The 113,305-nt window shown below is 61.0% G+C and carries 113 protein-coding genes and 1 tRNA gene (2 of these 114 only partly in view); 45 read left to right on the top strand and 69 right to left on the bottom strand.

The window, feature by feature from the left end; genetic code table 11:
• The 5 genes from MWU54_RS12765 to MWU54_RS12785 all read right to left on the bottom strand — a co-directional run.
• Positions 1-738 carry the 5' portion of a hypothetical protein gene (locus tag MWU54_RS12765; protein WP_247084378.1) on the bottom strand. It extends 387 nt beyond the left edge of the window, so 738 of the gene's 1,125 nt are visible here — the first part of the coding sequence; its start codon is at positions 736-738; its stop codon lies beyond the left edge, outside the window.
• A 19-nt stretch (positions 739-757) separates the two neighbouring features.
• Complete coding sequence (locus MWU54_RS12770; protein WP_247084380.1) at positions 758-1,810, bottom strand: ABC transporter ATP-binding protein; 1,053 nt, start codon at positions 1,808-1,810, stop codon at positions 758-760.
• Between the two features lie 13 nt (positions 1,811-1,823).
• Positions 1,824-2,639, bottom strand: a complete 816-nt coding sequence (locus tag MWU54_RS12775) for a carbohydrate ABC transporter permease (RefSeq protein WP_247084382.1) — start codon at positions 2,637-2,639, stop codon at positions 1,824-1,826.
• Entirely contained in the window at positions 2,636-3,520 is an 885-nt protein-coding gene (locus tag MWU54_RS12780) for a sugar ABC transporter permease (protein ID WP_247084384.1), read from the bottom strand. The genes MWU54_RS12775 and MWU54_RS12780 overlap by 4 nt, the downstream gene beginning before the upstream one ends.
• A gap of 71 nt (positions 3,521-3,591) precedes the next feature.
• Positions 3,592-4,863 carry a sugar ABC transporter substrate-binding protein gene (locus MWU54_RS12785; protein ID WP_247084386.1) on the bottom strand — a complete coding sequence of 424 codons (1,272 nt, stop codon included), beginning with the start codon at positions 4,861-4,863 and terminating at the stop codon, positions 3,592-3,594.
• Between the two features lie 132 nt (positions 4,864-4,995).
• Here MWU54_RS12785 and MWU54_RS12790 point away from each other — a divergent pair, with 132 nt between their 5' ends.
• On the top strand, positions 4,996-5,649 hold the full coding sequence (locus tag MWU54_RS12790; protein ID WP_247084395.1) for a GntR family transcriptional regulator: 654 nt from the start codon (positions 4,996-4,998) through the stop codon (positions 5,647-5,649).
• A gap of 483 nt (positions 5,650-6,132) precedes the next feature.
• Here MWU54_RS12790 and eda read toward each other — a convergent pair whose 3' ends face one another.
• Both eda and edd read right to left on the bottom strand, forming a co-directional pair.
• The gene (gene eda, locus MWU54_RS12795) at positions 6,133-6,777 is read right to left on the bottom strand and encodes a bifunctional 4-hydroxy-2-oxoglutarate aldolase/2-dehydro-3-deoxy-phosphogluconate aldolase (protein ID WP_247084397.1); all 645 of its coding nucleotides are present in this window, start codon (positions 6,775-6,777) and stop codon (positions 6,133-6,135) included.
• 41 nt (positions 6,778-6,818) lie between these two features.
• Positions 6,819-8,630: a phosphogluconate dehydratase gene (edd, locus tag MWU54_RS12800; RefSeq protein WP_247084399.1), complete on the bottom strand. Its 1,812-nt coding sequence runs from the start codon at positions 8,628-8,630 to the stop codon at positions 6,819-6,821.
• Between the two features lie 194 nt (positions 8,631-8,824).
• Between edd and MWU54_RS12805 the strand changes: the two genes are divergently transcribed.
• Genes MWU54_RS12805 through MWU54_RS12815 form a run of 3 tightly spaced genes read left to right on the top strand, consistent with a single transcriptional unit; the run spans position 8,825 to position 11,248 of the window.
• Complete coding sequence (locus MWU54_RS12805; RefSeq protein WP_247084401.1) at positions 8,825-9,460, top strand: DUF6778 family protein; 636 nt, start codon at positions 8,825-8,827, stop codon at positions 9,458-9,460.
• Positions 9,461-9,509: 49 nt separating this feature from the next.
• Positions 9,510-10,706 (top strand): class I SAM-dependent rRNA methyltransferase, encoded by a 1,197-nt coding sequence (locus MWU54_RS12810; RefSeq protein WP_247084403.1) that lies wholly within the window; start codon positions 9,510-9,512, stop codon positions 10,704-10,706.
• Positions 10,703-11,248, top strand: a complete 546-nt coding sequence (locus tag MWU54_RS12815; protein WP_247084412.1) for a PIN domain-containing protein — start codon at positions 10,703-10,705, stop codon at positions 11,246-11,248. The genes MWU54_RS12810 and MWU54_RS12815 overlap by 4 nt, the downstream gene beginning before the upstream one ends.
• Before the next feature lie 49 nt (positions 11,249-11,297).
• On the opposite strand, the gene MWU54_RS12820 is transcribed toward MWU54_RS12815, so the two are convergent.
• The 4 genes from MWU54_RS12820 to MWU54_RS12835 form a co-directional block, all read right to left on the bottom strand.
• Positions 11,298-12,470 carry a LysM peptidoglycan-binding domain-containing protein gene (locus MWU54_RS12820; RefSeq protein ID WP_247084970.1) on the bottom strand — a complete coding sequence of 391 codons (1,173 nt, stop codon included), beginning with the start codon at positions 12,468-12,470 and terminating at the stop codon, positions 11,298-11,300.
• Positions 12,471-12,531: 61 nt separating this feature from the next.
• Positions 12,532-13,173, bottom strand: coding sequence for a protein-L-isoaspartate(D-aspartate) O-methyltransferase (locus MWU54_RS12825; protein ID WP_247084972.1), 642 nt, complete (start codon positions 13,171-13,173; stop codon positions 12,532-12,534).
• Complete coding sequence (gene surE / locus MWU54_RS12830; protein ID WP_247084414.1) at positions 13,173-13,961, bottom strand: 5'/3'-nucleotidase SurE; 789 nt, start codon at positions 13,959-13,961, stop codon at positions 13,173-13,175. The genes MWU54_RS12825 and surE overlap by 1 nt, the downstream gene beginning before the upstream one ends.
• Before the next feature lie 125 nt (positions 13,962-14,086).
• On the bottom strand, positions 14,087-14,743 hold the full coding sequence (locus MWU54_RS12835; RefSeq protein ID WP_247084416.1) for an SDR family oxidoreductase: 657 nt from the start codon (positions 14,741-14,743) through the stop codon (positions 14,087-14,089).
• Positions 14,744-14,855: 112 nt separating this feature from the next.
• Here MWU54_RS12835 and MWU54_RS12840 point away from each other — a divergent pair, with 112 nt between their 5' ends.
• Positions 14,856-15,446: a biotin transporter BioY gene (locus MWU54_RS12840; protein ID WP_247084418.1), complete on the top strand. Its 591-nt coding sequence runs from the start codon at positions 14,856-14,858 to the stop codon at positions 15,444-15,446.
• Positions 15,447-15,588: 142 nt separating this feature from the next.
• Here the strand turns inward: MWU54_RS12840 and purF are convergent, their stop codons facing one another.
• Complete coding sequence (gene purF / locus MWU54_RS12845; RefSeq protein ID WP_247084974.1) at positions 15,589-17,046, bottom strand: amidophosphoribosyltransferase; 1,458 nt, start codon at positions 17,044-17,046, stop codon at positions 15,589-15,591.
• A 214-nt stretch (positions 17,047-17,260) separates the two neighbouring features.
• The gene (locus MWU54_RS12850; protein WP_247084426.1) at positions 17,261-17,422 is read right to left on the bottom strand and encodes a hypothetical protein; all 162 of its coding nucleotides are present in this window, start codon (positions 17,420-17,422) and stop codon (positions 17,261-17,263) included.
• 101 nt (positions 17,423-17,523) lie between these two features.
• Between MWU54_RS12850 and MWU54_RS12855 the strand changes: the two genes are divergently transcribed.
• The gene (locus MWU54_RS12855; protein WP_247084429.1) at positions 17,524-18,756 is read left to right on the top strand and encodes an alpha/beta fold hydrolase; all 1,233 of its coding nucleotides are present in this window, start codon (positions 17,524-17,526) and stop codon (positions 18,754-18,756) included.
• On the opposite strand, the gene MWU54_RS12860 is transcribed toward MWU54_RS12855, so the two are convergent.
• From MWU54_RS12860 to alr, 6 genes are all read right to left on the bottom strand, one after another.
• Positions 18,757-19,329, bottom strand: coding sequence for a CvpA family protein (locus MWU54_RS12860; protein WP_247084431.1), 573 nt, complete (start codon positions 19,327-19,329; stop codon positions 18,757-18,759).
• 31 nt (positions 19,330-19,360) lie between these two features.
• Complete coding sequence (gene radA, locus MWU54_RS12865) at positions 19,361-20,728, bottom strand: DNA repair protein RadA (RefSeq protein WP_247084440.1); 1,368 nt, start codon at positions 20,726-20,728, stop codon at positions 19,361-19,363.
• Positions 20,729-20,784: 56 nt separating this feature from the next.
• Positions 20,785-21,642, bottom strand: a complete 858-nt coding sequence (locus MWU54_RS12870; protein ID WP_247084442.1) for a DNA repair protein — start codon at positions 21,640-21,642, stop codon at positions 20,785-20,787.
• 153 nt (positions 21,643-21,795) lie between these two features.
• Complete coding sequence (locus MWU54_RS12875) at positions 21,796-22,248, bottom strand: paraquat-inducible protein A (protein WP_247084444.1); 453 nt, start codon at positions 22,246-22,248, stop codon at positions 21,796-21,798.
• Positions 22,241-22,627: a hypothetical protein gene (locus tag MWU54_RS12880; protein WP_247084446.1), complete on the bottom strand. Its 387-nt coding sequence runs from the start codon at positions 22,625-22,627 to the stop codon at positions 22,241-22,243. The genes MWU54_RS12875 and MWU54_RS12880 overlap by 8 nt, the downstream gene beginning before the upstream one ends.
• A 23-nt stretch (positions 22,628-22,650) precedes the next feature.
• Positions 22,651-23,688 carry an alanine racemase gene (gene alr, locus MWU54_RS12885; RefSeq protein WP_247084448.1) on the bottom strand — a complete coding sequence of 346 codons (1,038 nt, stop codon included), beginning with the start codon at positions 23,686-23,688 and terminating at the stop codon, positions 22,651-22,653.
• Positions 23,689-23,810: 122 nt separating this feature from the next.
• Between alr and cobT the strand changes: the two genes are divergently transcribed.
• From cobT to cobC, 3 genes are read left to right on the top strand one after another with little or no spacing between them, the layout of a single operon-like run.
• Entirely contained in the window at positions 23,811-24,818 is a 1,008-nt protein-coding gene (gene cobT, locus MWU54_RS12890) for a nicotinate-nucleotide--dimethylbenzimidazole phosphoribosyltransferase (RefSeq protein ID WP_247084450.1), read from the top strand.
• Positions 24,815-25,582, top strand: coding sequence for an adenosylcobinamide-GDP ribazoletransferase (locus tag MWU54_RS12895; RefSeq protein ID WP_247084452.1), 768 nt, complete (start codon positions 24,815-24,817; stop codon positions 25,580-25,582). Before cobT ends, MWU54_RS12895 begins: the two co-directional genes overlap by 4 nt.
• The gene (cobC, locus tag MWU54_RS12900) at positions 25,573-26,079 is read left to right on the top strand and encodes an alpha-ribazole phosphatase family protein (protein WP_247084454.1); all 507 of its coding nucleotides are present in this window, start codon (positions 25,573-25,575) and stop codon (positions 26,077-26,079) included. Before MWU54_RS12895 ends, cobC begins: the two co-directional genes overlap by 10 nt.
• A gap of 6 nt (positions 26,080-26,085) precedes the next feature.
• Here cobC and MWU54_RS12905 read toward each other — a convergent pair whose 3' ends face one another.
• From MWU54_RS12905 to MWU54_RS12945, 9 genes are all read right to left on the bottom strand, one after another.
• The gene (locus MWU54_RS12905; protein WP_247084456.1) at positions 26,086-27,576 is read right to left on the bottom strand and encodes a replicative DNA helicase; all 1,491 of its coding nucleotides are present in this window, start codon (positions 27,574-27,576) and stop codon (positions 26,086-26,088) included.
• Between the two features lie 313 nt (positions 27,577-27,889).
• Positions 27,890-28,564 (bottom strand): orotate phosphoribosyltransferase, encoded by a 675-nt coding sequence (locus MWU54_RS12910; RefSeq protein ID WP_247084458.1) that lies wholly within the window; start codon positions 28,562-28,564, stop codon positions 27,890-27,892.
• 147 nt (positions 28,565-28,711) lie between these two features.
• The gene (locus MWU54_RS12915; RefSeq protein ID WP_247084460.1) at positions 28,712-29,761 is read right to left on the bottom strand and encodes a PucR family transcriptional regulator; all 1,050 of its coding nucleotides are present in this window, start codon (positions 29,759-29,761) and stop codon (positions 28,712-28,714) included.
• On the bottom strand, positions 29,758-31,197 hold the full coding sequence (locus MWU54_RS12920; protein WP_247084462.1) for a PucC family protein: 1,440 nt from the start codon (positions 31,195-31,197) through the stop codon (positions 29,758-29,760). The genes MWU54_RS12915 and MWU54_RS12920 overlap by 4 nt, the downstream gene beginning before the upstream one ends.
• A 111-nt stretch (positions 31,198-31,308) precedes the next feature.
• Positions 31,309-31,629: a light-harvesting protein gene (locus tag MWU54_RS12925; RefSeq protein ID WP_247084464.1), complete on the bottom strand. Its 321-nt coding sequence runs from the start codon at positions 31,627-31,629 to the stop codon at positions 31,309-31,311.
• Between the two features lie 12 nt (positions 31,630-31,641).
• Entirely contained in the window at positions 31,642-31,800 is a 159-nt protein-coding gene (gene pufB / locus MWU54_RS12930) for a light-harvesting antenna LH1, beta subunit (RefSeq protein ID WP_247084466.1), read from the bottom strand.
• A 457-nt stretch (positions 31,801-32,257) separates the two neighbouring features.
• Positions 32,258-33,298: a dihydroorotase gene (gene pyrC, locus MWU54_RS12935; protein ID WP_247084468.1), complete on the bottom strand. Its 1,041-nt coding sequence runs from the start codon at positions 33,296-33,298 to the stop codon at positions 32,258-32,260.
• A 33-nt stretch (positions 33,299-33,331) separates the two neighbouring features.
• Positions 33,332-34,288 carry a phosphoadenosine phosphosulfate reductase gene (locus tag MWU54_RS12940; RefSeq protein WP_247084470.1) on the bottom strand — a complete coding sequence of 319 codons (957 nt, stop codon included), beginning with the start codon at positions 34,286-34,288 and terminating at the stop codon, positions 33,332-33,334.
• A 115-nt stretch (positions 34,289-34,403) separates the two neighbouring features.
• Complete coding sequence (locus MWU54_RS12945; RefSeq protein WP_247084472.1) at positions 34,404-35,456, bottom strand: glycosyltransferase family 2 protein; 1,053 nt, start codon at positions 35,454-35,456, stop codon at positions 34,404-34,406.
• A gap of 147 nt (positions 35,457-35,603) precedes the next feature.
• Here MWU54_RS12945 and MWU54_RS12950 point away from each other — a divergent pair, with 147 nt between their 5' ends.
• Both MWU54_RS12950 and MWU54_RS12955 read left to right on the top strand, forming a co-directional pair.
• Positions 35,604-36,512, top strand: a complete 909-nt coding sequence (locus tag MWU54_RS12950) for a MoxR family ATPase (RefSeq protein ID WP_247084474.1) — start codon at positions 35,604-35,606, stop codon at positions 36,510-36,512.
• A gap of 62 nt (positions 36,513-36,574) precedes the next feature.
• Positions 36,575-37,825 carry a VWA domain-containing protein gene (locus MWU54_RS12955; protein WP_247084476.1) on the top strand — a complete coding sequence of 417 codons (1,251 nt, stop codon included), beginning with the start codon at positions 36,575-36,577 and terminating at the stop codon, positions 37,823-37,825.
• 52 nt (positions 37,826-37,877) lie between these two features.
• On the opposite strand, the gene MWU54_RS12960 is transcribed toward MWU54_RS12955, so the two are convergent.
• The 4 genes from MWU54_RS12960 to MWU54_RS12975 form a co-directional block, all read right to left on the bottom strand.
• Positions 37,878-38,294, bottom strand: coding sequence for a VOC family protein (locus MWU54_RS12960; protein WP_247084478.1), 417 nt, complete (start codon positions 38,292-38,294; stop codon positions 37,878-37,880).
• A gap of 49 nt (positions 38,295-38,343) precedes the next feature.
• Positions 38,344-40,503 (bottom strand): phosphoribosylformylglycinamidine synthase subunit PurL, encoded by a 2,160-nt coding sequence (gene purL, locus MWU54_RS12965; protein ID WP_247084480.1) that lies wholly within the window; start codon positions 40,501-40,503, stop codon positions 38,344-38,346.
• A gap of 105 nt (positions 40,504-40,608) precedes the next feature.
• The gene (locus MWU54_RS12970; RefSeq protein WP_247084482.1) at positions 40,609-41,178 is read right to left on the bottom strand and encodes a DUF6151 family protein; all 570 of its coding nucleotides are present in this window, start codon (positions 41,176-41,178) and stop codon (positions 40,609-40,611) included.
• A gap of 213 nt (positions 41,179-41,391) precedes the next feature.
• A complete protein-coding gene (locus MWU54_RS12975) occupies positions 41,392-42,297 on the bottom strand; it encodes a LysR family transcriptional regulator (RefSeq protein WP_247084507.1) in 906 nt (301 codons plus the stop codon).
• Between the two features lie 166 nt (positions 42,298-42,463).
• Between MWU54_RS12975 and MWU54_RS12980 the strand changes: the two genes are divergently transcribed.
• The 5 genes from MWU54_RS12980 (at position 42,464) to ccmE (ending at position 49,377) form a co-directional block, all read left to right on the top strand.
• The gene (locus tag MWU54_RS12980; protein ID WP_247084509.1) at positions 42,464-45,883 is read left to right on the top strand and encodes an indolepyruvate ferredoxin oxidoreductase family protein; all 3,420 of its coding nucleotides are present in this window, start codon (positions 42,464-42,466) and stop codon (positions 45,881-45,883) included.
• A 94-nt stretch (positions 45,884-45,977) separates the two neighbouring features.
• Positions 45,978-46,856: a lysophospholipid acyltransferase family protein gene (locus tag MWU54_RS12985; RefSeq protein WP_247084510.1), complete on the top strand. Its 879-nt coding sequence runs from the start codon at positions 45,978-45,980 to the stop codon at positions 46,854-46,856.
• A 27-nt stretch (positions 46,857-46,883) separates the two neighbouring features.
• Positions 46,884-47,696 carry a glutamate racemase gene (murI, locus tag MWU54_RS12990; RefSeq protein WP_247084512.1) on the top strand — a complete coding sequence of 271 codons (813 nt, stop codon included), beginning with the start codon at positions 46,884-46,886 and terminating at the stop codon, positions 47,694-47,696.
• 50 nt (positions 47,697-47,746) lie between these two features.
• Entirely contained in the window at positions 47,747-48,775 is a 1,029-nt protein-coding gene (argC, locus tag MWU54_RS12995) for an N-acetyl-gamma-glutamyl-phosphate reductase (protein ID WP_247084514.1), read from the top strand.
• Positions 48,776-48,921: 146 nt separating this feature from the next.
• Positions 48,922-49,377: a cytochrome c maturation protein CcmE gene (gene ccmE / locus MWU54_RS13000; RefSeq protein ID WP_247084516.1), complete on the top strand. Its 456-nt coding sequence runs from the start codon at positions 48,922-48,924 to the stop codon at positions 49,375-49,377.
• A gap of 73 nt (positions 49,378-49,450) precedes the next feature.
• Here the strand turns inward: ccmE and eno are convergent, their stop codons facing one another.
• The 8 genes from eno to MWU54_RS13040 all read right to left on the bottom strand — a co-directional run bounded on the left by eno (position 49,451) and on the right by MWU54_RS13040 (position 56,894).
• A complete protein-coding gene (eno, locus tag MWU54_RS13005; protein ID WP_247084518.1) occupies positions 49,451-50,728 on the bottom strand; it encodes a phosphopyruvate hydratase in 1,278 nt (425 codons plus the stop codon).
• A 77-nt stretch (positions 50,729-50,805) separates the two neighbouring features.
• Positions 50,806-51,708: a DMT family transporter gene (locus MWU54_RS13010; RefSeq protein ID WP_247084520.1), complete on the bottom strand. Its 903-nt coding sequence runs from the start codon at positions 51,706-51,708 to the stop codon at positions 50,806-50,808.
• A 108-nt stretch (positions 51,709-51,816) separates the two neighbouring features.
• A complete protein-coding gene (locus MWU54_RS13015) occupies positions 51,817-52,227 on the bottom strand; it encodes a Fur family transcriptional regulator (RefSeq protein ID WP_247084522.1) in 411 nt (136 codons plus the stop codon).
• Positions 52,228-52,301: 74 nt separating this feature from the next.
• The gene (locus MWU54_RS13020) at positions 52,302-53,147 is read right to left on the bottom strand and encodes a DMT family transporter (RefSeq protein ID WP_247084524.1); all 846 of its coding nucleotides are present in this window, start codon (positions 53,145-53,147) and stop codon (positions 52,302-52,304) included.
• Between the two features lie 7 nt (positions 53,148-53,154).
• Entirely contained in the window at positions 53,155-53,940 is a 786-nt protein-coding gene (locus tag MWU54_RS13025; RefSeq protein ID WP_247084526.1) for a DUF533 domain-containing protein, read from the bottom strand.
• Between the two features lie 102 nt (positions 53,941-54,042).
• Positions 54,043-55,461, bottom strand: a complete 1,419-nt coding sequence (locus MWU54_RS13030; RefSeq protein ID WP_247084528.1) for a protein adenylyltransferase SelO — start codon at positions 55,459-55,461, stop codon at positions 54,043-54,045.
• Between the two features lie 48 nt (positions 55,462-55,509).
• Positions 55,510-55,956 (bottom strand): GNAT family N-acetyltransferase, encoded by a 447-nt coding sequence (locus MWU54_RS13035; protein ID WP_247084530.1) that lies wholly within the window; start codon positions 55,954-55,956, stop codon positions 55,510-55,512.
• Complete coding sequence (locus MWU54_RS13040) at positions 55,953-56,894, bottom strand: nucleoside hydrolase (RefSeq protein WP_247084532.1); 942 nt, start codon at positions 56,892-56,894, stop codon at positions 55,953-55,955. Before MWU54_RS13040 ends, MWU54_RS13035 begins: the two co-directional genes overlap by 4 nt.
• A 216-nt stretch (positions 56,895-57,110) precedes the next feature.
• Between MWU54_RS13040 and zwf the strand changes: the two genes are divergently transcribed.
• The 3 genes from zwf to pgi are packed head-to-tail and all read left to right on the top strand — an operon-like array spanning position 57,111 to position 60,827.
• Positions 57,111-58,565, top strand: coding sequence for a glucose-6-phosphate dehydrogenase (gene zwf / locus MWU54_RS13045; protein ID WP_247084534.1), 1,455 nt, complete (start codon positions 57,111-57,113; stop codon positions 58,563-58,565).
• Complete coding sequence (gene pgl, locus MWU54_RS13050; RefSeq protein ID WP_247084536.1) at positions 58,562-59,239, top strand: 6-phosphogluconolactonase; 678 nt, start codon at positions 58,562-58,564, stop codon at positions 59,237-59,239. The genes zwf and pgl overlap by 4 nt, the downstream gene beginning before the upstream one ends.
• A 4-nt stretch (positions 59,240-59,243) precedes the next feature.
• Complete coding sequence (pgi, locus tag MWU54_RS13055; protein WP_247084538.1) at positions 59,244-60,827, top strand: glucose-6-phosphate isomerase; 1,584 nt, start codon at positions 59,244-59,246, stop codon at positions 60,825-60,827.
• Here the strand turns inward: pgi and MWU54_RS13060 are convergent.
• Together MWU54_RS13060 and MWU54_RS13065 are read right to left on the bottom strand one after the other, a co-directional pair.
• Complete coding sequence (locus tag MWU54_RS13060) at positions 60,818-61,306, bottom strand: thioesterase family protein (RefSeq protein ID WP_247084540.1); 489 nt, start codon at positions 61,304-61,306, stop codon at positions 60,818-60,820. The genes pgi and MWU54_RS13060 overlap by 10 nt on opposite strands.
• A 12-nt stretch (positions 61,307-61,318) precedes the next feature.
• Entirely contained in the window at positions 61,319-61,753 is a 435-nt protein-coding gene (locus tag MWU54_RS13065; protein ID WP_247084542.1) for a cupin domain-containing protein, read from the bottom strand.
• A gap of 103 nt (positions 61,754-61,856) precedes the next feature.
• Between MWU54_RS13065 and MWU54_RS13070 the strand changes: the two genes are divergently transcribed.
• From MWU54_RS13070 to MWU54_RS13090, 5 genes are all read left to right on the top strand, one after another.
• The gene (locus MWU54_RS13070) at positions 61,857-62,480 is read left to right on the top strand and encodes a holin-associated N-acetylmuramidase (RefSeq protein WP_247084544.1); all 624 of its coding nucleotides are present in this window, start codon (positions 61,857-61,859) and stop codon (positions 62,478-62,480) included.
• Entirely contained in the window at positions 62,471-63,013 is a 543-nt protein-coding gene (locus MWU54_RS13075; protein WP_247084546.1) for a holin family protein, read from the top strand. The genes MWU54_RS13070 and MWU54_RS13075 overlap by 10 nt, the downstream gene beginning before the upstream one ends.
• Before the next feature lie 84 nt (positions 63,014-63,097).
• Positions 63,098-65,065: a heme lyase CcmF/NrfE family subunit gene (locus tag MWU54_RS13080; RefSeq protein ID WP_247084548.1), complete on the top strand. Its 1,968-nt coding sequence runs from the start codon at positions 63,098-63,100 to the stop codon at positions 65,063-65,065.
• On the top strand, positions 65,062-65,541 hold the full coding sequence (locus tag MWU54_RS13085; protein WP_247084550.1) for a cytochrome c-type biogenesis protein: 480 nt from the start codon (positions 65,062-65,064) through the stop codon (positions 65,539-65,541). Before MWU54_RS13080 ends, MWU54_RS13085 begins: the two co-directional genes overlap by 4 nt.
• A gap of 89 nt (positions 65,542-65,630) precedes the next feature.
• Positions 65,631-66,407, top strand: coding sequence for an enoyl-CoA hydratase-related protein (locus MWU54_RS13090; RefSeq protein ID WP_247084552.1), 777 nt, complete (start codon positions 65,631-65,633; stop codon positions 66,405-66,407).
• A gap of 5 nt (positions 66,408-66,412) precedes the next feature.
• On the opposite strand, the gene MWU54_RS13095 is transcribed toward MWU54_RS13090, so the two are convergent.
• From MWU54_RS13095 to gltX, 3 genes are all read right to left on the bottom strand, one after another.
• Positions 66,413-66,919 (bottom strand): GNAT family N-acetyltransferase, encoded by a 507-nt coding sequence (locus MWU54_RS13095; protein WP_281496107.1) that lies wholly within the window; start codon positions 66,917-66,919, stop codon positions 66,413-66,415.
• A 57-nt stretch (positions 66,920-66,976) separates the two neighbouring features.
• Entirely contained in the window at positions 66,977-68,272 is a 1,296-nt protein-coding gene (locus MWU54_RS13100; RefSeq protein ID WP_247084556.1) for a citrate synthase, read from the bottom strand.
• 81 nt (positions 68,273-68,353) lie between these two features.
• On the bottom strand, positions 68,354-69,766 hold the full coding sequence (gene gltX / locus MWU54_RS13105) for a glutamate--tRNA ligase (RefSeq protein WP_247084558.1): 1,413 nt from the start codon (positions 69,764-69,766) through the stop codon (positions 68,354-68,356).
• A 77-nt stretch (positions 69,767-69,843) separates the two neighbouring features.
• Here gltX and MWU54_RS13110 point away from each other — a divergent pair, with 77 nt between their 5' ends.
• On the top strand, positions 69,844-71,874 hold the full coding sequence (locus MWU54_RS13110) for a ComEC/Rec2 family competence protein (protein ID WP_247084560.1): 2,031 nt from the start codon (positions 69,844-69,846) through the stop codon (positions 71,872-71,874).
• Here the strand turns inward: MWU54_RS13110 and lexA are convergent.
• The 7 genes from lexA to MWU54_RS13145 form a co-directional block, all read right to left on the bottom strand.
• Complete coding sequence (gene lexA, locus MWU54_RS13115) at positions 71,868-72,566, bottom strand: transcriptional repressor LexA (RefSeq protein WP_247084561.1); 699 nt, start codon at positions 72,564-72,566, stop codon at positions 71,868-71,870. The genes MWU54_RS13110 and lexA overlap by 7 nt on opposite strands.
• Positions 72,567-72,650: 84 nt before the next feature.
• Positions 72,651-73,820: a gephyrin-like molybdotransferase Glp gene (gene glp / locus MWU54_RS13120; RefSeq protein ID WP_247084564.1), complete on the bottom strand. Its 1,170-nt coding sequence runs from the start codon at positions 73,818-73,820 to the stop codon at positions 72,651-72,653.
• Positions 73,817-74,293, bottom strand: coding sequence for a cyclic pyranopterin monophosphate synthase MoaC (gene moaC / locus MWU54_RS13125; protein WP_247084566.1), 477 nt, complete (start codon positions 74,291-74,293; stop codon positions 73,817-73,819). The genes glp and moaC overlap by 4 nt, the downstream gene beginning before the upstream one ends.
• Positions 74,290-75,093, bottom strand: coding sequence for an indole-3-glycerol phosphate synthase TrpC (gene trpC / locus MWU54_RS13130; RefSeq protein WP_247084568.1), 804 nt, complete (start codon positions 75,091-75,093; stop codon positions 74,290-74,292). Before trpC ends, moaC begins: the two co-directional genes overlap by 4 nt.
• Positions 75,090-75,737, bottom strand: coding sequence for a uracil-DNA glycosylase (locus MWU54_RS13135; protein WP_247084570.1), 648 nt, complete (start codon positions 75,735-75,737; stop codon positions 75,090-75,092). Before MWU54_RS13135 ends, trpC begins: the two co-directional genes overlap by 4 nt.
• Before the next feature lie 142 nt (positions 75,738-75,879).
• Entirely contained in the window at positions 75,880-76,896 is a 1,017-nt protein-coding gene (trpD, locus tag MWU54_RS13140) for an anthranilate phosphoribosyltransferase (protein ID WP_247084572.1), read from the bottom strand.
• Positions 76,893-77,474, bottom strand: a complete 582-nt coding sequence (locus MWU54_RS13145; RefSeq protein WP_247084574.1) for an aminodeoxychorismate/anthranilate synthase component II — start codon at positions 77,472-77,474, stop codon at positions 76,893-76,895. The genes trpD and MWU54_RS13145 overlap by 4 nt, the downstream gene beginning before the upstream one ends.
• Positions 77,475-77,624: 150 nt before the next feature.
• Between MWU54_RS13145 and MWU54_RS13150 the strand changes: the two genes are divergently transcribed.
• Entirely contained in the window at positions 77,625-79,373 is a 1,749-nt protein-coding gene (locus MWU54_RS13150) for a divergent polysaccharide deacetylase family protein (RefSeq protein ID WP_247084576.1), read from the top strand.
• A gap of 64 nt (positions 79,374-79,437) precedes the next feature.
• Here MWU54_RS13150 and MWU54_RS13155 read toward each other — a convergent pair whose 3' ends face one another.
• From MWU54_RS13155 to MWU54_RS13165, 3 genes are all read right to left on the bottom strand, one after another.
• Positions 79,438-80,079, bottom strand: coding sequence for a DUF1638 domain-containing protein (locus MWU54_RS13155; protein ID WP_247084578.1), 642 nt, complete (start codon positions 80,077-80,079; stop codon positions 79,438-79,440).
• Positions 80,063-80,236 (bottom strand): hypothetical protein, encoded by a 174-nt coding sequence (locus tag MWU54_RS13160; protein ID WP_247084580.1) that lies wholly within the window; start codon positions 80,234-80,236, stop codon positions 80,063-80,065. The genes MWU54_RS13155 and MWU54_RS13160 overlap by 17 nt, the downstream gene beginning before the upstream one ends.
• Before the next feature lie 105 nt (positions 80,237-80,341).
• Positions 80,342-81,046 (bottom strand): B12-binding domain-containing protein, encoded by a 705-nt coding sequence (locus tag MWU54_RS13165; RefSeq protein WP_247084582.1) that lies wholly within the window; start codon positions 81,044-81,046, stop codon positions 80,342-80,344.
• A 182-nt stretch (positions 81,047-81,228) separates the two neighbouring features.
• Here MWU54_RS13165 and MWU54_RS13170 point away from each other — a divergent pair, with 182 nt between their 5' ends.
• Positions 81,229-82,314, top strand: coding sequence for a PA0069 family radical SAM protein (locus MWU54_RS13170; RefSeq protein WP_247084584.1), 1,086 nt, complete (start codon positions 81,229-81,231; stop codon positions 82,312-82,314).
• 3 nt (positions 82,315-82,317) lie between these two features.
• On the opposite strand, the gene bmt is transcribed toward MWU54_RS13170, so the two are convergent.
• Together bmt and MWU54_RS13180 are read right to left on the bottom strand one after the other, a co-directional pair.
• Positions 82,318-83,334, bottom strand: coding sequence for a betaine--homocysteine S-methyltransferase (gene bmt, locus MWU54_RS13175; protein ID WP_247084585.1), 1,017 nt, complete (start codon positions 83,332-83,334; stop codon positions 82,318-82,320).
• 134 nt (positions 83,335-83,468) lie between these two features.
• Entirely contained in the window at positions 83,469-84,677 is a 1,209-nt protein-coding gene (locus MWU54_RS13180) for a bifunctional alpha/beta hydrolase/OsmC family protein (protein ID WP_247084587.1), read from the bottom strand.
• Positions 84,678-84,796: 119 nt separating this feature from the next.
• On the opposite strand from MWU54_RS13180, the gene MWU54_RS13185 reads away from it, so the two are divergent.
• Entirely contained in the window at positions 84,797-85,654 is an 858-nt protein-coding gene (locus tag MWU54_RS13185; protein WP_247084589.1) for an endonuclease/exonuclease/phosphatase family protein, read from the top strand.
• Positions 85,655-85,656: 2 nt separating this feature from the next.
• On the opposite strand, the gene dddP is transcribed toward MWU54_RS13185, so the two are convergent.
• The gene (gene dddP / locus MWU54_RS13190; RefSeq protein WP_247084591.1) at positions 85,657-86,997 is read right to left on the bottom strand and encodes a dimethylsulfonioproprionate lyase DddP; all 1,341 of its coding nucleotides are present in this window, start codon (positions 86,995-86,997) and stop codon (positions 85,657-85,659) included.
• Positions 86,998-87,120: 123 nt separating this feature from the next.
• Between dddP and MWU54_RS13195 the strand changes: the two genes are divergently transcribed.
• Positions 87,121-87,876, top strand: a complete 756-nt coding sequence (locus tag MWU54_RS13195; RefSeq protein WP_247084593.1) for a DUF3445 domain-containing protein — start codon at positions 87,121-87,123, stop codon at positions 87,874-87,876.
• Between the two features lie 23 nt (positions 87,877-87,899).
• On the opposite strand, the gene MWU54_RS13200 is transcribed toward MWU54_RS13195, so the two are convergent.
• The 4 genes from MWU54_RS13200 to MWU54_RS13215 form a co-directional block, all read right to left on the bottom strand.
• Positions 87,900-88,715 carry a lytic murein transglycosylase gene (locus MWU54_RS13200; protein WP_247084595.1) on the bottom strand — a complete coding sequence of 272 codons (816 nt, stop codon included), beginning with the start codon at positions 88,713-88,715 and terminating at the stop codon, positions 87,900-87,902.
• Positions 88,716-88,816: 101 nt separating this feature from the next.
• Positions 88,817-89,554 carry a hypothetical protein gene (locus MWU54_RS13205; protein WP_247084597.1) on the bottom strand — a complete coding sequence of 246 codons (738 nt, stop codon included), beginning with the start codon at positions 89,552-89,554 and terminating at the stop codon, positions 88,817-88,819.
• Positions 89,555-89,875: 321 nt separating this feature from the next.
• Entirely contained in the window at positions 89,876-91,282 is a 1,407-nt protein-coding gene (glnA, locus tag MWU54_RS13210; RefSeq protein ID WP_247084599.1) for a type I glutamate--ammonia ligase, read from the bottom strand.
• A 62-nt stretch (positions 91,283-91,344) separates the two neighbouring features.
• On the bottom strand, positions 91,345-91,683 hold the full coding sequence (locus MWU54_RS13215) for a P-II family nitrogen regulator (protein WP_247084601.1): 339 nt from the start codon (positions 91,681-91,683) through the stop codon (positions 91,345-91,347).
• A gap of 170 nt (positions 91,684-91,853) precedes the next feature.
• On the opposite strand from MWU54_RS13215, the gene MWU54_RS13220 reads away from it, so the two are divergent.
• From MWU54_RS13220 to tig, 6 genes are all read left to right on the top strand, one after another.
• The gene (locus tag MWU54_RS13220; protein WP_247084603.1) at positions 91,854-93,512 is read left to right on the top strand and encodes an NAD(P)H-hydrate dehydratase; all 1,659 of its coding nucleotides are present in this window, start codon (positions 91,854-91,856) and stop codon (positions 93,510-93,512) included.
• Between the two features lie 95 nt (positions 93,513-93,607).
• Positions 93,608-93,691: transfer RNA gene (locus MWU54_RS13225), tRNA-Leu, on the top strand.
• A 390-nt stretch (positions 93,692-94,081) separates the two neighbouring features.
• Positions 94,082-95,131 carry a TRAP transporter substrate-binding protein gene (locus MWU54_RS13230; RefSeq protein ID WP_247084605.1) on the top strand — a complete coding sequence of 350 codons (1,050 nt, stop codon included), beginning with the start codon at positions 94,082-94,084 and terminating at the stop codon, positions 95,129-95,131.
• A gap of 123 nt (positions 95,132-95,254) precedes the next feature.
• A complete protein-coding gene (locus MWU54_RS13235; protein WP_247084607.1) occupies positions 95,255-96,082 on the top strand; it encodes a TRAP transporter small permease subunit in 828 nt (275 codons plus the stop codon).
• Positions 96,083-96,094: 12 nt separating this feature from the next.
• A complete protein-coding gene (locus tag MWU54_RS13240; protein WP_247084610.1) occupies positions 96,095-97,540 on the top strand; it encodes a TRAP transporter large permease subunit in 1,446 nt (481 codons plus the stop codon).
• A 171-nt stretch (positions 97,541-97,711) separates the two neighbouring features.
• Positions 97,712-99,043, top strand: coding sequence for a trigger factor (gene tig, locus MWU54_RS13245; protein WP_247084976.1), 1,332 nt, complete (start codon positions 97,712-97,714; stop codon positions 99,041-99,043).
• A 103-nt stretch (positions 99,044-99,146) separates the two neighbouring features.
• On the opposite strand, the gene MWU54_RS13250 is transcribed toward tig, so the two are convergent.
• The 5 genes from MWU54_RS13250 to rpsF form a co-directional block, all read right to left on the bottom strand.
• Positions 99,147-99,833, bottom strand: coding sequence for a Crp/Fnr family transcriptional regulator (locus MWU54_RS13250; protein ID WP_247084612.1), 687 nt, complete (start codon positions 99,831-99,833; stop codon positions 99,147-99,149).
• A gap of 221 nt (positions 99,834-100,054) precedes the next feature.
• Complete coding sequence (locus tag MWU54_RS13255; protein ID WP_247084614.1) at positions 100,055-102,010, bottom strand: bifunctional 2',3'-cyclic-nucleotide 2'-phosphodiesterase/3'-nucleotidase; 1,956 nt, start codon at positions 102,008-102,010, stop codon at positions 100,055-100,057.
• A gap of 1,010 nt (positions 102,011-103,020) precedes the next feature.
• Positions 103,021-103,647 (bottom strand): 50S ribosomal protein L9, encoded by a 627-nt coding sequence (gene rplI, locus MWU54_RS13260; RefSeq protein ID WP_247084616.1) that lies wholly within the window; start codon positions 103,645-103,647, stop codon positions 103,021-103,023.
• Positions 103,648-103,659: 12 nt separating this feature from the next.
• Positions 103,660-103,887 (bottom strand): 30S ribosomal protein S18, encoded by a 228-nt coding sequence (gene rpsR, locus MWU54_RS13265; protein WP_008328567.1) that lies wholly within the window; start codon positions 103,885-103,887, stop codon positions 103,660-103,662.
• Positions 103,888-103,911: 24 nt separating this feature from the next.
• Positions 103,912-104,268 carry a 30S ribosomal protein S6 gene (gene rpsF / locus MWU54_RS13270; RefSeq protein ID WP_247084618.1) on the bottom strand — a complete coding sequence of 119 codons (357 nt, stop codon included), beginning with the start codon at positions 104,266-104,268 and terminating at the stop codon, positions 103,912-103,914.
• A 296-nt stretch (positions 104,269-104,564) separates the two neighbouring features.
• Here rpsF and MWU54_RS13275 point away from each other — a divergent pair, with 296 nt between their 5' ends.
• The 6 genes from MWU54_RS13275 (at position 104,565) to MWU54_RS13300 (ending at position 108,826) form a co-directional block, all read left to right on the top strand.
• A complete protein-coding gene (locus MWU54_RS13275) occupies positions 104,565-104,771 on the top strand; it encodes a hypothetical protein (RefSeq protein ID WP_247084620.1) in 207 nt (68 codons plus the stop codon).
• Positions 104,772-105,710 carry a hypothetical protein gene (locus MWU54_RS13280; protein WP_247084622.1) on the top strand — a complete coding sequence of 313 codons (939 nt, stop codon included), beginning with the start codon at positions 104,772-104,774 and terminating at the stop codon, positions 105,708-105,710.
• Between the two features lie 109 nt (positions 105,711-105,819).
• A complete protein-coding gene (gene fabD, locus MWU54_RS13285) occupies positions 105,820-106,752 on the top strand; it encodes an ACP S-malonyltransferase (protein ID WP_247084624.1) in 933 nt (310 codons plus the stop codon).
• 58 nt (positions 106,753-106,810) lie between these two features.
• Positions 106,811-107,548: a 3-oxoacyl-ACP reductase FabG gene (fabG, locus tag MWU54_RS13290; RefSeq protein WP_247084626.1), complete on the top strand. Its 738-nt coding sequence runs from the start codon at positions 106,811-106,813 to the stop codon at positions 107,546-107,548.
• 266 nt (positions 107,549-107,814) lie between these two features.
• Positions 107,815-108,048 carry an acyl carrier protein gene (locus MWU54_RS13295; RefSeq protein WP_085631956.1) on the top strand — a complete coding sequence of 78 codons (234 nt, stop codon included), beginning with the start codon at positions 107,815-107,817 and terminating at the stop codon, positions 108,046-108,048.
• Between the two features lie 259 nt (positions 108,049-108,307).
• The gene (locus MWU54_RS13300) at positions 108,308-108,826 is read left to right on the top strand and encodes a DUF4214 domain-containing protein (protein WP_247084628.1); all 519 of its coding nucleotides are present in this window, start codon (positions 108,308-108,310) and stop codon (positions 108,824-108,826) included.
• A 10-nt stretch (positions 108,827-108,836) separates the two neighbouring features.
• Here the strand turns inward: MWU54_RS13300 and mazG are convergent, their stop codons facing one another.
• The gene (gene mazG, locus MWU54_RS13305) at positions 108,837-109,640 is read right to left on the bottom strand and encodes a nucleoside triphosphate pyrophosphohydrolase (protein WP_247084630.1); all 804 of its coding nucleotides are present in this window, start codon (positions 109,638-109,640) and stop codon (positions 108,837-108,839) included.
• Between the two features lie 64 nt (positions 109,641-109,704).
• Between mazG and MWU54_RS13310 the strand changes: the two genes are divergently transcribed.
• Genes MWU54_RS13310 through MWU54_RS13320 form a run of 3 tightly spaced genes read left to right on the top strand, consistent with a single transcriptional unit; the run spans position 109,705 to position 112,293 of the window.
• Complete coding sequence (locus tag MWU54_RS13310) at positions 109,705-110,868, top strand: M20 aminoacylase family protein (RefSeq protein ID WP_247084632.1); 1,164 nt, start codon at positions 109,705-109,707, stop codon at positions 110,866-110,868.
• Positions 110,869-111,831: an agmatinase gene (gene speB, locus MWU54_RS13315; protein ID WP_247084634.1), complete on the top strand. Its 963-nt coding sequence runs from the start codon at positions 110,869-110,871 to the stop codon at positions 111,829-111,831. It begins immediately after the preceding gene.
• Between the two features lie 57 nt (positions 111,832-111,888).
• Positions 111,889-112,293 carry a DUF1499 domain-containing protein gene (locus MWU54_RS13320; RefSeq protein ID WP_247084636.1) on the top strand — a complete coding sequence of 135 codons (405 nt, stop codon included), beginning with the start codon at positions 111,889-111,891 and terminating at the stop codon, positions 112,291-112,293.
• A gap of 82 nt (positions 112,294-112,375) precedes the next feature.
• On the opposite strand, the gene MWU54_RS13325 is transcribed toward MWU54_RS13320, so the two are convergent.
• Complete coding sequence (locus MWU54_RS13325) at positions 112,376-112,792, bottom strand: helix-turn-helix domain-containing protein (protein ID WP_247084638.1); 417 nt, start codon at positions 112,790-112,792, stop codon at positions 112,376-112,378.
• A 72-nt stretch (positions 112,793-112,864) separates the two neighbouring features.
• On the opposite strand from MWU54_RS13325, the gene MWU54_RS13330 reads away from it, so the two are divergent.
• Positions 112,865-113,305: the 5' portion of a cation diffusion facilitator family transporter gene (locus MWU54_RS13330; protein ID WP_247084640.1), read on the top strand. It continues 195 nt past the right edge of the window; 441 of the gene's 636 nt are visible here — the first part of the coding sequence; its start codon is at positions 112,865-112,867; the stop codon falls past the right edge of the window.

Here is a 113,305-nt window from a genome sequence, read left to right on the forward strand (position 1 = left end):
ATGTGTGCGGTTCTGGGTCATGCCAAAGCCAATGACCGGCGCAATCTGTGCGCCGCCACCGGGCAGGGCCTGATCGATAAAGGCTGGTTTGAAGTCGCGATCTTCGGCCTTCACCAGCCGCGACATCATTTCCCCGCGCGACACCTCGCGCAGCTCGGCCACATCCGCATCCGGCATGGGTGGAATGCGACCCTCTTCGGGGGGCACCTCGTCACCACGCGACACGTCAATCAGACGGTTGTCTGATGAAATATAAAGCCCATAATCCGCCGCTTCCCGGATAATATCGGGGTGGAAGATCACGCCGCCGGTGTTGTCGCCCCCAAGGATGGTGAAAAGCCAGCCGTCATCAGGCCCCGCGTTGGTGAAACCCCGGAAGATCCATGTCGGCACCGAAATGATGTCGCCTTCCTTGCCTGTCGCTTCGTTCTCGCCGTTGGACCCCCAGCGAAAAGTCCATTCCCCCTTCTGGACGATGAACACCTCGGCAGTGAAGTGGATATGCAGGTTGTTGGTGATGCCGTTTGGCATAGCAGCCGCGCCGATATTGAACCCATGCGGCTCGGGCAGGTTGATCACCTGATCATCCGATGACGTCACGCCGGGGCCGATGATGGAGTAGTTTTCCTTTTGGTCGGAACCGGGCTTTTTGCAGTCGATGAACGCCACCGTGCAGGAGACATAGTCTTCGCGTTTGATGTGGCGTGCCTCTGCGATCTCTTGAGTGATCTTGGTCATGTCTTGGTCCTTCACTGGTTTACCCGAGCCTTTCGCCGGACGCGCGGTCGAAAAGGTGGATCCTTGCACCGTCTTTCGGCGAAAGGTGGCAGGGAGAGTCGATATCGGCCTCGAAATCCGCGTGTCCCCGGGCACAGGCGGACGTTGTCCCGTTGCGCAGCGTGACCAGCGTGCTTTCCCCGGTCAGTTCCAGCGCATAGAGCTTGCCGGAAATTGCCGCGCTGGCGTCCTGCGTGATCGCTAGCTCTTCGGGCCGGATACCAAGCACAACGCCTTTGCGGTCTTCCAGCGTCACCGGGATTTCAACACCATCGGCGCGGAACACGCCGCCCGACACTTCCCCGTCAATCAGGTTCATGGACGGCGAGCCGATAAAGCCCGCAACGAACAGGTCTGCCGGTTCGGCGTAGATTTTCTTGGGTGTGTCAAGCTGTACGATTTTGCCTTCACGCATCACCGCAACGCGGTTGGCAAGGGTCATCGCCTCCATCTGGTCGTGGGTGACGTAAACCGTGGTCACGCCCAGTTCGTGATGCAGGTGTTTGAGTTCCGCGCGCATGGTCACACGCAGTTTGGCGTCGAGGTTTGACAGCGGTTCGTCCATCAGAAAGATCGACGGGGTGCGCACAATGGCACGGGCCAGCGCGACGCGTTGCCGTTGTCCGCCGGACAGTTCGGACGGGCGGCGTTCAAGCAGTGCGCCCAGCTCGACCTTGTCGGCCGTTTCCTGCACCCGGGTCTTACGGTCTGCGCGACTGACCCCCCGCAGTTTCAGCGGATATTCGATGTTCTGCCGCACCGTCATGTGGGGATAAAGCCCGTAGTTCTGGAACACCATCGCGATGTCGCGGTCCTTGGGCGGCTTGTCGTTGATCCGCTCTCCCTTGATCAGAATGTCCCCCGAGGTGATGTCCTCAAGCCCGGCGATCATGCGCATGGTTGTGGTCTTGCCACAGCCGGACGGGCCAAGCAGCACCAGAAACTCGCCATCATGGATGGTCAGGCTTTGTTTCGGGACGGCAAGAAAATTGCCGTATTTCTTTTCGATATCGACAAGACGGACTTCGGCCATTTTGATATTCCTCTTATTTGACCGCGCCGGCCGTCATGCCGCGCGTAAAGTGTTTCTGGATGAACAGGGCCATGATGAAGATCGGAACCGTAATCATCACGCCCGCCGCGCTCATCAATTCCCAAAGATCGCCACGCTCGGTGCGGAAACTGACTAGGCCCACGGGCAAGGTGACCGCGTCGCGGCGCGACAGGATCAGGGCGAATAGAAACTCGTTCCACGTTAGGATGAAGCAAAAGATCGACGAGGTCAGGATCCCCGGTGCCGCCATCGGCAGGACAATGTCCTTGATCACCCGCAAGCGCGAGGCCCCGTCGATCATCGCCGCTTCCTCGCTGTCGGTGGGGATCGCGTCGATGAAGCCTTTGATCATCCAGATCACGAAAGGCGTGACGATGGCCAGATTGACGATGATCAGCGCGATGCGCGTATCAAGCAGGTCAAGCTGGCGGAACATCAGGAAGAACGGCAACACGATCACCACGGCGGGGATGAACTGCGTAGACAGGATGAGGAAGAACAAGAACTTGCGCCCCTTCACCCGGAACCGGGAAAACGAATAGGCGGCAAGCGCGGCACAGGGCACGGCGATGGCCACGGTGACGGTCGCCACAATCACCGAATTCATCACCATGCTGCCAAGGTTCCACGGCTCCGAGAAGACGGTGACAAAGTTCTGCAGGGTCGGTTCGAAGTTCAGCGACAGCGAATAGGCATCGCGCGGCTGTTTGAACGCGGTAAGAAACATCCAGGCGATCGGAAACAGCACGATCACCGAGATCAGAACCAGAAGGGCGCGTTCGCCGAAATATGCGAGAGAGCGTTTCATGCGGTTGCCATCTTTCTTTCGCTGAGCAGCATGCGGACATACCAGATTGAGATGAACATCATGATTGCCGTCAGGATCCACGCCAGTGCCGACGCATAGCCCATGTCAAACCAGCGGAAGCCGACGTTGAAGATGAAATACGCCAGCGTTTCGGTGGATGTGCCCGGTCCGCCGCCCGTCAGGGTGACCACCTGGTCAAACATCTTGAGTGCGAAGATCGTCTTGAGCACGGCCATCACAAGGATCACGCCGCGCATCTGGGGCAGGATAATGCCAAAAACGATGCGCAGGTTGGACGCCCCGTCAATACGCGCGGCCTCTTCGGTTTCACGCGGGATCGAGGCAAGACCACCGAGGCACATGAAGGTCATGTAGGGGGTCCAGTGCCAGACATCTGTCAGCACAAGAATACCCATCGCAAGCTGTGGATCGGCCAGCCATGGCACGCCTTGCAACGCCGGGAACACCGCGCCGATGCCCTTGGCCAGCACCCCGAATTCCGGGTTGAACATGAACCGGTAGCTGACGCCGATCAGGGCCGGGCTCATTGCGAAGGGCAGGATCAGGATGATGCGGGTGAAGGTGTGCATCGGGCCCTTGCGGCGCAGCAGCAAGGCCAGCGCCATAGCAAGGATCACGGTCAGCACGACGCTGGTGATCACGAAGACAAACGTCACCCACAGGGAATTCAGGAACGCGCTTTCGGACGCGGCGTAGACGTAGTTGTCGATCCCGACAAAATCGCCGGGCCTGCGGCTTTTGGTAAGATCCCACGCGCGAAACGAGGTGATGAACGAATAGGCGAGCGGGTAGATGGTTGTCGCCAGCACGATAACGAACGCGGGGATCAGCAACCAGTACGGAAGCAGCCGGTCTTGCACGGGGACACCTCGGATGTTTGGAAAAACAGAGACGGTGGGTCGGACGGCAAAACCGTCCGACCCGAGAGTGATTAGCGGATGGCGGCGATGTCTTCGGCGGCCTTGTCCAAGGCGGCCTGCACATCGGTTCCTTCGCCGGACGCAAGGCTGGAAATCGCTGTTTCAAGGATCAGCGCGATGCGGGGCCAGTTGTCCCCGAATTCCATACCTTCCGCCGTGGCCAGCGCGTCGGCTGCAGCCTGGTGCATCCCGCCCCAGCGTGCATTGACTTCGGCGTCGGTCAGGTTGGACATGTGGACTGCCACAACTTCGGACAGGTCCGGATCCATCAGCACGTCGCGTTCCAGCGCGGGGTCAGTCAACCACCCCAGGAATTCTGCCGCAGCGCCCTTGTTGTCGGATTCCTGCGTCACGCCGAAGATCCAGGTGTTGGTAAAGGTCGTACGGTCTGCACCATCAACTGCGGGCAGGGCGGTGAACCCAACCTGATCTGCGGTCAGCGTGGACTGTTCGGGATCAGTCAATTGCGACCGGACCCACCACCAGACGGGCAGCATCGCGGAATTGCCCTGCTTGAAGCTGTTCACCGCGTCCTGTTCGACAAACACAGCCGAACCGGCAGGCACGATCTCTTCGGCGAGATAGCTGATATAGGTTTCCGTCGCCGCAACACCGGCAGCCGAGTTGAACACCGGGTTGCCATCGGCGTCAAAAAGATCGCCGCCATTGCCCCAGAGCAGGTTCATCCAGACCATCAGGTTCTGACCGTTCAGCTTGCCATAGGGCAGGGCGATGCCCGCCGCGTCGGTGCTGTCCTGGATCGCCTTGGCGGTTGTGACCATCTCTTCCCAGGTCGTGGGCGGGGTCACGCCAGCGGCGTCAAGAAGGTCCTTGCGGTAGAACAGCAATTGCACGTGGCCACGAACCGGCAGGCCAATCAATTCGCCGTTCAGCATGCCGTGGCGCATGTGGGCCGCTGGAAAATCGCTCAGGTCAGTGCCCTGGGCTTCGATTTCGGCACCGATGGGGGCCATGAGCATTTGAAGCGATGTGACCCACTGGTCCATCACGGACACAACGTCATAGTCGCCGCCTGCCACCATCTCGGTGGTCAGCGCTTCTTTCATGTTCGGGAACGGCACGTAGTCGTAGACGACGTCGATGCCTGTTGCCTCTTCGAATTCGGCAAGCCGGGCTTCGTGCGCTTCGAATTGGCTCGATTTCACGGCAAGCACATTCACGGTTTGCCCGTCGAACGGCCGCCCCTCTGTTGCCTCCCATGCGAACGCCTGCGCGCCAAAGAGTGAAGCTGCGATCGCGATCGCACTGGTTAGATGTTTCATGAGTTCCTCCCTTGATTGGCTGACCGTAAACCCAGCGCAACAGTTTCGTCAATAAAATTATCAATAATTTGGAATGGACAGAATCCGAGGACATGGTAAGTTGATTTCATAGGCGGAAACGGATCAGCGATCATGCAGGACAAGCTCACAACCGACTTGGAGAACGATGTCATTTTTGGCGTCTACACGCCGGGCAGCCGAATCATCGAAGACCGGGTGATGGAGCGGTACAACGCCAAAAGGCATGCCGTTCGGAACGCCTTTTCCGAACTGGAAGCGCGTGGCCTGCTGGTGCGCCGCCCCAACCGGGGTGTGGAAGTTGTCGACTTCACCCCTGACGAGGTCGACGATCTTTACGATGTGCGGATCATTCTTGAAACGGCAGCCGCGGACCGCACGCCTTTGCCTTGTGACCCAGAGGTTATTCTCAGGTTAGAAGACATCGCGCGTCGCCACGAAAAGGCGGTTCAGGATCAGGATTTCCGGGCCGTGTTCTGGCTCAACCAGGAATTTCACGAAGTCCAGTATTCATCCTGCGGCAATTCAAGACTGGCAGAACTGATCGGCAAACACGCCCGCGCGGCCCAGCCCATCCGAGTTGTGAAGTATGACGATGCCGAACACATGCGCACTGTGGTGGCGCAGCACTTTGACATCATTTCCGCGATGCGCGGCGAGTCGCGTGAGGCTTTGGTCGCAGCGGTGCGGGCGCACCTTCCGGCGTCGGCAGAGGCATACCGCGCGATGTACAACCGCCGGTTCGGCTCGCGCGTTCAAACGGCGTGACCCGCGCGTAGCGAAATTGAAATCCTCGAACAGTGTCGGATTAAGACATGCACGGACCGCCGTTGTGAAACCTCTGCAAACGCAGGGACACAACGCAGGTCTGAACACACCGTGCCGGGATGCGGCAGGGTGGTGATGTGCAAGTGTTCCAGCGCTTGCGGGAACACCTTGTCGGTTATGAAAAGAGGTGACGTCACCTGAGTTGGGTGGACATCCTGTCCCCCGTCCACAGCGGCTTTCGAAAGCCGCTGCGAACCTGTGCCCCGGAGGGCCTGATAAGACGCGTCTCTCATGGTCTGAACGCACATGGAGCGTCCGCAGAGAGAGGGTGGTCACTTGGGGTGTTGCGCCAAAAGGCGCAACGGATGTCGGATCCGATGGCAGAGGTATCCGACGGATTTGTTAACGCGGTTCAAATGCAGCGTGCGGCAGGCGTTTTCGAAAACGCCTGCACTTGCGGATCGAACTGCCGTGCCGGCCCGGTCAGCGTGGCAGTCGGGAGGCTTCGCGCGCCAGGGCTTCGATGCCGGCCCAGTCGCGGTTTGCGATCAGGTCTTTCGGCGCGACCCAGGACCCGCCCGCGCAGAGCGTGTTGGGCAGGCTGAGATAGTCCGCCGCGTTCTTGAGCGACACGCCCCCGGTGGGGCAGAACCGCACCTGCGGGATCGGTGCGCCGATGGCCTTGAGCGCGGCGGCGCCGCCATTCGCCTCAGCTGGGAAGAATTTCTGCACCGTGTAGCCGCGTTCCAGAAGCGCCATCGCCTCAGAGGCGGTGGCAGCCCCGGGCAGGAGCGGCAGGTCCGCCGCTTCGCATGCGTCGAGAATGCGATCCGTGGCCCCCGGAGAGACGCCAAACCGCGCGCCGGCGTCGACTGCATTGGTCACATCTTCCGGCGTCAGCAGCGTGCCCGCGCCCACGACGCCACCGTCGACCTTGGCCATCTCGCGGATCACGTCCAGCGCGGCATCGGTGCGCAGGGTCACTTCCAGCACCGGCAAACCGCCCGCAACCAAAGCTTCGGCGAGGGGGCGTGCGATGCTGGCATCGTCGACAACCAGCACCGGGATAATCGGCGCAAGACGGCAGAGTTTTTCGGTGTCTGCGCTGGCCTGAAAGGCGGTAATCATAAGGTTTCCAATTGCATGTCAGTCAGTTTCAGGAGGATGGGTCACACAACCACGCCCGCGCCGGTTTCCGCCAGCCCGACATTTGCGCGGAACGCGGCGAACAATTCGCGCCCGACGCCATGGCCATTGCCGCTCAGATCGGCGGTGACGGGTTCGCGTGTGTCAAAGTCTGCGGCAAGGCAGTCGATCTTGCCCGACACCGCATCGACGCGCACCAGATCACCGTCGCGCACCCGGGCCAAAGGTCCGCCATGGGCGGCTTCGGGGCTGACATGGATGGCGGCGGGGACTTTGCCGGACGCACCCGACATCCGCCCATCGGTCACCAGCGCCACGTTCAGGCCACGGTCCTGCAGGACGGCAAGGGTGGGGGTCAGGCTGTGCAGTTCCGGCATCCCGTTCGAGCTTGGGCCCTGGAAGCGCACGACGACAATCGTATCTTCGGTGAATTCGCCCTTCTTGAACGCGGTTTTGACATCTTCCTGATCGTGGAAGATCCGCGCCTTGGCTTCGATCACGTGGCGTTCCGGGGCCACGGCCGAGGTTTTCATCATGCCTTTGCCCAGATTGCCCTCCAGCTGTTTGAGCCCACCGGTGGGCTGGAACGGATCGGTCGCGGGGCGCAGGATCCGGTCGTTCTGGGTTTCGCCCGCGCCGGGGCCATAGACAACGCGACCGTCGGCGATTTTCGGCTCCTGCGCATAAAGGCTCAGCCCGTCGCCCGCGACGGTTTTGACCTCTTCGTGCAAAAGGCCCGATTTCAGCAATTCGCCGATCATGAACCCCAACCCGCCAGCGGCGTGGAAATGGTTCACGTCGGCCAGCCCGTTTGGATAGACCTTGGCCATCAGGGGCGTGACCGAGGAGATGTCGTCAAAATCCTCCAGCCGCAGTTCAACACCCGCGGCCCGCGCCATTGCGGGCAGGTGCAGCACAAGGTTGGTCGACCCCCCCGTGGCCATCAGGCCCACGATGCCGTTCACAAAGGCCCGTTCGTCAAGGATATCGCAGACCGGACGGTAATCATTGCCAAGCTGGGTGATCTCAAGCGCGCGTTCCGTGCCCGCCACGGTCAGCGCGTCGCGCAACGGGGTTCCGGGGTTTACAAAGGACGCGCCGGGCAGGTGCAGGCCCATGAATTCCATCAGCATCTGGTTGCTGTTGGCGGTGCCGTAGAACGTACAGGTGCCGGGTGAATGATACGAGGCCATTTCGGCTTTCATCAATTCCTCACGCCCGACTTTGCCTGCCGCAAATTGCTGGCGCACCTTGGCTTTTTCATCATTGGGCAGGCCAGAGGGCATGGGACCCGCCGGGATGAACAGGCCCGGCAGATACCCGAAGGTTCCGGCCGCGATCACCAGACCGGGAACGATCTTGTCGCAGACGCCCAGATAAAGCGCCGAATCGAACGTGTTGTGGCTGAGCGCGACACCCGCCGCCAAGGCGATGACATCACGCGAAAAAAGCGACAGTTCCATCCCGACCTGGCCCTGTGTCACGCCATCGCACATGGCGGGCACGCCGCCTGCAACCTGTGCCGTGCCCCCGGCGGCGCGGGCGGCGGTGCGGATGATGTCGGGGAACCGTTCGAACGGCTGATGCGCGGACAGCATGTCGTTATAGGCGGTCACGATCCCGATATTCGGCGCGCGTTCGGTGGCCAGCTTGTCCTGATCCTGTCCCATCGCCGCATAGGCGTGGGCCTGGTTGCCACAGCTCAGATGCGCGCGACGCGGACCTTCGGCCGCCGCCTGACGCATCCGCTCCAGGTAACGGCCGCGCGACGGCGCTGAGCGTTCCTGGATGCGTTCGGTGACCTTCTTGATCGTGTCGTTCAGGGACTGTGCCATGTTGCCTCCGCACAAACAGACGTGTTCTCGACGGTCATGTAGTAAAGTTAGCGCTAACAGTAAAGGCCCTTCTGCCACGCGAGTGATGCGACCATTTTCGGCAAATTGTACCGATTTCGCCTTCAAGGCGCCCATTTTCCCCATGATTGTCTACGCCAAGGACAAAGAGCAACGCTCCGAAAAGGAGGCAGACCATGAAAACCCTGTTTAAATCCGCCGTAGCCGTCGCGCTGGCGCTGTCGCTGAGCGCATGTGCCAGCACGCAATCCGCCAGCCGGGCCGCGATGCCCGACGACACGATGATGGGGCTGATCCAGCCGGATTACACCATCGACAGCTTTACCGTGTCGGTGCCGAAATCGCTGACCGTCAACGAGCGCAACACCTATTATCCGCGTGGCGATATCGTCTGGCGCGGTGATGCGCTTGGGGATCGGCACGCGCAGGTCAAGGCGATGTTTGAAACATCGCTGCGCGCCGCGGCCCCGCGTGTGCAGGGAAGTCGCCCGGTGCGCGTGGACATCCAGGTGACCCGATTCCATGCCTTGTCGGAAAAGGCGCGGTACACCGTGGGCGGGGTTCACGACATATCGTTCCTGCTGCGCCTGGTGGATGCGGAAACCGGTCTGCAAATCGGGCGGACGAAAGATGTGAGTGCTGATCTTGCCGGATTGGACGGACAGGCCGCGATTGCCGCCGATGCCCGTGGCGACACGCAAAAGAATCGCCTGACGACCCATCTGACCAATGTGTTGATCGAAGAACTGACCGTGCCGGGCGGGCACCGGAACGCAGATCTGGGGCTCTTGCAGCGCATCAACAACCTCTGACGGATTGTAAGGCTTCCCCCTTGGGAGCGAGGGGCGTAAAGGGGACGGTATGACACCGTCCCCTTTGCCCGTACTTCGCCTGAAACCCAAAACCAAGCCGCAGGCGATCCGCCGCGGATATCCCTGGGTCTATGCCAACGAGGTGGTCACCGACCGCCGAACCCGCGCCATGGTGCCCGGAACCATCGCTGTTCTGGAAGATGCCGAACGTCAGCCGCTTGCCTTGGTGGGGGTCAACCCGAATTCCAAGATCATCGGACGCGTTCTGGATCATGCCGACGCGACGGCCCCGGATCAGGCCTGGTTTGCCGCACGGTTGCGCAAGGCGCTGGCCCTGCGGGAGCGGTTGTTTCCGGCCCCCTATTACCGGTTGATACATGCCGAGGCGGATGGGTTGCCCGGGGTGATCATTGACCGGTTCGGCGATATCGCCGTGGTTCAACCAAACGCGGCATGGGCCGAGGGGTTGTTGCCAGAGCTTGCCGCCGCACTGGCCGAGGTCACCGGCGTGACCACGATCCTCAAGAACGCCGGTGGACGCGGTCGCACGCTGGAGGGCTTGGACTCGGACGACGCGGTTCTGCTGGGGCAGGCGCCGACAGCGCCGGTTGCGGTTGAGATGAACGATGCGACCTATATGGCCGATCTGGTCAGTGGCCAGAAAACAGGCCTGTTTTATGACCAACGCCCGAACCACGCCTTCACGGCACGACTGGCCCAAGCGGCGCGGGTTCTGGACGTGTTTTCCCATGTCGGTGGGTTTGGACTGGCGGCACTGGCCGGCGGGGCAGAGCATGTGCACTGCGTGGACGGGTCAGAGGCGGCACTTGGATTGGCGCGGGACGGTGCCGCGCGGATGGGCGCGTCGGACAGGCTCTCCACGACACGCGGTGACGCGTTCGAGGTGCTGACAGGCTTGTCAGAGCACCCGGACCGGTTCGAATTGGTGATCTGTGATCCACCGGCCTTTGCGCCCTCGCACAAGGCCAGAGAGGCCGGGTTGCGCGCCTATGAGCGGATTGCGCGGCTGGCAGCACCTTTGGTGTCAGAAGACGGGTATCTGGTGCTGTGCTCCTGTTCACATGCCGCCGATCTGTCCGCCTTTACCGGGGCCTGCCTGCGCGGCATTGGCCGTGCCGGACGACGTGCGCAGCTCATTCACACCGGTCAGGCCGGACCGGACCATCCCTTGATGCCGCAGCTGGCGGAATCGGGCTATCTCAAAGCGCTGTTCTTTCGCTTGTGAAAGTCCTGCTCGACACGTGCGTGCTTTATCCCACCGTGATGCGCGAAATGGTGTTGGGGGTGGCGGCAGAAGGCCTGTTTCAGCCACTTTGGTCACAGCGCATTCTTGACGAATGGTCTCGCGCCGCGACCAAGCTGGGCCCGCAGGGACAGGTGCAGGCCGATGCCGAAATCGCCATGGTCTCGGCGCGCTGGCCGGATGCGCGGGTGAGCTTCAAACCCTCTGTGTTCGACCGGCTCTGGTTGCCGGACAAGAACGATATCCATGTTCTGGCAGCGGCGATCTGCGGGCATGCCGATCTTATTCTGACGATGAATGCCAAGGATTTTCCACGCAATATCCTTGCCGAAGAAGGGCTGTCGCGGTCAGATCCGGACGGGTTCCTGGTGGGGCTGTATGCGAGTGCGCCGCAGGTCGTGGAATGTGTGGTCAATGCGGTTCATGCCGATGCCAACCGGCTGTCAGATCAACAATGGGAGCGACACCGCTTGCTCAAGAAAGCGCGTCTTCCCCGCCTTGGCAAAAAGTTTACTGGGGGCTGACCAGATTATTCGTACGAATAATCTGGAACCCGTGAAGAAAAAATTAAGTTCAGCGCAGGTAATCCATCGGATCGACGCTGTCGAACCCCTTGCGCACTTCGAAATGCACCCGCGCCGGATCGAATTTCGCAACTTTTGCAATGGCTTGACCCCGGCTGACCGCATCGCCCTTTTTGACGGAAATGCCATCGACATGCGTGTAGACCGACAAGAGGTTGTCAGGATGCCGTATCACCAGAATATTTATCCCGTCGGTGTTGGTCGTGATCGCCGCCACCTGTCCGCTGGCCGCCGCCTTGACGGACGTGCCCACCGGCGCGCCGATATCAATCCCGTCATTGCGGCCCTTGGCATAGGCGCGGATGATGTTGCCCTGCACCGGGAAACTCATCGCGGTGTCCGAAGCGCTTGCCGCTGTTTGACGGCCCACATCGACACTGGGTGCCGCTGTTGCGGCGGCGGCCGGGGCCGGGGTTTCATCCGGCAACGGTTGGGAGGCCGAGGGTGGCTCTGGCGTGGGGGAACCCCGGCCCGGGGCCTGTGGTTCGCTGGAGCGCGGCGGGGCCTGTGTGGCAACCGGGATCAGCAGGAACTGACCCTCGCGCAGCGAGAAATTGCTGTCCAGCCCGTTCCACTCTGCCAGGGCGCGCACCGACACATTGTAAAGTCGGGAGATGGTAAAGGCGGTTTCACCGCGTTTGACCTGGTGGCGCACCGGCTCTGCCCCGGTTTGTGGGGCAGGTGCGGCCGCCGGGGTTGGCGCGGATCGTTCGATGGCGTCGCTGGCCAGCGACGTGATGTCCACCTCCGACGGTGGACGGATCGGTCCTGTGGTGACGGCACCGGTTGCGGGTGATGGTTCAGCCACCCGGCGGGGCAGGGCGATAATCTCTCCCGGGCGCAACGTGTCGCCTGTCTGCACACCGTTGAACCGCGCAAGTTCGTCCGGGGGCAATCCGACGCGGCGGGCGAGTGTGGCCAGCGTGTCGCCTCTTTGCGCCACGGCCACCTGGTAATTGGGATAGGAAATGACGCCCCGATTGTCGGGTTCCGGACGGCTGGCCGTGGCGGCACGCGCCGCATCGGCGGTGTTGAAGCCGCCATTCATCAGGCCGCGCATGTCCAGATCAAGCGGCTCAGAGCACGCCGACACGAAGGCCAGCACCGACAACGAGACGCTCAGCCGAAATATGGGACGGTGATTTGCCGTAGAAAGAACCATGTCGATTTCCTCATATGCGCCGGTTGTGTCCCCGGTCGTCATGTCACGCAGTATGCCCGCTTTAGGCGTCGCGGGCCACCCCTTCGACCAATGGCACAAACCGAACCGGTCGTAACTCGTCATAATCCAGCCCGTCTTCGGTGCGGCGGACCCGGATCAGATGCTGCACCGCATCCGATTGCCCCACCGGAAGCACCATGATCCCGCCCACCTTGAGCTGCGCCAAGAGCGGACCCGGCGGATCTTCGGCGGCGGCCGTGACAAGGATCCTGTCAAACGGGGCCTGATCGGGCAGGCCGAAACTGCCATCGGCGGTGAAGGCCGTCACATTGGTCAGCCCCAGCGCCTCGAACACCTCGCGCGCCTCGCGAACCAGACGTCTGTGCCGGTCGACCGTATACACACGCCGCGCCAGCTGGCTGAGAATGGCGGCCTGGTAGCCGGATCCCGTGCCCACTTCGAGCACCGTGTCCCGCGCCGTCACCTCAAGCGCCTGCGTCATCAGACCCACCACCGAGGGCTGGCTGATCGTTTGGCCGCAGGCAATCGGTAACGGCATGTCCTCATAGGCGCGTTCGGCGAAATATCCCTTGATAAACGGGGCGCGGTCGACGCGTTCCATCGCGGTGAGCACCGCCGCGTTGGTCACGCCCCGGGACCTCAGAGCATAGAGGAACTGCATCTTGAGTTCCGCGTCGTCCATCACGCAAAGGCGTCCCGGAGCGTCGCCAACTGATCCGCCGCCGTCAGGTCGGCGCGCATGGGCGTGACACTGATATAACCCGCCAGGTTTTCATGCGCGTCGCTGCCCGGGTCGGTTGGCGCACGCTGATCGCCGCCCTTGATCCACAAAAAGCGCCGCCCCGACGGAGAGCTGTGGGGTTCGACCGAAAAATGGGTGCCCTTGCGCAGGCCTTGCGGGGTCACGCGGGTGCCTTTGACATCTGCGGCCGGCACCGGGGGGAAGTTCACATTGTAGAACAGACGATAGCCGGTTTGGTCCGCAGGATCAGCGGCAAGAATGCGCCGAACCACCTCGGTTCCGTGGACGCGCGCGGCTTCGAATGGGTCTTCCGCATTCAGATTGTCGGGGCCGTAATACTGCGACAGGGCAATGGCTGGAATGCCTTGCAATGCCGCCTCCATCGCCCCCCCCAGCGTTCCTGAATAGAGCGCGTTTTCGGCCGAATTGTTCCCCCGGTTCACACCGGACAAAACCAGATCAGGCGGGCCGCCATCCAGAACGTCATGCAATCCCGCCAGCACGCAATCCGCCGGGCTGCCTTCGGCGGCATAGCGGTTTTCGCCGCGCATCTGGCTGACCATCATCGGATGGGTATAGCTGATGCAATGGCCAACGCCGGATTGTTCGAATGCCGGGGCCACGGTCCAGACCTCGCCATCGGGGCCGGCCACGGCGGTTGCGATCTCGGACAGGACCTTCAGCCCCGGTGCACTGATTCCGTCGTCATTTGTAATAAGAATGCGCATCTGCTCTGCCTTGCTTTTTTCCTGCATAGGGCAAGCCCCGGCTTGCGGCAAGCGTCCGCCCCTTTGCCGGGGGTGTCATTTTCCAATCTGGAAAATCCCGGATGCGGGGCGCATCCGTCCCGCGCCTAGGCAGACAGGATCTGCGGCAAAAGGCGCTGTGCCTCATCGCGCGGCGCGGCCAGCACATCCCGATCTTCGCCGGGAAAGAACCGCGCGCGCAGCGCGGTGGCCATCGGGTGCGGCGACAGGATCTGAACCTTGGGCCCGGTTGTCACGGTTTCGGCCTGCCAGGATTGCGCCAGCGAAATCTGCGCGCCTTTTGTCGTGCCATAATGGCCAAAGAACTTTTCACCGGCATGGGTGTCGTCAAAGAAGACGGCGCGGCCTTCAGCGGGCAAAAGCGGCGCGATGTAGGGGATCAGGTGCGACAGCGCATCCAGATTGGTGGACAGCGATTTTTGCCAGTCCTTGGCGTCCAGATGGCTGGTCGGAGTCAGCGGCGCTGCATGCACAGCAGTGTGGACCCACAGGTCAATCTGCCCCCAGCGGTCATGGATCGACCGGCACAGCTGTGCCATCGCATCGGCCTTGGTGATGTCCATCGGCGCCAGCGTCGCTGAACCGCCCTTGCCCTGAATGCGGTCGTCAAGATCTTCGAGCCCGCCAACCGTGCGCGCCACGGCAACAACGTGATGGGTGTCAGCCAGCGCCTCGGCTAGGGCGAAACCAAGACCGCGGGAGGCACCGGTGACCAGCGCTACGGGGAGTGTCGTGTCTGTCATATCCTGTCACATGCCTTTTTGCAGACGCCATCGCAAGGGGGAGTGCTTGACTTGATGCTGCAATTGCAGAAATAACAAGGCAACCCATGGGACAGACAAAGGAAACAGTATCATGACGCTTACGCAAGCTGCTCTTGGCAAAACCACATTGACGCGGCAGGTGCTGATGGCGCTTGGCGGCGCGGCTTTTATCGCGATCGCCACGCAAATCTCTGTTCCGTTCTTCCCGGTGCCGATGACCTTGCAGACGCTGGCCATTCTGATCGTCGGCCTGAGCTTTGGCGCGCGGCTAGGGACGGCGACGCTGCTGACCTATCTGGGCTATGGCGCGATGGGCTTGCCGGTCTTTGCCAATGGCATGAACGGTCTGGCCTTTGTTGGCCCAACCGCGGGCTTCCTGTTTGGCTTTGTTCTGATGGCGGGTCTCGCCGGTCTGGCCGCAGATCGCGGGCTGACCAAGGGCGTTGTGTCCACCGCGGCTGTGACGCTGGCCTTGTCGGCGCTGCTGTACCTGCCGGGCATTGCATGGCCGATGGCTGTTGCGTCCGCCACCGGTGTTGAGGCCGGATGGGTTGGTCAGGGTCTTGGCTACTACTGGACGTATTTCACATCGCCCTTCCTGATCGGCGACGCGGTCAAAGCCATTCTGGCGGCGCTGGTGGTGACCGGTGCCTGGAAAGCGCTGAAAGCGCGCCAGTCCTGAAACCTGACCATCTGGTAAAATTGCAAAACCCCCGCCGATGCGGGGGTTTTTCTTTTTTGAGGGTAAGGTGGGGGCGCTGCCCCCGTCCGCCTTTGGCGGACTCCCCCGAGGTATTTTTGAAACAGAGACGAGCAGGCCCCGGTTATTCGGCCGCTTTCATCTGGAAACCTTTTTGCAGCATGTCCGAGGGTTCCACCGGGTATTCGCCCGAGAAACAGGCGTCGCAATATTGTGGCGCGGCCGGGTTGCGGCCCTGTGCTTCGCCGACAGCGCGGTAAAGACCATCGAGGCTGATGAATTTGAGGCTGTCCACACCGAGGTGGCTGCGCATTTCGTCCTCGGACATGGTGGCGGCCAGGAGCTTTTCGCGCTGTGGCGTGTCGACGCCGTAAAAACACGGCCAGGCTGTGGGGGGCGATGCGATGCGGAAATGCACTTCGGCAGCACCGGCATCCAGGATCATTTCCTTGATCTTGCGGCTGGTGGTGCCGCGCACAACGGAATCGTCGACAAGGATCACCCGTTTGCCACGGATCAGCGCGCGGTTGACGTTGAGCTTGAGGCGCACGCCCATGTTGCGGATCTGCTCGGTCGGCTCAATAAACGTCCGGCCCATATACTGGTTGCGGATGATGCCCATGCCGTAAGGGATGCCCGACTCGTGCGCGTAGCCGATCGCCGCCGGTGTGCCGCTGTCGGGTACGGGGCAGACGAGGTCGGCATCCACCGGGTTTTCGCGCGCCAGTTCGACGCCGATCTGGCGGCGCGTTTCATAGACGGACTGGCCGCCGATGATGCTGTCAGGCCGCGAGAAATAGACGTGTTCAAAGATGCAGAAGCGCGATTTCTGCGGGCGGAACGGGCGGATCGAATCGACGCCGTTCTTGGTGATTACCACCATTTCGCCGGGTTCGATTTCGCGCACGAACTCTGCGCCGATGATGTCGAGCGCGCAGGTTTCCGAGCTGAGCGCCCAGCCGTCCCCGACTTTGCCCAGAACCAGCGGCCGGACCCCTAATGGGTCGCGCACGCCGATCAGCTTGGTGCGGGTCATGGCCACGACCGAAAACGCGCCTTCGACGCGGCGCAGCGCGTCTTCCATGCGTTCGGGGATGTTGCGCTGCAGGGACCGCGCCATCAGGTGGATGATGCATTCGCTGTCGCTTGAGCTTTGGAAGATCGAGCCGCGCTCGATCAGTTCTTTGCGCAGGGCGTCGGCATTGGTGATGTTGCCATTATGGGCAATCGCCGCGCCGCCCATGGAGAATTCGCCGAAGAAGGGCTGCACGTCGCGGATCTGCGTCTGGCCTTTCGATCCGGTGGTGGAATAGCGCACATGGCCGATGGACAGTTCGCCGGGCAGGGTCTCCATCAGCTTTTGCGAGGTGAAATTGTCGCGCACATAGCCGAAGCGGCGGGCAGAGTTGAACCCACCGTGATCGGGATCATAGGCGACGATGCCGCCGGCTTCCTGACCGCGATGTTGCAGGGCGTGTAACCCGAGGGCCACGAAATTGGCGGCGTCGGTCACGCCGATCACGCCGAATATGCCGCATTCCTCCTTTAACTTGTCATCATCAAAGGGATGGGCGGGAGGCATCTGAGTATCGGACAAACCGGGGCTCCGAATCCGTGGCAGCAGAGATCGCCCTCTCCATAGGCGGTTGTTCCGCGCCTGTCACGTCACGATCCTGGATTGACGCCGCCTTGTGACGGAAAGAGCGCCCTTTGATCGGTGACCCGGCGACCGGAGAAACCAACTGGCTTTTCGGTCACCGGGCCGGAATTGCCTCCGGAGGCAATCGGAATCGCTGTCAACCAAAGAGCCGCTGCAGCAACGTCGGGGATTTGCGCCGGTCGGCGGGGAGGGGGTGCAGCATCGCGTGGGCCTGCTGGCTGCGCAGCTTGCGACCGCGGTCCATGTAATAGCCGGTGTCGATGGAGCCATCTGGGCGGGTGCGGATTTTGCTGTCCATGTCTGTTGTCCTTCCTTGGTGTTGAAGCAAGTGTGCCTGACGCGATGGGCAGGCGCTTGAAGGTGGTCTTGAGAGACCCTTGTGATTTGCCGGGGATTCCCTTGCGTTTGCTGAATTGTCTTGAGTGGACGCCGTTCCGGGCTCAGCATGCGAGTGTGATTTACAGTTTTGCAGACAGTGAGATCGACGTGGACGCCCATACGCTTCGGCGCGGCGGGCAGGAGGTTCATGTCGAGCCGCAGGTGTTTGATGTATTGCACCTGCTGGTGTCACATGCCGGTGACATGGTGAGCTATGATACCCTGATTGACGTGGTCTGGGACGGGCGCATCGTGTCTGACGCTACGGTGGCCGCCCGGATCAGTGCGGCGCGTGCGGCGGTTGGCGACACCGGGCGGACGCAGGACATCATTCAGACCATCGCGCGGCGCGGGATCAAACTGATTGTGCCGGTTCATGCGCATGATACGGATCCGCAGAACAGCCCCACAACCGGTGTCCCGACGCAAACCATCCGGATGACCACGTCGCAGGACGGCAGTGTCCTTGCGTGGTCGTCGCTTGGCAAGGGAACGCCGCTTTTGCGGGCCGGGCATTGGCTGACTCATCTGGAAAAGGATCTGACAAGCAGCATCTGGGGTCCGTGGATTGACCGATTGTCCAGCCGTCACCAGTTGGTGCGCTATGATCCGCGCGGGACCGGTATGTCTGCCCGGGACTGCGGCGCCATCAGCGTGCGAAACGGTGTGGAGGACATGCTTGCGGTTGCGGATGCTGCGCGGCTGGAGCGGTTTTCGATACTGGCGTCGTCGCAAAGCGCGGCGATTGCGTTTCATTTTGCGGCCCGGTTTCCCGACCGTGTCGATAAGATCGTCACCTGCGGGGCATTTATCCAAGGATCCTGCGTGCGCGATCCGGCATCGGGCAACGTGATGACGGATGCCTTGGCGGTGATGATCAAGGAAGGGTGGGGGAACCCCGACAGCGGGTACATGCGGTCGGTCGGCACGTTGTTCATGCCAAGCGCCACGGATGGTGAGCTGTCGGATATCCTTGAGCTTCAGGCGGCATCCGCCAGTTCAGAGCGGGCTATCGAAATCAGAACGTGCTGTGCCTATTATGACGAAATTCCGGTTCTGGCGCGTGTGGGGGTGCCGGTGCTGGTTGCGCATGCCATTAATGACAGCGTCCACCCGTTTGGTCAGGCCCAGCTGATTGCCAGCCATTTACCGGATGCCCGGCTTTTGCCGCTGGAGACAACCAATCACCTGATGTCGCCCCGTGAAGCGGCGTTTGATGTGTTTATGACTGCGCTGGAGGCGTTTCTGGAATGATCAGGCGTCGTTGGCGCCCGGTGCGTCACACACGCCGACCAGGGCTTCGTATTGTGCGGTGATCCAGCCCAGCGCCTGTTCGGGGTTCTGGTCTTCGATCTGGCCGGTGAAGCGGCTGAAGACGACGGCAGAGCGGCTGTCGTCGATCATGGCGATGTCCTGTGTGGTGATGACCACTTCGTACACAAAGAACGCCACAGCCACGAGCAGAACGCCGCGCGCGACGCCGAAGAGGAAGCCGAGCGCCTGATCCAGCCCGCCAAGCGCCGAGCGTTGCACGAGGGTTGAAAAGAGCGGTGTGAAGAAAGACATGATCACCAGCGCGATGGTGAACACGGTGGCAAAGCCGCCAATCACGCTGAGTTCGCAACTGCCGGTCATGAATTCGCCAATCACCGGGATTTCGGTCATCAGGGGGCGCAGTTGCGGGCCGAACATGAAGCCCAGAACAGCCGCTGCGATCCAGCCGAGGATCGCCATGCCTTCGCGGACGACGCCGCGCGAATAGGCAAGCAGCGCCGAGAGCACGATGACGACAGCGACAACGCCGTCAATAATGGTAAACCCTTCCATCGGCCTCTTGCCCTTCTCTTATCCTGTGGCGCTACCCTGCGCCGAACACATCACCAACAAAACTTGCCAAAGCGTCAATCTCGGTGGCCTTGAACCCGTCACGGGGCACCGATTTGCCCCCCTTTGGCACAATCGCGGCGGTAAAACCAAGTTTTTGTGCTTCTTTCAACCGATTTTCGGTCTGCCCGACAGGACGCAGCGCGCCAGACAGGCTGATTTCGCCGAAGACAACGGTCTCGGGTGGCAGGGCGATGTCTTCGCGGGCGGACAAAAGCGCGGCTGCAACCGCAAGGTCGGCTGCGGGTTCGCTGATCTTCATGCCGCCTGCAACGTTGAGATAAACGTCCATTCCGGTGAACGGGATGCCACAGCGGGCTTCGAGCACCGCCAAAATCATGGCCAGCCGCCCGCCATCCCAGCCGACAACGGTCCGACGCGGTTGGCTGTGTGGCGTGGGGGCCACAAGCGCTTGAAATTCAACGAGGACCGGGCGCGTGCCTTCGATCCCGGCAAACACCGCAGAGCCGGGAGAGGGATCACCGCGTTCGCTGAGGAACAGGGCCGAGGGATTCGTGACCTCGGACAGGCCCTGACCGGTCATTTCGAACACGCCGATTTCATCCGCCGGGCCAAAGCGGTTCTTGACGGCGCGCAGGATGCGGAACTGGTGACCGCGTTCGCCTTCGAAATAGAGCACCGTGTCGACCATATGTTCGACGACGCGGGGGCCTGCGATCTGGCCGTCCTTGGTGACGTGGCCGACCATCACGATGGAGGTGCCGCGCCGTTTGGCAAAGCTGGTCAGCTCATGCGCGGAGGCGCGGACCTGGGCGACGCTGCCGGGGGCAGAGGTCACGTTGTCGGCCCACATGGTCTGGATCGAGTCGATGATCGCGAGATCGGGCTTTTCGTTTTCCAGCGTCGTAAGGATGTCGCGCAGATTGGTTTCGGTGGCGAGTTTCACAGGGGCTTCGCGCAAGCCAAGCCGCGCGGCGCGCATGCGGACCTGTGCGCTGGCTTCCTCGCCCGAGATGTAGATGACCTTGAGGCCCGCATTGGCGAAAGCGGCGGCGGCTTGCAGCAGTAGCGTGGATTTCCCGATGCCGGGATCGCCGCCGACCAAGAGGGCTGAGGCGGGAACCAATCCGCCGCCCAAGACACGGTCAAGCTCGGCCAGTTTGGACGTTGTGCGGGGCGGGGGCGCTTCATCGCCGGACAGATCGCTGAGCGGCAGGGACCGGCCTTTGGATGCGCCCAACGTCTTGGAGGCCGGGCCAGCGGCAAGCGGGACCTCTTCAACAATGGAGTTCCATTCGCCACAGGCATCGCACCGCCCCGACCATTTGGTCGTGGTGTTGCCGCAGCTTTGACAGACAAAGGTTGCTGATGCTTTCGCCATGCCGCGCTTGTGGCGCAAGCCGTGGAGCGCTGCAAGCGGCGGTTTTCCGGTATGGGCTATTCGGCGGCGCGACGCGCGAGCAGGGCCACGATCCGGTTGTCGTCATTGTCGGGGAACTCCGCGGCATCATCCCAGTTGTTCGCGGTATCCGGTGACTGTGTGGATTGCGCCGGGGCCGATCTGGGGGGAATGCTGGGGGCGGCATCGGAGTTGTGCAGTTCGGGCAGGATCGTCGACAGCTCCTCGTTCAGACGGTCCAACTGCGCCTGTGCCACGCTTTCCTCCAGATCGACCTTGTCGGCCCAGACGCGCATTTCGGCAGCGGTGGCCTTGGCTTCGGCAAGACGGGCGTTGAACTCTTCGATCTCTTGCTGGCGCTGGATCAGGAAATCGCGGGCGCGGTTCACGCTGGCATCGGAATAGGTGTCGGCCAGATCGCGCGAGACGTGGCTCATCTGGCTGGCAATTTCGAGAACCGAGGGTTCGAGTTCCGCCAGATCCGGGTGATCGCGCAGATAGGCCATGCGTTCGCGGACCGAATCAAATTCGGATTTCATCTTGAACACCCCGTCGCGGTCCGAGGCGTGCGAAAAGCGATAGGCGCGGGCGACGTCTTCCATCGTGATGTGGAATTTCCGATGTGACGTTTCGAGCGCCATGATCCGGGCGTTGGCGGGCAGGAAAACACACAGCCCGACCAACAGGGCTGTCAAACCAATCTGTACCACCTGTCCGGCCTCCGGATAGGCGATACCCCCAAATGTTGCGGTCATCTCTAGCCACGGCGCGTATCCAAAGGCGCAGGCAAGCGTGTATGCCAGCGACCCAAGACCCAATAGCGCAACCGAAGCAAACATCAGCCGTTGAACAAGCCATCCCGTGGCCACCACGAGCGAACGCGCAGCTGCAATCATTAAAACCCCCAACACCTGTCAAAAACAAAAGGCAACAGCGGCGATATTATGCCGATGGTAAGGGGCGACCTACTGTTTTTTAACGTTTTTTCAAACTCTGCTGAAAGACGTGAACAATCGTTATTGGTGTGGCTGATTGTTTCATTTCTGTGATCAATCCGATGGGCGACGGCTTTCTGCGATGCTGACAGCCACGGATATCAGGATGCAGGCGGTAAACAGGTAAAGCCCCCAGGCGGTTTCAATCCGGCCGATGCCGATGCCTTTGACGATAGAGATATACAGCGCGATCAGGAAGATATCGGCCATCGCCAGCTTGCCCAGCAGTGACAACATCGGAAGGGCCGTGCGGCGCAGCAATCCAAACTGCACGAGGGCCAACCCGATGGTTTTCACATAGGGCGCAAAAAGCGCAAAGACTGTCACGACAAGGGCAAGGAACACGTCCGTGCCCCAGAGCGATTGCAGCCCCGTCAGCACGCTGATCTCGCTCAGACCGAACAGCGGCAGCAATCCCGCGCGCATCAGTGGCGCAACCCATGAGATGGGATAAAGCACCAGCAGAGACAGGTTGATCCATTTCAGGACGGGTGTGACTTTAGACACGTGTGAAGGCCCAGAGCCCCAGAAAGGCAATCATGCCAACGCAATGCACCGCGTCGATCCAGCGCCATCTCCGCATTGGCAGCAGTAGGCTGACTGCAAAGATGGCTGATGTCAGCACCGGCAGAACCATGCCGCCACCCAGCGCCAGAAGGCGGGCCAGAGGGGGGTAGAGCGCCAGCGATTGAAGGTTGAGCGCAGGCGCGAAGGTTGTGAACACCGCAACCGCGCAGAGTGTCAGCGTCACCGCCGCCGGGATCCGGGCCGAGCCCTGACCGACAATCACCCGCAACAATGCCAGAAGTCCCAGAACTTCGAAAAACACGAAGCGCTGCACAAAAATGAAGGCCAGAAACACCGGCGAGGGTTCGAAAAAGCTCATGTCAGATCGTCAATGGATCGCGGCTATGGGTCAAGATATGTCCGCGCGTAGCGGTTCCCGAGGGAGGTGAGGATTTCGTATCCAATGGTGCCGGCGGCTTCGGCAAGGCTGTCGACCGATTGGTGCCGCCCCAGCAGTTCGACCGTGACGGGGGTTTCGGCGACATTGCCGACGTCAACGCCGATCAGGTCCATCGAGATGCGCCCAACGATCTTGCACCGGGTTTCCGCGGCCCAGACATGCGCCTTGGGACCCATCGCGCGGATGATGCCATCGGCGTACCCTGCGGATATGGTGGCGATCTTGCTGGGCACGCGAGCGACCCAACTGTTGCCATAGCCCACGGATTCGCCCGGATGTACGTCGCGCACCTGGATCACCGGGATCGACAGGGACACCGCTGGCAGCGCATCCACGAAGGGCAAGCCGCCATAAAGCCCGATGCCGGGGCGGGTCATGTCGAAATGGTAGTCCGGGCCCAGCAAGGTGCCGCCCGTGGCCGACAGGGATCGGGGCGCGTCGATGCCGTCTGTCATCTGGCGGAAGGTCTGAAGCTGAAACGCGTTCATGCCGTGGGCGGGTTCATCGGCGCAGGCCAGATGGCTCATCACCAGAACCGGGTTCTGGCTCAGGGCGATGTCGCGCAGGGCGGACCATTCGGCGGGTTCCATTCCCAGCCGGTTCATGCCGCTGTCAAGCTGGATGCCAAAGGGGTGACCGGGCAGCGCTTCGACATGGCGCAGCATCTGGTCGATGGAGTTGATCATCGGCGTCAGGTTGGCGTCCCGGATCAGCGATGCGTCACCCTCCATATGTCCACCAAAGACACAGATACGCGGGCCGGGGCCAAGCGCGTCGCGCACTGCGACACCCTCTTCGGCCTGCGCCACGAAGAACGTCCGCGCCCCGGCCTTGGCCAGGACTGTCGACACGCGGTCGGCGCCAAGCCCATACGCGTTGGCTTTCACCACGGCGGCGGTTTCCCCGGCGGACATACGCGCAAGGGACTGCCAGTTTGTGCAAATCGCACCAAGATCAATCGTTAAAACAGACTGTGCCATGGCGGGGTGTTTGGCATGTCTGTGCGGTGGGTCAAGCACGAAAACCTCAGGCGCGACGCTTGGAGACGGGAACGGTCGGATTTCGAGTTGTCGTGGCCGGGGGGCAAAGCTAGTCAGGCGGTATGACAGATACTGATTTCGAAACCGCGCTGGCCGCGAAGATCGACACCAAGACCAAGCCTCTGGGCGCGTTGGGGCGGATCGAATCCCTTGCCGCGCAGGTGGCGCGCGTTCAGGGCACCCTGACCCCGCGCATGCAGACCTGCCAATTGACGATTTTTGCGGCGGATCATGGCATTGCCCGGTCCGGTGTGTCGGCATTCCCGCCCGAAGTCACGCGCCAGATGGTGCTCAATTTTGCCAGCGGCGGAGCGGCGGCAAACGTGTTTTCGGCCACCAACGGGGTTGATCTGCGGGTGGTGAATGCCGGTGTGCTGGGCGGGCCGTTCGATGTGGACGGTGTGCTGGATCATCCAATTGCAGAGAGCACGGCCAACAGCCTCGACGGGCCGGCCATGACTGTGTCGCAGCGCGATCAGGCGCTGGAGACGGGGCGCAGGCTGGGGCAGGACGGGGCCTGCGATGCGGTGGCCTTCGGCGAGATGGGGATCGGCAACACATCTGCCGCGACGCTGATCGCGCATTTCCTGACGGGCGAAGACGTTGTGACCCTCACCGGGCGGGGCACCGGGTTGGATGATGACGGGCTGAGCGAAAAGCAAACGACCCTGATGGCCGCGGCACAGCGGTGCAGCGGTCTGAGCGATCCGGCAACGGTGCTGGCGGAATATGGCGGATTTGAAATCGCGATGATTGCCGGTGCGATCCTGGGTGCAGCCGAGGCCAAACGTGTGGTGCTTGTCGACGGGTTTATCGCCAGCGCGGCGGCGCTTGTTGCGGCACGGATGGTGCCGACGGTCCGCGATGCGATGGTGTTTGCCCATCGGTCGGCGGAACCGGGGCATGTGGCGATCCTGAACGCGTTGGAGGCAGACCCGCTGCTTGATCTGGACATGCGACTGGGCGAAGGCACGGGGGCGGTTCTGGCCTGGCCCTTGATGAAATCGGCGGTGGCGATGCTGAATGACATGGCCAGCTTTGAAAGCGCGGGCGTGTCGGGCAAAGCATGACCAGCCGCGCGCAGGATGAATGGCACGTCTTTCTGACGGCGGTGCAGTTCCTGACGCGGTTGCCCGTGCCCAAGGACCTGCCGTTTTCCGAAGACCTGATGCTGCGCGCGACGCGCTATTACCCGCTGGTTGGGGGCGTGATTGGCGTGATTGGCGCGGCTGTACTGTGGGCGGCGTCGCTGGCGCTGCCGATGGCGGTTGCGGTGCTTTTGTCGATGGCGGCCACGATCTTTGCAACCGGAGCCTTTCACGAAGACGGGATGGCCGACGCAGCCGATGGGCTGGGGGGCGGCATGACCCGGGACCGCGCGCTTGAGATCATGCGCGACAGCCGCATCGGCACCTATGGCACCGTCGCGCTGGGCATGGTGCTGGCGCTGAAAGCGACGGTGCTGACCAGCCTTGCGGTCTCTGACGCGGTGGTCGCTGTGATCCTGGCCCATATCGTCAGCCGCGCGGCGACGGTTCAGATCGTGTCCATGGATTCCTATGCCCGCGAAGTGGGGGCCAAGTTTGTGACGCCGACCGTGGTGCCCGGCGCGTATCGCTTTGCGATGCTGACGGGGGCGCTGACCCTGTTGGTCGGCGCGGTCTGGTTCGGGATCGGTGCAATGCTGGTGGCGGTCGCTGTGGCGGGTGTCGCAGCCGGTGTGTTCCGGGCGATGATGCTGCGCAAAGTGCAGGGCTACACGGGGGATTGCCTTGGCGCGATCCAGCAACTGAGCGAACTGGGCCTTTATCTGGGGCTGGCGCTTTGGCTGTAACCCTGATCCGACATACAACGCCGGACGTGACCAAGGGCACCTGCTACGGGCGGACCGATCTGGCTTTGGCCGACAGCTTTGCCGAGGAGGCAGCGCAGGTCCTTGCCGGTCTTCCCGAGGCGCGTCATGTGCTGACATCGCCGTTGACGCGTTGCCATCGTCTGGCACATCATATCGCACCTCATTTGATGGGTGAGATACAGGTTGCAAACCATTGGATAGAAATGGATTTCGGGAACTGGGAAGGCGTTCCTTGGTCCGATATTCCCAGAGACCAGCTAGATGCGTGGGCAGACGACTTTCACCGTTTCGCAGGTCATGGCGGCGAAAGCGTCGCCATGTTGGAACGCCGGGTGCGTCAGGGGTTGGACGCCACACCTGACGGCGCAATCGTGGTCACCCATGCAGGATGCATCAAAGCGGCCTGCGCGATCTTTGACCTTGAAAACGGATGGGACACCGAGGTGCCGTTTGGCGGAATGATCACGCTGCCGTAGGCGCGATCACATATCCTCTGCGCCCTGTTGCCAGGGCTTGATGAGATTGCCAAAGCGGGTGAATCGGCCCTCAAAGCTGAGCTCGACCGTGCCGATGGGGCCGTGACGCTGCTTGCCGATGATGACCTCGGCCTTGCCGTGCAGCCGTTCCATCTCGTCTTGCCACGCGGCCATTTTTTCCAGATCATGATCGCCGGGTTTTTCGCGTTCTTTGTAATATTCCTCGCGGAACACAAACATCACCACGTCGGCGTCCTGTTCGATGGAGCCGGATTCGCGCAGGTCCGACAGTTGCGGGCGTTTGTCTTCGCGGCTTTCGACCTGACGGGACAGCTGGGATAGGGCCACCACCGGGATATCAAGTTCCTTGGCGATGGCTTTCAAACCTTGGGTGATCTCGGACACCTCGTTGACGCGATTGTCGCCCTTGCCGGTGCCTTTGACCAGCTGCAGATAGTCGACCATCAACACGTCCAGACCATGCGTCCGCTTCAGACGGCGGGCGCGGGCGGCCAATTGGCTGATCGGCAGGGCCGGGGTGTCGTCGATGTAAAGCGGGCAGGCCTCAAGCGATTTGGCGGCGTCCACAAAGCGGCGGAATTCGGTTTCGGTCATGTCGCCGCGGCGGATCTGTTCGGAGGGCACTTCGGACGCCTCGGACAGGATACGCGCGGCCAACTGTTCGGCGCTCATTTCCAGCGAGTAAAAGCCCACGACGCCGCCTTCGACGGTGCCTTCGGTGCCATCGGGGCGGATGCCCTTGCGATAAGCCTTGGCGATGTTGAAGGCAACGTTTGTGGCCAGAGAGGTTTTGCCCATCGACGGACGACCGGCAAGGATCAACAGGTCGGACTTGTGCAATCCGCCAAGCTTGCGGTCCATATCGGTGAGGCCAGTGGAAATACCGGCCAGCCCGCCTTCGCGTTGGTAGGCCGCGTTGGCAACATTCACCGCGTCCGTTACCGCTTTGAGAAAGCTTTGAAATCCGCTTTCGCTGCGGCCCTGTTCGGCCAGCTTGTAAAGCGCCTGTTCGGCTTCGACGATCTGTTCACGGGGTTCAGAGGCGACATCGACCTTGGCGGCCTTGCTGGAGATGTCGCGTCCCAGCGAAATGAGATCGCGACGCACGGCAAGGTCATAGATCATCTGGGCGTAGTCGCGCACCGCAAACGAGCTGATCGCCGCCCCGGCCAGACGGGCAAGGTAGGCGGGTCCGCCGAGTTCTTTGAGCCCTTCATCGTCTTCCATGAACGCCTTGAGCGTCACCGGGGAGGCGAGGTTGTTCTTGGCGATGCGGGCAGAGGCAATTTCGAAGATGCGCGCGTGGACCGGGTCGTAGAAATGCTGCGGGCCGATGATCGACGCGACGCGATCAAACACGTCGTTGTTGGTCAGGATCGCGCCCAGAAGTTGCTGTTCGGCTTCGACCGAATGCGGCATCGTTTCAGGGTTCTGGATCTCCGCACCGGTCGGATTGAAAGTCGTAATCTCGTTCATGTGCGATCCCCCTAAGTTCCCGCTGTCGAGGTACCCCCTCAGCCCGGGAAGGGCAAAATGTATAAGCTGTGGAAAAGGTGTGTGTGGACTTCCACTGCTTCATCTTGCGCCATAGTACGGGGTGCGGTCAACATATTGTGTTTCCTCTGAGTCGCTGTGACGCAAAGGGCACGGGGCAAGATGACTTTGAAACTGCCGCCGGTTTTTTTTCCGCAGAGCCATCGCAAGGTGACGTCTACGTCACCCTGCGCAACGGCGCGCGTGTGGCGCGATTGATTCTGAACGCGGTGGTTGCGGCGGGGATAAGCCGCGTTCAGGACCGCGCGTCCTGCCAGTCGCGGGGCGCTTTGAGGAAGGCTTCAACCTCGGCCAGAGTCGCGTCGTCAAAGGCCTTCTGCGCACGGGCTTCGGCCAGAACGTCCCACCATGTGCACAGGTGATGCAGCGTGACGCCGTGATCGCCCAGCGTTTTGGTCGTTTCGGGGAAGATGTCGTAGTAGAAAATCACCGCCGTGTGGCCACACGTGGCCCCGGTTTCGCGGATCGCATCCACGAAGCTGAGCTTTGATCCGCCATCGGTGGTCAGATCCTCGACCAGCAGCACGCGCTGGCCTTCGGTCATGGCCCCTTCGATGCGGGCGTTGCGGCCGTAGCCCTTGGGCTTTTTGCGCACATAGGTCATCGGCAGGGCCATGCGTTCGGCCACCAGTGCGGCGAACGGGATGCCCGCGGTTTCGCCGCCTGCGATGTTGTCAAATGCTTCGAACCCGGCGTCGCGCATGACGGTGATCGTCAGGAAATCCATCAGGGTCGACCGGATGCGCGGGAAAGAGATCAGTTTGCGACAGTCGATATAGGTGGCCGATGGTTTGCCCGAGGCCAGGATAAATGGGTCTTCCGGCCGGAAGTTCACAGCGCCGATTTCCAACAACATCCGGGCCGTCAGCCGGGCGATTTCGTCTTTGGAGGGAAAGGATGTCGGGATCATGGCGCGCCTCTTGGATCATTCGCCGCCGCAATACGCTATCCGCCCCACGGATTGAAGCCGTGGCAGGGCATTTTCGAACAGGGGGTAGGTTGGCTTGCAAAAAAGAGCATCCGCGCGGGATGCTCTTTTCAGCGGCCGGGTATGGACCTAGCGGCGCTTGATTGTCTCAAGCCCCAGCATTTTCGAGAAGGAAAAGCCCTTGGCGTCGGAGCCCGTCTTTGTGCCCGCATGTCGGATCGTGAGCGGTAAGAGCATGTCCGCCATGCGCCCGTGACGCGAGATGATCGAGCCGGTGAAGGGCTTGCGACGGCTGATCAGGCTGATCGGGAAATTCGCCATGCGCATGTGGCGCGGGAAGGCGGATTTGTCGAACGGTTTGCGATCGCTGAGCAGCGGGATCGGAAAGTTCGCCATGCGGGGGCCGCCGGGGATCAGCGCGTTTGTGTGTTCTTCGCCATCAATCAGATGCGGGAAGGGCCAGTTGGCCATGCGCATATGCCGGGGAAAGGCGAATTTGTCGTAGGGCTTACGACGGCTGATCAGCGGAAGCGGGAAATTCGCCATGCGCGCGTGACGCGGGATGATTGAGCCGGTGAACGGCTTGCGCCGGCTGATGAGCGGGATTGGAAACGCCGCCATGCGCGCGTGGCGCGGGAAGATCGACGCGGTGTTCGGTTTGCGGCGGCTGATCAGCGGGATCGGGAAATTGGCCATCCGGCCATGCCGTGGAATGGCGCTTTCATTGTAGGGTTTGCGACGGCTGATCAGGGGGATGGGCCAGTCTGCCATATGGTGCCGGTCGCCTTTCTTGCCGGGCGGACGGCTTAGCATGTAGGGATGTTCGGTCAGGACTTTCAGGCTGCGTTTGCGGGTGTCCTTGAAAAAGACGGTTTCGTTTAGGCCGCCCATGTCCACCGCGCCCATCCGCGTGGCGGTTTCGCGGGTGATCTTGGCCACCCCCAGCGGTTTGTACCCCGCGCGGACAAGCAGCACCGAACCGCCTTTTTTCATGTTGTCGGCGTAGGCTTTCGCCGTGTCTTCGGCAACATGTTCGGCCATCAGCGTCGCGGTCAGGCCGTCTGCCTTGGTGTAGGTGCTGACAATGGCCGGAGAAAATCGCTGGCCGTAGACAAGCTCGGACTTGACCGCCTCTGCTTGGCCTGCGTCTTCAAAGTACCGTGTGATTATCGTTGTCATGGTGCCTCCACCGGGTTGGATTGCGAAGATGCCGCGACGTGAGCGGCACGGGACGTGCCCCGCCGCGCCGCCAGCGGGATGGCGATGAGGACAGCCAGAACAAGAAAGACGGTGTCCAGTGAGAATACTGCTAGATAGGGCGTTTCGACCGAGCGCCCAGCGTCAGAGGGCAGAGCGACAATGATGTCCCGGATCCAACCGGCCAGCGCCATACCAATACCGGCAGCCGTGGCCTGAACGCTGCCCCACGCCCCAAGCGCGAGCCCGACCTTGTCTTCGGGCGCGGCGCGCATGGTGGCCGTCAGTGTGGCATGGCCAAACAGCCCTGCACCGATGCCGATCAGAAGCGTTCCCGCAAGAAACGCCGCCGTGCCGCCGCCATAGGCGGAGAAGATGATGGATACAAATCCGGGAATGCCGATCAAAGCCCCGTTCAACGTGGTCGAGGACGGTCGACCACCCTGGCTTAACACGCGGGAGGCCACGCCAAATCCGATCAATGTGCCCCCGGCCAGAAGGGCAGTGAGTTTCGTCGTGCTGGCCACCGACAGCCCGAGCGCTTCGCCGCCGTAGGGTTCGAGCAGAACATCCGCCATGCCGAACCCGAATGTTCCCAGTGCGATCACAACAAGCAGTCGAAGCATTCCGGCGTTTTGCATCAGATCCTGCCAGGCGGACCGGAATGATACCGGGGCGGCCACAGCCATCGCCTGCGCACGCACCCGGTCGCGGGCTTCTTGCTTCCACATGGCTGTGAAATTCAGCACCACGGTGACGACAGCCGTGCCTTGTATCACCTGGATCAGACGGCCGGGGCTGTAGGTTTCAAGCAGGACACCATAAAGCATTGCGCTGATCACCATGCCGAAGAGAAGCATCACATACATCAGCCCAACCACCTTGGGTTGGTCGTCTTCGTCCACCAGATCTGTGGCAAGGGCGAGCCCTACGGTTTGCACCATATGGATGCCAGCCCCCACCAGCAGAAACGCCAGGGCGGCAGAACTGTAGCCGACCCAGCGGGGGGTATCGAAGGATTCGCCATAGCCAGACAGCACCAATAGGGCGAACGGCATGACGGCAAACCCGCCGAACTGGTACAGCGTACCTTTCCAGATATAGGGAAGCCGACGCAGACCCAGTGCCGATTTGTGCATGTCGGATTTGAACCCGATCAGCGCGCGGAATGGGGCAAACACGATGGGCAACGCCAGCATCGTGCCCACAAGGCTGGCGGGAACGGATAATTCAACGATCATCACGCGGTTCAGCGTGCCCACCATCAGCACAAGCGCCATGCCGACGGTCACCTGAAACAGAGCCAGACGCAGCAGGCGGGACAGCGGCACGTCTTTGGTCGCCACATCTGCAAAGGGCAGGTAACGCGGACCAAGTGTCGCGAGACGGTGTAGTACGATGCGACGGTAATCGAGCATGCGGACCACCTGACTTGAACGCCCTGACGCACCCCAATCGGGGGTCAGCGCGGGCTGAATACGGAAACTGCAGGCCGGATCACATCAAGATTGGCCTGCAGCAGGGAACGTTTACAACTCTGGCTGGAGTTGCGGCGCTTGAATCAGCGCGGTCGTCGACGTTCCGTCCGGGAGGATCAGGGTCACTTCCAGGCTGCCGTCCGACTGTGGGACAACATAGCTGGCTTTTGCGGTATTCGCTTCGGGAGCGATCATCGCGGCGGCCGCCACATCACCCGAGCCCAGTTCCTGACCTGACAAGAAGTCAGCGACCCAGGATGTGTTGCTCAGAACGGCGACGTGTACAGCGAAAGATCCAACGGCAACCGCGCCCAAAAAGACCGGTACACCGACTGCGGGTGGCACAACGAGCCACATTTTTGCATTATTCATTCTGTGTCCCCCTTAGCCCAGCCACGGCGTGGCAGCGGCAACAAGGAAATGCGCCAGCAGTGCAATCGCACCGAACACGCGTGTCCCGTCGATCAGGTAGCTGTGGACTTCTTCAGCTTCCTTCAACGTCAGGCCTGTCGGCCAGACTTTGTCTTCATCGTCTGTAGACATGATTGAAATCCTCCTCAGGATCAGTCGTTTGGTCGCGGAGCGCCGTAAAGAATGGGCGATGCCCCAAGACATCCGGCTGCGCTCCAAAGTCACCGGTGTCTAGATTCTCGGACCTTGGCGAGGAGATTGTCATATAATTCTGACATAATCAATTGTCAGGCTGAGTTTACACATGCAATATGTGTCGGAAAACCGTCAGGCACGGACTTTAAATTACTTTATAACAGCTGCTTGCGCGCTTCTTCTGTTGCAGAAATACGGTGGATTATTCCCGGATTCAAAATGCGCGGTGCGGCATTCTGGCATGATTTCGGTCCGAAATGCCAATGTCACGGCTTATATCGCACGCGGTGCGCACCTGCATGGACGCGCAACGCACTGCGCCTGCGGGGCGCGGTTTTCCGTCTTTGACTGACTGTCAGTGGGTGGCGATACGCGCCGCCTGCGTGCGCGGGGATCAGGTTGTCACGCGCCAGTGCAAGGGCATCATCGGGTCAAACACGGTCACCGGGCCATCCGTTGTTTCGATCTGGTCCGGATATTTCACCGGATCCCCCTTAGTCAGGGTGATCGTGTCGGTATTGGCGGGCAAGCCATAAAAGCGCGGACCGTTGAGGGACGTAAACGCCTCCAACTTGTCCAGTGCATTGTCCTGTTCGAACACTTCCGCCAAAATCGACAGCGTGTTGGTCGCTGTAAAACACCCGGCGCATCCGCAAGGCAGCAGCTTGTTGGCATCCGTATGCGGCGCGCTGTCAGTGCCGAGGAAATAACTTGGATCACCGCTTGTGGCAGCTTTGCGCAGGGCCAGCCGGTGTTCTTCGCGTTTGGCGACGGGCAGACAGTAATAATGCGGTTTGATCCCACCTGCGAGAATGTGATTGCGATTGATGACAAGGTGGTGGGTCGTGATGGTCGCGCCAAGCGACGCACCGCCTTCTGCGGCGTAATCCACACCCTGTTTGGTCGTGATATGCTCCATCACCACGCGCAGATCGGGGGTGGCGCGGCGGATCGGGTCCAGAACACGGTCAATGAACACCGCCTCGCGGTCAAAGATATCGACATCGCTGTCCACAACTTCGCCATGCACACAAAGCGGGCAGCCAATCTCGGCCATCCGCTCAAGCACCGGGCGCACCTTGTCGAAATCGGCGACGCCACTGGCGGAATTGGTCGTGGCCCCCGCCGGGTACAGTTTGACCGCCATGATCAGCCCGTCCGCATGGGCTTTGGCCAGATCATCCGGATTGGTGTCTTCGGTCAGATACAGCGTCATCAGCGGCTGAAAGGACGTGCCGTCTGGCAAGGCTGCCAGAATCCGCTCGCGATAGGCCGCCGCCTGCGCGCCGGTGACAACCGGGGGCACAAGGTTCGGCATGATGATGGCACGGGCAAAATGGCGGGCCGTTTCCGGGGCCACAGCGCGCAACATGGCGCCATCGCGCAGGTGAAGATGCCAGTCGTCGGGAGAGCGGAGCGTCAGCGTATCAGTCATGCGACGGCGCGTACCACGCCCCGCGCAATGATGCTAGTCGTTGTCCAGATCGTCCTCGGGTGGCTGTTGCCGTGCCTCGCGCAGAGATTTGAGTTTGCGCCGGTAGCGGGGGCCGCCAAACTGTTCGACGATATAGGCGCAGACGGCCTCTTCGGCATAGGGGCGGTCGAGTTTTTGCACCTCACCGAACAAGCGCTTGCAGTACGGCACGTTGCCCCGTCGTTTGCGATAGAGTTGCGCATACAGCTTGTCATCCAGCGTCCCGTCCGCCGCGCTTTCGATCAGCGGTTGCAGGATGCCCATTTGATCGAACAGCGATTGCATGCCGCCCGCGAAATGCCGCGCGCGGAACCGCGTGATGCCGTTGCGGGCAAACAGGGCCGCATGCATGGCATCCAGCGGGCTGTGCGGGTCATAGACGACATAGGCGTGTTTCGCGGCTTCCAGCATGTCCGGGGCAAAGCCATACCGATCCGTAAAGTTGAGACGCCGCATTTCGACAAAGCGGTCGTCCCATTCGGTCACCCGCGGATCAAGCGTGGCTTGCGGTTCCAGCGCGACAACCGTTGCCCCGGGGGAGGCCACGGAATAGGCGCAGGCCGCGTATCCGCAGGGGCCAGCCCCGAAAAAGATCACGCGGTCGAAATCTTCGAAAAACCCGTCATCGGTCATCTGGTCGAAAAAGCCGTAAACCTCGTTCTCGCGGAACCACGTGTCGCGCGCGCTGATCACCGACAGGCAGGACCAGCCTTGCGCTGCCGCCAGATCAAACCCGACAGGGCGCGCGTTTTCCGTCAGCGCCTGAATGGCAGGCAGGGATTCGAAAGTCACCAACAGCGTGTCGCCCTTTTCGACGAACACCGCATTGTGGTGCTTGCCCAACGGTTCAAAGAACCCGCAGGCATCGCCCAAATCCTTGATTTCATGCACCCATTGCGTCGGGCGCAGGTCGGTCAGGGAAACGTTATATGGCTCGGTCTTGTCCTGCATTCTCTATGCATCCTCGTTACGTCACGCCCGCTGTCAGGTCATTTACTTGCGCCGACGCTAGTCCCGGATTTGGGCAGAATTGGGCCGAAATGCGGGGGACAGTAAGGAGTTTGCGCTATGCCTTGGACGGGGAGGTCGCGGCCTTGAGCGCAATTTGCGTCAACCGCTGCGCCTCGGCGTCCGGCAACGGCCGCGAGGGGGGGGTCATCAACAGCCGACCATAGAGGTCGCGCCCTGCATCCGTTTCAAGCAAGGCGGCAATCCGGGATTTGCGCCATGCGACCGCTGCGTCATGCAGCTTTGACAGGTGGCGATCCGCAGCATAGGCGGCGCGGATCGGGGCGGCACGCTCCCACAGCGGCAGGGCGCTTGTGTCCGCCTCGGTCGCCAGATTGCGCTCGACCCAGTAATCCAGCCCCAGCTTGTCGTCACGATGAACCGCCCGGCCGCGATCGGCCTTGAGCACGTAGCTTTCCACCGATCCCAGCGGATAATGGTTGAGCTGAACCAGATCATGCTGCGCAAGCCGGTAATCCGAGAACACGCGCCCGGTGGACATCCCAGGCCCCAGCGCACGTCCCGATCCATCGTACCACCGCGCATCCTGCAGCCTGGAATCGACTGGGTTGCGGGGGCGGTGGACACCCAGATTGCGATAGGTTTTATCGTTGCGGAACAACGTCTTGAACATGGCCGCCCGCCACGGCCAGGGCAATGGGCGCGGTCCGGCGCGGGTGAATTGCAGCGGCACGGGTCTGTCCTCATAGGCCAATACCCCCGCATTGCCGAAATTGCGCCATGTCAGCGTGATCGCTGTGGCGTTGGGCAGCGCGGCGATCAGGGCCGGAAGGGTGCGATCACCGATATGCACAGTCACGAATTCGTCGATATCAAGCACCAGAAGCCAATCTGCCGATGCCACCGCCTGCGCCTTGTTGGCCAGCTTCAGCCCGCTGAACTGGATGCCGCCTTTGCCATAGGGCGGCGCATTTCGGATATGCGTCAGGCCGCCCAAGCCCTGCAGGTGATCCAGCAGCACATCGGTGCCGTCGTCACATTCGTTTGACACAACCACGAATTCGGTGACGCCAACGCTGCGGTGCCAGGCCAGCCAATCCAAAAGGAACGCGGCTTCGTTGCGGACGCAAAGGATGGCGGTGATCTTCACAAGTGGCTTTCACAACGGGCTATCGTTCGGACGCTGACCTTGTCAGCCCAGCGGCGTCGCGTCAATTCCGGGGTGGGCTTTGCGACTATGGCGCTATTGCCATCCGGCCATGCGCAGGGCAGCAAGGCCTGTAAGAAGGAGAGCTGGATGCACACACCCGACAGTATCGACGCCGTACAATCCCTGCTGGCCGAGACCGGTTATGTCTGCGGACGCGCGCTGGCCACGGTGGTGTTCTTGTCCCTGAAGCTGGGCCGCCCGCTTTTTCTGGAAGGCGAGGCCGGGGTTGGCAAAACCGAGATCGCCAAGGCGCTCGCCGCCAGCCTGGGGCGCAAACTGATCCGGTTGCAATGCTATGAAGGGCTGGATGCCTCCAGCGCGGTGTATGAATGGAATTTCCCGGCGCAGATGATCGCGATCCGCACCGCCGAGGCCGCGGGCAATGCCGACCGGGAGATGCTGCAACGCGAGCTGTTCGGCCCGGATTTCCTGGTCGAGCGCCCCTTGCTGGAAGCCATGCGCCCCGATGCCAATGGCCCACCTGTGCTGCTGATCGACGAATTGGACCGCACGGATGAACCGTTCGAAGCCTTCCTGCTGGAAGCTTTGTCGGATTTTCAGGTCACCATCCCTGAAATGGGCACGATCAAAGCGCCCGAACCGCCAATTGTCATCCTGACCTCCAACCGCACCCGCGAGGTGCATGACGCTCTGAAACGCCGGTGTCTCTATCATTGGGTGGACTACCCGGATTTCGACCGCGAGCTTGAAATCCTGCACGCCCGCGCACCCGAGGCCGCAGAAACACTCAGCCGCGAAATCGTCGCCTTCGTGCAGCGCTTGCGGACCGAAGATATTTTCAAGAAACCGGGTGTGGCCGAAACCATCGACTGGGCCAAATGCCTGCTGGCGCTCGATGTGATAGACCTAAGCCCCGAGGTGATTTCAGACACGCTGGGCGCGATCCTGAAGTACCAGGACGATATCCAGAAACTGCATGGCTCCGAAGCCAAACGGCTTCTGGATGACGCCAGGGCCTCGCTCGAACCGGTCTGATGCTTCTTTGGTTCAGAAATACCTCGGGGGGCCGGGGGCAGCGCCCCCGGTCGGGCATCTAGATGCCCGAATATCTTCCTCTGGACCTGCCCGACTCTCCGCGTCTGGCCCAGAACATCATCCATTTCGCCCGCGCGCTGCGGCGTGCGGGCCTGCCCATCGGCCCGGGCCGCGTGATCGACGCCATCCGCGCGGTCGAAGCCGCCGGATTCACCGAACGGATGGATTTTTTCTGGACGTTGCACGCCTGTTTCGTGAACCGCCCCGAACACCGGGTGATTTTTGCGCAGGTCTTCCGCTTGTATTGGCGCGACCCGCAATATCTGGAACACATGATGTCGTTCATGATGCCCGCCATCCGCGGCGTGCAGGAAGACAAGGCGGCGCAAGCCGGGGAAAAGCGGGCCGCACAGGCGCTGCTGGACGATCTATTGCCCGAGGTGCCCGAAAACGAGCAATCCGAGGAGGGCACCGAGATCGAGGTCAAATCGACCCTGACGATGAGCGCCGAGGAAAAACTGCGGACGCTGGATTTCGAACAGATGTCGACCGCCGAGATGGTCGAAGCCAAACGAATGCTGGCCAAGATGAGTCTTCCGGTCAAGCCGATCCCATCGCGGCGGGGCAAGGCGGCGCTGTTGGGGGCGCGGATGGATTTTCGAAAGACGCTGCGCAACGCGATGCGGCAGGGCGGAGAAATGCGGTCGGTCGCGCGCCAGACACCACGTCCGCGCTGGCCCAATCTCGTGGTGCTGTGCGATATTTCCGGCTCGATGAGCCAGTATTCCCGGATGGTTCTACATTTCCTGCATGCGGTGGCGAATGAAAAAGGCGCGGGCTGGGCCAAGGTGCATGCTTTTACCTTTGGCACGCGGCTGACCAACATCACCCGGCATCTGGCCACCCGCGACGTGGATGCGGCGTTGAAAGCCGCCGGTGCCGAGGCGCAGGACTGGGAAGGCGGGACGCGGATCGGCGAAAGCCTGCACAGTTTTAACCGCGACTGGTCACGTCGGGTGATGGGGCAGGGCGCGGTTGTGCTCTTGATCACCGACGGCTTGGATCGCGACGTCTCTGGCGCGCTGGAAAAAGAGATGGAGCGCCTGCACCTGTCGTCGCGCCGTCTGATCTGGCTCAACCCGCTGCTGCGATGGGACGGGTTTGCCCCCAAAGCTGCGGGTATTCGCGCCATGCTGCCCCATGTCGACAGCTTTCGCGCGGGTCATTCGATCCAGACGCTGGAAGACCTGGCGGCAGCGATTTCGCGTCAGGACGATCCGGGCGAAAAGGCCCGGCTGATGGCCATGCTTTAGGGGGGCGGCTTTCCGTCAACGGAAAGCCCACACGCGTTGACGCGTGTGCCGCCTAGCCGACCTGCAGGTGCACTTCGATCACGTTGCCTTCGGGGTCCTGAAAGAACACCTGATGCCATTCCTTGGCAAAAGCCGTGCCGTAGTCGGAATACGGGATGCCGTTGGCGTCTAGGATCTTCAGAAACGCCGCCAGATCATCGGTGCGAAAGGCGATGTGGCCCCTGTCGACCGGGTTGATCACCTGACCGTTTTTGAATGCGACATCCAAGGCGCGTTCGGCCAGATGCATCTGCATATAGCCGTCTGTGGCAAAACGGATCTTGCCATTGAACCCGCTGTTCTCGGTTGCCTGTGTCCGGGGGAAATTGTCTTGCGGGATATCATCAAGACCCAGCACCTGAGTATAGAAATCATGCATGCCATCAACGTCTTTGGAGACGAAGTTGATGTGATGGAACTCAAGCTTCATGGCGCGTCTCCCGTGAAGGGGGCTGGACGATGACGTCCAGCCTGCAGGGTCATGCGAAATGCTGCGAAAACGCCGAACGGTGCAGCGCCACAAGCTCTGACAGCGGGGCGTCGACGCCGCCGATCTTGACGCTGTCGCCGGTGAACCGGCCAACCGACGCCACCGACACACCGTCTTGTCCGGCGGCAATCATCAAGGCTTCGGCCTGATCAAAGTTGCACGCCACCAGATAGCGCGCCTGATCTTCGCCGAAGAGCAGCGCCTGATCGGTTTCGTCGATCTGCACCCCAACACCGGAGCCGGCGGCCATCTCGAAGGCGGTCAGCGCGAGACCGCCATCGCTCAGATCGGTACAGGATTTGATCAGGTCCCGGTTGTTGCGGATGAACTCTCCGTTGCGACGTTCGGCGGCCAGATCGACATGCGGCGCGTCCCCGTCTTCGCGGTTGAAGACCTCGGCCAGCAAGGCAGATTGCCCCAGGTGGCCCTGCGTGTCGCCGATCAGCAGCGCGACATGGCCGTCGCGGGCGCGGTCAAGGATCGGGTCTTCACCTGCACCCAAGAGCCCAACAGCGCCGATGGTCGGTGTGGGCAGGATGCCCTGACCGTCGGTTTCGTTGTAGAGCGAGACGTTGCCCGACACGATGGGCATGTCGAGCGCCGAACAGGCTTGTCCGATGCCGTCCAGCGCGCCGACGAACTGGCCCATGATCTCGGGCTTTTCGGGGTTGCCGAAATTCAGATTGTCAGTTGTGGCCAGAGGCTTGGCACCCACGGCGCACAGATTGCGGTAGGCCTCGGCCACCGCCTGTTTGCCACCTTCGACCGGGTTGGCCTTGACGTAGCGCGGGGTCACGTCTGACGTGAACGCCAGTTTTTTGTCGGTGCCATGGACGCGCAACACGCCAGCGCCCCAGCCGGGGCCTTCGACGGTGTCGGCCATGACCATGCTGTCGTACTGTTCGAACACCCAATCCCGCGCGCAGTAATTGGGGCTGGTGATCAGCGCCTTGAGCGCGTCGATGGGATCAACCCCAGGCACGTCCTCCATTTCGGCTGCGGGTTCGGTTGGTTCCCACGGACGGTCATATTCCGGTGCCGAGGAGCTGAGTTTGCTCAGCGGCATGTCGGCCTTGACCTCACCGTTGTGCATGATCAGGAACCGGTCTTCGGCGATGGTTTCGCCGACAATCGCAAAGTCGAGATCCCATTTTTCGAACACCGCGCGGGCGGCGTCTTCTTTTTCGGAGTCCAGAACCATGAGCATGCGTTCCTGGGATTCGGACAGCATCATCTCGTAGGCGGTCATGTTCTCTTCGCGCTGCGGGACTTTTTCGAGGTCCAGCCGGATGCCCAGCTTGCCCTTGTCGCCCATTTCCACGGCAGAGCAGGTGAGGCCTGCGGCCCCCATATCCTGAATGGAGATCACCGCGCCCGTCTGCATCAGTTCAAGCGTGGCTTCCATCAGGCGTTTTTCGGTAAAGGGGTCACCAACCTGAACGGTGGGGCGCTTTTCTTCGATGGTGTCGTCAAATTCGGCAGAGGCCATGGTTGCGCCGCCGACGCCGTCGCGGCCGGTTTTTGCGCCAAGGTACACAACCGGGCGTCCGACGCCGCTGGCGGCCGAGTAGAAAATCTTGTCCGCGTCCGCGAGGCCCGCCGCAAAGGCGTTCACAAGGCAGTTGCCGTTGTAAGCCGGGTGAAAGCGCACTTCGCCGCCCACGGTTGGCACGCCGAAACAGTTGCCGTAGCCGCCGACGCCTTCCACGACGCCATGCACAAGCTGGCGTGTTTTCGGGTGGTCCTTTTCGCCAAAGCTGAGCGCATTCATCGCCGCAATCGGGCGTGCGCCCATGGTGAAGACGTCACGTAGGATGCCGCCCACACCGGTGGCGGCACCCTGATAGGGCTCGATGTAGGACGGATGGTTGTGGCTTTCCATCTTGAAGACCACGGCCTGACCATCGCCGATATCAACCACACCGGCATTTTCACCGGGGCCGCAGATCACCTGTGGGCCTTCGGTTGGCAGGGTGCGCAGCCATTTCTTGGAAGACTTGTAGGAGCAATGCTCGTTCCACATCGCCGAGAAAATCCCGAGTTCGGTGAAGGTCGGCTCGCGCCCCATGATATTGAGGATTTCCGCGTATTCCTCGGCATTGATGCCGTGCGCGGCAATGAGGTCTTCGGTGATGGCTGGGTCTTGCATCGTCTGTCCCTGAGCTAGGCACGCGGTGTTTATGACACCCGGGCGGTGGTGGAAAGACCTGTGTTGCGCTTGTGTCGGTGGAAATCAGGGGCGCGATGTCGGCGGTCAGCCGGGCCGGGCCGCGTTGCGTTCGCGTTTTGACAGGACGCGGGGTGTCACCACCGGGGCCTTGTCCGGCCCAAAGAACGGGCTTGCGCGTTTGCCGCCGGGCAGGCAGGCCCGCAGGATCCGGCCGATGATCGACAGTTGTGCCGCAAGTACCCCGGTTTCCTTGATGTGCGGGGCGGTGCCGACTGTGCTGATGAAGGCGGTGATGGGGCCGTACCCATCGGTGCCGGGTGGCAGCACGGCCCCGACAAACGGCAGGCCCGGTCCGGGAAGCGTGTTGGCAACCGGCGTGCCGCAACACCCCGCGTACCATCGCAGGATACCCTTGGGGCCAAGGCGTAGCACCGCCAAATGGTTTTTGCCGGCCAAAAAGGTGAAATGTGCAGGCAAGGTCTGAAAGATCTCTGTGCCGCCATCGGAATCCACACGGCACGCGCCATTGTCCAGCGTATTGGCGTAGGTTTGGCAATCGGCGCAGTAACACACAAGATGCGTGCCCTTGGCTTTTTCCGCGATGCGCCACGTCATCTGGCCACAGGTGCAGGTATGGGTTCGGGGCTCTGGCATCGCATTCTCCGCTTTGGACCAGTTCAGCCAAAAAAAAGGCCGAGCGCAAGCTCGGCCGAAGTCCAACAGGGAGGTATGATGATGATGCCCAATTGGGCGTGTCACCGTCATGAGCCAAATATGTCATCAGCGACGATCATAGCAAGGTATATGTGCCTTCTTTGTATGCATTCCCGCTATGCGTGAGGCGCAATGGTCACACCTTGAAATGGGCTATTCAGCCTCTAGCGCCTTGCGCAATTGGCGCTGTGCGACGATTTCCTCTTGCACGAAATCCCGGAACGCGGCGATCCGTTTCGACTGCCGCAGCTCTTCCGGGTATGCAAGAAAAACAGGCACCTCGTTTGACTCGACTTCGGGCAAAACCCGCTGAACGCTTGGAAAATCAGCAATGATATAATCAGGCAATACGCCGATCCCGAGCCCGGAGAGCACGCTTTGCAGCACGCCAAAGTAGTTGTTCACGGTCAGGGTGGAGTGAATGTCATGTGCAAGAAGCTGCTGAACCAGCATCATGCCCGCGCTGACCTGTGCCGCGCGCGGGTTCTGGCAGATCAGTCGATGGCTCGACATGTCTTCGATGGTTTCGGGCGCGCCGTTCTTTGACAGGTATTCGGGCGACGCATAGAGGCGCATGCGGATCGCCATCAGCTTTTTGCGGATCAGGTCGGCCTGGCTGGGTTCCTTCATCCGGACCGCAACATCGGCTTCGCGCATCGGCAGGTCGAGCACCCGTTCTTCCAGCATCAGGTCGATATTGAGGTCAGGGTACTTTTCGTAAAGTTTCGGCAGGCGCGGGGCCAGCCAAAGCGATCCAAAGCCGATCGTGGTGGTCACGCGCAATTCGCCGAACACCTCTTCCTCGCTGTCGCGGATGCGGGCTGTTGCGGCTTCAATCCGTTTGTTCATCGACCGTGTGGCGTCAAACAGCAATTCGCCCTGTTCGGTCAGAATCAGTCCACGGGCGTGGCGGTGAAACAAAACGGTGTTGAGCGATTCTTCGAGCGCGCGCACCTGTCGTGACACTGCCGATTGGGACAGATGCAGGGTGTCACCGGCATGGGTTAAGCTTCCCGCGTCCGCGACAGCGTGAAATATTCTGAGTTTATCCCAGTCCATGGCGCATACTTTCCATCGTTAGACACCGTCTACATGACATATTGGAATATATGAACGACAACTTTCGGGATCACTGAAAAATCACAAAAAAATATGTGGAAAGGTCAGTGTTTATGACCTAAAATCATGATAAGCTTACACCACATTTCTCGCGGGGAGGCGGCAAATGACCAAGGCGGAAATCTCACTCACGGACCGGTTCGATCTGACCAAATCGCCGGTGCTTTTGAATGGCACGCAAGCGCTGGTCCGGCTCATGCTGATGCAGAAGGCCCGGGATACGGCTGCGGGGCTGAACACCGCCGGGTATGTTACGGGATATAGGGGGTCGCCGCTTGGAGCGGTCGACCTGCAGATGCAGCGGGCGGAGAAATACCTGCGTGCCGGCGATGTGACGTTTCAGGAAGGTCTGAACGAAGATCTGGCCGTGACCGCGATCTGGGGCGCGCAACAGGCAGAGCTGCGGGGCGAAGGCACCCATGATGGCGTGTTCGGCCTGTGGTACGGCAAGGGGCCAGGCGTCGACCGGTCCGGTGACGCGATGCGACATGCCAACATGGCTGGATCGTCGAAATATGGCGGTGTGATCATGGCGATGGGGGATGACCATACGGGTGAATCCTCGACCGTGCTGCACCAGTCCGAATTTGCCATGGTCGATGCCTATATGCCGGTGGTGTCCCCGGCGGGTGTACAGGAAATTCTGGATTACGGGCTTTATGGCTATGCCCTGTCGCGGTTTTCGGGGCTTTGGGTGGGCCTGAAGACGATGAAGGACACGGTCGAGGCCACCGCCGTGGTGGATGGGCGTCCGGACCGGATGTCCTTTGTGACGCCCCGGTTCGACATGCCGGACGGCGGATTGAACATCCGCCTTGCCGACACGCCCCACGCGCAAGAAGCCCGGATGATTGACTACAAGCGCTTTGCGGCAGAGGCGTTCAGCCATGCCAACAAGATGGACAAGCGCGTCTGGGGCAAGCCGGGTGCGAAGATCGGTTTCGTCGCGGCGGGCAAGAACTGGCTTGATCTGGTTCATGCGCTGAACCTGCTGGGCATTGATGCCAAGGAAGCGAACCGTCTGGGGATCACAACCTACAAGGTCGGCCAGACCTGGCCGCTAGACATGGAAGGGTTCCACGACTGGGCGGAAGGGCTGGAGCTGATCGTCGTGGTCGAGGAAAAGCGCAAACTGATCGAGGTGCAGATCAAGGAAGCCATCTTTGACGACCGGCGCGGGCGGCGGGTGTATGGCTGGTACAAGGGCGGCGCAGGCGGGATGCATCGGGACGAATTGTTCCCGACCCGCGGCGCGCTGGATCCGGTGATGATCGCGGAAAAGCTGGGGGGCATCCTGATCGAGGAAGGACGCGGCACGGATCGCATCAGGGCTGGTCTGCAAGCCATTGATGATGCGAAGAAAGCCGATAACGCACAAGAGATCGCATCGCGGTTGCCATATTTCTGTTCCGGCTGTCCGCATAACAGTTCAACCAAGCTGCCCGACGGCAGCCGCGCCTATGCGGGCATCGGCTGTCATTACATGGTGCAGTGGATGGACCGCGAAACCTTAGGCTTTACCCATATGGGGGCGGAAGGCGCGAACTGGATCGGTGAATCGCAGTTTTCCCAAACAAGCCATGTTTTTCAGAACCTTGGCGACGGAACTTACAACCATTCCGGCGTGCAGGCGATCCGTGCGGCGCTCGCTGCGGGGACGACCATCACCTACAAGATCCTGTTCAACGATGCCGTCGCCATGACCGGCGGGCAAAAGAACGAAGGCGGGCTGACGCCGCAGAGGATCGCGGCCGAACTGCGGGCGATGGGGGTTGAAAACGTGGCCGTCGTCTATGACGAAAAAGAGGATGTTGACTTCAATGCCTTTCCGCAAGGTATTGAAATGAAAGAGCGGGCGGAATTGCAAACCGTTCAGGAGAAGTTTGCAAACACGCCCGGCGTAAGTGCCATCATCTACATCCAGACCTGTGCCGCCGAAAAGCGCCGCCGCCGCAAGCGGGGGCAGTTTCCCGATCCGGACAAGCGCGTGTTTATCAACACTGATGTTTGTGAAGGCTGCGGCGATTGCGGGGTGCAGTCGAACTGTGTGTCGATTGTCCCGAAAGAGACGGAATTGGGCCGCAAGCGGGCGATTGATCAGTCGTCCTGCAACAAGGATTTTTCCTGCCTCAAAGGGTTTTGCCCGTCATTCGTGACCTTGGAAGGCGCGCAGGTGAAAAAGGCAGCGACCACGGCGCTTGATCTGCCAGACCTGCCCGACCCGGTTCTGCCGAGAATTGACGGGACGTGGAACGTGGTCGTCACGGGCGTTGGTGGCACCGGTGTGGTGACTATCGGTGCGGTGTTGGCGCAGGCGGCGCAGATCGACGGCAAGGGTGCCGGCATGATGGAGATGGCGGGGCTTGCCCAAAAGGGCGGTGCGGTTCACATCCATCTGCGGCTTGCTGAACGCCCCGAAGATATCAGTGCCATTCGCGTCGCCACCGGCGAGATGGACGCGCTGATCGGCGGCGATCTGGTGGTCAGTGCCGGGGCCAAGACCCTTGGCCTGATGAAAACCGGGCGCACGGGGGCCGTGGTGAACAGCCATGAGATCATCACCGGTGACTTCACCCGCAACACCGAATTTTCATTGCCATCTGACCAGTTACAGCTTGCACTTGAAGCACGGCTGCAAGAGCGGTTGGACCTGTTTGATGCGTCTGACCTGGCCAAGGCCGTGTTGGGGGATTCGATCTTTTCCAACATGATGGTGCTTGGCGCGGCGTGGCAGAAAGGGCTGGTGCCTTTGACGCGCGACGCGATCCTGAAAGCGGTTCAGTTGAATGGTGCCGCTGCGGAACGCAACATCCGCGCGTTCGAAGTGGGCCGCTGGGCGGTGCTATACCCAGAGGACGCGGCGCGAGTGATCCAGCCGAATGTGGTGGCCTTGCCAAAGACACTCGACGACAAGATCGCGTTCAGATTTGACCATTTGGTAAAATATCAGTCCAAGCGCTATGCGAAACGCTATCGCAAGCTGGTGGAGTCCGTGTCTGATCCCCGGCTGAAAGAGGCGGTGGCGAAGGGCTATCACAAGCTGCTGGCCTATAAGGACGAATACGAAGTGGCGCGGCTGCATCTGGAAACCCGTGACAAGGCGAAGGAACAGTTTGATGGCGACTTCAAGATGTCCTTCCATCTGGCCCCACCGATGCTGAGCAAAGACGGGCCGGACGGACGTCCGATGAAAAAGCAATATGGTGAAGGGATGCTGACGCTGTTTGGTCTCTTGGCAAAGTTCAAGGCTCTGCGCGGCACCCCGTTTGACCCGTTTGGCCGGACGGCAGAACGCAGGATGGAGCGCGCCCTGATTGCGCAGTATGAGGCCGACATGGCGGAATGGGTGCCGAAAGCCGCGCCGGAAACCCAGGATGCGCTTGTTGCGCTTGCGGAATTGCCACTGCAGATCAAGGGTTTTGGTCCGGTAAAAGCGGCCCATGAGGCGAAAGCGGCGAAGCGGCGGGAAGAGCTTCTTGCGGTGTTGCGCGCCGGCGGGAACGGGTTCCGGCAAGCGGCGGAGTGATGCGGCATAAAGCCGTTGCACGGGCGTTGCGCCTTTGCGCGCGGCGCATCGGTCGGTAGTAGAGCGCTGTACTTGTCCGCCCGGAGCTGCGCCTGTGCCCGCATCTGCTGCCCGCGATATCTCTTACGCGCATGTCGCCCGGTCACGACCGGAACGCGCGCTGATCCGGTTGATGGAAAACGCAACGGGGCGGATCGGCTTGATCCGGCGTGCGGCGGGCTATGACCGGGACGTGGCGCAGGGGCGGGACTTCTGGCAGGTGATGGTCGACCGCTACGGGTTGGAGCTGGACGTGGTCCGGGGGCGTTTGGCAAATGTGCCATCAACCGGGCCGCTGATCGTGATCGCCAATCATCCTTACGGCATTTTGGACGGGCTGGTGCTGGGGCATATCCTGTCCCGGACGCGGGGCGATTTTAGGGTGCTGGCGCATTCGGTGTTTTGCAAGGCTGCCGCGCTGGATCGCGTTGTTCTGCCGGTCGATTTTGGATCGACCAAAGCGGCGGTGGCGCGAAATCTTGAGACGCGGCGCGCGGCGTTGGACTATCTGAGGCTGGGGGGCTGTATCGGCGTGTTTCCGGGCGGCACCGTATCAACGGCCCGACATCCGTTTCACACGCCGATGGATCCGGTCTGGCGCGGGTTTACTGCGCGGATGATTGTCAAATCGGGCGCCACGGTTCTGCCGATCCATTTCGGTGGCCACACCAGCCGGATGTTCCAGATCGCCAGCCATCTTCACAGCACGCTGCGCATGGGGCTGTTGATCAAGGAATTCAGATCCCGCGTCGACACGCCGGTATCGGTGTCCATTGGCGATCCGATCCCTGCGCACGAGATTGCCACACGACAGAAAGATGCGCGCAAGCTCATGGATTTTCTGCGCGAAGCGACGTATGAGCTGTCTCCGACTCCGGTTTCATCGCTGGAATACGGGTTTGATTTTGAAGACAGGGATCGGGTGCCCCGCTGACGCAATTGCCCGCAAAGGATCGTGACAATGGCCGTTGGCATTTTTGACAGTGGATTGGGTGGTTTGACCGTGCTTGACGCGGTGGCCAAACGCTTGCCGGATGTGCCGTTTGTGTATCTGGGCGACAATGCCCATGCGCCTTACGGTGTGCGGGACGCGGATGACGTGTATGCGCTGACCTGTGCCGCGACCGAACGGTTGTGGGATGCAGGGTGTGACCTTGTTATTCTGGCCTGCAACACGGCCTCGGCGGCGGCGTTGCGGCGGATGCAGGAAAGCTGGATTCCCGCGGACAAGCGCGTGCTGGGTGTGTTTGTGCCCCTGATCGAAGCGCTGACAGAGCGGCAGTGGGGTGACAATTCCCCGCCGCGCGAAGTGGCCGTTCAACATGTGGCTCTATTTGCCACCCCGGCCACAGTGCGCAGCCGCGCGTTCCAGCGGGAACTGGCGTTCCGGGCCATCGGCGTGGATGTCGAGGCACAGGCCTGCGGTGGCCTTGTCGATGCCATCGAAGAGGGTGACATGATTCTTGCAGAAGCGCTGGTGCGCAGCCATGTGGATGCGCTGAAACGCAAAATGCCGACGCCTGAGGCGGCTATCCTTGGCTGTACGCATTATCCGCTGATGCAGGAGGTGTTCCAGGACGCTCTGGGAGACGGCGTGGCGGTTTATTCGCAGGCCAACCTCGTGGCCGAGTCGCTGGCCGATTACCTTGAGCGTCACCCGACGATGCAGGGCGCGGGCGAGACGTCGCTGTTCCTGACCACCGGGGATGCCAAACGCGTGTCGGATCACGCGACACAGTTCTTGCGACGACAGATCACCTTTGAACCGGCCTGAGCCGGCCCCCAAACCCCTGATCTGCAACGTGCGTCCAAAAGGAGGTTCGCATGCCATTCCAAATCGCCATCATCGGTGCCAGCGGCTATACCGGAGCCGAATTGCTGCGCCTTATTGCAACCCATCCAGAGATGGAGATCGCCGCGCTGGCTGCCAATTCCAAGGCGGGGCAAAGCGTGGCCCAGGTGTTCCCGCATCTGCGCCATTTGAAGCTGCCACAGCTTGTGACATGGGAAGACATTGATTTTTCGAAGATTGATCTGTGTTTCTGTGCCTTGCCGCACAAGACAAGCCAGGAGGTGATCTCGAAGCTTCCCAAGACGCTGAAGATCGTCGATCTCTCTGCCGATTTCCGTCTGCGGGATCCGGCGGACTATGAAAAATGGTACGGCAATCCGCACGCCGCGGTCGAAATGCAGGGTGAGGCCGTTTACGGGCTGACCGAGTTTTACCGGGAGGCGTTGCGTTCAGCGCGACTGGTGGCTGGCACCGGGTGCAATGCGGCAACCGGGCAGTACATTCTGCGGCCTTTGATTGCCGACCGGGTGATCGGGCTCAAGGACATCATTCTGGACCTCAAATGTGCGGTGTCCGGGGCGGGGCGGTCATTGAAGGAGAACCTGCTGCATGCCGAGCTTTCGGAGGGGTACAACGCCTATGCGGTTGGCGGCACCCACCGGCACCTGGGCGAGTTTGATCAAGAGTTCACGGCGCTTGCGGGCGAAGAAGTGCGCGTGCAGTTCACGCCGCATCTGATCCCGGCGAACCGGGGGATCCTGGCGACCTGCTATGTGAGTGGGGACGCGCAGGCGGTGTACCGGTCGTTGCAGACCGCTTACGCGGATGAGCCGTTTATCGACGTGTTGCCCTTTGGCGAAACCCCGTCGACGCATCACGTGCGCGGGTCGAATTTCTGTCATATCGGGGTGACCGGGGACCGGATTGACGGGCGCGCGATTGTGGTCGCTGCCTTGGACAACTTGACGAAAGGTTCTTCTGGTCAGGCACTGCAGAATGCGAATTTGATGCTGGGGATCGAAGAGACAATTGGGCTGATGCTGGCACCGTGTTTTCCGTAGCTTTTATCGGTGCTGAGATTCTTCGTACGAAGAATCTTGGGCCACCGCTTAAAATCTGATGAAATTGAGTTGCGGCATTTTGATCTGGCGCATTTTCTCGACGGACTTTCGTGCTTATATTTCGTCGTGTTGGTGAAGAGGATGCCATGGCTTTGAAATCGCTTAAGAAGCAACGACGCATTCAGGTGATTGCGCTTGCGACGGTCGCTCTTGTCTTGTCCACGGCCTTGATCGGCTATGGCATGCGCGACGGAATCAATTTCTTCCGGTCACCCAGCCAGATCGCGGAAGAACCGCCCGCGCCGAACGAGGTGTTTCGCATCGGCGGATTGGTTGCGGAAGGGTCGATTGTCAGAGGGCAGGGATCGTCCGTCACCTTTAGCGTGACCGATGGCGGTGCCACAGTGCCGGTGGTCTATACCGGGGTTCTGCCAGACCTGTTTTCAGAGAATGAGGGCATGGTGGGCACGGGCCGTTTGGTGAACGGGGTGTTCGAGGCGACCGAAATTCTGGCCAAGCATGACGAGGAATACATGCCGGCCGAAGTGGTGGACGCGCTGAAAGAACAGGGCGTTTACAAGGAACCGGACGCCGAAAGCTAAGGGCGATTTAATACACACGCATGGAAAAGGCCGCGCGGGTGTTGCGCGGCCTTTTCTGTATGTGGGCTGGAGTTCAGCGCTTGAGAATGGAGCGGCCTGCGTATTCGGCGGTTTCGGCCAGCATTTCTTCGATGCGGATCAACTGGTTGTATTTCGCCAACCGGTCCGAGCGCGCCAGCGAGCCGGTTTTGATCTGACCGCAATTGGTGGCAACGGCCAGGTCGGCGATGGTGGCGTCCTCGGTTTCGCCCGAACGGTGGCTCATGACATTGGTAAAGCGCGCGCGGTAGGCCATGTCGACTGCCTTGAGCGTTTCGGTCAGGGTGCCGATCTGGTTCACTTTGACCAGCATGGAGTTGGCGCATCCCTTGGCGATGCCATCTGCCAGGCGGGTCGGGTTGGTCACAAACAGGTCGTCGCCGACCAGTTGCACGCGGTCGCCCAAGGCATCGGTGAGGGCCTTCCAGCCGTCCCAATCGTCTTCCGACATGCCGTCTTCGATCGAGATGATCGGATAGTCGTTCACCAGCGCTTCGAGATACGCGACGTTTTCATCGGATGACAGGGTCTTTCCTTCTCCGGCAAAGACATACTTGCCGTCCTTGAAGTATTCTGTTGCCGCGCAATCGAGGGCGAGCATGATGTCATCCCCCGGAGTGTAGCCCGCTTTTTCGATGGATTTCAGAATGAAGTCGAGCGCATCGCGGGTCGAGCCCAATTCGGGCGCAAAGCCGCCCTCGTCACCCAGCCCGGTGGACATGTCGGCAGCGGACAGCTCTTTCTTGAGCGTGTGGAAGATCTCGGAGCCCATGCGCACCGCGTCGCGGATGTTGTCGGCGGCGACCGGCATGATCATGAATTCCTGAATGTCGATCGGGTTGTCCGCGTGTTCGCCGCCATTGATGATGTTCATCATCGGGACCGGCAGGATACGGGCCGAGGTGCCGCCGACATAGCGGTAGAGCGGCTGGGCCGAGAAATCGGCAGCAGCCTTGGCCACCGCCAGGCTGACGCCAAGGATCGCGTTGGCCCCCAAACGGCTTTTGTTTTCGGTGCCGTCGAGTTCGATCATGCCAAGGTCAATGGCCACCTGTTCGGTCGCGTCCATCCCGACGATATCGTCGGCAATCTCTCCGTTCACGGCGGCGACGGCGTCCAGAACGCCTTTGCCCATGTAGCGGGCTTTGTCGCCATCGCGCTTTTCGACGGCTTCATATGCGCCGGTTGACGCACCGGAGGGAACGGCCGCGCGGCCGATGGTGCCGTCTTCCAGAAGAACGTCGACTTCGACGGTCGGGTTGCCCCGGCTGTCAAGGATTTCGCGGGCGTGAATGTCGATGATGGTGCTCATGGGCGGATCGTCCTGACTGGCTTTTGTTGCGGGCGGTATAGCAGGGCGCGGCGCAAAGTAAACCGGCTGTGATAGCGCTAACGGTCGTCTTGAACACAGGTGGGGGCCGTCGCCAATTCGATGCGGTGCAGCTTGCGTTCGCGCAAAACGGTGTAGATGCCGGACGCCACGATCAGGGCTCCGCCAACCAGCATCCAGATGTCGATACTCTCACTAAACAGTGTCACCCCAAGCACGACGCCGAACAAAAGCCGGGAATACCGAAACGGTGTGACAACCGAGATGTCACCAATGCGCATTGACGCCGTGATCGCGTAGTACCCCGCGATCGTGGGGAGGATGACCAGCGCAAACAATCCCCACTCGCGCGTGTCCGGAATGGACCACGGGTCTGTAAACGGGATCAGCATGAGCGCAGAGACAAGGAAGGACGCAAAGCCGACTGTCGCAAGCTGCAGGTTGCTCAGCGTTTTGGGCGCGGCGCGGGTTGCCAGATCGCGGGCGGCAAGGGCGAGCATTGCGCCGACCGCCAGCAAGGCAAAGACGTCAAATCCCTCCGTGCCGGGGCGCAGAATGATCATCACACCTGTCAGCCCGGCAAAGATCGCACACCAGCGCCGCCATCCGACCTGTTCCTTGAACAGGACGACCGCGCCTAGCGCGACCACCAACGGACCCGCTTGTGTGACGCTTGTCACAAGCGACAGGGGCGACACGGCCAGCGCGTTGATCATGAAAAGGGCTGCGATCACGTCAGATGCGCCACGGATCAGAACCGCGGGATGGCGCATGTCGCGGGTCAGGATGGGTTGCCGTTTGGACAGGCTCAGCAGGACAAACGCGCCTGTGCCGATGACCCCCATCGTCATCAGGATCTGGCTGAGTGACAGGCCGTCGGACAGAAACTTGATGCCGGTATCGCCAAGCGCAAATCCCGCCATGGCGAGGATCATAAGGGTGATGCCTTGAAGGTTCTGCATCCCCTGCAGCTACGCGGGTTTGCCTGCAGACACCAGAGACCGCATCCCGCATTTTTTGGCTGGGCTTCGCGCGCCGGGCCGGGCTTCGCGCGCCGGGCCGGGCGCGGATTATTTCTTGACCGGCACGCCGTAGAGCTCAAGTTTGTGGCCCTTGAGCCGATACCCCAGCTTGGCCGCGATTTTTTCCTGTAGGGCTTCGATCTCGGGATCAACAAACTCGATCACTTTGCCGGTTTGAAGATCAATCAGGTGATCGTGGTGATCGCGCTCTGCATCTTCGTACCGCGCGCGTCCATCACCAAAATCCACTTTTTCCAGAATGCCGGATTCTTCGAACAGCTTGACGGTTCGGTAGACGGTCGCAATCGAGATATTGGGGTCCAGTCCGGACGCGCGGGCATAGAGTTCTTCGACATCGGGATGATCGTCGGAATCCTGAAGGACCGTGGCGATGGTCCGGCGTTGGTCGGTCAGTCGCAACCCTCTGGCTTCGCAACGCGAGATGATGGTGTCGGACATTCCGGACCCCTAATTGCTCGTCGCGCGTGGTTTATCGCGCTGTGTCGTGCAATGCCAGAAGCTGGTTTGAAAAATTACGCGGCACGGCGCAGGTGAACAAGGTAGAGCGCCAGTGTTCCGACGACGATGGCACCGCCCAGAAGCATGCGGAATGTGGGGGATTCGTCGATCACAACCCAGACCCAGATCGGTGCAAGCACGGTTTCCAGAAGCAGGACCAGACTGACATTGACCGATGCGGTATGACGGGATGCCTCGGACATGAGGAAGAATGACACGGGCAGGACAAACACACTTGCCAGCGCAATGGCCCATGTGGTGCCGGCCAGCATCGCTGCGGGCGTGGTGAGCGCGAACGCACTGGTTCCCGCCAGAAGCGCACCGATCCCGACCGCCGACAGCATCGGCATGTCCGGGTTGTGCCGGAGCAAGGTAAAGCTGAGCGCGAGACTGATGGCCACGCCAAAACCGCAGGCGATCCCGGGAAGGGTGCTTGCAGAAAAGGACACATCGCCTTTGCCCGAAATGGCAAGCGCGATGCCGATGCTGACCACAACGATGGTGGCCCAGGTCGCAGGTCCTGTGGGTTGGCGATACAGCGCCCATGACAAGAGCGCCGCCCAGATCGGCACGGTTGCCACGGCGATCAGCACCACCGCCACCGGTGCCAGCGAAATCGCCGTCGCAAAAAGCGATGCGTTTGCCCATTGCGCAAGGATCAGGGTGACCCCGACACCGCAGGCCAGCCTTGGGATATGGCGCAGCTGGCCGATCAGCGCAGCCGCGATCAAGAAAAGTGTGCCCATCGCAAGGCCGCGCCACGCCACAAGAGGCGCGGCGCCGAGATCAGAGAGACGGATCAACAAGGCGTCCGGCGTCAGGATCAGGACGCCGAGCACCGCCAGCAGGATGCCTTTCATTCAGGTGTCAGCTGTAAAGCGGCTGAACCCCCATCTGCATGTGCAGGGCGTTGACGGTGGGTTGATCCAACTCCATCGCACGGGCCAGCGCATCAAGGTATTGCGCTTCGGGTTGGGTATCGAGACGGATAGTCATCAGCGACGCCGAATAGACCTGCGCGCGCAATGGGGCGGGCGTGTCCTTGGCCAACCCTTCGACATCAATCGGTGCGGCCAGTTGTTCCTGCACAAAGGCGATATCGTCTGCATCCGCATCGTCGCCAACGGTGTCGATGATCTTGGCGCGTTCGGCGTCGTCGATGCCGCCATCCGATTTCGCCGCCTGGATCATGGCGCGCAGCATGAGGGCTGCGGTTTGTTCGGCCTCGGGGGCCGCTGCGCCGGAACTGGCGAATTGATCTAGCATGCCGCCCATGTTCTTGCCCCCCATGGCTGCCATGCCACCGGCGGCGGCCAGCAACCCGGCCAGACCTGCGCCACCCGCGCCGCCCATCTGGGACAGCAAGCCACCCTTGTCACCGGAATCGGGCGCGGCTGCACCGCCGCCCATCATGGACGACAGGTCCAGACCCCCCGATTGCAGCTTTTCCATGATCCCGGCGAGCGGGTTGTCGCCGCCTGCGCCGCCTATCATCTGACCCATCTGGGCCTGAATTTGTGCCATCGGGTTGTCGCCCGGCACTTGTGCGCCGCCCATGAGGCCGCCCAGTCCCTTGCCACCAGAGAGGTGATCCACGCCTCGCGCGGTTGCATATCCGATGGCGACTTTCGCCAGTGTTCCCATGAGGCTCATTGATCATCTCCAACTAACTTATTCTGGCACGATGACAGATTCGGTCGGCACTGGCGACCGGTCTGTCACTGCGTGGCCGTTGAGATATGGGCGCTTGTGGGTTCAGGTTCCGCAGAACGTGGCGCGTACGACTTCGGAGTCTGTCGGCGGGCGGCGCAGGTCTTCGGTGTCCGGTGAGGGGCGATAGGGATCTGCGTAAGCGGCCATCAAGCGCTGGAACGGGCCGTCATCCCCCTCGGTCGCGGCTGTGATCATTGCCTCAATCCGGTGATTGCGCGGGATCAGCACCGGATTGGCCGCCTCCATGACTGCAATCGGGTTGTCTTCGTCGTCGATCCGCGCCTTCCATGTGTCCGCCCAGACGTCAAATTCCATCGGATCCAAAAAGTGATCCCGCGCCGTGCCGTCGATCAGGCCTCGGAACGTGTTGGTGAAATCGGCCTTCGCGGATTCCATCGCGCCGAGCAAATCGCTGATCAGTTTTGCATCTTCGGGCTTGGGGTCTGCCAGTCCGATTTTTGCCCCGAAGCGTTTGAGCCATTCGGCGCGGATCATCTCTGGCATCTTGTGGATTTGTGCGGTGAACGGTTCTACTGCGGCTTCCGGGTCGGGCATCAGGGGGAGGAGGGCCGTCGCCAGTTGGGCCATGTTCCAGACGATGATGTCGGCCTGCGCGGCATAGCTGTACCGCCCATAGCGGTCGATGGACGAAAACACCGTCTCAGGATGGTAGCTGTCCATGAAGGCGCAGGGACCGTAATCAATGGTTTCGCCTGCGATGCTGCAATTGTCGGTGTTCATGACGCCGTGGATGAACCCGATGCTCAGCCAGTGCGCGACAAGCGCCGCCTGTTTGCGCATCACCGCATCCAGAAACAGCGCCGGGTCGGTGGCGTCGGGGGTGTGGCGGGCAACCGCGTAATCAAAAAGCGTTTGAAGCGCCTGCGTGTCGCCGCGCGCGGCAAAGACCTGGAAGGTGCCGACGCGGATGTGGCTTTGTGCAACGCGCGTCAGCACTGCTCCGGGTAGCGGGCGTTCGCGGATCACCGCCTCGCCGGTGCGCACGGCGGCCAAAGCGCGGGTGGTTGGGACGCCAAGCGCGTGCATGGCTTCGCTGACCACGTATTCCCGCAGAACCGGGCCAAGCCATGCGCGCCCGTCGCCCATGCGGGAAAACGGCGTCTGGCCTGATCCCTTGAGCTGGATATCCCAGCGTATGCCATCCGCGCCAATGGTTTCACCCAAAAGGACCGCGCGCCCATCGCCAAGCTGGGGATTGTACTGGCCGAACTGGTGACCCGCGTAAAGCTGCGCCAAGGGGCTTGCCCCGTTTGGCACCATGTTGCCGGCAAAGATGGCGGCCATGTCGGGATCATCCAGCCCGTCGATGCCAAGCTCGCGCGCCAAGTCGGTGTTGAACGCAATCAGCGATGGGTCTTTGACAGGGGTGGGTTTGACCCGGGCAAAGAAACCTTCGGGCAGGGTGGCGTAGCTGTTGTCGAACGGGATGTGTAAAGTCATGCCGCTGATATAGGTGTTGAGGGGCGCGCGTGCCAGTGACGTGTCGGTCTACAACACGCGCGACATCAGCACGTAGTCGTCCCGCGATTGGAACCGGGCGCGTGCATAGAATTTGTGAAGCGTGTCGTCAGACCGCTTGGCCTCAAGATGCAAGGCGCGGATGCCGCCCTCTTTCAGCGCTTTGGCCAGCCCGTCCAGTGCCTCGCTGCCCATGCCCCGGTTGCGCACGGCGCTGCGGATGAAAAGCTCGTCCACCATGGCGTCCAGACCGCCAAATTCGACCGACCAGCCAAAGGACACCACGACATAGCCCACCGGCGCGCGGCGCGGGCCAATCAGCCAGACAGCCCCGTGCGGGCTGCCTTCCAAGAGCGGAAGGATCGCGTTTTGCTGGTGCTCTTCGGTTGTGTCGAACCCTTGATGGGCGTGAAACGACGCCACCAGCGGCAGGAGTTTTGGCAGGTCTTCCGCGGTGGCCAGGTGTAGCGATCTCATAGTCGGGCCAGACGCTCTGTGAGCAGAGCAAAGAACCCGTCGGCGTCGATGTCCCCGATGAAGGTCGCGTTGGCCGGGCGGTCCGTCACGCCCCACCAGTCGGCGACGGTCATGCCAAGGGTCAGGTCCGACGCGGTTTCGATCTCGACATTGATGTGACGCCCGGTGAACAGATCGGGGTTGATCAGGTACGCTGTCACGCAGGGGTCGTGCAGGGGCGCGCCATCGCTGCCATATTTCTCCTTGTCGAACCGTTCGAAGAAATCCGTCATTTCGGCCACGGCCTCACCCACCGGTGTGCCGATGGCGCGGAACGCGTCATTGCGGGGCGGGGTGACCAGCGCTTTGTGGGTGACATCCAGCGGCATCACGGTGATCGGTGCGCCGCAGGCAAACACGATCTTGGCGGCTTCGGGATCGACATAGATGTTGAACTCGGCTGCCGGTGTGATGTTGCCCACTTCGAAATAGGCCCCACCCATCAACACGATTTCCTGAATGCGGTCCGCGATGTCCGGCGCGCGTTCCAGCGCGGTGGCGATATTGGTCAGCGGGCCGAGCGGGCACAGCGTCACGGTGCCCGGTGCCTCGGTGCGCAGCGTGTCGATGATGAAATCGACCGCGTGCTGATCCTGCAGCGGCATGGTCGGGTCGGGCAGGGTGGGGCCGTCCAGCCCGGTTTTGCCATGCACATGTTCGGCGGTGACCAGCTTGCGCGCCAAAGGTGCATCACATCCCGAGAACACCTTTGTGTCCGGCTTGCTTGCCAGTTCACAGACAATGCGCGCGTTTTTCTCTGTCAAAGGCAGCGGCACATTGCCCGCAACCGCCGTGATCCCAAGCACGTCCATGTCCTCGGGCGAGGCCAAGGCCAGCAGGATTGCCACCGCATCGTCTTGTCCGGGGTCTGTGTCGATGATGATCTTGCGCGGTGCCATGGTCGTCTCCTGTCGTTGCGGAGGTGGTGACATGGGACCACCGCAGGTTCAAGCGGGATCATATGCGCGGGCGAGGCTTTGCCGTTGCGACGTGCAACGCAATTGCACGGCAACACAGGCATGGTAGTCTGGGGCCTTCAGGTGCGAAATCAGTTTACATTATCTGCGTTAGCGCTAACAAAGCGCCAAACGAATTAGAATCGGAAGGCCTTCCCTATGGTGTCCCGCGTTATTCCCGTTGAGCCCTTTGACCTGGTTATCTTTGGCGGAACCGGCGATCTGGCCCGTCGCAAGATCCTGCCGGGGTTGTTCCGACGGTTCTGTGCCGGTCAGATGCCCGAAGGATCACAGATCATCGGCGCGGCGCGCTCTGACATGGACGATGCCGGGTACCGGAAAGTGGTGGCCGACGCGGTTGGGGAATTTGGCGGTGGGCGCGACTGTGAAAGCGGCACGCTGGACGCGTTTCTGAACACCATCCACTACGTCACCACGGACGCCATGGGAGACGGCGGCTGGGAAACGCTGAACGGCAAGATGCGTGATGGGCATGTGCGGGCGTTCTACTTTTCGGTTGGGCCGTCGCTCTTCGGGCACCTGGCGGAACGGTTGCATCGGTTTGGGCTGGCCACGCCGGACAGCCGCATCGTGGTTGAAAAACCCTTTGGTCACGATCTGGAAACCGCCAAGGCGCTGAACGCCACACTGGCCGAGCATTTTGATGAAACCCAGATATACCGGATCGACCATTATCTGGGCAAAGAAACCGTGCAGAACCTGATGGCCGTCCGGTTTGGCAATATGCTGTTCGAGCCTTTGTGGAATTCGCAATATGTCGATCACATCCAGATCACGGTGGCGGAAACCGTGGGTGTCGGGGGGCGCGGCGGGTATTACGACAAGTCCGGCGCGATGCGGGACATGGTTCAGAACCATTTGATGCAGCTGTTGTGCCTGATCGCGATGGAGCCACCGGCAAAGTTTGATCCGGACGCAGTACGGGATGAAAAGCTCAAGGTGATCCGCGCGCTGGAGCCGGTGGACTGGCACCATATCGTGCGTGGGCAATACGCGGCGACAGAGGATGAACCGGGTTACCGCGACGATGTCGAAAACCCCAAATCGCGGACCGAGAGTTTTGTGGCGATGAAGTGCCATATCTCGAACTGGCGCTGGGCGGGCACGCCGTTTTACCTGCGCACCGGCAAGCGGCTCAAGGCGCGTGCGTCCGAGATTGCGGTGGTGTTCAAGGATGCGCCCCATTCGATCTTTGGCGCGGATGCGGGACGGCATCGCAACGTGCTGGCCATCCGCTTGCAGCCCAATGAAGGCATGACGCTGGATGTGACAATCAAGGAACCGGGTCCGGGCGGGATGCGCCTTTTGGATGTGCCTTTGGACATGAGCTTTGCCGATGCGTTGGGGCCGGATGCCGAAGAAGCGCCGGATGCGTATGAGCGACTGATCATGGACGTGATCCGGGGCAACCAGACGCTGTTCATGCGCGGTGACGAGGTCGAGGCCGCCTGGGCGTGGACCGATCCCTTGATCGAAGGCTGGCAGACGCGCAATGATGTGCCCAAGGTCTATGACGCCGGAAGCTCTGGCCCCGAAGATGCATTGATGCTGATGCACCGGGACGGACGCAAGTGGCGGGAGATCAAGGCATGAGTTACGACTTCCAATCCTATCCCGACCGGGAAATGCTGGCGATTGATCTGGCCAACAAGCTGGCTGGTGATCTGCGCAGCATCCTGCGGCATGAAGAGCGTGTGGTTCTGGCGGTACCGGGCGGCACGTCTCCGGGACCTGTCTTTGACGACCTGTGCGCGGCTGATCTGGATTGGTCGCGCGTGGATGTGATGCTGACCGATGAACGCTGGGTGCCCGAAGACAGCGAACGGTCCAATACGCGGCTGATCCGTGAGCGGCTGCTGGTGAACCGGGCCGCCGACGCGCGGTTGCTGCCGCTTTACGTGCCCGCCCATGAACCCGAAGAGGTGCTGGCCGAGATCGAAGCGCAGATTGCCAACGAACTTCCCTTGGCGGTGGTGCTGCTGGGGATGGGCGCGGACATGCATACCGCGTCGATTTTCCCGGGGGCAGATCAGTTGACCACTGCCTTGGCACCGGATGCCCCGATCCTTGTGCCAATGCGCGCGCCCGGCGCGCCCGAGCCGCGCATCACGCTGAGCGCGCGTGTCTTGAACGAGGCGATCCGCAAGCACGTTTTGATCTACGGCACGGACAAACGCATCGCGTTGGAGCAGGCCATGCATCTGCCGCCGGAAGATGCGCCAATCAAAGCCGTGATCAGCGGCGCAATTGTGCATTGGGCGGAGTAAAGACATGTGGACAGACCTGAAAACCGCGGCTGAGGCCGCCACAACCCGTTCGATCATGGACCTGTTCCAGGCAGACCCAGATCGCGCAGAGACATTCAGCCTGGCAGCATTTGACATGCTGTTCGACTATTCCAAAACCCAGATTGATGCGGCGTCGCTGGAGGTGCTGCTTGGCCTTGCAAAAGACGCAGGTGTCGCCGAACGGCGCGATGCGATGTTTGCAGGCGCGCGGATCAACGAAACCGAAGATCGCGCCGTGTTGCACACCGCGCTGCGCAATCTGGATGGCGATGCTGTTCTTGTGGACGGTCAGGACGTGATGCCCGATGTGCTGGACACGCTGGCGCGGATGGAGACGCTGGCGGGCGAGGTGCGTGCCTCTGACGTGACCGATGTGGTGAATATCGGGATCGGTGGGTCGGACCTTGGCCCTGCGATGGCGTATCTGGCTTTGGCCCCCTATTGCGACGGGCCGCGCTGCCATTTCGTATCGAACGTGGATGCTGCGGATATCGCGGATACGTTGCGCGGATGTGATCCGGAAAAGACGTTGTTCATCGTGGCGTCCAAGACCTTTACCACCATTGAAACCATGACCAACGCGCGCACCGCGCGGGCGTGGTTGCAGGACAACGGGGTGTCCACAGACGGGCGCTTTATCGCGCTGTCGTCCAATGCAGACGCGGCGGCGGAGTGGGGGATCCCGTCCGAACGTGTGCTTGGGTTCGAAGACTGGGTCGGCGGGCGTTATTCGATGTGGGGTCCGATTGGCCTGTCGCTGATGATCGCCATCGGGGCGGAGGGCTTCAAAGCCTTCCTGCGCGGCGGTCAGGCCATGGATCGGAATTTCCAGTCCGCAGACCTGTATGAAAACATGCCGGTGCTGTTGGCACTGGTGGGCATCTGGCACAATCAGGGGCTAGGTCACGCCACCCGAGCGGTGCTGCCTTATGACAACCGGCTGTCGCGCTTGCCCGCCTATCTGCAACAGCTTGAAATGGAATCGAACGGCAAGTCGGTTGCGATGGACGGCACGGCCTTGCCGGTCAATTCCGGGCCGGTGGTCTGGGGGGAACCCGGCACCAACGGCCAGCACGCGTTTTACCAGTTGATCCATCAGGGCACGCGCGTTGTGCCGTGCGAATTTATCGTGGCCGCCGAAGGGCATGAGAGCGATCTGCGACATCACCACGAGCTTTTGATCGCCAATTGTCTGGCGCAATCCGAAGCGCTGATGCGGGGGCGGTCGCTGGACGAGGCGCGGGTAATCATGGCGGCCAAGGGGCTGACGGGTGACGAACTGGACCGGCAGGCCCGCCATCGGGTGTTCCCGGGCAACCGTCCGTCCACAACGCTGATGGTGCCGAAAGTCACGCCCGAGGTGCTGGGCCAGATCATTGCGCTCTATGAACACCGGGTGTTTGTCGAAGGGGTGATCCTGGGGATCAATTCCTTCGATCAATGGGGTGTTGAGCTTGGCAAGGAGCTGGCGACATCGCTTGGGCCGCTTGTCAGCGGTGATGCACCGGCGGATGGCAAGGACCCTAGCACCCAAGGCCTGCTGGCCTATGTGAAGCGTTATTCCTGAGCGACGGGCACGCCGTCGACAGTGTGAAAATGTGCCTTCAACGGCTCGGGCAACGGGAAACGGCCAGAGCCATCGGGTTGCAACAACACGATTACACAGGTGAAGGCGGCGCGCTTGGTGCCGCCTGACCAGATTTCCTGGTGCATGGTGAAGCTGGTGTTCCGATAGGCGATTGTCTTGGAGACGATGACGTAATCCTCGTCCGCGCGCATTTCCTGCAACCACTCCATTTCGCCATGCCGGATGACGATGCGTGGTTCAACGGCCGCGTTCTTGTAGGCGGACAGGTTGATTTGCTTGAAGTAACTCACCCGCGCGGTTTCGAACCAAATCAGGTAGGCCACGTTGTTGACGTGGTTCAGCGGGTCAAGCTCGGAAAACCGAACGCGGTCGGCGAGGGCCAGCGGCCAGATCTCTGGCAAGCCGGCGGCGCGTTGTTCCGCGTCAGAGAGCGGCGTGAGGTAGGGGATCTGTGTCATGGCGCATGGGTGTCAATCCGCGCGGGGAATGTCAAACCCTGGCGGTGCCAACTCGAACCCTTCGAATTGAAACGCTGGGCTCACCGTGCAGCCCACCAGCGTCCAATCGCCCGTTGACCGTGCCGCCTGCCAGTGGTGGCTTGGAACGATGATCTGCGGCGATTGTCCGGCAAAGATGTTGGGTCCCAATTCCTGATCTGTTGCCGGGCCAGTCGCTGAGGCGGCCAGTGACAAGATCAATGGTGCGCCTGCGTAGTAGTGCCAGATCTCGGCAGCATCGACGCGGTGCCAATGGCTGTGTTCCCCGGCGCACAGCAGGAAATAGATGCAGGTGCCAGCGGGTCGGCCTGGACCGTCGGCGCTCCATGTCTGACGGTAATGCCCACCTTCGGGATGCGGTTTCAGATCGAGATGCCGGATGATGTCACCGGCGGATTGTAATGTCATTTCATATACCTGCCTGTTTGTGCGTCGCGCAACGCCCGCGCCGTTGGGTCTTCGTTAAGGCCAGCTTTGCAGTGTTTGGCCAGCAGGGCAATCGGAGGTGGACATGGGACGGTCGGACCAGAGCGTGCGGCAGATCGCACAGGACATCGTGCGCCGCGAAGGGGGATATGTGAATGACCCCGATGATCGGGGCGGGGCCACCAACTATGGCGTGACGATTCACACGATGCGCCGGTTGGGGCTGGATCTGACGGGCGATGGCGCTGTGACATCTGCGGATGTGCGCCGCCTGACCGCAGCGCAGGCGACCGACATTTTTGTCGAGCATTATTTCACCCGCCCGCGGATTTCCGAACTTCCGGTCGATCTGCACGCCACGGTTTTTGACATGTATGTCAATGCGGGGCGCAACGCGGTCACGATCCTGCAACGTCTGTTGATCAAGATGGGATTTGTCGTGCGGGTCGATGGCATCATCGGTCCCAAAACGATTGCGGCAACGGCGCGGGCCATGGCCGCAGCGCCGGATCATCTTGTTGACGCCTACGGGATTGAACGGCGGACCTATTACTTTGCGCTGGCAGACCGCCGCCCGAGCAATCGCAAATATGCCCGCACGCGGGCTGGCGGCAAGGGGGGCTGGATCACCCGTGCGGAAAGCTTCATCGCCCGCCGATATCACATGAGCCAAGTGGCATTCGAACAAAGGACAGCAGCATGGGATTGATTGAACAGGTGTTTTCCCTGGTCTTCGGCTCGGGCCGCAACGCGATCAAGGAAACAGCAGAGGTGTTCCGCCCCAATGCCGAGGCGCAGGCGGAACGTGATCACGGATTGCACAGCGCGGCGCTGCGGCAGTTCGGGATCGAGTTTCTGACTTCCCGGCGCGGGGGGTTTGACCGATTCATGGACGGTCTGAACCGGGTGCCCCGTCCGGCGTTGGCGCTGGGCACGCTGGGCCTGTTCGTGGCGGCGATGGTTGATCCTGTCTGGTTTGCGGCGCGCATGGCGGGCATTGCCCTTGTGCCAGAGCCCTTGTGGTGGTTGCTGGGAGCGATTGTCAGCTTTTACTTCGGTGCCCGGCATCAGGCCAAAGGGCAGGATTTCCAGCGCGATCTGACGGCCCGGATGGGTGCCGCGCTGCCGGAGGTGTTGCGCCAGATCGAGACGGTTGAAACGTCAACCCCCGAACCCGCCACGGTTCAGACCGAAGGCAATGCCGCACTTGATGAGTGGGCGGCGCGTCGTCGCGACGGATAGCCCTGCGGTCGTTGCGACAATGTGAACCGATATCCAAGCCAAATGTTATTGGTCGCCAGACCTGCGACGCCTATACTGATCGACATGGTTACAGAGCTTGGTCACTTCGCCCTCATCCTCGCGTTTCTTGTCGCGATCGTGCAATCCATTGTCCCGCTTGTCGGGGCGCATAAACGCTGGCCGGGATGGATGGCCGTGGCCGAACCTGCGGCGACGGTGCAGTTCCTGCTGACGGCCTTCAGTTTTGCAGCGCTGACCTATGCGTTTGTGATCTCCGACTTCTCGCTTCGGCTGGTGTGGCTCAACAGTCATTCGGCCAAGCCGATGCTGTATAAAATCAGCGGTGTCTGGGGCAATCACGAAGGATCCATGTTGCTTTGGGTGCTGATCCTGACCCTGTTCGGCGCGATGGCGGCGTGGTTCGGCAAGGGTCTGCCCCCAACATTGCGCGCCCGCGTGCTGGCGGTGCAATCGGCCGTGGCTGTCGCGTTCTTTGCCTTTATCCTCTTTACCTCCAACCCGTTCCTGCGCCTTGCGGTGCCGCCGTTTGACGGGCAGGACCTGAACCCGCTGCTTCAAGACCCGGGCTTGGCCTTCCATCCGCCGTTTCTTTATCTGGGCTATGTGGGCCTGAGCATCTGCTTCAGCTTTGCCGTTGCTGCCCTGATCGAAGGGCGTGTCGATGCCGCGTGGGGCCGTTGGGTGCGCCCGTGGACATTGGCTGCGTGGACCTTCCTGACCATCGGCATCGCGCTGGGGTCGTGGTGGGCGTATTACGAACTTGGCTGGGGTGGGTTCTGGTTCTGGGATCCGGTGGAAAACGCGTCCTTCATGCCATGGCTCTTGGCGGCAGCGCTTTTGCACTCTGCCATCGTGGTGGAAAAACGCGAGGCGTTGAAAAGCTGGACGATTTTGTTGGCGATCCTTGCCTTTGGGTTCTCTCTGATCGGGACATTTATCGTCCGGTCCGGCCTTCTGACATCGGTTCATGCCTTTGCGAATGATCCGGAACGTGGCGTGTTTATCCTGATGATCATGGTGTTCTTCACCGGTGGCGCGCTGACGTTGTTTGCCTGGCGGGCCAGCGTGATGGAGGCCAAGGGCATCTTTGGTGTCGCCAGCCGCGAAAGTGCCATCGTGGCCAATAACGTGTTACTGGCGGTCAGTTGTTTCGTGGTCTTCGTTGGCACCATGTGGCCCGTCGTGGCGGAAATGTTCTTTGACACCAAGCTCAGCGTTGGGGCGCCGTTCTTTAACATGGCGTTTACGCCGTTCATGGTTTTGCTGGGCCTGTTATTGCCGATTGGGTCGATGCTCAGCTGGAAGCGCGCCAAGGTGGGGCGGACGATCCGGCAGCTGGTTCCTGCGTTTATCCTTGGTGTTCTGATCCTTGGGCTGTTCTGGACCATGCAAACCGGCAAGAGCCTGCTGGGCCCGGTGGGAATGTTCCTTGGCGTTTGGTTGCTGGCCGGGGCGGTCATCGATCTGCTGAACCGCACAGGTCAAAAGCGTGACCTGTCGCGGCTGTGGCGGCTTCCGCGGGCGGATTGGGGCAAGGCCACTGCGCATATCGGTTTGGGCGTCACCATGGTGGGTATTGCCGGGCTGATGGCCTGGCAGGAAGAAGACATCCGCGTGGCCAAGGTGGGGGAACCCTTTACCGTGGGCAGCTTTGAACTGGAACTGATGGGCGTGAATGACGTGCGCGGCCCGAACTACTATTCGACCATGGGTGACGTGATCGTGCGCCGTGATGGCGAACAGATTGCGTTCCTGCAGCCTGAAAAACGCGACTATCCGGTAGCACAAATGCCAACCACCGAAGCGGCGATTGATTACCGGTTCCTGCGCGACATCTACGTGGTGATCGGGGATGAGCAGGCGGATGGCGGCTGGGTCATCCGGACCTATATCAAGCCGCTAGCGAACTGGATCTGGGCGGGGTCCATCCTGATGGCGCTTGGCGGTTTCCTGTCGCTGTCGGATCGGCGCTACCGGGTTGCTGCGGGTGAAAAGAAGGTCCGCGCTCCGCAAGGTGTGCCTGCGGAATGACCAAAGCGTTGACCATGCTCAAGGCGGGGCTGCTGGTCCTGATGATGGCCACGATGGCTGTGCCCGTGATGGCGGTGCAGCCGGACGAAGTGCTGGAAGATCCCGCGCTGGAAGATCGGGCGCGGGAGTTGTCCAAGGGGCTGCGGTGCCTGGTGTGCCAGAACGAGAGCATTGACGAATCAAACGCGCCTCTTGCCCGCGAACTGCGTATCGTCGTGCGGGAACGGTTGGTCGAAGGTGACAGCGATGACGAGGTGATGGACTATCTTGTCGAACGGTACGGCGAATTTGTGCTGCTGAAACCGCGCACTGATGGGTGGAACATGATCCTCTGGCTGTCCGGCCCGGCGCTGTTCCTGATCGCCCTTGGTGTTGGCGCAAGCTATATCCGGTCGCGGTCCAAGGCCGCCGCCCCAACTGAGGCCGCGTTGTCAGACGACGAAAAGAAGCGGCTGGAAGAGTTGCTGAACGAATAATCCGGGCGTTCGTGACGCCGCGTTGGGCTTTGCCAATCGCTGTGCTTCGGTGTTTGATGCGCGCGATTGAATTCAGGAGTGCCCCGCGCATGCAATACGACACCATCGCCTTTGACATCACCGACGATATCGCCACGGTCAAACTGAACCGTCCCGAAGTGATGAATGCGCTCAATACCCAGATGCGAGCCGAAATCACGGATGCGGTTCTCGAAGCGGGCAAATCGGCCCGCGTGGTGGTTCTGACGGGGGAAGGGCGATCCTTTTGTTCCGGACAGGATCTGGGTGATCGCGCCAATGCCGCCAACCTGGACCTGGAACGCACGCTGCGGGACGAATACGTGCCGATGCTGCGGGCCATCTTTGATTGCCCGGTGCCGACGATTTCGGCGGTGAACGGGGCTGCGGCAGGGGCGGGGGCGAACCTTGCGCTGGCCGCGGATGTCGTAATTGCCACTGAATCGGCGTTCTTTTTGCAGGCGTTCACCCGTATTGGCCTGATCCCGGACGCCGGGGGCACCTATTACCTGCCGCGTCAGATGGGGCTGGCCAAGGCCATGGGCGCGGCGCTGTTTGCCGACAAGATCTCGGCCAAGCAGGCGGATGACTGGGGTATGATCTGGGAAGCCGTCCCGGATGCCGGTTTTCAAGAGCACTGGAAATCCCGGGCGGCGCATTTGGCCAAGGGGCCAACCGCAGCATACCAGCGCGTCAAGCAATCCATCCGGGGATCGTTCGACAATGATCTTGAGGAGCAGTTGGCCCTCGAAGCAAAACTGCAGGGCCAGTGCGGCAAGACGCGCGATTTCAAGGAAGGCGTTGTCGCGTTTCTTGAGAAACGCCCGGCGCAGTACGAAGGACGTTAATGCGCTCAGGGGGCTTTCGGGGCGGTGAGTTTGAAATACACGCTGTCAGACCATTCACCATTGACGAAGTAGGTGTTCTTGGCCTCACCGGTCTGCACAAACCCGGCCTTGCGCAAAGTCGCGACTGACGCGGCGTTGCGGGGGTCAGCGTCTGCCGTCAGTTGCGGGTAGTGCAGATCGTCGAAGAAGTAGGGGATCATGGCCCCAAGCGCTTCGGTCATGATTCCTTGCCGCCAATGCGCGGCGCCCAGGATAAACCCGATCTCGTCGCCTTCATGCACGCCGCCACAGCCGATGGCATGCCCGTCCCGTTCCAGCACGAAGTATGTCAGAACGGACTGTGACGCAGAGATATGGCGCTTGACCATAGCCTCGGTCTCTCGCCTGTCCGCATGCGGTGGCGTGGACCAATGGCGCATGACCTCGGGATCGCCATAGACCGCAAACAGATCATCAACGTCGCCCATCTTCGGGCCGCGGAGCAAAAGGCGGTGTGTTTTCAGTTCAACCATACAAAGCAGGCCGCCCGAAGGCGGCCTGATTGTCAAACAGTTTCGTGGTCCGGCGCGTCAGCGCTTTTCGATATCCACGTAGTCGCGTTCCGTCGGCCCCTGATAGAGCTGACGCGGGCGGCCAATCTTCATCTGTGGATCTGCCAATTGCTCTTTCCACTGCGAAATCCAGCCAACTGTCCGGCTGAGCGCAAAGATCGGCGTGAACATGGAGGTCGGGAAGCCCATCGCTTCGAGGATGATGCCGGAATAGAAATCGACATTCGGGAACAGCTTCTTTTCGGCAAAATAGGGATCGGCCAGCGCGGCGCGTTCCAGTTCTTTGGCCGTCGCAAGGACCGGGTTGTCTTCGACACCCAGCATGTCCAGGATTTCGTCCGCAGACTGCTTCATCACGGTCGCGCGCGGATCGAAGTTCTTGTAGACGCGGTGGCCAAAGCCCATCAGACGGAACGGATCATCCTTGTCCTTGGCGCGGGCGATGTATTCCGGAATACGGTCCGGTGTGCCGATTTCCTTGAGCATCTCAAGGCAGGCCTGGTTTGCCCCACCATGCGCCGGACCCCAAAGACAGGCGATGCCCGCCGCGATGCAGGCAAACGGGTTGGCCCCGGAGGACGACGCCAGTCGCACTGTCGATGTCGACGCGTTCTGTTCGTGATCGGCATGCAGGGTAAAGATCCGGTCCATGGCGCGGGCCATGATCGGGTTGACCACATATTCCTCGGCCGGGACGGCGAAACACATGTGCAGGAAGTTCGCCGCGTAATCGAGATCGTTGCGCGGGTACACAAATGGCTGACCAATGGAATACTTGTACGCCATTGCCGCAATCGTGGGCATCTTGGCAATCAACCGGTGCGACGCGATCTCGCGCTGGCGTTCGTCGGAAATATCGGTGCTGTCATGGTAGAAGGCGGACATCGCGCCAACCACACCCACCATCGTGGCCATCGGATGCGCATCGCGGCGGAACCCACGGAAGAAGTTGTGCATCTGCTCGTGGATCATCGTGTGATTGGTGATCGTCGTCTCGAAATGCTCAAGCTCTTTCGCCGAGGGCAATTCGCCGTACAGCAGCAGGTAGCAGACCTCTAGATAGTGCGATTTGCTGGCCAGTTGATCAATCGGATACCCCCGGTGCAGCAATTCGCCCTTGCCACCGTCGATAAAGGTGATGGTGCTGTCGCAGGCCGCGGTCGACGTGAAGCCGGGGTCGTAAGTGAAAACACCCGCAGACCCGTAAAGTTTGCGAATATCAATGACGTCTGGCCCCGCAGTTGGTGAATAGATCGGCAGATCATAGGTTTCACCATCAATGGTCAGCGTCGCAGTTTTAGAGGTGTCAGACATACGTGGTCCCTTCGTCTCAATGCTTTGAACGGGGGTTCAAAGCCAACAATTCTGAAGCTGCGAACGACTTCTGAACACGTGTCAGGAGCCCTCGTCAGCAGATGCATCCGCCAAACGCGCAATGGTTTCATCGCGCCCCAGTACCAGCATCATATCGAACACACTCGGCGTCACAGCTCGGCCTGCGAGCGCCGCCCGCATCGGGCCCGCCAGCTTACCAAATTTGGTCCCGTGCTCTTCTGCAAATCGGGATGTGACGGCTTCAAGCTCGTCGCGGGTCCAGCTAGCATTTTGCAGCTGCGGCGTCAACGATTGCAGTATACCACGGGATACCGTATCCAGCTGCTTTGCCGCTTTCTCGTCCTGCGAAATCGGCCGAGACGCGAGAACAAATTCAGCCTTTTCAAGAAGTTCGGGGAACGTTCGGGCCCGCTCCTTGAGGCAATACATCGCACGGGCCATCCCATCTTCCTGCGCGTCACTCAGCGCGGGTTTGTCCGCTGCTGCCAGATACGACTTTAGTTCATGCAGCAGCGCAGCATCGTCCCCGGCGGCAATGTGCTGCCCGGTCAGATTCTCCAGTTTCTTGAAATCAAGCCGCGCGGGCGACTTGCCGATTCCGGTCAGATCGAACCACTCTTTTGCCTGATCATCGGTAAAGAATTCGTCATCGCCGTGGCTCCAGCCAAGCCGGGCAAGGTAATTGCGCATGCCCGCCGCCGGATAGCCCATGACCTGATACTCTTCGACACCCAACGCGCCATGACGTTTGGACAGTTTCTTGCCATCAGGCCCGTGAATGAGTGGGATATGCGCCCAGACCGGCACGTCCCACTCCATCGCGGTGTAAATCCCCATCTGACGGGCGGCGTTGTTCAGATGATCGTCGCCTCGGATCACGTGTGTCACGCCCATGTCGTGATCGTCGACCACCACCGCCAGCATGTAGACCGGCGTCCCGTCCGAGCGCAGCAGCACCATATCGTCCAACTGATCGTTGCGGATGGTCACGTCGCCCTGCACCTGATCCTTGATCACGGTATTGCCGTCCTGCGGAGTCTTCAGGCGAATGACATATGGCGCGTCAGGATGCGTGCTTGCATCGGCATCGCGCCACGGGCTTTGGAACAGGGTGCTCTTTCCCGCTTCGCGAGCCTTTTCGCGGAAGGCTTCAATCTCGTCCTGGGTCGAGAAACACTTATACGCCGCGCTCTTGGCCAAGAGCTCATGCGCCACTTCGGCGTGACGGTCTGCGCGGTCGAATTGGCTGACCACCTCGCCATCATGGTCGAGCCCAAGCCAGTCCAGCCCCTTGAGAATGGCCTCGGTGGCTTTGGGGGTCGAGCGCGCGCGGTCGGTGTCTTCGATGCGCAGCAGGAACTTGCCGCCACGCCCGCGCGCATACAGCCAGTTGAACAACGCCGTGCGCGCGCCACCGATATGCAGGAAACCGGTGGGCGACGGAGCGAAACGGGTGACGATCTGGCCGGACATGGGCGCGTTTACCTTTCATTCACCATAGGGGAGATATCTTACCGGTCTCTTAACCAGCACCTTGAACGGGGGCAAGCATGGCGCGGGTCTTGTCGGGGATGGCCAACCTCCTTTTGGCGCAGAGCGGTGGCCTGTTTCCCTTTGTTCCGGTGTTTCTCGGCTGTGGCATTTGCCTGTATTTTGCGCTGCTGATTGAGCCGCCCATCACGGCGCTGATCCTGTGCGGGTGCATCGGCGCGCTGCTTCTTGGTGGGTATGCGGTCAGCCGATCCGCGTTTTCGCCCCTGCTTTGCGCCTGCGCGATGGTGTTTCTGGGGATCACCCTTGCCGGGATGCGATCTCATATCGTTGCCGGGCCGGTCATCGACTGGCGTTATTACGGGCCGGTGACGGGCCGCGTAGTGGCGATGGATCGCTCGGCCTCGGACGCGGTGCGCATCACGCTGGACCACGTCTGGCTGCGGGATGTGCCCTTGACGGAAACGCCCAGACGCGTGCGCCTGTCGCTGCACGCAAAAGACCCGGGTGCCGTGCCGGAGCCGGGGATGATCGTGATGACAACCGGCCATCTGGGTCCACCCGGCGGCGCGGTTGAACCGGGTGGCTTCGATTTCCGCCGCCACGCATGGTTCCTGCGTCTTGGGGCGGTCGGCTATAGCCGCGTCCCGCTCGTGGTGTGGGACGCGCCCACGGGCGGCCAGTGGGTGTTTCGCACCCGTATGGCCCTGTCCGCGCGCATTCAGGACACGTTGACCGGTGCATCCGGGGCCTTTGCCGCCGCCATCGTAACCGGGGATCGCAGCGCCATCCCGCAGGACGTGTTGCAAGCGCTGCGCGACACCAATCTGGCGCATCTTCTGGCGATCTCGGGCCTGCATATGGGATTGGTCAGCGCATTTGTCTTTGCTGTCCTGCGACTTGGCCTGTTGCTGACGCCTGTCGGGTTGCGGTGGCCGGTCAAGAAAATCGCAGCGCTTGGGGCCTTGTGTATCGCGGCGTTCTATCTGGCGCTGTCCGGGGCCAATGTCGCGACCGAGCGGGCGTTTGTGATGGTGTCCGTGATGCTTGTTGCGGTCATGTGCAACCGCCGCGCCATTTCGCTGCGCGCCGTGGCGCTGGCGGCCATCATTATTCTGGCGATGCATCCCGAAGCGGTGCTGGGTCCCGGATTTCAGATGTCCTTTGCGGCAACAACCGCCCTTGTCGCGGTGTTCGGGGCGCTGCGCGACAGTGCAACGCGCCTGCCACGGCACCGTGTCCTGCGTGGCATCGCGTCCGTAGCGCTGTCATCGGCCATCGCGGGGGCGGCTACCGCACCTTTTGCGATGGCGCATTTCAATCAGGTCGCGCAATACGGCCTACTGGCCAACCTGGCGACGGTCCCGCTGATGGGGCTTTTGGTGATTCCGTCTGCGGTGACCGCCATTTGCCTGATGCCGGTCGGGCTTGAGGTGATTGGCCTTGTTCCGATGGGGTGGGGGGTGGATTGGATTCTCTACGTGGCCCAAAGCGTTGCCGATTGGGACGGCGCGGTCCGCCCCGTGGTCACGCCGCAGCCCAGTGTCTTGCCGCTGATCGCGCTTGGCGCGTTGGGCGTGGTGATCTGGCGTGGTCGCGCAAGCTGGCTTGGGTTTGCTCCGATTCTTTGTGCGTTTTGGCTTTGGTCGCAGGCCGACCGGCCGCAGATCCTCGTGGCAGAGGGCGGAACGCTGGTAGGGGTTATGACGCCCGAAGGGCGCGCCCTGTCGCGGCCCAAAGGCACAGGCTTTGTCGCCGGTGTCTGGCTTGAAAATGACGGGCAGGGGGCGGATCAGGAAACCGCCGCCGCGCTTTGGCCTGGCCGTGCGTCGGTGAACATTCACCACCTGCATGGCAAACGCGCAGCGGCGGGGTTTGACGGATGTGACACCGGCGACGTGATCATCGCCAGTGCGGATTTGCCGACCGTTGCCAATGCCAACTGCCTGATCCTGCAGCGCAAAGACTTCAAATCCACCGGAAGCCTTGCGATCTCAATCGACGCAAGCGGGGCCTACCGGATCGAAAAAGCGCGCGACCGTGCGGGCGCGCGCCTTTGGAATGACAAAACCGTCCGGCAAGGTCAGTAGGTACGGATCAGCCCCACCAAACGGCCCTGAACCTTCACATCCCCCACTGGAAGAATGCGCGGCTCATAGGCCGGGTTTGCCGCTTCAAGGATGATGCTTTCGCCTTTGCGTTTGAACCGCTTGAGCGTTGCCTCGTACCCTTCGACCTGCGCCACAACGATATCGCCGTTTTCCGCGCTTGAGGTTTCGCGGATCACCACGACGTCGCCATGATTGATCCCGGCGTCGATCATCGAATCGCCTTTGACCTCAAGCGCATAATGCTTGCCGCTGCCACTCAGCATGGCACCGGGAACGGTGACCCGGGGCGGCACATCGTTGATTTCCTGAATGGGAACCCCGGCGGCAATCCGGCCCATCAGGTCCAGATCCACCGCATCCGCTGTCTGCACCGGCATCGCATCTGACGGGGTAGGTGCGTCCGGTACATCCCCGTCAATCACCACAGGCCGGAACCCGGGCTGTTTGGCGGCAAGCGTGTCGGGCAGTTTCACGATCTCGATCGCGCGCGCCCGGTGCGCCAGTCGCCGGATAAAGCCACGCTCCTCCAGCGCGGTGATCAGGCGGTGAATGCCCGATTTTGAGCGCAGATCCAGCGCCTCTTTCATCTCGTCAAAACTGGGCGGCACCCCGTCGCGGGCCACCCGTTTGTTTATAAATTCCAGCAAGTCCAATTGTTTTTTCGTCAGCATGTTCTGCCTCCGCTCGCGTGATCCTCGCCTTTTGTTCTACGGATGTTCTTGTTTTGTGTCAAGAATCACAATGATCCACCAGATTTAGCGGATCGGCAGGTACTCAACACGGTCGCCAGCGGCGCGTGCAGCGTCGTTCGGAGGCCGGACAATGAGCGCATCCGCCTGGCCCAGAATGCTGAGCAAAGAGCTGTCCTGCGACCCGAACGCAACCAGCCCGCCATGGTCGAACCTCGCCCGCATGTAGTGTTCGCGGGTCCCGTTGGCGGGCAATTCCTTGGCCAGCGCTGCGCTGCGACGGGGGGCAGGTTCTGCCGCAAGCCCCAGAAGGGCGCGCACCACGGGCGCGATAAACACATGTCCGCATACCATGGCCGAAACTGGGTTTCCCGGCAGTCCGATCATCATCGCCGTACCAAACCGCCCCGCCATCAGCGGTTTGCCGGGGCGCATCGCCACTTTGTAGAACGTCTGGTCAAAGCCAAGCTGCGGCGCAAGGTTGGCCACGACATCATGGTCCCCCACCGAGGCACCCCCGATGGTGATGATCAAATCCGCGCCCGCCGCCAGATCAAAGGCGGTTTTCAACGACGCCTCATTGTCCCGCGCAATCGGCAACAGGCGTGGCACCGCTCCCAGATCGCGCATCAGTGCGTGCAGGCCCATCGTGTTCGAGGCAATGATCTGGTCCGGTCCGGGCGTTTCACCGGGCATGACCAATTCATCCCCGGTCGAAATCAGCGCCACAACCGGACGCCGTGTGACCGGCACTTCGGCGATGTTCATTGCGGCCATCAGGGCAATGTCATTCGGCCCCAGAACGCGCCCGGCGGTGATACGGTCCCCAACCCGGAAATCGCCACCTGCCGGACGGATATAGGGATTGTCCTCCAGCCTGTCGCCAAGGGTGACCTCGTCACCGTCGCGGGTGACGTCTTCCTGAATGACGATCCGAGTCGCCCCTTTTGGCACCGGCGCGCCGGTAAAGATCCGAACCGCCTCGCCATCGCCAACCGTTCCGTCAAACCCGTGCCCCGCAGCGGCTTCGCCCACCACCGTCAATGTCAGACCGGGGGCGGCGTCGCGCACCGCATAGCCATCCATGGCCGAACCATCAAACGGCGGCTGGTCGCGGGTGGCCGCCACATCTTCGACCAGCACACGCCCATGCGCCTCAAGCAGCGGCACGGTCTCGGACCCGAGCGGAGTCGCCAGCCCGAACAGATGCTCCAGCGCCTCGGCGACCGAAATCATGACGCCTCAAAGCGTCCGGATTTGCCGCCATCCTTGAGGATCACGCGAATGCCGGTGATCTCCATCGCCTTGTCCACGGCTTTGGCCATGTCATAGACGGTCAGCGCGGCGGTCGACACGGCGGTCAGCGCTTCCATTTCAACCCCGGTCTGCCCTGTGGTCTTGACCGTCGCTTCCACCCGCAGGCCCGGCAGGTCCGGCTCAGGGGTCAGTTCCACGGCGACCTTGGTGATAGGCAGGGGATGGCACAGCGGGATCAGCTCCGGCGTTTTCTTCGCGCCCATGATCCCCGCCAATCGCGCCACACCAATCACGTCGCCTTTCTTGGCACGGCCTTCGGTGATGATCTCAAACGTCTCCTGCGCCATCCGGACATAGCCTTCGGCCACCGCCACGCGTGAGGTCACAGCCTTGTCCGACACGTCCACCATATGGGCGTCGCCCTTGGCGTCGAAATGGGTCAGGCCGCTCATGCCGCCACCGGATCGACCAACAGGCTGCGCGTTGCTTGGGTGACATCCTCTTGTCGCATCAGACTTTCTCCGATCAGGAAACTGCGCGCCCCGCAGGAGGCCATATCGGCCAGATCGGCGGGTGTGAACAGACCGGATTCTGAAATCAGCATCCGGTCCGCCGGGACATGGCGCGACAGCTCCCGCGTGGTTTCAAGCGTGGTTTCGAATGTGTTGAGATTGCGGTTGTTGATGCCAATCAGCGGCGATGTCAGCTTCAGCGCTCGGTCCAGTTCCGCGCGGCCATGCACCTCGATCAAAGCATCCATCCCCCAGTCAAACGCTGCCGCTTCCAGTTCTGCCGCCTGTGCGTCGCTGACGCTGGCCATGATGATCAGAATGCAATCGGCCCCAAGGCTGCGGGCTTCGGCCACTTGGTAGACGTCATACATGAAATCCTTGCGCAGCGCGGGCAGGGTGGTTGCGCCGCGCGCGGCCACCAGAAACTCTTTCGCGCCCTGAAAACTGGGGGTGTCGGTCAGAACCGACAGACAGGTCGCACCCCCCGCCTCATAGGCCCGGGCCAAAGCTGCGGGATCGAAATCCGCGCGGATCAACCCCTTGGAGGGTGAAGCTTTCTTGATCTCGGCAATCAATCCATAACCGTCTGTCTGCGCAGCCTTCAAGGCCGCGCCGAACGGGCGTACAGCCGAGGCGGCCTTGGCGGCGGCTTCGACCTCTGCATAGGGCGTCTTGGCCTTGTCGGCGGCAACTTCGTCCAGCTTGTAGGCCTTGATCTTGTCAAGAATGGTGGGGCTCATGGTGTTGTCCAGTTGATCGCGGGTTGGCCCTGATCTGTAAGCCAAGCGTTCACGGTGGAAAAGGGGCGGGAGCCGAAAAACCCGCGCCGGGCCGACAGGGGCGAGGGATGCGCGCTTTGCACCACCAGATGCCCGTGCCCGGCCAGACGCGGCGCATGGGCGCGCGCATCATTTCCCCACAGGACAAACGCGCGGGGTCGGTCGGACAGATCGTCCAGCACCTGAGGCACCAGCGTTTGCCAGCCCAAACGCCGATGCCCACGGGCCTCCCCGGCGGGCACGGTCAGTACATCGTTCAGCAACAACACCCCCTGATCGGCCCAGAACCGCAGGTCGCCATTGGGCGGCACATCCCCCAGATCCGCGCGCAACTCCTTGAAAATATTCCCCAAAGAGCGTGGCAACGGCGTGACGTCCGGAGCCACGGAAAAGGCAAACCCCTGCGCATGGCCTGGTGTCGGGTAGGGGTCCTGTCCAAGGATCACCACCCGCACATCGGCAGGGGCACAGGCCTCCAACGCGGCAAAGACCCGGTCCGCAGGCGGCAGAACCTCCCGATCCTCTGCCAGAAGCGCGTCCTCGATCCCCGGGAACGCCTCGGCGAAAAACGGCAGATGCGCCCAGGCATCAGGAACCCGCGTCATCACCCGCACCCAGCCTGCAACATCTCTGTTTCCAAAATACCTCGGGGGAGCGCCAAAGGCGCGGGGGCAGCGCCCCCAATGTCCGTCAATGGACATGCAACGCGGCGTCGACGCCGCGTCCGCGCGCTTCCCAAAACGCGTCTCACGCGGCTTGGGTGATCCGCGCCAGCGCCTCGACCCGCGCCTTGGCGGCGCCGCTGTCGATGCTCTCGGCGGCCATCGCGGCCCCGTCTTTCAGGGTGCTGACCTTGTCTGCCACGATCAGCGCCGCTGCCGCGTTCAACAAGACAGCATCACGATAAGCGTTCTTGGCCCCGTCCATCACGGCCCGGAACGCCTGCGCATTTTCAGACGGTGTGCCCCCCAGAATATCGCGGAACGGATGGGCCGGCAGGCTGGCATCCTCGGGGTGCACTTCGATCCCGGTGATCTTGCCCTGATCCAGCACCGCCACCTGCGTTGGTTCGGAAATCGAGATTTCGTCCGTGCCGTCGCCGCCATGCACCAGCCAGGCCTTTTCCGATCCCAGTTCCTTCAGCGTCTCGGCCATCGGGAAAATCAGGTCGATGGCAAAGGCCCCGGTCAGCTGACGCTTCACCCCGGCAGGGTTGGTGAGCGGGCCAAGGATGTTGAAGATTGTTTTCGATCCCAACTCCTGTCGCACCGGCATCACATGTTTCATCGCCGGGTGGTGCATCGGGGCCATCATGAACCCGATCCCGGCTTCGGCCAGACCGCGCTCGACCACCTCGGGGCCGACCATCACGTTGATCCCCATCTCACCCAACGCATCTGCCGCCCCGGATTTCGAGGACAGGTTGCGGTTGCCATGTTTGGCCACGGGCACGCCAGCCCCGGCCACCACGAAGGCCGTCGCGGTCGAGATGTTCAGCGTGCCCATGCCGTCGCCCCCGGTGCCGACAATGTCCATCGCGCCCTCGGGGGCGGTCACGGGCGTGCATTTGGCGCGCATGACGGCGGCGGCGGCGGCATATTCCGACACCGCTTCGCCGCGCGCACGCAATGCCATCAGAAAACCGCCGATCTGCGCCGGGGTGGCGTCGCCGTTGAACAGGATCTCGAACGCCTGCTCCGCCTGTGACCGGCTTAACGGTCCCTCCGACGCCGCATAGATCAGGGGTTTCATTGCATCGCTCATGCCGGCACCTTCAGTTCGTTAACAAAGTTCCGGAGCAGCGCGTGACCGTGCTCCGAGGCAATGGATTCGGGGTGAAACTGCACGCCGTGGATTGGCAGGTCCCGGTGGCGCAACCCCATGATCGTGCCATCCTCCAGCCACGCGTTGATCTTCAGGCATTCAGGCAGGCTGTCCCGGTCGACCACCAGCGAATGATACCGCGTGGCCTCGAAGGGTGATGGCAGCCCGGCAAAGACGCCGGTGCTGTCATGCTGCATCTGGCCCATCTTGCCGTGTACAATTTCCGAATGCCGCACCACGTTGCCGCCGAACGCCTGACCGATGGTCTGATGGCCCAGGCAGACCCCCATCAGGGGCATCTTTTGATCCGCGGCGGCCTTGGTCAGAGCCAGGCAGATCCCGGCCTGATCCGGATCACACGGCCCGGGGGACAACAGGATCCCGGAAGGGGCCATGGCCATGGCCTCTTCGACCGTGACGGCGTCGTTTCGCACTACTTTGACCTCGGTTTCCAGTTCGCCAAGGTAGTGGACAAGATTATAGGTAAAGCTGTCGTAGTTATCGATGAGCAGCAGCATGGGTGTTTCTTCTCTGACGGGGCTGGCGGGGTAGGGGTCAATCGCGATATACATGCGCAGGCAGACCAAGGCGCGTCAAGGGCGCGGATGGGTTAACCGACACATGCAGATGTCGGGTGTGCGGAAGAGGGCAAGGCGAGGGCAAAGAGCATGGCACGAGGGTTTCTGTCAGGGGCGATCTGGGGCACGGTGTTGTCCGTGGGGGCGTTGGGCACGCTGTCTGTACTGGACACCGACCAGGTCGATCAACGTGACAGCCTTGCCGAGGCAGTGCGCGACCTGACCCGACAAGCGCAGCAGGAGGCCGACGCTCAGGTCGACCCGACCGAGGCAGAGGGGGGCGAGGCGCAGTCACCTGACACAGCAACGGATGATCCTGCCGAGACCGAGGAGGTCAGCGAGAGTGAAGCGCCGACTTCTGTTGCCGAGACAGACGCCGGTGAGGCTGACACAGCACCCGAGACCGCCGAAATGGCAGAGGTGCAGACCGGGGAGGCGGCAGAAGCGCCGGTGGAACCGGAGGAAGCCCCAACCGACACCAGCCCCACCGAAACAGCCACCGCCGAGACAGCTCCCGTCGCGCAAGGCACGTCCGAGCCTGCGCGCCGTCCCACGGCTGTTGATGATGTCACCGCTGACACCACCACACCGGTGCTGGACACACCCACAGCAACCGATGACACGGCGCCTGATGATGTGGTTGCAGCGCCCAAACCCAAACCTGAAACGGGGGATGTCGTGGCGGCACTCGATGCGCCTTCCACCGGGGCTGCCCCCGAGATCTCCGGCCCGTCTGGCTCTGACACCGCGCCGGATGCGGCCTCTGCGCCATCGCTGACCGTACCGGACGGTGAAACCGGGCTCAGCATTTCGACGGAGCCTGCGCAACCTCCGGCCCCGCCTGTGCCAGCCGCCGACAGTGCGCTGGAACCGGAAGCGGATGCGCCCGCTGACGCCGAAGCGCCCGATGCGCAAGCCCCAGCCGAGCCGGACGCCGAACCCGCCCCATCACGTCCCACCGTGCGCGTGTTGGTGCCGGACACCCCTGAACCCGATACCGACGTGGCAGAAACCGATGCCGCTGCGAACCGTCCGACAATCGGTCGGCCTGCCGGATCGCTGATCGACCGCGACAGCGGATCCGCCCGCTTGCCGACCATTGGCGCAACCGCTGCGCCAGACCCGCAGGACACCGCAGAGACCCCCAGCGCGACGGACACCCGCCCGGCGCTGGAACGCTATGCTGCGTCATCGGCAAGCGATCCCGCCCTGCCGAAAATGGCCATCGTCCTGATCGACGATGGCACAGGCCCGTTGGGACCGGAGTCGCTTGATAACTTCCCGTTCCCGGTCACCTTCGCGCTTGATCCCGGAAACCCTGAATCCGCGCAACGCATGGCGGCCTACCGCGCCCTGGGGTACGAGGTGGCCACGCTGGTGGATGTGCCAGAGGCGGCCCAGCCCACCGATGTCGAACAGATTCTTGCCGGAGCTATTGCGATGCTGCCGGAAACCGTGGCCCTGATCGAAGCGCCGGGCGGCGGGCTGCAAAGCGCGCGCAGCAGCACCGAACAGGCGACCAGCTTCGCCGCGGACAGCGGTCACGGTCTGGTTTTTCTACCCAACGGGCTGAACACCGCGCAGGCGATTGCGCAGCGCGCCGATGTGCCGTCAACCAGCATCCTGCGCGACTTTGACGGGGACGGGCAGGATGCCCGCACCAAACGCCGGTTCTTGGACGGGGCGGCGTTCCGCGCCCGGCAGGACGGCGCGGCGGTGATGTTGGGGCGTCTGACACCGGACACCGTGTCGGCGCTTTTGCTGTGGTCGTTGCAGGACAGGGCCTCAAGCGTGTCGATGGTGCCGGTCTCGACCATTCTGATGGCCCCGCAGGGCTAGGCGGCGGACGCGGCGACGCGTCCGAAATGCTCCGTCGTCGGAACATCCACCGATCACGCTTGGGTCAGCCTTTGGCCCATCCCGCTAGATGCGTGGCAAGATCGCCGTAACCGGTGAAACGCCGCTCAAAGGCCAGCCCCAATCGGTCGGCGCAGGCTTTGGCGGTTGCGGTCAGAGCGGGGTCATCGGTCTGTGCCTGATACACCAGTTTCTCGTAATGCGCGAAATACATGTCGCGCAGGTCTGGATGGCGGTCCAGCCCGAGCGGTTTCCAGACAAAGGCGTCGAATTGACGGACCAGAAAGTCGGTCAGGTAAAAGGCGGTGATTTCATCGCGAGCGGCAAATGTATCGTTGCCTTCGAAAAAGCTGTAGCAATGCGGCCCCGCGATCATCTCAACCTTCAGGTCGCGGCAGGTGGCTTCAAGCGCGCCGCCGGTGCCGCAATCGCCGTAGGCTACAAAGATGTCCTTGTACGTGTCGCGGTGTTTCGCAACCGCCTCCCGCACGGCGGTGTCGATGCGGTCCGGGTGGTTGTGAAGAATGGCCGGAAGACAGGTCAGGTCCAGATGATCCCACCCGTTTTGATCCCGCAGCGCCAGAACTTCCCGCGCAAGCGCGCCGCAGGCAATCACCAGCAGACGGCCTGTGCCGCGTGCCTGCAATCCAATGTCGGTCAGCGTGGTGTCGTCAGGCAGGCTCGTCATCGCCGGGCACATGCGTCAGGCCCCACCGGACCAGAAGCCCCACGGCGATCAAAGCGGGAAGCACTTTCAAGACCCCGAATTCGGCCATGGCCCAGACGGTCATTCCCGATGCCGCGATCACGGCGAGTATCATAGACACGAAGGTGGTCACTGGCATGTTGAACTCCTTGTCCTGAAAATATGGGACAGATTCGTTCATAAGAAAAGGCCTCGCCGACAGGCGAGGCCGAAAAAGCTGTAGAATCCACAAATTGACCCTGCGTTAACCGGCGGCAAGCTGATTGTGCTTGCGCGCAACAAAGGTCTTGGCGGTTTCCACCGCCACAGCCGCATCCCGGCAATAGGCATCTGCGCCGATGGCCTTGCCGAACTCTTCGTTGAGCGGCGCACCTCCGACCAGGACGATATAGTCGTCGCGCATGCCTTTCTCGACCATCGTGTCGATCACCACCTTCATGTAGGGCATGGTGGTGGTGAGCAGCGCCGACATACCCAGGATGTCCGGCTCTTCGGTGGCGATGGCGTCCAGGTAGTTTTCAACCGGGTTGTTGATGCCCAGATCCACAACCTCGAAACCTGCGCCTTCCATCATCATCGACACAAGGTTCTTGCCGATGTCGTGGATGTCGCCCTTGACGGTGCCAATGACCATCTTGCCGACACGCGGCGCACCGGTTTCGGCCAGTAATGGCTTGAGGATGAACATCCCGCCCTTCATCGCATTCGCCGCCAGCAGCACTTCGGGCACAAACAGGATGCCGTCGCGGAAGTCATGGCCCACGATGGTCATACCGCCGACCAGCGCTTTGGTCAGGATATCGTAGGGCTGCCATCCGCGATCCAGCAGGATGTGCACCGCCTCTTCGATCTCTTCCTTTAGACCGTCATAGAGGTCATCGAACATCTGTTCGACAAGTTCGTCGTCATTCAGTTCTGACAGGATGATGTCGTCTTCTTCGTCAGCCATTCACGTATCTCCAGACGCTGGCGGTGCCGCCAAGGGTGTTTTCCTGACTATTCGGGGTTTTATGTTGCATCGACTTGGTGAAATCCGACATGCGCGCAGACGCAACCGACGCATGCGACGGTCTATACCCCCCGTTGCGACAGATTCTTGTGTTTGTTCTTATTTTGTTCTAATTCGATTGGATGACAGAGTCAGACCGCTACGTTTCGCCAGACCGCCGCAAGGGACGGGGGGCCGCAAGCCGGGACACCGGGCGCTATGAAGCAACGCGCCGTGTGGATGTGTCAGATGGATGGGACATGCCCGAAGACATGTCGGCCCTACGGACCGAAGTGAGCGAAGAGCGCCCCCGAAGCCTGATCAACTACATCTCATCCCCCGATCTGTCCTTTGACCGGACGATCAACCCCTATCGCGGTTGCGAACACGGGTGCATCTATTGCTTTGCCCGGCCCACCCATGCGTGGCTGGGGCTGTCGCCGGGGCTGGATTTCGAAACCAAACTTGTGGCGCGGCCCGATGCCCCGGCGCTTCTGGCCAAAGAGTTGCGGGCCAAACGCTATGCCGTGGCCCCGATTGCGATTGGCACCAACACCGATCCGTATCAGCCCATTGAACGGGATCGCGCGATCATGCGCGCCTGTCTTAAGGTGCTGCGTGATTTTCGGCACCCGGTTGTGATTGCCACCAAAGGCACGCTGATCGAACGCGACATCGACATCATGTCTGACATGGCGGCGCGGAACCTTGTGCGTGTCGGCATCACCCTGACCACCCTGGACGCCGATCTGAACCGCCGGATGGAGCCGCGCGTGCCCAGCCCAAAGCGGCGTCTGGCCACGATCCAACGTTTGTCAGGGGCAGGCATCCCGGTGCGGGTGATGGTGTCGCCGATCATTCCGGGGCTGACCGATTCCGAGATTGAAACGATCCTGACGTCTGCGAAAGACGCCGGTGCGGTGGCCGCGACATGGGCGATGCTGCGCCTGCCGCTGGAAGTGGCGCCCCTGTGGGAGGCGTGGATGGACGAACACTACCCGAACCGCAAAGCGCGGGTGATGTCCAAGCTGAAAGAGATGCATGGCGGCAAGGTGTATGACGCGCAGTTTTTCAAACGTGTGCGCGGGGAGGGGGCTTTTGCCCAATTGATCGCGCAGCGGTTCACCAAAGCCCGCAAGCGGCTGGGGCTGGATGCCCAGCTTCCCGATCTCGAGTGCACAAGTTTTCGACCGCCGCCGCAGACCGGGGATCAACTGACATTGTTCTGACCGTCAGGCCCGCCGCCGTCCGCGCCGTTCGCGTTTCGGAGCCGCAGATTGGTCACCAGTGCCGTCACTGTCTGAACTGAAGGGCCCGATCTCTGCCGCGATGACGTCCAGCATCGGGGCCGCACCCTTGGGTGTGGACTCCAGCGCTTCGCGCATGGCGCGCAAGTGTTCCGGCATCGTGCCGCAGCACCCGCCGATGATCCGCGCACCACAGTCGCGCGCCAAGACGGCGTATTTCGCCATCAGCTCTGGCGTGCCGTCATAGTGGATATGACCGTCGACATATTTCGGGATCCCGGCATTGCCCTTGGCGATCAGTGCGCGGTCGGTGCCCGTGGCGGCAAAGCCCAGAACCGTGCGCAGCAGGTCTGACGCCCCGGTTCCGCAATTGGCCCCGAAAGCCAGCGGCGGGTTCGGCAGGCTGTCCACCAGGTCGACCATCGCGAACGAGGTGACGCCCATCATCGTGCGGCCCGCGGTGTCAAAGCTCATCGTGCCGCACCACGGCATGTCGGCCAGTGCAAAGGCTTCGGCGGCGGCGCGGAATTCTTCAGGGGCGCTGATGGTTTCGACCCAGAGCACATCCGCGCCGCCCTCTTTCAAGCCTTCGGCCTGTTCGTGAAACATCTCCACCGCGTTGCTGTGTGACATTGTGCCGACAGGCTCCATGATCTCTCCGGTCGGACCGACCGACCCGGCCACCACAACCGGACGTCCGGCTTGATCCGCCACCTCGCGCGCCAGTTCGGCCCCGATCCGCGACAATTCCCGGGCGCGGTGACCGGCATTGTGCAGCTTGAGGCGGGATGCGTTGGACCCGAACGTGTTGGTCAGAAACAGATCGCTGCCCGCATCGACCGCACCGGAATAGAGTTTGCGGATATTGTCCGGTTTGGTCTCGTTCCAGAACTCGGGTGGATCGCCGCTTTCCAGACCCATGTTGAACAGGTTCGTGCCCGTCGCGCCATCAGCCAAAAGCCAGTCGCGCTCGGTCAGAAGGGTTTGCAGGAGTTGTGTCATGGAGCACCTGTCCGGTGGTGAGATTTGCGTCTCCCTGACACGACAGCGCGCATGAAGCAAAGTCATAATGTTCATGACGTTTATGAGAAGCGCGCAGGCGCTGCTGTAGCGGGGCCAATTGACCCCGCCACAAACTAGACCAGCTCGGTTTCCACCTTGGACGAGGCTTCGAGTGTCCGGTGAACCGGGCATTTATCCGCAATCTCCAGCAATTTCTGGCGCTGAGCGTCGTTCAAATCGCCGGTCAGCGAAATTCGCCTGCGGAAGAGGTCGATATTGTTGGTTGTCGGCATGCCCGCGTCCTGCGCGTGCACCTTGTCGTGGCTCACATCGACCGACACATGGGTCAGCGGCCAGCCTTTGCGCCGTGCATACATGCGCAGCGTCATGGACGTGCAGGCCCCAAGCCCGGCAGACAGAAACCCGTAGGGCGATGGCCCGCGATTGGTGCCGCCATAGGCCAGCGGTTCATCGGCCAGGAAATGATGCGGGCCTGCCTGCACATCCTGTAGAAACCCGTCTGTATCGGCCTCGGACACGCGCACAATCCCTTCGGGTGCGCCAATGGGAGGGGCAGGGGGCGTCAGTTCAAGGTAGCGCCCAACCCATGCCGTGATCACATCTGCGGCGTATTCGGCATCTTCGGCCCGGGTGACAAGGTGATCGGCGTCATCCAGCGTGACAAAGCTTTTGGGGTGTTTGGCGGCGACAAAGATGTTCGTCGCGTTTTCCACGCCAACGACGGAGTCGAGCGGCGCATGCATCACCAGCAACGCGGCCTTGAGCTTGGCAATCGCCGGGGCAAGGGCCTGTGCCTTGACGTCCTCGACAAAGGCCTTGCCGATGGTGAAAGGGCGCCCCCCCAGATCAACCTCGGCCTGGCCGTTGGTGCGGATGTCATCCAGCGCACCGGCAAAGTTATGCGTGACATGTTCGGGATCAAACGGCGCGCCAATGGTGACCACCGCATTGATCTCGGGCATCTCGCTGGCCGCCCGCAAAACCGCTGCCCCGCCCAGCGAATGTCCGATCAGCATCGCCGGTGCCATAATACGCCCGCGCAGATAGTCGGCAGCGGCATGCAGGTCCGACACGTTCGAGGTGAAGGTGGTATTGGAAAACTCGCCCTTGGAATGGCCCAGCCCGGTGAAGTCGAAGCGCAGCACGGCGATCCCCATGGCGGACAATCGCGCAGCTATGCGGCGCGCCGCCGGAATGTCCTTGGAACAGGTGAAGCAATGCGCAAAAAGGGCGGTGGCCAGATGTGGCCCTTCGGGTAAATCAAGCCGCGCTGACAGGGTGTCGCCGGAATGGCCAGGAAATGTGATGCGTTCGGTGGTCATTGTTGTGTCCTTCGGGCCGGGGCGGGGTGACCCTGCGGCGTTTCGTTGGGATTGAGAGTGTGGGCTGTGTGGCCTTTTAGCAAGCAATGTGTCGGAGGCGTCACAGGATGGTGAGAGCAATGCGATGGGCGGTGAAGAGTGTTGCAGCCGTGTTGGCCGCCGGATTTTTCGGCAGCTTTGCAGGCGCGCTGCATCCGCTGGGGGACAGCCTAGCGGTGTTCCGCCTGCCGATTGCCGTGCTGTTTGCGCTTTGGGTGATCTGGTCGCCCTGGCCCTATTGGATTCGCTGGTCTGTGGCGGTGCTGTGCCTTGGTGCGATGGGTCAGATCGTGGCGTTGAAATACGTCTCCCCACCGGCAGGACCGGTGGTGGTCTATCAGAAAAACCTTCTGTTCCAGAACGATCAGGTGGCCGCACTGGTGGCGGATATCCGGTCCGCCAATCCAGACATCGTGGCGCTTCAGGAACTGACGTCCCGCAATGCGGATGTGGTGCGCACCCTGCGCCCGGATTATCCGCATCAGGCCAGCTGCGCGCTGACCAGTTGGGCGCGGGTAGCCATCCTGTCAAAATGGCCCGTCGAAGGGGAAATCTGTATTGAGGATCAGGGCCTTGTCGGGATCCAAATCGCGTCACCCGATGGTACGTTCTGGGCCTTCAGCCTGCACGCGTTCTGGCCCTGGCCACATGGGCAAGACAGACAGCTTGCCCAGCTTTTGCCGGTCCTTGAAGGGTTGGAAGACCCGATCGTGCTGGCCGGGGATTTCAACATGGTGCCGTGGTCTTTTGCCCTGAACCAGATCGCGCGCACGACGCAAACCACCCGGGCCGGACCGCTGTTTCCCACCCTGATCAAGATGGGCGCGCCGCTGCCCATTGATCACGTCTACGCCCCGGGCGGGGGCCGCGCCTCGCAACGGGATCTTCTGGGATCAGACCATTCCGGTGTGCTGGCCGAAGTGGTGGTGTTCGAATAGGCTCAGCGCCCCATCAGCGCATCATCAAACGGGTATTTCGTCAGGTTCTCGTACCCATCTTCGGTAATCAGGACCTGATCTTCCAATTTGATCGAAAAATCCCCGCCTTCGGGGCTGATGAGGGCTTCGACGCACAGGGTCATGCCCGCCTCGAGCGGATGATCAAACGCGCCCGGAATTGCCTGGTCGGGATAGGCCACAAGCGGCCACTCATCACACAATCCCACGCCATGCATCAGGCAGCTATACTTGCCTTTCTGGTATTCGGGCCGCAGCACATGGGTGTTGGCCGTCAGCTCCGGGATCATCACGCCGGGTTTGAGCATCTCCATATTGGTCATGATATGCTCAACGCCGTGCTGCATGGCGGAAATCATGTCGGGACGGGGTTTCTGATCACCGATCCACCAAGTCCGGCTGATGTCGATACAGATGCCGTAGCTGCCAATCAGATCTGTGTCGAAGGCGACGATTTCGTTGTTCTGCACGATCCGCCCTCCGCATTCCTGAAACCATGGGTTGGAGCGTGGACCAGAGGCGAGAAGACGGGTCTCGATCCATTCGCCCCCGCGTTTGATGTTTTCGGCATGCAGCACCGACCAGATGTCGTCTTCGGTGATGCCGCCCAGCGGTACTCGTGTCCGAGCGAACTCCTCCATGCGGGCAACCGCAATCTCGCAGGCCTCTGACGCACAGCGCATCGCCTTAATCTCGTCCGGGCCTTTGACCGCACGGGCGCGTTCGGTGACTTCTTCGCCCTCCATCACCTCGAACCCGGCGGCGGTCAGCGCGCGGTAGCCCGCCACCATGATCTTGTCGACAGCGAGGCGTTTTTCGCCGCCGCCATGTTCTGACATGATCTCGGACACTTCGCCAACAAAGTCCTTGGCCGCTGCGTCGCCGCGATCCCCGGTGGCGAAATAGAACATGGATGCGCCAGAGCGTTGTTCACGCACCAACGGGTTGAACGTGCTCAGAAATGGTGCGTTCTTGTAGTCCCAGATCACCATGTACCCATCGGCACAAAGCAAAACCGCGCGGAACGGGTTGTGGCTGTTCCATAGCTGCATGTTGGTGCTGTCGGTGGCGTAGCGGATGTTGAGCGGATCAAACATCAAAAGCCCGCCATAGCCCCGATCCACGATGTGTCGGGTCAATCGCTCCCAGCGGAACCGGCGCATCTCCTGAAGGTCGGGCAGGTCCAGCCCGGCGGCGTCCCATTCGCGGTAGGCCAGAGGTGTGGGGCCAATCTCGATCCGGTCCTGATCGTTGGGGGTATTGTCCCCGGTCCGCGCGCCGCGGGTCGGGTCGATCTTGCGCGTGTCCCGAAAATGCGTGTTCATGTCCGGCCTCCCGTTGATGGGGTCAGCGTGACGCCGTGTTCCCGAAGCCTCATGCCCGTTTGCGACAAGATCCAGTACCGGAAGCGCCGTTTCGTTTGCGCAACAGGCTTGCTAGGAGGGGGCATGATCTTTCAGTCGCGCCTCCCGTATGATGTGTTCCAGCCCCGCGCGTTGCCGGGCATTCTTCCGCTGGGCGATTTGCCGTGGTTGATGGTCGATGACGCCTATGCCCCGCAAATGGCGCATCGCCGGACCCTGACGGCCAAGCATCCCGACCGCGTTCTGGCAACCGCTGATCCCAGCACAGACGCCACGCAGGATATGCTGGACGAGATCCTGTCCCATCTGCCCGACGGCTTTGACGCAACCGAGACCCAAGTGACCTGTCCGGATGGGGTCACGGTCCCGGTGAACCGGTCAGAGCCGTTCCACACTCTGAGCAACATATTACAGGAAGACGTCTGTCTGCTGGAAAAACGCGGGAAGGAACATGTGCTGACCGGAGCGTCGCTGTGTTTCCCGGCCAGTTGGCGTCTGGCGGAAAAGATCGGCCACCCGCTGACCCATATCCATGATCCGGTTGATGACTACACCGATGAATTGGCGAAACGGGTGCAGCGTCTGTTCGACGGCGTGCGGGCAGGCCGCGCGATCTGGCGGTTTAATGCGCTTTGGTACGAAGACCCGGAACTGCACCAGCCCCGATCTGCGGCGAACCCCCGTCCTTTGACCGAAGCGGGGGAAACGCCCTATTTGCGTAGTGAACGACAGGTGATCTGGCGATTGCCAAAGTCCAATGCCGTGCTGTTCACGAACCACACCTATGTGATCCCACGCGACAGGGTCAAAGAGCCGTTTCGGTTGACCGAAACGGCCTGATGCGTGGACGCATCAGGCGCCGCTCAGGTGCCTGCGCGTTGGGCGGAATAGACAATCGCACGCAGGTAATTGCCGCTGTCATTCCAGACCGACAGAACATTGAAGTTCCGTGTGCCTTCGCCGAACGGTTGTCCCGGCTGCCACCCGTTCTGGCGCAGCATATTGGCGGCAGTGGCAAGCGCATCCACCGCGTTGTAGGGATCGGCCCGACCATCGCCATTGGCGTCAACGCGGTACTTCATCCAGTTGCCCGCGAGAAACTGCATATGGCCCAGTTCTCCCGACGGACCGCCCTTGGTCGAAGGCGACAGGATGCCCGCATCCACCATGCGCAGCGCGGCAATGGCGTGTGGTTCAAACCGGGGATGGCGACGACAGTAAGACGACAGCGTGACCGCGCCGCTTACAATCGGGGTGCCGCCCAGATAGCCGCCCCAGCTTGTCTCCAGCCCCCAGATGGTTGCCAGGATCGACGCCGGGACGCCATAGGACCGCTCGATCGACGCAAAGGTGTTCGGGTTGCGCGCGATCTTGTTGCGGGTCTGATTGATAAAACTTTCGGCGGAACTGCCCGACCGTTTGGCCAGGAACCGCGCTGGGTCGCTTTGCAGCGTGCCGGTCTGGTTGCGCGGGTTCGATTCGAACTTCCAGGTGATGTTCGACAAGGCGGCCGATTGCAGCGCGGCAAGGCCCCGCTGACCGACACCCGCAGACGCGGCCTGTTTTGCCAGCGTCTGCTTGTATTGGTTAAAAGCCCCTTTGTTCGTAATGCATTCCGCGGCATAGGCGGGCAGGGCCGTGCATACCGTCAGGCAGGCGGCTGCTAGAAAACGACGCATCTGTTAACTCTCCAACTCAAAACAGTTGAGGTGACGTTAACAAACGTGTCGTGATCAGCAAGCATTCCTGTCAGGGTGCCATGTGGTCCGGATGGTGCGGATTACAGAAATTCTGCCAGCCCGGGGACCATGCCGGTCTGTGCCAGGGTGGCATAGAACCCCGCAACACCCAAGGCCAGCGCCCCGGACTTGACGTCCTCCCCCCGGACCAGATTGTGGACCATGAGCGGGATCGCAAGGGGCGTTGCCAGCAAGGCGGTTGCGATGGACAGAACCCAGGCGGACAGGCGCATCGGCGCGGTTTTGGCGCGGCGTTCTTCGTTTTCCATCATCTCGATCTCGCCGGGATCAATGCTCAGGACATGGGCGCGCATGGCCTGAAGCAACCAGTGATCCAGCTGTGCGGTTTTCGCCCGGCGCGTTTTGCGGGGCGATCCGCCACGCAGATGCACTTTGCGCGGTACCACCAATTCGTCAGCAACACCTGGCACCAACGTTTGACACCCGTCCTGCAGGAAATCCCGTGCCGCGATCGGAACATCCGACCCGTTCCAGAACACCGTGTGGACATCGTAATCGCGCACCAGATCCGTCGCGATATTGGCAAGTCGTGCGGCACATAACGCCGGGTCTTGTCCGCGCGTCGCCACCAGAATGATGCAGGCCCCTTTGACCTCGTCCAGCGCCACGGTCAGCTGATCGGTGTCATTCATCACCCAGTCGACATAATCGCGCGTCAGCGGCAAGCGCTGATACGCCACACATTGGTTGGCCATCGCCCGACTGACATAGGGAATGACTGTTCGGCACACATCGTCGCGCCGCAGTTTCGTTACCAAGCTTATTGCAGTTACGTCTGCCTCACACATACCAAACCTCCTCACTTCTTTGTTGAAGGATTTGCAGTGCTCATATGGTGCGCATGGAATGTGTTCGAAGTTGGTTCGAACCGTGATCAAACAGGAACAAATCGAGGGGATTGTTCCGGTTTTCGGGCAGTGCGACGGGGGTGGACAGGGGGCGTGTTTCAAGGGCGCAAACAATCGCAGCACGCGACACGAATTGTTTTCGATTAGCGAACAGGTGTCGCTTGGCCGAATCGCTGCACGACATCGGGCGCCCCAATGGGACGCCCGAGCTAATGTTCAGATCCGTGCGGATCAGCAGCTGTAGTACATGCCAAACTCAACCGGGTGCGGCGTGTGCTCGTACAGCTCGACCTCTTCCATCTTCAGCTCGATATAGCCGTCGATCTGGTCCTTGGTGAACACATCCCCGGCCAGCAGGAAGTCGTGATCCGCCTTCAGGCTGTCCAGCGCTTCACGCAGGCTGCCACAGACCGTTGGGATGCCTTCCAGCTCTTCTGCTGGCAGGTCATAGAGGTTCTTGTCCATCGCCTCGCCCGGATCGATCTTGTTCTTGATGCCGTCAAGACCGGCCATCAGCAGTGCCGCGAAGCACAGGTAGGGGTTTGCCGACGGATCGGGGAAACGGGCCTCAACGCGCTTGGCTTTCGGGCTTTCAGTCCACGGAATACGTACGCACCCCGACCGGTTGCGGGCCGAATAGGCGCGCAGAACGGGGGCTTCAAAGCCCGGGATCAGACGCTTGTAGCTGTTGGTCGACGGGTTGGTGAAGGCATTCAGCGTTTTCGCGTGCTTCAGGATGCCGCCGATGAAGTAGAGCGCTTCCTGAGACAGGTCCGCATACTTGTCGCCCGCGAACAGCGGCTTGCCGTCTTTCCAGATCGACATGTTCACATGCATGCCGGTGCCGTTGTCGCCATAAATCGGCTTGGGCATGAAGGTCGCCGACTTGCCATAGGCCTGTGCGACGTTGTGGATGACGTATTTGTATTTCTGAAGCTCGTCGGCCTGTTTGGTCAGGCTGTCAAAGATCAGGCCCAGCTCGTGCTGGCAGGACGCCACCTCGTGGTGGTGCTTGTCCGTTTTCATGCCCAGACGCTTCATTGTCGACAGCATTTCCGAGCGGATATCCTGTGCATCGTCGATTGGGTTCACAGGGAAATACCCGCCCTTGATGCCCGGACGGTGGCCGGTGTTGCCCATTTCGTATTCGGTGTCGGTGTTCCAGGACGCATCGAGCGCGTCGACTTCATAGGACACTTTGTTGATCGAGTTCGAGAACCGCACGTCGTCGAACAGGAAGAACTCGGCTTCCGGACCCATATATGCGACGTCACCGATTCCCGAGGATTTCAGATAGGACTCGGCTTTCTGCGCAGTGCCGCGCGGGTCGCGCTCATAGGCTTCTCCGGTGTCGGGTTCGACAATCGAACAATGCACGCAGATCGTCTTTTCCGCGTAGAACGGATCGACATAGGCGCTGGCCGTGTCGGGCATCAGCTTCATGTCGGAGTTTTCAATCGACTTCCAACCGGCAATCGAGGAACCGTCAAACATGAACCCTTCCTCAAGGAAGTCTTCGTCAACAAGATCGACGTCAACCGTCACATGCTGAAGTTTGCCGCGCGTGTCGGTGAACCGGATGTCCACGTACGCGGCATCTTCGTCCTTGATCATGTTGAGGAGCGCTTCTGTGCTCATTCTCTTTTCCCTTTCAATGATATTTTGGGGGGTGTTCTGTGTGTCGTCTGTCTGGTGTCGGATCAGAGCGCGTCGGATCCGGTTTCACCTGTACGGATGCGAATGGCTTGCTCGACCGGCGAGACGAAGATCTTGCCATCGCCGATCTTGTCGGTTTTCGCGGCGTCAACGATCGCTTGAATGGCGCCGTCCACCTGGTCGTCATCAAGAACAACCTCGATCTTCACCTTCGGCAGAAAATCCACGACGTATTCGGCACCGCGATACAGTTCGGTGTGGCCTTTCTGACGGCCAAAACCTTTCACTTCCACCACGCTCAGGCCCTGGATGCCGGCGTCTTGAAGCGCTTCTTTCACTTCGTCGAGTTTGAATGGCTTGATGATGGCTTCGATCTTTTTCATGGCGGGTCCCTCACTCCGGTGTTGAGCCGGTCAGACCACTTCTCTTGCGGCGCGACAATTGACTATACTTGCAGCAGGGGGGCGGTTCGGATGGAATGAAACCAGAACGCCTAAAAATTGTGCAGTATGCTTAAGGCCTGTGCAGAATTGAATCGGAACGAGGGGGTGCCATGACAGAATTGCTCACCGCAGCGCAGATGCGCGCTGTGGAACAGACAGCGATCGAGTCGGGTGTGGTGACCGGTTTGCAATTGATGGAACGCGCCGGTCGCGGCGCGGTGGCAGCCGCCTTGCGGGAATGGCCCGACCTTGCCGACGCCGCGAAACGGGCGATGGTCCTGTGCGGCCCGGGCAACAATGGCGGAGACGGGTTTGTCATCGCGCGGCTGTTGCAGGGCAAGGGCTGGGACGTTGATGTTTTTCTTTACGGCGATCCCGAAACGCTGCCGCCGGATGCAAAAGCCAATCACGACCTTTGGTTGGCGCAAGGGCGCGTTCGGGCGTGTGATCCAGCGCAGATACAAGCATGTGACCGGCCTGACCTGTTTGTCGATGCGGTGTTTGGCACGGGCTTGACCCGACCTCTGCCGGATCAACTGGCCAAGGTGCTGGACGTCCGGATGCTGCAACACTGGCCGCGCGCGCATGCAATCCGGCGTCTGGCCATCGATTGTCCCTCGGGGTTGAACCTCGACAATGGGATAATCCCGCGTAAGGAACGGGTTGAAGATACGGACGATGTCTGGCCGCAACATCTGAACTCCGCGCAGCTGACTGTTTCGTTTCACACTTTGAAACTCGGACACAAGATCGGACTTGGCCCGACTTTGTGTGGGCGGGTTCAGGTCGTCGATATCGGACTGTCCGGCCCGCAGGCCCAGGAGCGCGGCACAATCGGAATGCCGCCAGACAGCGATAGAGTTCGCCTGATCGAGCCGGTATCGCATGGACAATCGATGCCTCTGACCATCTGGCCAGGCATGGCGATTCCCAAGCTGCGGGGCGGCGGTCACAAATATGATTATGGGCACGTCATGGTACTGTCGGGGCGTGTCGGCCGGGGCGGGGCGGCGCGTATGGCCGCGCGCACGGCGCTGCGATCGGGCGCTGGACTGGTGACGCTGCTATGCCCTCCGGCCGCCGTGCAGGAAAACGCCTGTCATGTTGATGCAGTGATGCTGCGGTCCTGCGCCGATGCCGAGGCGTTTGACCGGATCGCCGATGACCGTGTGTCGGCTCTGTGCCTTGGGCCCGGGCTTGGCGTCGGCGCGCGAACCCGGTCGCTCGTTCTGGCGGCGCTGGATCATGACAGGGGCGACCGGGCCTCTCGTGAAACGGCGGTGGTGCTGGATGCCGATGCGCTGACGACGTTCGAGGAAGACCCCGCGACCCTGTTCGCCAAGACTCATCCGCGCACAGTTTTGACCCCGCATGAGGGCGAGTTTGCGCGGCTCTTCCCCGATTTGTCGCAATCCGAACGCGGTGACATGTCCAAGGTAGATGTGGTGCGAGAGGCGGCGGATCGGGCCGGGTGTATTGTGTTGCTCAAGGGCGAAGATACGGTGATCGCCCAGCCGGGTGGCGGCGCCAGCGTGCACTGCGCCACCGGAGATCGCGCCGTGCCATGGCTGGCAACAGCCGGGGCGGGGGATGTTCTGGCGGGCCTGATCGCGGGTTTGGCGGCTCCCGCACGTGGGCCCGACCTCTTCTGCATCGTGGAGGCCGCTGTCTGGCTGCATTGTGAAGCCGCGCGCCAGTTTGGTCCCGGTTTGATCGCCGAAGACCTGCCCGAGATGCTTCCTAAAGTTTTCTCAACGCTTAGCGCTTAATAAACTTCGTATGAAGTTTCTTGGCCGCCGACAGTAAATTCTGGGCAAGAATCCTCTCGCCACTGCGCAACAGGTTTGCTAGAGACGCGCGGACTGCGGGTGTGGCGGAATTGGTAGACGCACCAGATTTAGGTTCTGGCGCCTTTGGCGTGGGGGTTCGAGTCCCTTCACCCGCACCATCTTTCCAGCTTGACCAGATGAAATGGGCACACTGTGCAGGCCGTGACCATCGCGTGTTGAAGGCATTTCCATTCTGGCCTCAAGCCGCATAGCCTGCTGGCAGTGACATACATACCAGCAAAGACAAGGCGGACGAGTGCGAACCACTTTGAACCTCGGTCGCTACCGGGCGCTATGACCCCCAGCTTTAACCGCGAAACCGCGGCGCGGCTGTGCTACAGCTATTTTACGCGCATCGGCTCTTCTGCAGGGGCGGGGGCGCTCACCACCGCCTTGATCCCAACTATTGGGTATTAACGCGTCAAATAATTTGCGCTATACGCGCAATTGGTAAGGTTCTTTTACCAAAATGATCCGAGGGGGATCATATAAAATCTGGGAGGATTAACATGACGATTCGCACGTTTGCTTCGGCCGCTGCCGCAAGCATTGCACTGACCGGTGCCGCAAGCGCTCAAGAAACCTTTGAAATGACTTCGGCCTTCGGGAAAAACCTGCCGATCCTTGGTACGGCAGCCGTCAATTTTGCCGAAAAGATCAACTCGATCTCGACCGAGGTTGAATTCGAACAGTTCGATCCGGGTGAGCTTGTACCAGCGCTCGAAGCGCTTGACGCGGTGTCCAACGGATCGGTCGATGCGGCCTATACCACGTCCGGGTATTGGCAGGGCAAGATCCCCGCAGCCTCGCTGTTTGCCGCGGTGCCCTTTGGTCCTGAAGCGGGCGAATTCCTGGCCTGGATGATGTATGACGACGGGGCAGAGATGTTCCAGCGCATGTATGACGACAATGGCTACAACGTCCACGTGATCCCCTGTGGTCTGATCGCGCCGGAAACATCCGGCTGGTTCAAGAACGAAATCAACAGCGTGGAAGACCTCGAAGGGCTCAACATGCGCTTCTTCGGCCTTGGGGCGGAAGTCATGCAGCGTCTGGGTGTATCGACGTCGCTTCTTGCCGGTGGTGACATCTTCCCGGCACTGGAACGCGGTGCGATTGACGCGACCGAATTCTCGATGCCCCGCATCGATGCGCGGCTTGGGTTCCACAATATTGCCAAGTACAACTACTTCCCCGGCTGGCACCAGCCTGCGACCCTGTTCGAGCTGCTGATCAACAAGGATCGCTGGGAAGATCTTGATGACATCAGCCAGAACCAGATCGAAATCGCGTGTATGGCCAACATCACCGACAACTACGCCGAAGGCGAAGCCACGAACTTTGAAGCGATGAAGGACAACGTCGACAACAACGGTGTGACCATCAAGCAGTGGTCTCCGGAGATGCTCGAAGCGTTCGAAAACGCGTGGAACGACGTCGCGGGCGAACTGGCTGCCGAAGACGCGTATTTCAAGGAAGTCTGGGACGACCTGCAGGAATTCCGCGCTGGTTATAAAGTGTGGAACGACAACATCTACCTGCCGCGTCCGCGCAACTGATCGTTCTGATCACAACACCACAAGACGCGACCGGGGCAGCGATCATGCCTGCCCCGGTCTTCGTTTGCACCGGTCGGGGAGGGTCGGTGCATCTGTCAAGACACGTGTGAGGAGACCGTGACGATGGAGTCCGAAGAGACGATCGCTGCTGTAACTGACCCCGGAAAGGTCGGCAAAGAGCATCACAACACAGGTGACAGGATCACCATCGCCATTTCGAACTTCTTTGCATGGCTGTTCCCGATCCTGATGATCATCATTTGCACGCAAGTGGTACTGCGCACGCTGGGGCGGGCCAATATCGGACCGGGCAATCAGGCGTGGATGGATGATCTTCAATGGTGGCTATACGGCGCGGCGGTGCTGGTGGGGATCGGCTATGCGGTGACCACCAACAGCCATGTGCGTGTCGACATTTTCTACGATGGGTTCAAAGACCGCAAGAAGCGCAAATATGACATCATTTCGCTGGCGTGGTTGTTCTTGCCTTTCGTCATCCTCTGCTGGGACGTGACGCTGGGATACGCGATTGCCTCCGTGGTGTCCGATGAAGGCTCCAGCAGCCCCAACGGTCTGCACAACCTGTGGATCCTCAAGGTCTTTATGAATGTGGCCTTCGTGATGATCGCGTTTGCCGCATGGTCCGCCTATGTACGCAACCTGTCGCAATTGACCGAACCAACCCTGTTCAAAAAGCTTTTCTTCGCCTTTCCCAGCACCATGTTCGTGGTCAATCTGGTGGTCTACTACGTGTTGTGGTGGGGCGTGTATCTGACCAGCCCGGCGGACACGACCACCCGCGACGTGGGACGGCATGTGCTGTTCGACGAATTCGATCTGGGCCCGTGGGAAATCAAATACACGATTTTGATCACGCTGGTCGCGACAGCCCTGTTGCTGGGCGTGGCCAAATTGCTGGAGCGCAATCGCGCCTCCGATAGCGCCGCATAAGGATACTGGACCATGCTTAGCTTTTTCGGTCAGTTCCTGACACTCAACGAGATTGCCGTCATCGTGATGTTCGGCACCTTTATCTGGATGCTCTTCCGGGGCATCCCCGTGGCGATGGCGCTTGTCGGCGTCAGCCTTGTTTTCGTTCTTATCGCCGAATTCTTTCTTGATCCGTTCCGCGGATCATTCCGTGACATCATCGAGTTTGACCGCACCGGCATCAGCTATCAGCGTCTGCAAGCCCTCTCGGCTCGTTTGTTCGGAAATATCGTGCAGAACCCGGTGCTGGTAGCGCTGCCGATGTTCATCTTCATGGGCCTGATGCTGGACCAGTCCGGCGTGGCGCAGCGGATGATGCATTCGATGCAAAAGCTGTTTGGCGGTCTGCGCGGCGGTCTGTCGCTGACGGTTCTTCTGATCGGCATCATCCTTGCCGCCTCAACCGGCGTGATCGGGGCGTCGGTGACATTGCTTGGGGTGATGGCCCTGCCGGCAATGATGAAGCAGAACTACTCCAAACCCATCGCCACCGGCACGATCGCAAGTGCGGGCACTTTGGGCATCCTGATCCCGCCCTCGATCATGCTTGTGATCATGTCGGACCAGCTGGCGATCAGCCTTGGTGATCTCTTTATGGGGGCCTTGTTTCCGGGGCTGATCCTTGGCGCACTCTACATCATCTTCATCGTGATCTATGGCCTGATCAATCCGAACGCGATGCCCGCGCCGGAACGCACCGAGGCCGTGGGGTGGGCCGAGGTCAAAGAGGTGTTGCTTGCGGTTGTACCGCCGATGTTCCTTATCCTGCTGGTGCTCGGGTCGATCTTTGCAGGCTACGCCACGCCGACCGAAGCCTCGGGCCTCGGAGCCATGGGAGCGACGGTGCTTGCCTTGGCCAATGGCAAGCTGAACTGGGCCGTGCTGCGGGATGTAAGCCGGTCTACCATGAACACGGCGGGGTACATCGTCGGCATCTTCCTGGCGGCCAATTTCTTTGCGCTGGTCCTGCGCCGCTATGGCGGGGACGAGATCGTGCAGAACCTTGTCCTGAACGCGTTTGACGGGCACCCGTATTGGACGGTGGCGTTTATCCTGTTCATCGTGTTCCTGCTGGGCTTCCTGCTCGACTGGATTGAGATCACGATCATCATCATGCCGTTGATGCTGCCGATCATCCTCGCGCTGGATCTCGCGGTTCCCGGATTTGATCAGGTCCGCGACCCATCGGTGGTCTGGTTTGCGATCCTTGTGGCGGTGACCTTACAAACGTCGTTCCTGACCCCGCCGGTTGGATTTGCGCTGTTCTACCTCAAAGGGGTGTGTCCTCCGGGCGTGTCGCTCAAACATATCTATCAGGGCGTGATCCCGTTTGTGATGCTCCAGATTCTGGGCCTCGTGATCGTCTTCAATTTCCCGTCGCTGACAACCTGGCTGCCGTCGGTGGCCTACGGAAACTGACGTCAAACACTGTCTGATTGCGGGGCAGGGCAGATCGCCTTGCCCCGTTGGCGTTTGGCACGCGGAAATGATCATTTCCCGCTTGCACCACCCATGCACCGCCTCTAAGACGCCATGGATTTTGACCGCCGCGGACGCCTCCGCGGCCCCTATGCAATGGATAAGGACGACATGCAGGTCACCGAAACCCTCAATGAGGGCCTCAAGCGCGCTTACTCGATCACCGTCTCGGCAGACGAGTTGGACGCAAAAGTTAACGAAAAGCTGAAAGAAGCGCAGCCCGAAGTCGAAATGAAAGGCTTCCGCAAAGGCAAAGTGCCGATGCCGCTTCTGAAAAAGCAGTTTGGCCAGCGTCTGCTGGGCGAAGCGATGCAGGAAACCATCGACGGCGCGATGTCCAAGCATTTTGAAGACAGCGGCGATCGCCCTGCGCTTCAGCCCGAGGTCAAGATGACCAACGAGGACTGGAAAGAGGGCGACGACATTCAGGTCGACATGTCTTACGAAAAGCTTCCCGAGATGCCGGAGGTTGATCTGACGTCGCTCAAGCTTGAGCGAATGGTCGTCAAAGCCGGTGACGAGGAAGTGGACGAAGCGCTGTCCAACCTCGCCGAAACCGCGCAGGACTTCAAAGATCGCAAGAAAGGCTCCAAGGCCAAAGACGGCGATCAGGTTGTCATGGACTTCCTTGGTAAAGTCGACGGCGAAGCCTTTGACGGCGGCGCGGCCGAAGATTACCCGCTGGTTCTGGGCTCCGGATCTTTCATTCCCGGCTTCGAAGAGCAGCTTGTCGGCGTGAAGGCCGGTGAAGAAAAGAACGTCGAAGTGTCGTTCCCCGACGATTACGGCTCGGAAGCGCTGGCTGGCAAAGCGGCTGTGTTTGAATGCACCATCAAAGCTGTGAAAGAACCGGTTGCGGCAGAGATCAATGACGAGCTGGCCACCAAGTTCGGAGCCGAAGATCTTGCCGCGCTGAAAACCCAGATCGCGGAACGTCTTGAGGCCGAATATGCCGGTGCCGCACGTCAGGTGATGAAGCGGGATCTGCTGGATCAGCTGGACGCCAAGGTTGACGTGGACCTGCCGCCATCGCTGGTCGATGCCGAAGCCAAGCAGATCGCGCATCAGCTGTGGCACGAGGAAAACCCAGAGGTGGAAGGCCACGACCACCCCGAGATCGAAACCACGGACGAGCACACTAAGCTGGCCGTGCGCCGCGTGAAGCTGGGTCTGTTGCTGGCCGAACTGGGCCAGAAGGCAGAGCTGGAAGTGACCGACGCGGAGATGACGCAGGCGATCATGAACCAGGCACGTCAGTACCCGGGTCAGGAACGCGCGTTCTTTGATTTCGTGCGCCAGAACCCACAGATGCAGCAGCAACTGCGCGCGCCGATCTTTGAAGACAAGGTTGTCGATCACGTGGCCGAACAGGCGACTGTGAACGAAAAAGAGGTCTCCAAGGACGATCTGCAAAAGGCCGTTGAAGCGCTCGACGAAGAATAAGCGTCAGGCGTTTGAATTTTGGAAAGGCCGTCCGGCTCGGGCGGCCTTTTTTCGTTCAGCCGTCCGCTTATTAGGTATGGTGCTCGGGCCGGACCTCAGCGTGTCAATTGCGGTCCGCGTTGCAGAAGTCGCGAAGCTGACGCACGTCTTTGATAATCGCCTGATTGCGCTGAATGCTGACGCCGATGCCTTTCAATTTCTGAAACACCCGCGACAGGCTTTCGGGCTTCATACCCAGACGGCCCGCGATCAGCACCTTGTCGTATGGCAATTGTACCGCGCAGGCACCGTCTTCGGTCGTACACAGCTCGAGCAGAAATTCCGCAACCCGTTGCGCGCCGGTCCGGGCTTTCAACTGCTCGACCTGGCCCACCAGTTCGTGCAGATGACGGAAGGTGGACGCCACCAGCGCCAGTGCCAGCTCCGGCTGGCTGGTGATCCGTTGGGTGAATTGCCGCGCTGAAAATTGCGCGACCGTGGCCTGAGTGACGGCTTCGGCAGACACCGGGTAGGCCCCTGCGGACAGGGCCACAGCCTCCCCGAAACTCTGGCTTTTGGAAAAGACGCTCACCACCGCTTCCTGGCCGTTTTCATCAACGCGGTACAGCTTGAGCCACCCGTCCAGCACGATGAAAAGGTGATCGGCAATGTCGCCTTGCAGGAAAAGCGTTTCGCCATTCCGCAACTTGTGCAGACTGGCGTCATCCAGCATCGCTTGCGCTTCGGTTTTCGGCAGGGACCGCAGCAGGACAGAATCCAGTGCAAGCTTCCGATTGTATTCTGAAAGCATGTCAGCCTCTCTTGCCTGTTGCGCGCAGGATGGTGAAAGCCGCGGGGATGAGCAACCCTTTCCCATACTCTTTCGCATGGGTGCGTGGCGTCACTCTGTCTGGCCTTGGTCCGCGGGCATCAGAATTGCCGTGCTTGCGGTCCATACGGACGCGCCACATATGCGACAAGGCAGGGTAAGGCATGGACCGGTCAAACACGGTCCATGCCAAGGGGATGGTGTCAGAGCTGCATCCGGAACAGCGCGAAACCGTCGTCGTTTGTGCCTGCCTCTTCCAGCGTCATGCCTTCCAGTTCGCTGGCGTATTTCGCGCCCGCCGGTCCGGTTTCAAAGATCACCGACGTGCCCTCCATCGGCTTGAACCGCCAGTTGAAATCCGCACGCGGGCTGACCGTGCCTTGCTCCACGATGTAGCGCACAATCACGTCGCGGTTGGTGTCCGGACCTTCGAACACGATCGTATCGCCGGTGCCGGGGAAACTTCCCCCGCCGCCCGCGCGGTAGTTGTTGGTGGCGATGATGAACTCTGCGTTCGGATCAATCGGCGCGCCATTGTAAGCAAGGTTCACGATGCGGTTGGCATCCGCATTGATCACCGCCCCGTCGCGGTCAAATTTTGACGGTTGGCTGAGGTCGATCTGGTAGGTGACCCCGTCGATCACGTCGAAATTGTAGCTGGGGAAGTTGGGGTTCAGCAGCGGCGCATCCGACGCCCCGGCCTCGACCTGGTTGAACATACCCGCCGAGCGTTCCAGCCAGTCCTTCACCTGCGCCCCGGTCACCCGCACCGCGCGCACCGTGTTGGGGTAGAGGTAGAGGTCGGCCACGTTCTTGATCGCCACATCGCCGACAGGCACGTCAGTATAGTAGTCCGCGCCGCCACGGCCCCCCGCCTTGAACGGCGCGGCAGCGGACAGGATGGGCAGGCCTTCATGTGCCGTGCCCTGCATCATCTGTTCGATATACCAGCGTTGCGCGTTGGACACGATCTGGACCGATGGGTCATCGGCAACCAAAGCGAAATAGCTGTGCAGGGCGGCATCCGTCTTGCCCACCGCGCGGCGCACATAGGCCAGCGTTTCCTCGTGGTCCTTCATCGTCGCATCAAGCACAGGCTGGTAATCCTCCGCCAGGGCGGTGATCGACCGGTCCTCGTTGCGCTTGTAGATCGGGCGCGCTTCTGACGTGTGGCTGACCACGCGCCAGCCAGACCCGTCGCGTTCCAGCATCAGGTCCACCAGCCCCATATGGCTGCCCCAGAAGCCGCCCATGACACCGGGTTTGCCGTTGATGGTGCCCGCTTCCACGTCCAGCCCCGGCGTTTCGGCATAGGTGGAAGACGGAAAGACAAGGTGCGAATGCCCGGTCAGGATCACGTCGATCCCGTCGACACCGGCGAGCGGGATAGAGGCGTTTTCCATCATGTCTTCTTCGTTGGCCCCACCGATCCCGGTATGGGCCAGCGCAATGACGATGTCCGCGCCTTCCTCGCGCAGTTGTGGCACCCAGGCCTTGGCGGCCTCGATGATGTCCCGCGCTTCGACATTGCCTTCAAGGTGACGGCGGTCCCATGTCATGATCTGCGGCGGGACAAAGCCGATAAGGCCGATTTTGATATCATGTTCGGTGCCCGCACCGTCGGTGATCTTGCGATCCAGAATGGCATAGGGCGGCATCAGGGTTTCGTCTTCGCGCGGCGATGCGCCCGCTTTCTTGACCACGTTGGCGGACACCACCGGGAAGTCCGCCCCCGCCACGGCTTTGGTTAGGAAGTCGAGCCCGTAGTTGAATTCGTGATTGCCCAGGGTCGAGCCTTCAAAGCCCAGCGTGTTCATGGCGGTGACGATGGGGTGCATGTCGCCATCCTTCATGCCCCGCTCATAGGCAATATAGTCGCCCATCGGGTTGCCCTGCAGGAAATCGCCATTGTCGAAAAGGATCGAATTGCCCGCCTCGGCGCGGATGTTCTGAACAATCGACGCAACACGGCTGAGCCCGACACGATCAGTGGGGCGGTCGGCGTAGTAATCATAGGGATGGACATGCACGTGCAGATCGGTGGTTTCCATGATCCGCAAATGCGCCTGATTGGCGGCAGCCTGGAGAGCGTATGGGTGAAGTGCAATGAATCCCGCGGTAGACGCCAGGAATCCGCGGCGGTTCAGTTCAATCGGCATAATGAGTCCCCCTGTGGTTACGCCCCAAGCGTACTGCCGATCCGCCTCATCCTCATAGCGTTTTTGTCGCGCTGGCAGGAAACCGCGTTTTGAGGATGTGAACACCGTGCCTGTGAAGATGTGTTCAGGTTCTGCTGATACAAATTGAATACTGTGCGTTGGACGTTGACCGTGCCTCAATCAAACAGACGAAAATGCGCGCCGTATTGGCCGACAGTCTTCAACACAGGTGTTTGAAGAATGCCTTTACGGACTTGCCCACGTGTTCTGGATATTCCGAGCTGTCTGCGCAGAGATCACCAAGGGCGGCATATGGACGTAACGGCCCCCTGATCTGACGCTCACGCGGTCGTCACTTGCGGTTCCACCGCGTGTTGCGCTTGGCGTGCCGTGAAAGGCCAAGTCGCCATGATCGCTATTATGCAAGCCGCAACAATGAATGAGCTCGTGGAATGCGATCACCAACCTGACCGGACGACCTAACGCTCTGGTTTGTGCGTATTGGCCGGGAGTTGCCGGAAGAAACACATGTGCCATCTCATTTTTGTCCGCAATCGAGTAAAGCGATGTGTGCCCTGCGCTTGCGTTTCCGGGGAGGTTGATCTGATACGTTGTGCCTCGGAAAACCGTGGAGTGTGCGCCCGACACAGTCCATACAACCACGTTGGCCTGATCCTGGTCTGCTTCGTCCGTAAAGGTGACCCCTAAGCTTTGGCGCGTACTGATCGCGTTGAAGGCCGTGATGGCATCGGACACCACATTTTGCCAATCTCCCACCATCTGTTGCGTGCAGTGAATTCGAAGCGTGCCACTTGCGCGGACAGTGTCGTTCCAAGGTCTTGGCATGGCAACATCTCCGGTGAATTCGGAAGAAGTCTAACACCAAACCTTCGATTCACCGATTCAGCCGCGCAGAAAATTGGCTGCCTCGAAATTTCGCCAGTCAGAAAACGCCACAAAAAAAGCCCCGCCAAAAGGGCAGGGCTTTCGTCGTGTCAGGTCGATGAGACTTAGTCTTCCGACTTCGGCTCTTCGTCAGACGTGTCTTCGACGGCTTCGGCCAAATCGTCGTCTTCGGAGGTTGCGGCGCCGATATCGTCGAACAGTTCGGCGATTTCGAATTCTGCTTGCGCTTCTTCTTCCGCCGCCAGTTCCTGGATGGATTTGCCGGAGGCCTGAAGTTCCGCTTCTTCGGGCGAACGGGCAACGTTCAGCTCGATTGTCACGGTGACTTCGGGGTGAAGCGTCACTTCAACCTCGTGCAGGCCCAGCACCTTGATCGGGGTGCGGATGATGACCTGCTTGCGGTCGATGGTGAAGCCTTCCTCGGTGGCCACGTCTGCGGCGTCACGGGTTGTAACCGAGCCGTAGAGGTTGCCGCCGTCAGAGGCCTGACGAATCACGATGAACTGCTGGCCACCCAGCTTGTCACCAAGCGCTTCGGCTTCTTTCTTGGTTTCCAGGTTGTGCGCTTCAAGCTGCGCTTTCTGGTTTTCAAACGACGCGATGTTCTCTTTCGAGGCGGTCAGCGCCTTGCCCTGCAGCAGCAGGTAGTTGCGCGCATAGCCCGGCTTGACGTCAACGACGTCGCCCATTTGGCCCAGCTTGGCCACGCGTTCCAAAAGGATAACTTGCATGTCAGGTTCTCCTTATTTCACTGCGTAGGGCAGCAGGGCGAGGAAACGGGCACGCTTGATTGCACGGGCCAGCTCACGCTGTTTCTTGGCAGACACTGCGGTGATGCGGCTTGGCACGATCTTGCCGCGCTCAGAGATGTAGCGCTGCAGCAGCTTGGTGTCTTTGTAGTCGATCTTGGGTGCGTTGTCGCCCGAGAAGGGGCAGACTTTACGACGGCGGAAAAATGGTTTTGCAGCCATGTCTTATGTCCTCTTCTTCAAGCTTTAGTTGCGGCGTTCGCGGCGGTCGCCACGGTCGTCACGCTTCTGCATCTGAACCGAGGGGCCTTCCTCGTGTGCGTCGACCTTGATGGTCAGGATCCGCATCACGTCGTCATGCAGACGCATCAGGCGTTCCATTTCCTGCACGGCTGTGGCCGGTGCATCGGTGCGCAGATAGGCGTAGTGGCCCTTGCGGTTCTTGTTGATCTTGTAGGCCATCGTTTTGACGCCCCAGTACTCTTGCTCAACCAGCTTACCGCCGTTGTCTGCAAGGACCGTGCCGAAATGTTCGATGAGGCCTTCAGCCTGCGCGTTGGACAAGTCCTGACGCGAGATAAAAACATGCTCGTATAGCGGCATGTGCACTCCGTTTCTGTTCTGGCGCATTTCAAAGGACAGGCTCTGAGTCCTTTCGCACCTGCCCACGAGAGACTGCGCGGTAAATCGATCCGCGAAAGGAAGCGTCCGTATACACGGAAACCGGGGGGGATCAAGTCGTCCGCGCCTTGCCGGGGCGCATCGTCACAATCCTGCCCGAAACCTGCCGTGCCGTTGCACCGGATGCGCCCTCAATTCGGCAGATTCGCACAACAGAGTGTTTCCAGAACGTAAACAGTTTGGCCGTCCGCACCGGTTCGGCAAAAGGAGGATCCCACATGGTCCATTACGAGGACACCTACACGCGCAGCACTCCGTCTGTCGGACGGCTTTTCAAACGGCTGCTGGGGATTGCCTGCCTTCTTTCCGTGCCGGGGATCTGGTTCGCCGTGAACGGCGCGCTGCCCGAAGCGCGGATCATGGGATTGTCCCTGTCGGTCGTGCTGATGGGGTTGGCCGGTATTTGTCTGTTCGAGCGCAAATAGATGCGGTTTCGCAAGATTGTGCTCAAGCTGGCCATAATGGGTGGCCTCTGGGCCGTGGGGCCGACGCTGGCGGTGCTGGCGCACAGCCTGATCGCACCGGATCGGGTGGGCGTGTTCGAGGAAACCGAACTGGATCTGCCGCTCTTGGCGCGTCAGGGGACGAATGAGGCGGTTCAGCCGGAGATCGGCAACGCGCATGTGTTCGAAACTGGCCCGGTGATGGGCTTTGGCACGCCTGAACCTCGGCGCTGGTTTGGGCTTGGCGTGCGGTCGGGCACTCCCCGGCCGATTGTAGTGCTGCTGCACCCGTCGGGGCAGGATGGGCAGTCCGTGCTGGCGCTTTGGCAGGGCGTTGCGAAAAAGCGGGACATTGTTCTGGTTGCGCCGGAGGCGCGTGGCGACACGTGGTCGATGATCTCGGATGGGCCGATGTTCCTCGCCGCGCTGCTGAAAGAGGTGGGCGTGAATTATCCAATGGCGTCGGACTGGATTTTCCTGGTCGGCTATGGTGAGGGCGCGGCGCATGCGATGCGTATTGCCAATTTGGGGGGCGGACCGTTCGGCGCAGTGGCTGCCGTGTCAGGTCAGTCGCCCCGGTTTCGCATGCTTCCTGCGCTGACACCTGTGCCCGTTTTGGGCTTTGTTGGTGATCACGACGGCGACGACGCGGTTCCGAACATGCGTGCGGCGCTGGACCGTCTGGCACAGGCGGGCCATCCAGCCACGCTGACGCGGATATCAGGGGGAACGGCGATGGATGCTGGCGCGAGCCAGGGGCTTGCGGACCACATCTGGACGCGCCTGTCCGACCGGGCCCCGGCGTCCTTGCGGGCGCAGGCTCCAGCCGACACGTCCTCTGACCCGACGGGCGTTGTTGTGCGACGCGGCACCGACACCGGATCAGGCGCGAAGTGGATTCGCGTCGGGCCCGGCGACTGATCCCCGAGATTGGCACTCTGAACACCAGAACGGCGGATTGGCCGGCGAAACGTTGCGTCAGGCCTGCGTGGGTTGTAAGGGCAGGGCAGCACAAGACTGGAGACCCGCGATGAGCCGAGCCTTTCTATTCCCCGGACAAGGGGCGCAAACCATTGGCATGGGACGGGATCTTGCCGGTGCTTATCCCGCAGCCCGCGCCGTGTTTGAAGAGGTGGACGACGCGCTGAGAGAGAAATTGAGCGATCTGATCTGGAACGGCGATCAGGACACGCTGACGCTGACGCACAACGCGCAACCGGCGTTGATGGCCACGTCCATTGCCGCGATGCGTGCATTGGAGGCGGAAGGGATCGCGGTCGGCTCTGCGGCTTATGTGGCGGGCCATTCGCTGGGTGAGTATTCGGCGCTGACGGCGGCCGGGGCGCTTTCGGTGGCCGATGCGGCGCGTTTGTTGCGCGCCCGGGGCACCGCGATGCAGGATGCCGTGCCCGTCGGCGTCGGGGCGATGGCGGCCATTCTTGGATTGTCGCTGGAACAGGTGCGTACCGTTGCGGCGGATGCGGCGCAGGGCGAGGTCTGCGCGGCGGCGAATGATAATGATCCGGGGCAGGTTGTGGTGTCGGGCCACAAGGCGGCGGTGGAACGTGCGACACTGCTGGCCAAGGACGCGGGCGCGAAGCGGGCGGTGATGCTGCCGGTCAGCGCGCCGTTCCATTGCGCCCTGATGGCCCCTGCCGCCGAGGTGATGAAAGACGCGTTGAGCGCGGTCGAGATCAAGGATCCTGTGGTTCCGGTGGTGGCCAATGTGGTGGCCGAAGCGGTGACCTCAAGCGCGCAGATCCGGAGCCTGCTGGTAGACCAAATCACCGGTGCGGTGCGCTGGCGGGAAACGGTATCGTGGATGCGGGCCAACGGCGTGGATGAGTTCTGGGAAATCGGAGCAGGCAAGGCGCTGATTGGCATGGTCCGCCGGATTGACAGATCCGCGGCAACCCGTGCCATTGGAACGGCCGCAGATGTACAGGCGGCCGTCGCGGGCTAAGATTTTTCGTACGAAAAATCTCATGGCACTGCTGAAGAAATGATGAAGAGGGACGTTCATGTTTGATCTAACAGGCAAAACAGCGCTGGTGACCGGCGCATCGGGCGGTATTGGTGGGGCGATCGCCAAAAGCCTGCACCAGGCTGGCGCAACGGTCGGCCTGTCCGGTACACGCACCGATCCGCTGGAGGCGCTTGCGGCAGAGCTGGGCGCGCGCGCGCACGTGCTGCCATGTAACCTGGGCGATGCCGAGGCTGTCACGGCCCTGCCGAAGCAGGCGGTCGAGGCGATGGGAAGCCTTGATATTCTGGTCAACAATGCCGGGATCACGCGGGACAACCTGTTCATGCGGATGTCGGACGAGGAGTGGCAGTCGGTGATTGACGTGAACCTCACGTCCACTTTCCGGCTGTGCAAGGGCGTGTTGCGCGGCATGATGAAGGCGCGCTGGGGCCGCATCGTGAACATTTCATCGGTCGTCGGCGCAACCGGGAACCCGGGTCAGGGCAATTACGCCGCTGCCAAGGCGGGCATGATCGGCATGTCCAAGTCACTGGCCTACGAGGTGGCCAGCCGTGGCATCACCGTCAACGCCGTTGCCCCCGGATTTATCGAAACCGCGATGACCGACAAGCTGACCGATGACCAGAAATCGGCGATCCTGACACAGATTCCCTGCGCGCGGATGGGCACCCCCGAAGAGATTGCCGCAGCCGTGCTTTATCTGTCCAGCCCGGAGGCGGCGTATGTCACGGGAACAACCCTGCACGTCAATGGCGGCATGGCAATGATCTGATACAAAACGCGAAAGCGCGTTCTTGCAGATGCAGAAACGGCGGGTTTTGTTGCGGGAAACTTGCACATGTCTTTGCTGTGAAAGCGTTTGCCATCCGGTTCCCATGTGCTATAGCGGCGCAGGTTTTGGGCCACGCCTTTGGGGGCGTATGTGGTCTTTCGCGTTCGACCGGGACGCAAACCTGCGCCCAATCGGGCACATCAAATATCCGCCCGGGCGAGGGCTAACCCGGCCTACAGCGCCGACGAAACTGTGAGGATGAAAACATGAGCGACGTAGCAGATCGCGTTAAGAAGATTGTTGTCGAGCACCTCGGTGTTGAAGAAGACAAAGTTGTGGAAAACGCGTCTTTCATCGACGACCTGGGCGCAGACAGCCTGGACACCGTTGAACTGGTCATGGCGTTCGAAGAAGAGTTCGGCATCGAAATCCCGGATGACGCCGCCGAAACCATCCAGACATTCGGCGACGCGGTGAAGTTCATCAACGAAGCTCAGTAAGCAGCCTCCGTTCCGAAATTCTGAAAACGCGCTCCTGTCCGGGGCGCGTTTTTTTGTGCTTGCAGACGCGCTCCGACAGGCCGTTTGTTCGGACCGTTCATGATACACCGGGCCTTTGCGCACAGTGTAAAGAGGTAACTCATATGCGGTTTTTAAGATGTGTTGGCTGCGGTATAATTGCGTAAGACCGTCGCTGCCGCGCATGACCCTGTTTGGTTTGTAAAGCGGTGTGCGACACAGCCAGGGAGAGGTCGCACGCATGCCCATTTTCAACGGAACGCCATTTGCAGACATCATACCGGGAACCCAGGCGACCTATGCCAACCTGAATGACAACACGGCCTTTGCCCAGCAGGTCTATCAGAACGTCCTGGGCCGCGCGTTCGATGCGGATGGGCTGGCCTTCTGGGTGTCTGCTTTGGACACGGGTGGTGTCAGTAAGCCAGCGTTTATCCTTGAAATGCTCAAAGGGGCCAAGGCACCGCCATCGCCCGGCGCATCACAGGATTTCATCACGCAGCAATTGATTGATCAGGAATACCTGGCCCTGAAAACCAATGTGGGGGCTGAATTCGCCGTAGAGCGCGGGATGAGCAACGTGGAAAACGCGCGAACCGTGATGAGCATCTATGATGGCAGCGCATTCAGCGTGCAAAACGCGGTTTCACAATCCGAAATCTACTTTCAGAACGAACAGTCAGAGCTGAACGGTGCGTTTCTGATCCAACTGGTGGGCGTCATCCGGTTGACACAGGACGACATCCCGCAAGCGATGTGATGGATGACGCCTAGGTTTTCTCGGCCGCTTTGGCCGCGTCCCACAGCGCATCCATTTCGTCCAATGTGCTGTCTTTGGGGGTCCGCCCATCCTTAGCCAAGGCGGCTTCGATGCGTTCGAACCTGCGTGTAAACTTGGCATTGGCGGCGCGCAAGGCGGCCTCGGGGTCGATATCCATGTGGCGGGCAAGGTTCGTGACCACGAACAACAGATCGCCGAATTCTTCGAACCGGTCTTCGGGTGTGTCGGCGTCGCGCACCTCGTGCGCCTCTTCAACGATCTTGTCGAGCACCTGATCGGTGGAGGGCCAGTCAAACCCGACGCGCGCAGCCCGGTTCTGCAGTTTGATCGCCCGGGTCAGGGCAGGCAGGCCCTTGGCGACCCCGTCGAGCACACCGGTTTCCTGTTTGCCAGCCCGCTCGGCCGCCTTGATCTTTTCCCATTCTTGCACCTGCTGTTCGGCGGATTTGTCCCGGCTTTCGTCCCCAAAGACATGCGGGTGCCGCGCCACCATCTTGTCGCTGATCGCGTTGGCCACATCGTCAAAACTGAACATGCCGGCCTCTTCGGCCATCTGCGTGTGATAGACCGATTGCAACAAAAGATCGCCCAATTCACCTTTCAGCTCGTCCCAGGCCGCGCGCTCAATGGCGTCGGCGACCTCATACGCCTCTTCAATCGTATAGGGCGCGATGGATGCGAAATCCTGTTCGATGTCCCACGGGCAGCCGGTTTCGGGGTCGCGCAGGCGGCGCATGATTTCCAGAAGTCGGGGCATGCCGCCTTTCGGGTCATGGATCAGGTCGTCGCTCATTGCGAAGGTTCCTTGTCTGGTGTCTAGTTCGAGGAATGCGGCATCAACGGATGGGAGTCCAGACATGGCCATTATCAACCGGATCGGCGATTTTGCCGAAGACATGAAGACCTGGCGGCGTCATCTGCACATGCATCCCGAACTGGGGCTGGAGTGCCACCAGACCGCGGCCTTCGTGGTGGACCGGTTGCGCGACTTCGGTGTGGACGAAATCCATGAAGGGTTCGCCAAAACCGGCATCGTGGCGTTGATCCACGGGCAGGGGGACGGCCCGGTGACCGGTCTGCGCGCCGATATGGATGCGTTGCCGATAACCGAGGAAACGGGCGCGGATCATACCAGTACCGTGCCCGGCAAAATGCACGCCTGCGGCCATGACGGGCACACCACGATGCTGCTGGGTGCCGCGCGATATCTGGCCGAGACGCGAAATTTCAACGGAACGGTGGCCCTGATCTTTCAACCGGCCGAGGAAATTCATGGTGGCGGGCGGATCATGGTGGAAGAAGGCATCATGGAGCGCTTTGGCATTCAGGAAGTCTACGCGCTGCACACCTATCCGTTTGCCGAGGCGGGCCAATTGATGACAACACCCGGACCCCTGATGGCGGCGGTGGACGAGTTTCACATCACGGTCAAAGGGGTTGGTGGGCACGGGGCCTATCCGGCGCTGTGCAAGGATCCGATGCCCTGCGCCCTGGCCATCGGTCAGGCGTTGCAAACAATCGTGTCGCGCAACACCAGCCCGCTTATGCCCTTGGTGGTGTCCCTGACCGTCATCTCGGGCGGGTCGGCGACGAATGTTATTCCCGAATCGGTGTCGCTGTCGGGCACCGTGCGCAGCTTTGATCCGGACCTTCGGGATATGGTGGAACGGCGCATTGCTGAAATCGCCCATGGTCAGGCGGCAAGCTACGATGTGAGGGCGGACGTGAATTACGTGCGCGAATATCCCGCCACGATCAACCACCCGGATCAGGCCGCCTTTGCAGGCAAGGTGGCGCAGGAGATTGTTGGTGCAGACAACACCATCACCGAACTGTCGCCTGAAATGGGGGCCGAGGACTTTGCCTACATGCTCGAAGCCCGTCCCGGCGCGTACCTCTTTCTGTCCCAGGGGGTGGGACCGTCGGTCCATCACCCAGAATTTGATTTCAACGACGACGTCGCCCCGATTGGCGCGTCCTTTTTCGCGCGTTTGATCGAAACGCGGCACGGGAGAGCGTAAATGGCCTTGGAAGACGCAAAAACCCAGATTGACCACGCCTTTACCCGCGATGATCTGAAAGGCTGCAGTTTCGAAAACAGCTTCGGTGGGGCCGCATCCTTCCTGCGGCGCAAGTACACCAAGGACCTGCGCGGGGTGGACATCGCCATCACCGGGGTGCCGTTCGATCAGGCGGTGACCAACCGCCCCGGAACGCGCCTTGGCCCGCGGGCGATCCGTGAAGCCTCGGCTTTGCAATCGCCGGATGCGCCCTTCGGTTGGGGCTACAACGTGATGGAGGAATTCGCGATTGCCGATTACGGCGATCTGGCCTTTGACTATGCCAAAACCTCGGAATTTCCCGAAACACTGAAAGCGCACATTGCCGGAATTCTGGCACAGGACACCGCCACGGTGACGCTGGGAGGCGATCATTTCATCACCCTGCCGATCCTTGAGGCCTATGCCGAAAAATACGGCCCGCTGAGCCTGTTGCAGTTCGACGCCCATACCGACACCTGGGCCGATGATGACATGGACCGGATCGACCACGGGACGTTCCTGTACAAGGCCGTCAAGCTAGGGCTGGTCGATCCGAGCCGGTCGGTTCAGGTGGGCATCCGTACAGACAATCCCGACACGCTGGGCTTCAACATCATCGACGCGCGCGAAATCGCCCGCATCGGTCCCGAGGCCGTGGCCGAACGAATCTGCGAAATCCTCAAGGATTATCCCACCTATCTGACCTTCGATATTGATTGCCTTGATCCAGCCTTTGCCCCCGGAACAGGCACGCCGGTCTGGGGCGGCCCGTCCAGTGCCGATATTGCGGGCATCCTGCGAAATATCGCCGGGATTGAACTTATGGGCGGAGATGTGGTTGAGGTCAGCCCGCCTTTCGATACAACAGGGGCCACGGCGATTGCGGGCGCGCATGTGGCAACGGAACTTCTGTGCCTCTGGGGCTGGACCCGCCGCGGATAACGTATCGTACAGGTGCTGTCGGGCAGGGTGGCCCCTTGAGGCAAGGAAAAAGGCGTCGTGAAAATGATTTTCTGGGCGATACTACTGATTGTGATTGCGGGTCTGGCGTGGATTCGCCTTGCCCCGTCGGACCCGGACGTGTGGCATGTCGACCCCAAGGTCACCGCCGATCAGGATCTGGCCGGCGGCGTGCGTCGCCGCATTCCGGCGCAAGAGGGCACCTTTGCCCAGCTCGACCGCATCATTCTCGCGACCCCGCGCACCGAAGTGCTCGCGGGCAGCGTAGAGGACGGCAAGGTCACCTATATCACCCGTTCCCAATGGATGGGGTTCCCGGACTACACCACCGTCATGGCGAATGACGACGTACTGGAACTGCACGCCCGCCTGCGGTTCGGCCAGTCCGACATGGGTGTCAACAAGGCGCGGGTGGATGACTGGTTGGCGCGTCTGGAGGACTGAGCCGGAGTCGTGTGTTGGGAGTCGGGAGTGCGGGCCTCTCCCTTCGTTCAAATTCGGCCTGAAAACCTCCGGGCTGCGCGGGCTAGTGTTCCCGATCACACAAAGCGTGGTCGGCCAAGGATGCCAACACGTAGCAATCGCCCGATACGCCGTCTCCGTCGCAGCCTTTCGATATTCGGCTGAGTTCCTGTTCAAGCGTTTTGAGGCGTTTGATTTTGGCGCGCACGTCTTCAAGTTGGGACCTGGCGATGTTTGTCGCAGCCTCGCAGGAGCGGTCGGGATGCTCTTGCAATTCGATGAGCGACGAAATCGCATCAATCGAAAACCCAAGATCGCGCGCGTGTCGGATGAAGCTAAGCCGCTCCAGTCCGGCTTTGTCATACCTGCGTTGGTTGCCGGACGTGCGCTCTGCCTCGGCCAACAAACCCATCTGTTCGTAATACCGGATGGTCGGCACCTTGACCTTTGTGCGCTTCGACAACTCGCCGATGGAAAACATGAAGAAACCTCTTGAACCTCTAGTCGCTAGAGACATTACACTCTGAGCAACAATAGATGAAAGAGGATTCAAATGGCAGGTTGCTGCGGGCATGACGCCAAGTTTGATGGCGTATCAGACGATTACAAAAGACGGCTCTGGATCGTAATCGCGCTCAACGCGACGATGTTCTTTGTTGAGATGACGGCCGGCCATTTGGCCAAGTCCCAGGCCTTGCAGGCCGACGCGCTTGATTTTGCGGGGGATGCACTGACCTATGGCATATCGCTTGCGGTCATTGGGGCCTCGCTCCGGGCCCGGACCAACGCCGCCTTGTTCAAAGGCATCAGCCTGTTCCTGATGGGCCTGTGGGTGTTCGGATCGACGGTCTACCGCGTTTTCTATGTTGGTGTCCCCACAGCCGAGATCATGGGGCTTGTCGGCTTTCTTGCCTTGCTCACCAACCTCGCAAGCGTCTTGCTGCTGGTCCGCTACAAGGATGGCGATGCTAATGTCCGGTCGGTCTGGTTGTGT

The sequence above is a fragment of the Marivita sp. S6314 genome (assembly GCF_023015985.1).
In the GTDB taxonomy this organism is placed as follows: Bacteria; Pseudomonadota; Alphaproteobacteria; order Rhodobacterales; family Rhodobacteraceae; genus Marivita.

Coding starts and splice junctions, on each gene's coding strand:
- MWU54_RS13110 (WP_247084560.1), top strand. CDS start 69,844: ATGGCGCGGGTCTTGTCGGGGATGGCCAACCTCCTTTTGGCGCAGAGC.
- MWU54_RS13275 (WP_247084620.1), top strand. CDS start 104,565: ATGGTCCATTACGAGGACACCTACACGCGCAGCACTCCGTCTGTCGGA.
- MWU54_RS13040 (WP_247084532.1), bottom strand. CDS start 56,894: ATGGCACCGCGCAAGATCATCATCGACACAGACCCCGGACAAGACGAT.
- trpC (WP_247084568.1), bottom strand. CDS start 75,093: ATGAGCCCCACCATTCTTGACAAGATCAAGGCCTACAAGCTGGACGAA.
- fabG (WP_247084626.1), top strand. CDS start 106,811: ATGTTTGATCTAACAGGCAAAACAGCGCTGGTGACCGGCGCATCGGGC.
- MWU54_RS13195 (WP_247084593.1), top strand. CDS start 87,121: ATGATCTTTCAGTCGCGCCTCCCGTATGATGTGTTCCAGCCCCGCGCG.
- MWU54_RS13085 (WP_247084550.1), top strand. CDS start 65,062: ATGACCAAAGCGTTGACCATGCTCAAGGCGGGGCTGCTGGTCCTGATG.
- bmt (WP_247084585.1), bottom strand. CDS start 83,334: ATGACACAACTCCTGCAAACCCTTCTGACCGAGCGCGACTGGCTTTTG.
- MWU54_RS13160 (WP_247084580.1), bottom strand. CDS start 80,236: ATGCCAGTGACCACCTTCGTGTCTATGATACTCGCCGTGATCGCGGCA.
- gltX (WP_247084558.1), bottom strand. CDS start 69,766: ATGTCCGGCCAGATCGTCACCCGTTTCGCTCCGTCGCCCACCGGTTTC.
- eno (WP_247084518.1), bottom strand. CDS start 50,728: ATGAGCACCATCATCGACATTCACGCCCGCGAAATCCTTGACAGCCGG.
- MWU54_RS13310 (WP_247084632.1), top strand. CDS start 109,705: ATGGCCATTATCAACCGGATCGGCGATTTTGCCGAAGACATGAAGACC.
- speB (WP_247084634.1), top strand. CDS start 110,869: ATGGCCTTGGAAGACGCAAAAACCCAGATTGACCACGCCTTTACCCGC.
- tig (WP_247084976.1), top strand. CDS start 97,712: ATGCAGGTCACCGAAACCCTCAATGAGGGCCTCAAGCGCGCTTACTCG.
- MWU54_RS13250 (WP_247084612.1), bottom strand. CDS start 99,833: ATGCTTTCAGAATACAATCGGAAGCTTGCACTGGATTCTGTCCTGCTG.
- moaC (WP_247084566.1), bottom strand. CDS start 74,293: ATGAGCGGCCTGACCCATTTCGACGCCAAGGGCGACGCCCATATGGTG.
- rplI (WP_247084616.1), bottom strand. CDS start 103,647: ATGCAAGTTATCCTTTTGGAACGCGTGGCCAAGCTGGGCCAAATGGGC.
- MWU54_RS13080 (WP_247084548.1), top strand. CDS start 63,098: ATGGTTACAGAGCTTGGTCACTTCGCCCTCATCCTCGCGTTTCTTGTC.
- MWU54_RS12940 (WP_247084470.1), bottom strand. CDS start 34,288: ATGCAGGACAAGACCGAGCCATATAACGTTTCCCTGACCGACCTGCGC.
- lexA (WP_247084561.1), bottom strand. CDS start 72,566: ATGCTGACGAAAAAACAATTGGACTTGCTGGAATTTATAAACAAACGG.
- MWU54_RS12840 (WP_247084418.1), top strand. CDS start 14,856: ATGACGCTTACGCAAGCTGCTCTTGGCAAAACCACATTGACGCGGCAG.
- MWU54_RS13145 (WP_247084574.1), bottom strand. CDS start 77,474: ATGCTGCTGCTCATCGATAACTACGACAGCTTTACCTATAATCTTGTC.
- ccmE (WP_247084516.1), top strand. CDS start 48,922: ATGGCTTTGAAATCGCTTAAGAAGCAACGACGCATTCAGGTGATTGCG.
- MWU54_RS12820 (WP_247084970.1), bottom strand. CDS start 12,470: ATGGTTCTTTCTACGGCAAATCACCGTCCCATATTTCGGCTGAGCGTC.
- pgi (WP_247084538.1), top strand. CDS start 59,244: ATGTGGACAGACCTGAAAACCGCGGCTGAGGCCGCCACAACCCGTTCG.
- cobT (WP_247084450.1), top strand. CDS start 23,811: ATGACAGATACTGATTTCGAAACCGCGCTGGCCGCGAAGATCGACACC.
- MWU54_RS13135 (WP_247084570.1), bottom strand. CDS start 75,737: ATGACGCGGGTTCCTGATGCCTGGGCGCATCTGCCGTTTTTCGCCGAG.
- MWU54_RS12835 (WP_247084416.1), bottom strand. CDS start 14,743: ATGACAGACACGACACTCCCCGTAGCGCTGGTCACCGGTGCCTCCCGC.
- MWU54_RS13015 (WP_247084522.1), bottom strand. CDS start 52,227: ATGTCCGACACCATCATCTCGCGTTGCGAAGCCAGAGGGTTGCGACTG.
- MWU54_RS13180 (WP_247084587.1), bottom strand. CDS start 84,677: ATGACCACCGAACGCATCACATTTCCTGGCCATTCCGGCGACACCCTG.
- MWU54_RS12805 (WP_247084401.1), top strand. CDS start 8,825: ATGAAAACCCTGTTTAAATCCGCCGTAGCCGTCGCGCTGGCGCTGTCG.
- MWU54_RS13060 (WP_247084540.1), bottom strand. CDS start 61,306: ATGACACAGATCCCCTACCTCACGCCGCTCTCTGACGCGGAACAACGC.
- rpsR (WP_008328567.1), bottom strand. CDS start 103,887: ATGGCTGCAAAACCATTTTTCCGCCGTCGTAAAGTCTGCCCCTTCTCG.
- MWU54_RS12810 (WP_247084403.1), top strand. CDS start 9,510: ATGACACCGTCCCCTTTGCCCGTACTTCGCCTGAAACCCAAAACCAAG.
- MWU54_RS13295 (WP_085631956.1), top strand. CDS start 107,815: ATGAGCGACGTAGCAGATCGCGTTAAGAAGATTGTTGTCGAGCACCTC.
- MWU54_RS13075 (WP_247084546.1), top strand. CDS start 62,471: ATGGGATTGATTGAACAGGTGTTTTCCCTGGTCTTCGGCTCGGGCCGC.
- MWU54_RS13215 (WP_247084601.1), bottom strand. CDS start 91,683: ATGAAAAAGATCGAAGCCATCATCAAGCCATTCAAACTCGACGAAGTG.
- MWU54_RS12870 (WP_247084442.1), bottom strand. CDS start 21,642: ATGATTGCAGCTGCGCGTTCGCTCGTGGTGGCCACGGGATGGCTTGTT.
- MWU54_RS13100 (WP_247084556.1), bottom strand. CDS start 68,272: ATGTCTGACACCTCTAAAACTGCGACGCTGACCATTGATGGTGAAACC.
- MWU54_RS13165 (WP_247084582.1), bottom strand. CDS start 81,046: ATGGCTGACGAAGAAGACGACATCATCCTGTCAGAACTGAATGACGAC.
- MWU54_RS13235 (WP_247084607.1), top strand. CDS start 95,255: ATGGAGTCCGAAGAGACGATCGCTGCTGTAACTGACCCCGGAAAGGTC.
- MWU54_RS12825 (WP_247084972.1), bottom strand. CDS start 13,173: ATGGACGACGCGGAACTCAAGATGCAGTTCCTCTATGCTCTGAGGTCC.
- MWU54_RS12980 (WP_247084509.1), top strand. CDS start 42,464: ATGACCAAGGCGGAAATCTCACTCACGGACCGGTTCGATCTGACCAAA.
- MWU54_RS12920 (WP_247084462.1), bottom strand. CDS start 31,197: ATGCTCGATTACCGTCGCATCGTACTACACCGTCTCGCGACACTTGGT.
- MWU54_RS12895 (WP_247084452.1), top strand. CDS start 24,815: ATGACCAGCCGCGCGCAGGATGAATGGCACGTCTTTCTGACGGCGGTG.
- MWU54_RS13230 (WP_247084605.1), top strand. CDS start 94,082: ATGACGATTCGCACGTTTGCTTCGGCCGCTGCCGCAAGCATTGCACTG.
- MWU54_RS13300 (WP_247084628.1), top strand. CDS start 108,308: ATGCCCATTTTCAACGGAACGCCATTTGCAGACATCATACCGGGAACC.
- MWU54_RS13185 (WP_247084589.1), top strand. CDS start 84,797: ATGCGATGGGCGGTGAAGAGTGTTGCAGCCGTGTTGGCCGCCGGATTT.
- fabD (WP_247084624.1), top strand. CDS start 105,820: ATGAGCCGAGCCTTTCTATTCCCCGGACAAGGGGCGCAAACCATTGGC.
- MWU54_RS13255 (WP_247084614.1), bottom strand. CDS start 102,010: ATGCCGATTGAACTGAACCGCCGCGGATTCCTGGCGTCTACCGCGGGA.
- MWU54_RS13170 (WP_247084584.1), top strand. CDS start 81,229: ATGACAGAGTCAGACCGCTACGTTTCGCCAGACCGCCGCAAGGGACGG.
- MWU54_RS12925 (WP_247084464.1), bottom strand. CDS start 31,629: ATGAATAATGCAAAAATGTGGCTCGTTGTGCCACCCGCAGTCGGTGTA.
- glnA (WP_247084599.1), bottom strand. CDS start 91,282: ATGAGCACAGAAGCGCTCCTCAACATGATCAAGGACGAAGATGCCGCG.
- MWU54_RS12905 (WP_247084456.1), bottom strand. CDS start 27,576: ATGAACGAGATTACGACTTTCAATCCGACCGGTGCGGAGATCCAGAAC.
- MWU54_RS12850 (WP_247084426.1), bottom strand. CDS start 17,422: ATGGACAGCAAAATCCGCACCCGCCCAGATGGCTCCATCGACACCGGC.
- MWU54_RS13010 (WP_247084520.1), bottom strand. CDS start 51,708: ATGCAGAACCTTCAAGGCATCACCCTTATGATCCTCGCCATGGCGGGA.
- MWU54_RS13280 (WP_247084622.1), top strand. CDS start 104,772: ATGCGGTTTCGCAAGATTGTGCTCAAGCTGGCCATAATGGGTGGCCTC.
- MWU54_RS12860 (WP_247084431.1), bottom strand. CDS start 19,329: ATGGAAGGGTTTACCATTATTGACGGCGTTGTCGCTGTCGTCATCGTG.
- MWU54_RS12975 (WP_247084507.1), bottom strand. CDS start 42,297: ATGGACTGGGATAAACTCAGAATATTTCACGCTGTCGCGGACGCGGGA.
- eda (WP_247084397.1), bottom strand. CDS start 6,777: ATGATTACCGCCTTTCAGGCCAGCGCAGACACCGAAAAACTCTGCCGT.
- MWU54_RS13030 (WP_247084528.1), bottom strand. CDS start 55,461: ATGACTTTACACATCCCGTTCGACAACAGCTACGCCACCCTGCCCGAA.
- MWU54_RS13020 (WP_247084524.1), bottom strand. CDS start 53,147: ATGAAAGGCATCCTGCTGGCGGTGCTCGGCGTCCTGATCCTGACGCCG.
- mazG (WP_247084630.1), bottom strand. CDS start 109,640: ATGAGCGACGACCTGATCCATGACCCGAAAGGCGGCATGCCCCGACTT.
- pyrC (WP_247084468.1), bottom strand. CDS start 33,298: ATGACTGATACGCTGACGCTCCGCTCTCCCGACGACTGGCATCTTCAC.
- MWU54_RS13200 (WP_247084595.1), bottom strand. CDS start 88,715: ATGCGTCGTTTTCTAGCAGCCGCCTGCCTGACGGTATGCACGGCCCTG.
- radA (WP_247084440.1), bottom strand. CDS start 20,728: ATGGCGAAAGCATCAGCAACCTTTGTCTGTCAAAGCTGCGGCAACACC.
- purL (WP_247084480.1), bottom strand. CDS start 40,503: ATGCAAGACCCAGCCATCACCGAAGACCTCATTGCCGCGCACGGCATC.
- MWU54_RS12955 (WP_247084476.1), top strand. CDS start 36,575: ATGCCCGAATATCTTCCTCTGGACCTGCCCGACTCTCCGCGTCTGGCC.
- MWU54_RS13150 (WP_247084576.1), top strand. CDS start 77,625: ATGGCACGAGGGTTTCTGTCAGGGGCGATCTGGGGCACGGTGTTGTCC.
- MWU54_RS13070 (WP_247084544.1), top strand. CDS start 61,857: ATGGGACGGTCGGACCAGAGCGTGCGGCAGATCGCACAGGACATCGTG.
- MWU54_RS13325 (WP_247084638.1), bottom strand. CDS start 112,792: ATGTTTTCCATCGGCGAGTTGTCGAAGCGCACAAAGGTCAAGGTGCCG.
- MWU54_RS12880 (WP_247084446.1), bottom strand. CDS start 22,627: ATGAGCTTTTTCGAACCCTCGCCGGTGTTTCTGGCCTTCATTTTTGTG.
- MWU54_RS13090 (WP_247084552.1), top strand. CDS start 65,631: ATGCAATACGACACCATCGCCTTTGACATCACCGACGATATCGCCACG.
- MWU54_RS13025 (WP_247084526.1), bottom strand. CDS start 53,940: ATGAGCCTCATGGGAACACTGGCGAAAGTCGCCATCGGATATGCAACC.
- MWU54_RS13065 (WP_247084542.1), bottom strand. CDS start 61,753: ATGACATTACAATCCGCCGGTGACATCATCCGGCATCTCGATCTGAAA.
- MWU54_RS12775 (WP_247084382.1), bottom strand. CDS start 2,639: ATGAAACGCTCTCTCGCATATTTCGGCGAACGCGCCCTTCTGGTTCTG.
- MWU54_RS12770 (WP_247084380.1), bottom strand. CDS start 1,810: ATGGCCGAAGTCCGTCTTGTCGATATCGAAAAGAAATACGGCAATTTT.
- alr (WP_247084448.1), bottom strand. CDS start 23,688: ATGGCACAGTCTGTTTTAACGATTGATCTTGGTGCGATTTGCACAAAC.
- glp (WP_247084564.1), bottom strand. CDS start 73,820: ATGATTTCGGTCGCCGAGGCGCTGGAGCATCTGTTCGGGCTGGCGACT.
- MWU54_RS12915 (WP_247084460.1), bottom strand. CDS start 29,761: ATGACAACGATAATCACACGGTACTTTGAAGACGCAGGCCAAGCAGAG.
- murI (WP_247084512.1), top strand. CDS start 46,884: ATGGCCGTTGGCATTTTTGACAGTGGATTGGGTGGTTTGACCGTGCTT.
- MWU54_RS13220 (WP_247084603.1), top strand. CDS start 91,854: ATGACAGAATTGCTCACCGCAGCGCAGATGCGCGCTGTGGAACAGACA.
- MWU54_RS12785 (WP_247084386.1), bottom strand. CDS start 4,863: ATGAAACATCTAACCAGTGCGATCGCGATCGCAGCTTCACTCTTTGGC.
- edd (WP_247084399.1), bottom strand. CDS start 8,630: ATGGCACAGTCCCTGAACGACACGATCAAGAAGGTCACCGAACGCATC.
- MWU54_RS13240 (WP_247084610.1), top strand. CDS start 96,095: ATGCTTAGCTTTTTCGGTCAGTTCCTGACACTCAACGAGATTGCCGTC.
- purF (WP_247084974.1), bottom strand. CDS start 17,046: ATGCCTCCCGCCCATCCCTTTGATGATGACAAGTTAAAGGAGGAATGC.
- argC (WP_247084514.1), top strand. CDS start 47,747: ATGCCATTCCAAATCGCCATCATCGGTGCCAGCGGCTATACCGGAGCC.
- MWU54_RS13095 (WP_281496107.1), bottom strand. CDS start 66,919: ATGGTTGAACTGAAAACACACCGCCTTTTGCTCCGCGGCCCGAAGATG.
- pgl (WP_247084536.1), top strand. CDS start 58,562: ATGAGTTACGACTTCCAATCCTATCCCGACCGGGAAATGCTGGCGATT.
- MWU54_RS12790 (WP_247084395.1), top strand. CDS start 4,996: ATGCAGGACAAGCTCACAACCGACTTGGAGAACGATGTCATTTTTGGC.
- rpsF (WP_247084618.1), bottom strand. CDS start 104,268: ATGCCGCTATACGAGCATGTTTTTATCTCGCGTCAGGACTTGTCCAAC.
- MWU54_RS12950 (WP_247084474.1), top strand. CDS start 35,604: ATGCACACACCCGACAGTATCGACGCCGTACAATCCCTGCTGGCCGAG.
- MWU54_RS12970 (WP_247084482.1), bottom strand. CDS start 41,178: ATGCCAGAGCCCCGAACCCATACCTGCACCTGTGGCCAGATGACGTGG.
- MWU54_RS13035 (WP_247084530.1), bottom strand. CDS start 55,956: ATGAGATCGCTACACCTGGCCACCGCGGAAGACCTGCCAAAACTCCTG.
- dddP (WP_247084591.1), bottom strand. CDS start 86,997: ATGAACACGCATTTTCGGGACACGCGCAAGATCGACCCGACCCGCGGC.
- MWU54_RS12960 (WP_247084478.1), bottom strand. CDS start 38,294: ATGAAGCTTGAGTTCCATCACATCAACTTCGTCTCCAAAGACGTTGAT.
- MWU54_RS13155 (WP_247084578.1), bottom strand. CDS start 80,079: ATGACGAGCCTGCCTGACGACACCACGCTGACCGACATTGGATTGCAG.
- pufB (WP_247084466.1), bottom strand. CDS start 31,800: ATGTCTACAGACGATGAAGACAAAGTCTGGCCGACAGGCCTGACGTTG.
- trpD (WP_247084572.1), bottom strand. CDS start 76,896: ATGAGCGATGCAATGAAACCCCTGATCTATGCGGCGTCGGAGGGACCG.
- MWU54_RS12910 (WP_247084458.1), bottom strand. CDS start 28,564: ATGATCCCGACATCCTTTCCCTCCAAAGACGAAATCGCCCGGCTGACG.
- surE (WP_247084414.1), bottom strand. CDS start 13,961: ATGCGCATTCTTATTACAAATGACGACGGAATCAGTGCACCGGGGCTG.
- zwf (WP_247084534.1), top strand. CDS start 57,111: ATGGTGTCCCGCGTTATTCCCGTTGAGCCCTTTGACCTGGTTATCTTT.